This is a genomic window from Rhizobium sp. RU35A, from assembly GCF_900156005.1.
Taxonomy (GTDB): domain Bacteria; phylum Pseudomonadota; class Alphaproteobacteria; order Rhizobiales; family Rhizobiaceae; genus Neorhizobium; species Neorhizobium straminoryzae.
The window spans coordinates 1-115343 of sequence record NZ_FTMR01000008.1; the positions used below are offsets into that span (position 1 = coordinate 1).

The window sequence follows — 115343 nt, forward strand, 5'->3', positions numbered from 1 at the left end:
GCCGCTCAGATCGGGGCTGATCGTGGTGCTGTGTAGTGACTGCTGCGGACATTTCTACTTTGCAGCACAGCGGACATTCCAACTCCTCCGCCACATCCGCCAGCAGATTCTATTTTCAAGTGCGACTTGCGCTCGATCCTGGCGCTTTCCCCTGCCCTCAGGGAACGAGGCTGCGCATCTCGCGTGGCAGACGGGCCCGGGTGGTTCGGACGATCCGTTTCTGGTGGTACATGGCGGCATCGGCGCGTCGCAGGAGGGAATCGATCGGCTCACCTTGCTCGCGGGTTGCAGCGCCGATTGCAATGCTGAGGGGCGGGCCGGCATGGCGTTCATTGTTGAGTGCCAGCTGATCGAGAACGGTTTCCAGCATCACGCTGGCGGACGGTTCGTCGGCGCCCGGCATCAGGATCGCGAATTCGTCGCCGCCGATGCGTGCGGCGTGACATGGCGGGCGGACCGTGTTGCCGAGCACCTCTCCCAGCCGGCGCAGCAGGGTATCGCCCGCATCATGGCCAAACTGGTCATTGGTTTCTTTCAGCCCGTTGAGATCGATCATCACGGCGGATACCGGCGCCTCCGGCTGCCGGTCGATGCGGCTGAGCTCCTCGATGTAGAAGGCGCGGTTGTTGAGGCCGGTCAGCACATCGTAGCGGCCGAGATATTCGAGACGCGCCTCGGCCTGTTTGCGCGCCGTGATGTCGGTCAGCGCCATCTGGACCCGCGACCAGTCATGTTCATAGCCGGGCAGAACCGAAAACTGCATGACGAGATAGCGTTCCGAACCGTCGAGCGCATAGGCACGCACCTCGCGCTGGCCGGAAAACTGGTCGTTCCACAACTCCATCAGGCGTTCTCGAAACGGCCGTTCCAGGTCATCGCGAAAGATCTCGGTCACGTGCTCCATCAGCATGTCGATGCTGCTTGCGCCGAACAGTTCGAGCGTGGCGCGGTTGACGTCGATGACGCGGACTTGCCGCAGGCCGTCTCGAACGAAGTCCGGATTCGCCTCCATGTGGGCGCGGATATCGCTGACGCCGTCCGCACGCAGTCCGTCAAGCCTTGCCTTCAGGCTGCTGAAATCCTCCACCCACAGGGAGACGGGCGAATGCTGGAACAGCCCCTCCGCATAGCGCCGCTGCAGCAGTTCGCCGCGATGCGCATCCTCCCGCTCGGTTACGTCCTCCGTCGTCAGCAGGATCCGGTCGAGGTTCTGTTCGTGGCCCGGCATCACCGCCGATCGCAGCCGGATGTCCATGCGCCGGCCGGACAGGGAGTAATTGACTGTGCAGCCGACGAATTCGGTGGCGCCCTCGAACAGGGCCGACAATTCGTCGACCGCACGGTCCACCATCTCGTCGCGGAAGATGCAGGAGAGATGCGCCGTCAGCTGCTCCAGGCTGTCCGCTTCGAACATTTCCAGCGTCCTGCGATTGACGCTGACGACACGGATCAGCGAGGTGCAGGCAGCGATCCGCGATCGGTCTTCCTGCAGGAAGCGCCGGATGTCCGTCACGCCCATCTGCCGCCAGCGCTCGAACTGGTCGGCCACGGCACTGAAATCTTCGATCCACATCGCAATCGGTGCCAGATGGAAGATGTCAGCCATTTCGTTCATGCGCACGTGTCTCCTTCGGCTTGCGCCTGTGTGAATTGAGGACGTGAAACGACATGCCCTGTCAATCATGAGACTCCCATAAGGGAGCACATTGCATTTTATGCATGTCGAAATAACCTTACCTGCGAGGCGTGCGTGCCGCTTGCGTCTACGCCGTCAGGCGAGCGACCTGTTTTCCAGCCTGTCGAGAATGATGCGGGCCGTCTCGGCTGCGCCATCGAGAGACAGGGACAGCGGGGCTGTCTCGCCGGAGGCTGTTGCGGCGGTGATTGCGGTGGCCAGCGTTTCCCCGGACAGTCTGTCCTCCGGCACCATGCGCGCAAGACCGAGCGCCTCGAGCTTCTCGGCCCGCGTCGTCTGTTCGGTTTCACCGCCGGAGGCAAACGGCACCAGCACCGCCGCACAGCGTGCCCGCAGCAGATCACAGACCGTGTTGTAGCCGGCCTGAGATACCGAAAGCTCGGCATTCATCAGCAGGCTCGGGAAATCCTTGCGGAAGCGGACGAGGGTAATCCCCTCACCTGCCCGGGCCGACAGGCGGTTGAAACTCTCGGCCGGCATGTTGGGGCCGGCGATCAGGCACCAGTGGCGTGTATCCTTCAGACGCGCGCGGGCGTCGATGGCGGCCTCGATCAGGGCAGCACCGACAGCGCCGCCGCCCGCCGACACCACCACCTCGAACCGCTCGGCGGAGGGTTCTGGCGCATCCGGCGCCACGAGGCCGGTGTAAAACACCTTGTCGGCAATGTCGGCGGCCAGCGGGAACGTATCCTCCAGCCGCACGAACTGCGCATCGCCATGCATGAGAACGCCGTCAAAATGCTCAAGAACCAGATCGGCAGTTTCCTGGTCCCTGCCCGGTTTGCGGTTCTGCTGCAGGATGTCGCGCACGGAACTGAACAGCAGCGGCTTCGGCTGCCGGGCGCGGATCGCCTCCAGCAGCGGCAGCAGCTCGAAGCGCATCTGCCGGCGGCCGAAGGGAAAGGCCTCGATCAGCACGGCATCCGGTGCCGCGACGTGGAAGGCCTCCAGCAGCAGCGCGGTGCGCTTCTTCTCCATCGTCTCGTCCACCTTGCGGCCCTTTTCGTCGACCAGGCCGGAAAACCCTGTCGTGGAGGACAGCACTGCCGGCAGCTGCACATGCTGCACGCCGGGGGCTGGAAAGCCGTCGATGGCGTTGCCGCCGGTCACCAGCGTCACCTCCATGCCGGCGGCCTTCATTGCAGCGGCGATACGGCTTGCCCTGACCAGATGCCCGATGCCAAGCAGATGCTGCACATAGAAAAAGATGCGCTTCGGGGCTTCCGGACCGGAGAGGATGATGTCGGACACGCTCAGTTTTCCCTGTTCCAGCTGGCGGTGAAGAGCCGTTCGAGATCGGCGATGCTATTCTTGTGGTCGAATTCTGTGCGAACCTTGTGTTCTGCGCGCGCCGCCAGGTTTCGACGCAGGTCCGGCTCCCGGATCATACGGGTAAGCGCCGCCGCCAGCGCCTCCGCGTTCTCCGGCGCCACCAGCAGGCTGTTCTCGCCATCGGCGAACAGCTCGGTGATGCCGGAGACCGTGGTGGAGACCACCGGCAGGCCCTGGCTTGCCGCCTCCACCATCACGTTCGGCAGGCCGTCGCGGTCGCCGTCTTCGGTGATGCGGCAGGCGAGCGTGAAGAGATCGCTGTCGCGGTAATGCTGCAGCACGTCGCGCTGGTCGAGCGCTCCCTTCCAGGTGATGCGCCCCGCAATGCCCAGCCGTTCCGCCTGCTCTTTCAATCGCGACAGCACGTCGCCGCCGCCGATATGGACGAAGTTCCAGGCAAGATCGGCGGGCAGACTGGCCAGCGCTTCCAACAGCACGTCGTAGCCCTTCTTGGGCACGGCGCGGCCGACGCTGAGGAGCCGGACCGGATCGGCAGGATTGCTTCCGTCACGCGCCGACCGGGCGCCGGTGAAGGGTGGGAAGCGGTCGAGATCGAGGCCGTGATAGCTGAGATGCACGTTGCGGCGCGCGCCGGACAGCATGGTCAACTGGTCGTAGCCGACGCGGGTGCAGGTCACGGCCCAGTCGGCATCGGCAAGCTTTTCCCGCAGTTCCCAGTCCGGCGAGGTCCAGATGTCCTTGGCATGGGCTGAGACGGTCCATGCCATGCCGTTCATCATGCTGGCATAGCGGGCGACGGAGGCGGGCGTGTGGATGAAATGCACATGCAGCCAGCCGGCGTCCTTCGGCCATTCCGCGGTCAGGACGGCCGCCTGCCCGAAACGACGAAAGCGGTTGCGCGACACATCCCGCGGAAGATCCTTCAGGAAGGCTTTCAGCGCCCGGTTGAAACCCGGAAAACGGCGCACTTTCCACAGCGCCCGCAGAACTCGAACCGGCTCCTCGTGCAGATATTCCGGAAGATACCAGACCGGGGCGCGGATCTCGTCATGGACCGGGTGGCGCTTCTTGTCGGTTGGCCGGCGCATCGCGACCAGAATGAGCGAAAAGCCGGCGCGTTCCAGCCCCAGCAATTCCTGCGCGATGAAGGTTTCCGAGAGGCGCGGATAGCCCTTCAGCAGGACCAGGATCGTCTTCATGCGGGTTTCAGCCCTGGACGAGCGACAGATGCCGCTCCCCCTTGCGCTGGAACCAGTCCGCAACGATGCGTGAAATGGTCGGGAGTCCTTCCAGTTGCATGCCGGGCGCGCTGATCGAGGGCGGATCGCGCTTCAGGAGATCCTTGATCGCGCCGGCAAAGCGCAGGCTGTCGGCGGATTCCTCGCCGGAAATCATGCTGACCAGACCGAGTTCGCTGGCGCGTGTGGCGCGGATCAGCTGCTCTTCGCGCGGCTGTGTACGCGGCACGATCAGCGCTGGCTTGTCGAAGGAGAGGATCTCGCAATAGGTGTTGTAGCCGCCCATGGCGATCACCGCGCGGGCGCCGGCGATCCTGTCTTCCATACGGTTGTCGAATTCAAGGATCTCCAGATGCGGGTGCGCCTCGCAGGCCTCGCGGAAGTGGCTGCGCTGCTCTGCCGGCATGTAGGGGCCGAGCACGATCACCGCCTTGTGGGTGAGCGTCGGGTCTGCCTTGTAGGCGCCGATCACGTCGCGTACCAGATCGGCACCATCGCCGCCACCGCCCGTGGTGACCAGCAGATAATCCTCCTTGCCGGCCTGGCTGCTGCTGGCCTCAATCGAGGCCTTGCGCTGCAGGAAGCCGACGAAGTTCATCTTGGCGCGCACCGAAGGCGGCACGTCGATGCCGGTCAGCGGATCGTAGAAATCCGGCGGGCCGTAGATCCACACATCGTCATAGAGATTGCCGATCTTGCGCAGCACGTCGTTGCGCTTCCACTCGGCCTCGAGCAGGTGTGGCGCATCCATCACGTCACGAAGGCCGAGGATCAGCGTGGTGCCGCGTGTCTTCAGATAGGCGAGCGTGTCTTCCACCTCGTTGCGCAGGCCGAGCGGTTCCTTGTCGATGATGAAGATATCCGGTTCAAAACTTTCCGCCGTATGGCGGATGATCGACTGGCGCATCTTCATGGTTTCCTGCAGGTCGATGTGCCGGTCCATGGAGGTGTATTCGCCGTTGCGCAGCTTGATGACACTGGGGATCTTCACGAAGTCGACGCGGGCCCGATAGTCGAAAGCCCCTGCAATCGTCGCGCCCGAGACGATGAGCACATTCAGGCCCCGGTAATCCTCGACCAGCGAATGGGCGATGGTGCGACACCGCCTGAGGTGGCCGAGTCCGAACGTGTCATGGCTGTACATCAGGATACGCGCGTTTCCCAGACGTCTCGGCATACTCTGTCTTCTCCGTAGAATTCATGTGCCGGACAACGCCTCCCCGCGCGATCCGAAGGTCGATCATTTATATGGGTCAGCCGCATCTCTAAGACCATCGCCGAGGAAATTGAAGGCGAGGATCACGAAAATGACCGGCAGGACGGGGAAGAGCAGCCACGGATAAAGCGCCAGAACACTCACTGTTCGCGCTTCCGTGAGCAGCACGCCCCAACTCGTGATCGGCGGGCGCAGACCGAGCCCGAGGAAGCTCAGCGCCGTTTCGCCGAGGATCATGCCGGGAATGGTCAGTGTCGCACTCGCAATCAGGTGCGACATGAAGCCGGGAATGAGGTGGCGGCCGATGACGCGGGCACTGCCCGCCCCCATCAATTGCGCGGCAAGCACATAATCTTCCTCGCGCAGCGCCAGAAGCTTGGAGCGTACGGCGCGCGCAAGCCCCGTCCAGTCGAGAAGGCCGAGGATGACGGTGATGCCGAGATAGACGAGCAGCGGGCTCCAGTCCACCGGCAGGATGGCGGCGAGCGCCAGCCAGAGCGGGATGCTGGGGATCGACTGCAGCACCTCGATGACGCGCTGCACGACGAGATCGAACCAGCCGCCCCAGTAGCCGGCAAGACCGCCGATCACGATGCCGAGAACGAAGCTCGTCATCACCCCGAACAGGCCGATGGTGAGCGAGATGCGAGCGCCGTGCAGGATGCGCGAGAAGATGTCGCGCCCCAGCCGGTCGGTGCCGAGCAGGAAGAACTGGCCGTCCTTGGCGGGGCAGACGAAGTGCCGGTCGGTCTCCACCAGACCCCAGAAGCGGTAGGGCTCGCCGTGGCAGAAGAAGCGAAGCGGCTGGATATCGTTCGTGTCATCGGTATAGACGCGGCGCAGGTTCCGCATGTCGAGCGTCATCTTCTGCCCGTAGACGAAGGGACCGACGAAGCGGCCCTCATGGAACAGATGCACGCCCTGCGGCGGCGCGAAGATGTAATCGACATTGCGCGTGTGCACCTTGTAGGGCGCCAGGAACTCCACGAACAGGATCATCACATAGGCGAGCAGCAGCGCGATGCCGGAGATCAGCGCGAGGCGGTGCCGGCGGAAGCGCCACCACATCAGGCGAAGCTGCGAGGCCTGCGCGCCGTCGCCCCCTGCATCCGCCTTGTCGTCGGCATAGGGGTCGAAGGGCGCGGTGCTGACGAAATGCGGCAGTTCGTCCGTCTGGGCGTGGGTCGTGGCGCTCACTTGGTGCTTCCTCCGCGCAGACGGATCCGGGGATCGAGAAGGGCAAGCGCGATGTCAGAGACGAGAACCCCGACCACCGTCAGGAAGGCGAGGAACATCAGGAAGGAGCCGGCCAGATACATGTCCTGGCTCTGCAGGGCGCGGATCAGCATCGGGCCCGTCGTCTCGAGCGACAGCACGACGGCCGTGATCTCGGCGCCGGAAATGATCGCCGGCAGCACCGAGCCGATATCCGAGATGAAGAAGTTCAGCGACATGCGCAGCGGATATTTCACCAGCACCTTGAAGGGATGCAGGCCCTTGGCGCGCGCCGTCATCACATACTGCTTGTGCAACTCGTCCAAGAGGTTGGCGCGCACGCGCCGCACCATGGCTGCAGTCCCCGCCGTGCCGATGATGATGACCGGGATCCAGATATGCTCGAGGATCGACTTGACCTTGGCCCAGCTCATCGGTTCGGCCAGATATTTCTGGTCCATCAGGTGGCCGATGGAGGTGCCGAACCAGATGTTGGCGAGATACATCAGCACCAGCGCCAGCACGAAGTTCGGCACCGCAAGCCCGATCAGGCCGAGCAGCGTCAGGCCGTAATCGCCCCAGCTGTACTGATGCGTTGCCGAGTAGATTCCGATCGGAAAGGCGATCAACCAGGTAAGCGCGATCGTGACGGTGGAGACGAGGATCGTCAGCCACAGCCGGTCGCCCACGACATCGGAGACCGGCAGGCGGTATTCGAAGGAATAGCCGAAATCCCCATGCAGCATGCCGCCTGCCCAGCGCAGATACTGGATCGGCATCGGCTGGTCGAAGCCGTAGCGCGCGCGCAGCTCGTCGATCTGCTGCATGTCGGCCTTTTCGCCGATCGCCTTCAGTTCCTCCACATAGCTTTCGAAGTAATCGCCCGGTGGCAGCTGGATGATGGTGAAGATCAGCATGGAGATCAGCACCAGCGTCGGTATCATGACGAGGAAACGCCAGAGGATGTAACGGAGCATCTCACGCATCTTTGTCGTACCAGAATGTGTCGGGCCTGTAGACGCCGAGATAGGACATGGGATCGTAGCCGTAGAGGCCATCCTGCGGCACGTTGCGCAGGCTGCGGGCGTGCACCACCGGCTGCAGTGTTTCGTTCACGGTGCCGATGGTGAAGACCTGGTCGGTGTAAAGCTCCAGCATGTGGTGCCAGATGGTTTCGCGCTCGCTGCTGCTTTTCGACAGGCGCCACTCGTCGAGCAGTGCCGCGAGCCGGATCGCCTCCGGCATGTCGACCGGCTTGCCATCGCTGCCGCCCGAATAGGCGTGGAGGCCCCAGAGCGGCCATTGCATCTGGTCGTCGCTCGTCGGTGCCAGTTCCTCGGGCGACATGTCGACGGTCGGCACGCCGTTGTCGAGCCCGTGGAAGACGGTCATCATCGCCTCTCCGCCCTTGACGCGCCGGCGCAAAAGCTCGCGCTGCGAGGTGCGAACGAAGATCTTGATGCCCACGTCCATCCAGTGGTCGTGGATCAGTTCGAGAATGTCCGTCTCGTTGCTGTTCTCGCCGTTGACCTCGACGATCACGCGGGCGGGACGACCATCCGGCAGAAGGCGGATATCGCCCGGCCCACGCTTGTCGAGGCCGGCTTCATCGAGCAGGCGGTTGGCCTGTTCGGGATCGTGATGCGCCCAGGCATTGCGGTATTGCGGCTTGAACAGCGGGCTTTTGGGCAGGATGGTGTTGGCGCTTTCCTTCGCAAGGCCGAAGAACACTGCCATGTTGATCTCGTGGCGGTTGATCGCCAGCGACAGGGCCCGCCGGACCCGGACGTCGCGCCACAGTCTGTTCCAGACCGGATCCTTGCAGTTCAGGTTGGGAAACAGTGCCGTGCGCGACCCCTGGATGCGCCGCCACAGGTCGACCTTGATCGGGTAGCGCTCCTCCGCATTCTTCAGGAAGGTGTAGTCGGCGAAATCGAGATTGGTGAACTGGAGGTCGCTTTCTCCCGTCCCGGTCTTGGCGGCGATCAGGTCCGAGGAACTGACGTCGAGATAGACCTTGTCGATGTAGGGAAGCTGCCGCCCCTCTTCGTCCACGCGGTGATAGTAGGGATTGCGTTCGAAGACGAAGCGTCCTGATGGCGGTGCCGTCATGTTGCGCCAGGCATCCAGTGTCGGCAGATCCGGGTTTTCGGGCCGCACCGTGCGCGACTGCATCTGGTGCAGGGATTTCCAGTCCTCGACGCGGGCCTTGGCGATCAGTTCCTTCAGTTTTTCCGGCGTCTGGTACTTGCGATGGAACTGCTTGAGATAGGCGGCAGGCATCATCAGGCGAAGTGGCGACGGCGAGGCGATGTCGGTGAGAAAGTCCGGGTTCGGCACGTCCCAGCTGTATCGGACCGTGAGCGTGTCCAGCACCTCGAAGCGCGGCTTGGTGCCGTTGATGATGAGGCTCGAGGGGATGCCGCCGCGATAGAGGTCCTTGTTGAGGAACATGTCCTCCCAGACATAGCGGAAATCTTCCGAGGTGAAGAGCGACCCATCCGACCAGCGATGCCCCTCGCGCAGGTGGAAGGTGAAGATGCGCTCGTCCTCCACCTCGAAGCGTTCGAGCAGATCCGGCTCAAGCTCAAGCTTCTCGTTGTAGCCGAGGAGTCGCGAATAGGAGATGATCGGGATGTAGCGGATGTCGCGCTGCCCGCCGATCAGCATGCGCAGCGTGCCGCCATGCTTGCCGATCCGGGTGCCGTTGTCGCCGCCGAGCCGGATCACGCGCGGATTGCGTGGAAGGCGCTCCGCAAGCGGGGGCAGGCTGGTGCCGGCCGCGTTGTCGGACAGATAGGCCGAATCGACATAGGCGCCGAGAACGGTCTTCGGCATCATCGTTCCGGCCAGCAGTGCCAGCGCCTGTCTGCGCGTGATCATGGGCGCAGCTCCCGCCAGTCGATATTGCGGCGCGCCAGGACCAGATGGCCATTGCCGAGATCGACATGGGTCAGATCGTCGTCGCTGCCGTCGTCATCGGCCTTGAACTGGCGCGCCCACAGCTTGCGGGCTGCGGCACTTGGCTGGCCGATCGCCTCGAAGTCCAGCGGGCGATCGAGATTCGGCACCGGTACGGCCGCCAGAAGTTTCTTGGTATAGGGGTGCACGGGCTCGCGCATGATCACCTCGCAGGGCGCGATCTCCACGATGCGGCCCGCATACATCACGGCCACGCGGTCAGCCATGTAGTTGACCACCGCGAGGTTGTGGGAAATGAACAGATAGGTGAGCCCGAGATCCGCCTTCAAATCCTTCATCAGATTGAGGATCTGGGCCTGGATCGACACGTCGAGCGCCGAAACCGGCTCATCGCAGATCAGCAGATCGGGGCCGAGGGCGAGTGCGCGGGCAATGCCGATGCGCTGGCGCTGGCCGCCGGAAAAGCTGTGCGGGTAACGGTTGATCGCCCCGTCCGGCAGGCCGATGGCCGAAAGCAGCCGGCGCGTTGCCTCAAGCCGGGCCAGCGGCGTGCCACGGCCATGGATCTCCAGCGGCTCACTGATGATGTTGCGCACCGTCATGCGCGGCGAGAGCGACGAGACCGGGTCCTGAAAAACCATCTGGATGCGCGTGCGCAAGAGATCGAGGTCGGCACCGCGCGCGCCCAGCACGTCAAGCGGCTTGCCCTCGCCGTGGAAGGTGATCGCACCGCTGTCAGGGGTGACGCCGCGCATCAGGATCTTGCTGAGCGTGGTCTTGCCGCAGCCGCTTTCGCCGACGAGGCCGAGCGTTTCGCCGCGACGGATGTCGAAGCTGACATCGTTGACAGCGAGCGTGCCCTGCGGCTGGCTGAGGCCGAAGCCTGCAGCACGCTTGGTCTGGAAGGTCTTGGAGACGCCTTCGACGCGCAGCAGCACCTCCGGCAGCGCAGCCGTACTGCGCGCCTTGTCGAGCAGGCCGGCCGTTTCCACGCGGATTTCACGCAACGGTTTCAGCCGGGCATCCCGCGGACTGTCGAAATCCGGCACGGCGGCCATCAAGCCCCTCGTGTAGGCATGACTCGGATGCCGGAAGATTGCCTCGACGGAGCCTGCTTCCATCACCTCGCCGCGATAGACCACCACCACTTCGTCCGCCATGCTGGCGACGACGCCGAGGTCGTGGGTGATCAGCAGCATGGCCATGCCGAGCTTCGACTGCAGTTCCCGCAGAAGCTTGAGGATCTGGGCCTGGATGGTCACGTCGAGCGCGGTGGTCGGCTCGTCGGCGATCAGAAGCGACGGGCGACAGACCAGCGCCATGGCGATCATGGCGCGCTGTCGCATGCCGCCGGAGAGTTCGAAGGGATACATGTCGAAGGCGCGTGCCGGCTCTGCAAAGCCGACGAGGCCCAGCATGTCCAGACACCGCTCGCGCTGCTCTGCAGGCGACAGGACCGTGTGGATCTTCAGCACTTCCTCGATCTGGTTGCCCACCGTGTGCATGGGCGAAAACGAGGTCATCGGCTCCTGAAAGATCATGCCGATGCGATTGCCGCGAATGGCGCGGATATGGCGTCCGTCATGCGGAAGGGAGAGCAGGTCGATGCTCTCGCCGGTTGCGGGATCATTAAAGATCACACGGCCACCGATGCGGGCGATGCTCGTCTCGATGCCCATGACCGAGCGGCCGAGCACGGATTTTCCCGAGCCGGATTCCCCCACGAGCGCGGTGACCTTGCCCGGACGGATGCGCATGCTGATGCCCTTGATGGCATCGATGCTGCCGGACATCAGCGGAAAGGATACGGATAGTCCTTCCACGCGCAGCAGATCCGTCCTGTCGTTCATGCAATCCCAACCCCGGAGGCCTCGGGGCATGTGTTCGCCCGAGCCAGTTCCCTTGTCTTTTCCGTCAACCGTATCGCAGCCTATTGTTTGTGTCTATGAGGAAGACCCGCAAGAGCAACAGCTGCTGACAAGTCGTGCATTTGCCTGATAAATCATTGCCGAAGAATGACAGTTCCTGATGAAAGACCGGTTGGCTTGTATGTTTCTCCTGAAATGCGATTTTGCTGCTGACGCATTACAACCCCCGTCCGCCGGAGGTGCCGCATGATACAGCCGACAGGCCCCGAAACACCGCGCCAGAGACTGAAGCGAATCCGCACGATGATCGAGGCGGGGCTTCTCAGCGAACCGAGAGCTGGCCTGGAAGCGATGAGCCGTGATCCTGCGGTGCGCGGGGATCCCTCGCTCGGGACGGCAACCGTGCTCGGCTATCCCCGCAAGCTGCATTCGGCCTGGCTGAAGCTTGCCAAGGCGGAAGGCAATATCGTTGACCGGATCGGCCTGCAGCACACGCTGGTGCCGCCGCCTGCGCTTCTGGCGCCGCTGACAGCGTTCGACGGTCAGATGCGGCGCGCCATGAATGCCGTCAACCGCCAGCCGGTGCCATTGATCCTGCACCAGATCTGGCTCGGTGACCTGCCCTTGCCGCCGGCGACAGAGGCCTGGCGCCGTCATGCCGAGGCGAACGGTCTTGAATACCGGCTGTGGCGCGAGGCCGACCTGGAAGAACTCGGCGTGCCGCTGCATCCCGCCTACCTGCAGATGCTCGATGCCGGGGACTATCCGGGTGCGGTCGACATTGCCCGTTATTTTGTGCTGCATGCCGCAGGCGGCCTCTACCTCGATTGCGACTGGTATCCGGCCCGCGACGATGTGAGTTTTGCCGACGTGTTGCCGCTGACCGGACTTGCCGCCCTTGCCGAGGACACGCCACGCGAAACCGGTGCGGGCAGCCTGCTGTTCACCAATTCCTTTATCGCGGCCCCGGCCAGCCATCCGGTCTTTGCCCGCCTGCTCGACATCCTGCCGGAGGTCGTGCGGCTGTTGCCGGAGGGGCCAGCCTGGTGGTCGACCGGGCCACTGATCTTGTCGCTGCTGTTTCGCCAGACGACCGTACAGGTGCCGGATGCCTCGATCGTTGTGGCGAACCTTGCGCGCGGTGCACCGATGGAGGCGGTCGCGGAAGCCCGCCAGCAGGCGTTTGCCCGCGATGGTGGCCTGCTGATCGCCTGGAAATCCTGGTAGAGCGTCAGCCGGGCAGGAGATCGGGTGCCGCGCGCCAGCGGCAGGCGGGGTGTCGGGCGGTCAGTGCTAGCAGGTCCTCCAGAAAGTCCCAGGCTGCGGCGTCATGGACCAGGTGATGGGTGAGGATACCGATCGCAGAGAGCGCCTGTCTCGCATGCAGATGTTCCAGAAGCTCGGCATAAAGGCTGTCTGCCGGGCGTCCGCCATAGGTGCCATGCCAGTCCATGATGTCGAGATGGGTGTTGAGGAGCGGCAGGGCAGCCGGCTTTTCGCGCCCGAACACCGAGAGCGACCGGAAACCGAGATCCGGCAGGGCTTCGACGATCTCCGCCGCAATCCGGTTCCACGGGGGCACCAGCATCGGCTGGAAACGTGACCCGTGCAGGGCCTCCAGCTTGCGAAAGCCGGCGGCCAGTTCATCGAGAACCGTGGCCAGCGGGCGATCGAGGCCAAGCTCCTGCTTCTTGGCGGGTGGCGTCGAATAGCTGCGATGCGACCAGCCATGGACGGCGACCGTGACGTCCGGCTCCACCGCAAGACGATCCGCGAGGTCTTCGTCCGTTTCCTCGGGAATGACGGCAAGCGTCAACGGGACCGCATGCCGTGCGGCAAGCGAAAGAAGCCTTTCCAGCGCAGGCGTCGTGCGCACCGCATCGTCGTCCCGCAGCCAGAAATCGACGCGCCTTCCCTGCCCGGCCAGATCATCGAGATGCTGTTGAACGAGGGCTCGGCTCATGCTGCAGTCTCCAGGGCGCGGCGCAGGATTGCATCAAGACGGTCTGCCGCGGCTTCGATGGTGCGGGTTTCGGCTACGAAACGGCGCGCTCCCGCAGCCAGCCGGTCCCGCTCCGTCCGGTTCGACAGCAGATGCGCGATGGCATCGGCATAGGCTTGGTCATTGCCGGGGTCGGTCAGGAGACCTGTCCTGCCCTGCTCCATCACTTCCGGCACGCCCGCCACCTGTTCCGCAATGACCGGAAGGCCGGCGGCCTGCGCTTCGAGATAGGCAAGGCCATAGGCCTCGCCGTGGCCCGGCCACAGATAGAGTGCGCCGGAGGAGAGCAGATCCGCAACCTCCTGCGGTCCCCCCTGCCCCAGCCAGCGGATGCGGCTGGATGGCAGCGCGGAAAACGCCGATTCCACCTCGGCCCGCGCCGGCCCGTCGCCGAGAATGCTGAGCCGCCAGTCGAGGGAAGTCACTCTTGCCAGCGCCGCCGCGAGCGCCCGGTAGCTGCCGAGCTTGTCGCCCGGCCGCATCATGGCGACGGTTACCAGATGGCCGGCTTCGGGCCTGGGCGTGCGGGCAAGGAAGATCGAGGCTTCGATGAAGGGCGGCAGACGCTCTACCCGCGCCTCCGGTGCGGCCTGCAGAAGGCCGGCTTCATCCCTTGCCGTCAGGGCAATGTTCACCGCGGCCTGGCGGATGCCGGCCAGCACCTTGTCCTGGGACTGCGCCCAGCCGCCGATATTGCGCCGGCCGGAATAGGAGCATTCCGCCGTGACATAGGGACGCGAGAACTGCCGGCAGAGATCCGGCCCCAGCAGGTCCGGTGCCTTGTAATAGGGATGGTAGCAGAACCAGAGATCCGGCACGCCCTGCTGATGCCAGTGATCGGCAATCCTCTGCCGCTCGCCGGCGGCAAGGCTTTCCTGATCCTCCGGAACCTCTGGTGTTGCCGAAAACGAACGAAGGCCGGAGACCAGCTCCACGCCGTGCCCCGCCATCTGCAGCGCCCGGACCAGTTGCCGCGCCATCAGGCGGTCACCGGAGGGCACCGGATGATCCGGGGATTTGAGCGGAGCATAGAATGCGATCTTCATACGCTCCAGATGGCGCAGGCTGCGCTCGCTTGGCAAGCAGCACCTGCGCTTTTTTTTGGCGCGTGGCCTGTGCAATCAAACCGCACACGCCGCCTCTTGTCCCTCCGTGATCCGCCGTGATCTTGACACCGGCCATCGGCAGCCGCACTTGAGCAGCCTGAACAGGTGCATGATGTGGAGATGCCAGGGTGAGTGCGACGCAGGGTCATGGCGAAAACCTTCTTTCGGCCATCCACGACAAGAGGGCCAAGGCAGGTGTGATCGGACTGGGCTATGTCGGCCTGCCGTTGGCGATCAGCATGGCGCGTGGCGGCTTCTCCGTTCTCGGCTTCGACATCGATCCGGACAAGATCACCCGCATCGATGCGCATCGAAGCTATATTGATGCGGTTCCCGACGCCGTGCTGGCGGAGGAACATGCGGCTGGCCGTTTTGCCGCAACGACCGATTTCGATCGTCTCGCCGAATGCGATGTGATCGCCATCTGCGTGCCGACCCCCCTCACGCGCTACCGCGACCCGGACCTCTCCTATGTCGAGAATACCTGCCGCGATATCGCCAGGCGCCTGCGTCCCGGCCAGTTGATCGTGCTGGAATCAACGACCTATCCCGGCACGACCGAAGAGGTGATGAAGCCGATCCTGGAGGCAGGCGGTCTCGCCTCCGGCGTCGATTTCTTCCTCGGCTATTCGCCCGAGCGCGAGGACCCCGGCAATCGCGATTTCCAGACCTCGACCATTCCGAAGGTGGTGGCCGGTGACGGGGAGCTGGCCGCAGAGATGATGAAGGCCTTCTACGGCGCGGTCGTCGCGACCGTCGTGCCGGTCTCGACGCTGCGCACCGCCGAGGCGGTGAAGCTGACGGAAAACATCTTTCGCGCCGTCAACATCGCCCTCGTGAACGAGCTGAAGATCGTCTACGAGGCCATGGGCATCGATGTCTGGGACGTGATCGATGCGGCCAAGACAAAACCCTTCGGCTACATGCCCTTCTATCCGGGACCCGGCCTTGGCGGCCACTGCATCCCGATCGATCCCTTCTACCTCACCTGGAAATCGCGCGAGGTGGAGCAGCCGACCCGCTTCATCGAACTCGCGGGCGAGATCAACACGGCCATGCCCCGCCATGTGGTGGAGCGGCTTGCCGAAGCGCTCGACCGCCGGCTCGGGCGTGCGCTCAGCCGCTCGCGGGTGCTGATCCTCGGCCTTGCCTACAAGAAGAACGTGCCGGACATCCGCGAAAGCCCCTCGCTGAAGCTGATGGAACTGATGATCGAACGCGGCGCGGACGTCTGCTACCACGACCCCTTCATCGAGGAAGTGCCGCGCACCCGTGAATACAGCCACCTGAAGGGACGCCGCTCGGTGGACCTGACGGCTGCGAGCGTGGCAGGCTTCGATGCGGTGGTGGTGGCGACCGATCATGATGCCGTCGATTACGCGATGATCGGCCATACCGCGTCGCTGATCGTCGATACCCGCAACGTATTCGCACGAAAGGGCGTTGCCGCCTCGACCATCGTCAAGGCCTGACCGAGAGTGTCAGGACACCCGCCCTTCATCTCCATGCCGAGGGCATCCTCCGCGGGTGCCGAAACCGGAAAGACCAAGACCGGAAAGACCATGAGCAGGCTCGACAGCTTCATCAACCGCATGAGCGCGCAGCGCGACATTCTGAACCATGTGCGCGACCACTATCCGCTGCCGTCCGAAGGGCCGATCTTCGAGATCGGGCTCGGCAACGGGCGCACCTACAGCCATTTGCGGGAATGCTTTCCCGACCGGCGCATCGTGGCCTTCGACCGCAAGCTCGCCGCCCATGCCTCGTCGGCGCCGGCGCCGCAGGATTTCGTCGAGGGCGAGATCCGCGAAACGGGTCAGTCCTTTGTCAAGGGGACCGCAGCGCTGGTGCATGCCGATATCGGCACCGGCTATGACGACAAGGATGCGGTCACGCTGACCTGGCTGCCGGACATGGTGGCCGGCATGCTGGCGACGGGGGGCATTGCGGTCAGCGGTCTGCCGCTCGACCATGCCGATTTGGAACCTCTGCCGCGCGTGGAAACGATCCGGGAAGGCCGCTATTTTCACTATCGGCGGCGCTGACAACCTCTGCGACCGTTGTCTCAGACAATCCGTTCCGGGCGCCTTGCCAGCTGGCGGGCCAGGCCAGCCGCCTTGTCGCGGATGGTTTCGGCCAGAGCCCGGCTGAATTCGAAGCTCATGCGCGGATTGTCGGCGATGAGGCGCAGGAAGCTGTCACGGGGGATGCGCAGGAGTTCGAGCACGCTGGTCGCGCGTACCGTCGACACGCGCGGTGCATCGCTGACAAGGCACATCTCGCCGATCATCGTTCCGGCGGAGGCTTCTCCGATGATGATCTCGCCGCCCGGCGCGGTTGCCACGATATCGGCGGTTCCGCGCAGAACCACATAGGCCGCCTCGCTGGCATCGCCTTGGTGAAAGATCGTCTGGCCCGGTTCGTAGCAGACCCGGCTCGAGGTGAAGGCCAGAAGCTTCAGCTTGCAGGCGTCGATTCTTCCGAAATACGGAACCTGCCGCAGGAGCATCACTTCGTCGTTCAGCGAGATCATCTCATTCACCCTGTCGTGGCAAGGCACGCCAGGTTACGCCACCAGCGATTTGAAAATGCCACTTTCCTTGTCAAGGGCCTCGAACGTACCGTCCTCGACCACCACGCCGCGGTCGAATACGATGACTCTGTGAAACAGGCGTGACAGCGAGGTGTTGGAAAGCACCCAGATGACGGACGGATTGTTGTCCTGCTCGCGCAGGAAGTCGATGACGTCGCGCACGATCTCCTCCTGCACGCGGCGGTCGAGTCCCGGCAGTGCCCGGTTGAAGATGTAATAATCCGAGCGGCGCACGAGTGCGCGGGCGAGGCTCAGCTTGTGCCGCTGCGTGACCGTCAGCCGGCGTCCGCCGCTGCCGACGTCGAATTCCAGGCCAAGCCCCATCAGGCTGTCGCGCATCCCCATCTCGTCCATGATGCGGGCGGCGATGCGGCGGATATTGGCAACGGCATCCGGCACACGGTGCGACGGTTTGCCGAACAGCACGTTTTCCCGCAGTGTCGCGGCCGCCATGTAGCGGTGCGGGTCGTAGCGCTCGACGCGGTCGCGCAGGTCTGCCGGCAGATTTTCATAGAAGAGGTCGCGGGCCGCCACCACCTGATCCATGATCTGCGGCGTCAGCACGCCGAAGCGGTAGCGCGGCTCGATATAGTGCAGGCTGAGCCGCACGATGCTGCGGCGCTCGTCTTCGGTGAGGGTCTGGCCGGCGCGCGTCTTTCGTTTCTGAAGCAGCTGCTGGTAGATGAGGATGTCTTCCGCGCTCAGCCGGTCGAGCTGCTGGAAGAAGGGATGTTCCGGCGGCAGGTCTGCGAAAATTTCCACCAGGTTTTCCGCGATCGTCAGGCCCATGTCGAACAGAAGCGCGGAAAGCCCCGCGCGGCGCAGCACCTCATGCACGTATGGCGTCTCGGCGACTTCGATTTCGTGCGGTGTGCTGCGCTTGGTGGCCGCAAACAGCAGGTTTTCGGCCACTGTCGCTTCCGGGTTGTAGGCCGTCGGATCGAAATGCGCGACGATGTGACCAAGCCCTTCACGCTGCAGCTCCTCGCGCAGCGCATGGCGCATCTTGACGATGCGCTCCGTGATGACCGGATTGTCCTCCGGGTCCACATGCGAATGCAGCGCAAGTTCCATGACGTCGGAGGTCAGCTGAACGGCATCGAGTGCACGCAGCACCGATTGCTTCAGGTCGTCGCTGAAGCCGCGCATGATCGAGGTGGATCGCCGGTCGATCCAGTCGGCATTGAGGTCGAAGGTGGCATTGCCGGCGAGCTGCGCCTCCTGGATTTCCCAGCGGCGGTTGGCGGCATCGCGGCCGCTGTAGCTGACCGTGCTGGTCGGCGCGTGCTTGAGGCCGTAGAGCAGGTTGTCCTTCAGGCTGCCGTGGAAAAAATAGCTGCTGGCGGAGACATAGGTAATCGCGCGGCCGGTAACGGATTCCGGTAGTTCGAGGAGGTCGTTCTCGCCCAGCGTCACCTTGCCGGAGAGCGGCCAGACGAGACGGCCGAAGGCTTCCGCCAGCGCCTCGCCGCCGCTGCCCATGTTGTCGATCACCGCAACCGTCTCGCCGCGCTCGATCTTGACCGAGACACCTTCGATCACCTTGGCGCCAGCGCCATCCGCCACCGTGATATTGGTGGCGGCAAGCGGGCCGAGGCCGAAGGTGGGCGTGACGGCCGACAGCCCGTGCCGGTCCGCCTCGATCAGATGCGGCAGCTCGAACTGTTCCAGCACCTGTTCGTATTTCACCTGCACGTCCTGGCGCGCCTGATCCCAGTCGATCAGCTCCTTCAGCGGGCCGGGCAGATCCTTGTAGGCGTTGATGACGGCAACCAGCTGGCCGACGTCGAGGCTGCCTCGCAGCGCGAAATAGCCGCCGATCGAATAGAACAGGAAGGGGGTGAGCTGCGAGAGGAAGTTGTTGAAGAACTTGACGATGAACTTCCACTGGTAGAGCTCGAAGCGAATGCGGTAGATCTGCCCGAGCCGGTGGGCAATGTCGGCTCGCTCGAAATTGGTGGTGTCATAGGCATGGATCGTATCGATGCCCTCGACGATTTCGCCGACCTTGCCGGCCAGATGGCGCGCGGTGATCTGCCGCTGGCGGCCGAGATCGATCAGGCGGCGACGCATCTTCGGAATGATGCCGACCTGGATCGCCACCATCACCGCGGCAATCATGCCGAGCCAGACATTCTGCAGGAAGATGAAGAACAGCGCGGCGGAAGCCTGTCCTCCCAGCAGCGCCGGCTGCACGAAGGCATCGCCGGTGAAACCGCCGAACGGCTCCACCTCGTCCTTCACCATGGTGGAGATTTCCGCGCCGTTGACCTGCTTCATGGTGCTCGGCGGAAAGCGCAGCACCCGATCGACCAGTTCGTAGCGTATGCGCCGCAGCAGGCGCTCGCCAAGCCGGCCCTTGTAGGTATTGATGTAGAACTTGAAGAGGCCGTTGACGATGACGAGCAGCAGGAAGACCGCGCTCAGCCCCATCAGCATCGACATGCGATCCAGCGCGAAGCCATCGAAGGACAGATCCCACCCCGTCAGCGGAATGGTGAAATCGAAGGCCATGAAGGGCGCACGTGCATCCGGTGATTCGAAGCCCTGCCCCTGGATCGGGCCGTTGATGATCTGCTTGGGCAGGTCAAAGGCCGCGAAATAGGGGACCATGGACAACAGCACGATGGCCAGAATCCAGATCTGCTGCGTGCGCGTATGCCGCCAGATATAGCGTAGTAGGTTCTTTTCCATCCGGTGCTTGTCTTCGGCATTCCGCGCATGGCCGGCCAGTCATGCGGATCTTGAGGGGATCATTATATATTGCCGACCACGGGGCTTCGCAAATCCGGTGCCGATCTTGGCGCGACATTCTTGCCAAAAGCTTGACCCTGCGGCGGAAGCGCCACGTCAAACCAACAAATTCGGGTCGCATTGCGGCAAGACGGAGGCATTGGCCGATGGAAATGCCAGAGCGCACCGGGAGACGGCGTCAGACGGTTTCCTGACTTGCCGGTACCGCCGCCGTTCCCTCCAGCAGGCTCGCCATACCCTCCACCTGCACCTGGTGCAGCCTGCGGTAGAGGCCGTCCTCGCGGGTAATCAGTGCCGCATGGCTGCCTTCCTCGACGATTCGGCCCCGATCGACGACGAAAATGCGGTCGGCGCGGGTGATCGTGGCCAGCCGATGGGCGATGACCAGCGTGGTGCGCCCGACCGACAGTTCGGCGAGCGAAGCCTGGATCGCACGTTCGGTCTCGGTGTCCAGCGCCGAGGTCGCCTCGTCGAGAATGAGGATCGGCGGGTTCTTCAGGAAGATGCGGGCAATCGCCAGGCGTTGCTTCTGTCCGCCGGACAGTTTGACGCCGCGCTCGCCGATCACCGTATCCAGCCCCTGCGGCATGGCGTCGATGACCTCTTCCAGACGGGCCCGTCTTGCGGCCTCGCGGATCTCGGCTTCGGTCGCATCCAGACGCCCATAGGCGATGTTTTCGCGGATTGAGCCGGCAAACAGGAACACGTCCTGCTGCACGATGCCGATGTTGCCGCGCAGCGATTTGAGCGTCATGTCCCGGATATCGACGCCGCCGATCGAGATCGCGCCGGCGGTGACGTCGTAAAAGCGCGGCAAAAGCGAGCAGAGCGTGGTCTTGCCCGCACCGGAGGGGCCGACGAAGGCGGCCATCTCGCCGGCGCGGATCGTGAGGTTCAGCCCGTCCAGCACGGAGCGGCCGGAGCCGTAGCGGAAGCCCACCTGACGGTAGAGGATGTCGCCGTCCAGCCGGCCGATGGGGCGGGCCGTCGGCCGGTCGACGATGTCGGGCTGCTGGTCCAGGAAGTTGAGATAGCGCTGGAAGCCGGCAATGCCTTTCGGATAGGTCTCGATCACCGAATTGATCTTCTCGATCGGCCGCAGGAAGACGTTGACCAGCAGCAGGAAGCCGACGAAGCCGCCGGCGCTCAGCGAACCCTGGGTGACGAACCAGGCGCCTGCCAGCATGATGATGACCTGCACGAAGCGCATGGAGAGATAGGTCAGCGACATGGAGGCGGCCATGTAGCGATAGGCCTGAAGCTTCGTCGTGCGGTACTGGCTGTTGTCGCGGGCAAACAGGCGGCGCTCATGCTCCTCGTTGGCGAATGCCTGCACCACGCGGATGCCGCCGACATTGGCCTCGATGCGCGTGTTGAAGTCGGCGACGCGACCATAGAGCGCCTGCCAGGTCTCCGTCATCTTCTGCCCGTAATGGGTGGTGAGGAAGGCCGTCAGCGGCACGATGATCGCCGCCATAAGCGCAAGCGGCATGTGCACCCACAGCATGATGCAGAAGGCGCCGATCAGCGTCATCACCGCGATGAACAGATCTTCCGGGCCGTGATGCGCCACCTCGCCGATCTCTTCCAGATCCTTCGTCAGCCGCGCCACCAGCTTGCCCGTGCGCTGGTTGTCGAAGTAGCCGAAGGAGAGCGTCTGCAGATGGTCGAAGGCCTTGCGCCGCATCTCCGTCTCGATGTTGATGCCGAGCATGTGGCCCCAGTAGGTGACGATCACCTGCAGGCCGGCATTCACAAGATAGATCAGGAGAAGGCCGACGGCCGCAAGCGCGATCATGCCGAACTGTCCCGTCGGCAGCAGGCGGTCGATGAACAGAGTCACCGCCAGCGGGAAGGCAAGCTCCAGCAGGCCGGAAGCCACCGCACAGCAGAAATCCAGCAGGAACAGGCGCGTATGCGGGCGATAGTAGGCGGCAAAGCGCCGAAGGATCTGGGGCATGGCGAAGGTCCGGAGAGGTGGCTTAAACTGGAGATACGCGCACTGGAATAGACGTCCCGGATGGCATTTGCAAACCCGCGGAGCGCAAAGTTCCCACACGCCGCAATTGCTGACAAATTATGCATGCAAAAAAATTGAACAACCCGATTGACAGCGGGTTCGCGGCTGGCTCTATTTGTATAGTCAAAAGAAGCCGGAACACCGGCGACCTGTGGGGAACAGCACGCAGTCCGGATCTGGAACGGGAGTCATCATGATGCAGAAGAGATTTTTCCTCAAGGCGGTCGTCGGTGCCGCCATGTTGCTCGGCACTTCGCTTGCCGCCCATGCGGAAGACGTGCTGGCCAAGGTCAAGGCCGCCGGCGTGCTGAAGGTCGGCACGGAAACCGCCTTTGCCCCCTTCGATTTCATCGATGCGGGTGCGCATGTTGGCCTCAACGTCGACCTGTTCGACGAAGTGGGCAAGGAACTCGGCGTGAAGATCGAATGGGTCACGCTGCCGTGGGAAGGCGTTCTTCCGGGTCTTGAGGCCGGCAAGTTCGAGGTTGTCGCCGGCCCCGCCACCATCACCAAGGCTCGCATGGAGCGCTACCGCTTCACCGCGCCGATCGCCGAGGCGACCGTTGCCATCCTCAAGAAGGCCGGCGCCCCGATCAGCAAGCCGGAAGACATTGCCGGCAAGGCCGTCGGCGTCGGCAAGGCCACTGCACAGCTGGCCCAGCTGACGGAATTCTCGGCCACGTTGCCCTCCAAGGTGGACATCCGCGAATATCCGGCCTTCAACGACGCCTATGCCGACATGGCAGCCGGCCGCATCGTGGCTGTCGCCAATTCGCTTCCGAACATCGCCTTCGTCGCCAAGCAGCGCGCCGGCATGTTCGAAGTGGTACTGCCGCCTTTCGGCAAGAAGACCTATTTCGGTTTCGTTGGCCGCAAGGATGCCGACTATGCCTCGCTGATGGATGCGATCGACGCCGCCCTCATCAAGATGAAGGGTGACGGCCGCATGGGCAAGCTGCAGGACAAGTGGTTCGGCACCAAGTTCGACACACCGGATGCCGTGAAGGATCCGGCCATCTGATCCGCCCGATGCGCTGACCGCCTGTCCCATTGAGGCAGGCGGCATGCGTACCGGCGTCATCCCCTCCCCGGCCGGGCTTGTGTGTCCGGCCCTCTTCCGCCGCGACGGATCAAGCCATGTCGTTCAAGCTGTTTTCCCTGCTGGTCCAGGCCTCCGTCTGGACGATCGGCATCAGTGCCATCTCCATCGCGATCGGTTTCCTGATCGCGCTCGGTCTTTCTGCCGCGCTGCTGTCCGGCAAGGCGCTCTACCGCAAGCCCGCGGAATTCTTCATCAGCTTCTTTCGCGGCGTGCCGCTTCTGGTGCAGCTGCTGCTCATCTACAACCTCCTGCCCTTCATCGGCCTCAACGTGCCGAGCATCGTTGCAGCGATCATCGGCATGTCGCTCTGCACCGCGGCCTATCAGGCAGAAAACCTGCGCGGCGGTTTCGAAAGCGTGCCGAAGGGCCTGATCGAGGCCGCCGACATGGTGGGCTTTTCGCCGAGGCAGGTGTTCGTGCGGGTCAAGGTGCCGATCGCGCTGCGCCTCACCTTCCCAGCGCTGGTCAACGAGGCGATCATGATCCTCAAATCCTCCTCGCTGGTCTCCGTCGTCGGCATCGTGGAGATCACCCGCATGGCGCAGGACCTTGCCTCCTCCACCTACATGCCGATCGAGATCTTTTCCTCGGCCGCGCTGATCTATCTCGTCATCTGCTGGGCCGTCGCGCTTGCCGGCCGGTTCGGTGAACGGTCCCTGCCGGGAGCCGCCAAATGATCTTCGATCCCAATGTCATCCTGAAGCACCTGCCGGAGATCATCAGCGGCACCGGCGTCACGCTCGCGCTGTGGATTGCCGGCATGCTGCTCGGCATCCTCATCGGCTTCATCGTGGCGACGCTGCGCCGCTATGGCGGTCGTGCGGTCGACCTGCCGCTGGGCTTCGTCGTGGAGGTGCTGCGCGGTACGCCCTTTCTGATCCAGATCTTCCTCGTCTATTACGGCGGCCCCTTCGTCGGCCTCTCGCTCGACCCGGTGCCTTGCGGCCTGCTCGGCCTCAGCGTCTATGCAGCTGCCTACTATTCGGAAATCTTTCGTGCCGGCTATGCCTCCGTGCCGCATGGCCATGTGGAGGCCGGCGAGTGCCTTGGCCTCTCGCGCCTGCAGATCATCCGCCGCATCCTCCTGCCGGAAATGGCGCTGATCGTGCTGCCGCCCTCGGTCAATCTCGCGGTGATCCTGCTCAAGGAATCGGCCGTGCTGTCGATCATCACCGTGCCGGAACTGACGACCACCGTCAGCGCCATCGGCTCCCAGGAATATGCCTTCCTTGAAGCGATCTTCCTGCTTGCCGTCATCTACTGGGTGATCGTCGAGGCCGCCGCCCGCCTCGGACGCCTCGCCGAAACCCGTCTGTCCACCTTCAGGTTTGCCGCATCATGACGCTTCCCGCCATTTCCGTTCGCAGCCTCGTCAAGCGTTTCGGCACCGCCACCGTGCTGCAGGACATCGATCTCGACGTCCCGGAAGGCAAGGTGTCCTGCCTGATCGGCCCTTCCGGCTCCGGCAAGAGCACGCTGCTGCGCTGCCTCGCCTTCCTGGAAGAGGCGAGCGAGGGCATGATCACCGTCAACGGCGAGGCGCTCGGCTTCTTCGAGAATGCGAAGGGCGAGCGTGAGCGGTTGCCGGCCGGCCAGATCCGCGCGGTACGCGCGCAAATCGGCATGGTCTTCCAGCAGTTCAATCTCTGGCCGCACATGACGGCGCTCGGCAATGTCTCGGAAGCGCTGAAGACCGTGCACAAGGTGCCGAAGGCCGAGGCCGAGGAGCGCGCCATGGTACAACTCGCAAAGGTCGGCCTTGCCAACCGCGCGGGGCACTATCCCTCGCAGCTCTCCGGCGGCCAGCAGCAGCGTGTGGCGATTGCGCGCGCGCTGGCGCTCTCCCCGAAGATCATGCTGTTCGACGAGCCGACCTCGGCGCTCGATCCGGAACTGACCGGCGAAGTGCTGAACGTGATGCGCGAACTTGCCGCCGAAGGCATGACCATGGTCGTCGTCAGCCACGAGATCGGCTTTGCCGCGACTGTCGGTCACCAGATCAGTTTCCTTGATCAGGGCAGGCTGCTGTTTACCGGCGCCCCCTCGGAGATTTTTGCCAAGCCGCGCCATCCGCGTCTCGAACAGTTCCTCGATACCTATCTGGATCGGGGTGCTTCCATGCTGGCCTGATGCCATGGCCGGCGATGCAAGCACGTCAGGTCCGCAGGGGGACGTCGCGCATGTCAGACGACCGCTCTCCCTGCACCAGCGCATTCGCGGTGACATCGAGGGCAATATTCTCTCCGGCCGCTGGCCGCCCGGGCATCGCATTCCCTCCGAACAGGCGCTGACCGACACCTATGGCTGCTCGCGCATGACGGTCAACAAGGTGCTGACCGAGCTTGCACGCGCCGGACTGGTGCTGCGGCGGCGCAAGACCGGCAGCGTGGTGATGCCGCAGGACGGGCAGAGCGCCATTCTGGAGATTTACGATATCGGCGAGGAGGTGCGTGCTCTCAACCTTGCCTATTGCCACAGGGTGCTCTCCCGCACGGTGCGCCGTCCGAGCAAGTCCGAACAGGCGCTCTCCACACTCCCGGCGCGCGGCAAGGTGCTGGCGGTCTCGGTCCTGCATTTCGCCGGCGAGGAACCGTTCTGCCTGGAAGAGCGCATCATCAACCTTGCCATTGCACCGGAGGCCGAGGCGGAGGCCTTCGAGGCACTGGCGCCTGGCCAATGGCTACTGAAGAATGTGCCATGGAGTGCAGCCGAGCACCGCATCTCAGCCGATGCCGCCACCGCCAGTGCTGCCGCCGCGCTTGGCCTTTTTCGCGCGGCCCCTGTGCTCGTCGTCGAGCGGCAGACCTGGCGGCTGGAGGAAACGGTGACGCGGGTGCGGCTCACCTATCCCGGCAGCCAGCACGCGCTGACCGCCCGTTTCACGCCCGTGCAGGGCCGCCAGTCCCCGATCGAACCCTCCTGAAAGGAAGCCGCCATGGCGCGCCCCGACAAGCTGAAACTCGGCACCTTCGTCTATACCTTCGGTTTCAACCCGGCTGCCTGGCGCCATCCGGATGTGGACGTCAACGGCGCCAACCGCATTGACCACCTGCTGAACGTGGCGAAGATGTCGGAGGCGGCAAAATTCGACTTCATGTTCCTGGCGGATTCGCCGGCAGCTGCCATCGGCGATCCGGAGGCCCTGTCGCGCTCGCCGACCAAGATGAACCGCTTCGAACCTCTGTCGCTGATTTCGGCGCTCTCGGTGCTGACGGAGAGGATCGGCTTCGTCGCCACGGCGTCCACCAGTTTCTACGAGCCCTTCAATCTCGCCCGCATCTTTGCCTCGATCGATCACCTGAGCGGCGGCCGCGCCTGCTGGAACGTGGTGACCTCCGACCATGACGAGACCGGCTACAACTACAACTTCGACGGGCTGCCGCCGCACAGCTGGCGCTATGAACGCGGCGCGGAATTCGTCGATGTCGTCTTCGGTCTCTGGGACAGCTACGAGCCCGATGCCCTGATCCTCGACAAGGCCTCCGGGCTCTACTACGACAAGGACAAGCTGCACACGCTGAACCACAAGGGCAAGCATTTCCAGGTGCGCGGGCCGCTCAACATCGCCGCCTCGCCGCAGGGGCGCCCGGTGATTGCGCAGGCCGGCGGATCCGAACCGGGTATGGAGCTTGCCGCCCGCACCGCCGAGATCGTCTTCAGCCTTGCCTCCAGCCTGGAGCGCAACAAGGCCTTTGCCGAGAACGTCAAGGGCCGCATGGCGAAGTTCGGCCGCCAGACGAGCGACCTCAAGATGATGCCGGGCGTCGTCATCAATGTCGGCGAGACGAAGGCCGAGGCACAGGCCAAGGTGAATTTCCTGATCGACAACCTGCATCCGGATGTCGGCCGCTGGATGCTGGGCGAATTCCTCGAGACCGATCTCTCCGGCGCAGCGCTTGACGAACCCTTCCCGATGGAGCGGCTGCCGGCCGAGCCGAAGGGCTCCAAGGCGCTGTTCGAGGAACTGACCGATTACATCCGCAAGGGCCACACGCTTGGCCACCTCATCCGCCATTACGCGGAAAAGAGCACCGGCAACGGCATCACCGGCACGCCGACGGAGATTGCCGATTTCATGGAGGAATGGTTCGAGGCGGGCGCCGCCGACGGCTTCATCCTGATGTGCCCGACGCTGCCGGCAAGCCTTGCCGATTTCATCCGGCTGGTTGTGCCGGAACTGCGCCGTCGCGGCCTGTTCCGCGACGACTACGAAGGGTCCACGCTGCGCGAAAACCTCGGCCTGTCGCTGCCGACCAACCGTTACGCGGCGGCCCGGCGGCAGGGGTGACGATCACTCGTCGCCCTGGCCGCCTGTGCCCTTGCCGGAAATGATCTCGCGCTTGCCGACATGGTTTGCCGGGCCGACGAGGCCTTCCTGCTCCATCCGCTCCACCAGCGAGGCGGCGCGGTTGTAGCCGATCGAGAGCCGCCGCTGGATGTAGGAGGTCGAGCACTTGCGATCCTTCATCACCACCTTGACGGCCTTTTCGTAAAGGTCGTCGCTGTCGTCGGCTGCCCCCATCGGGGTGCGGTCGAACACGGCGGCGTCGCTTTCCGCCTCGTCCTCGGCATCGCTCTCGTCCTCGGTCACATTGCCGAGGTAATCCGGGCGTCCCTGCGCCTTGAGATGCGTGACGACATGCTCCACCTCGGCATCCGAGACGAAGGGGCCGTGCACGCGCATGATGCGGCCGCCGCCGGCCATATGCAGCATGTCGCCCTGGCCGAGCAGATGTTCGGCGCCCTGCTCGCCGAGAATGGTGCGGCTGTCGATCTTCGACGTCACCTGGAAAGAGATGCGCGTCGGGAAGTTCGCCTTGATCGTGCCGGTGATGACATCGACGGACGGACGCTGGGTCGCCATGATCAGGTGGATGCCGGCGGCACGTGCCATCTGCGCCAGACGCTGGATCGCCCCTTCGATCTCCTTGCCGGCCACCATCATCAGGTCGGCCATCTCGTCGACGACGACGACGATATAGGGCATGGGCGAGAGGTCGAGTTCCTGATCCTCGTAGACAATTTCCCCGGTATTGCGGTCGAAGCCGGTCTGGACGCTGACGGTGATCGTCTCGCCCTTTTCGCGGGCTTGCGCTGCGCGGGCGTTATAGCCGTCGATATTGCGCACGCCAAGCCGCGACATCTTGCGGTAGCGGTCTTCCATCTCGCGCACGGCCCATTTCAGCGCCAGCACGGCCTTCTTGGGATCGGTCACGACAGGGGTCAGCAGATGCGGGATGCCGTCATAGACGGACAGTTCCAGCATCTTCGGATCGATCATGATCAGCCGGCATTCTTCCGGGCGCAACCGGTAGAGCAGCGACAGGATCATGGTGTTGATGGCGACCGACTTGCCGGAACCGGTGGTGCCGGCGACGAGAAGATGCGGCATCTTGGCAAGTTCCGCGATGACAGGTTCGCCGCCGATCGTCTTGCCGAGGCAAAGCGGCAGGCGATGCTTGGTTTCCCAGTAATCCTCGCATTCGATGAGTTCGCGGAAGAACACCATTTCGCGGACCGCATTCGGCAGTTCGATGCCGATCACATTGCGGCCGGGCACCACCGCAACACGGGCGGAGAGCGCCGACATGGAGCGGGCGATATCGTCTGCCAGGCCGATGACGCGCGAGGACTTGACCCCCGGTGCCGGCTCGAATTCGTAAAGCGTTACCACCGGGCCGGGGCGCACGTCGATGATCTCGCCCTTGACGCCGAAATCTTCGAGAATGCTTTCGAGAAGGCCCGCGCTCTGCTGCAGCATGTCCGGCTGCATGGCTTCGGCCTGCTGGCCATAGGGCTCCTGCAGCAGCGAGATCGGCGGGAATTCGTAGGCGTCGTCGCTGTCGCGCACGCTCAGGGCGCCGGAAAGGCCCGGAAGACCTTCGGGACGACGGCGCGACATCGGCACGATGGTGCGCACGGTCTGCGCCGGTGCGATGGGCGTAACCGGCTCTGCCGCCGGGGCGACCGGCTGCGGCTCGATAGCCGGTGCCGGTGCTTCGGGCGCGCAGGCCGGCGTTTCGAGGACGGGAGCGACCGGCGACATGACGGGCACCACCGGTTCCGGTGCAGCCGCGGGCAGCGGTTCGGCGGCGACGGGAGCGATCATCGACACGGGCTGTTCGACCGGTGCCGGGACCGGTGCCGAGACAGCTGCCGCGACGGCCGCCGCCGGCTGAAGGCTCGGCATCACCATTTTCGGCATCAGGGCGCTCGCGACCGGTCGCGGATAGCGGGTGCCGGGGCGGACTTCGCGGTAAAGCGCCGTCACGCTGTTCGGCACCAGCGGATGTTGCAGGCGCACGACCTCGGCCGGACGGCGCGGCAGCACCGCCTGCGGAAGGGTCACGGCGGCCTCGGGCTTGCGGGCGGGCGTGGCCAGCGACAGCGGCATCTCGCCGTCGAAATCTGCTTCGAAGAAGGCGAAATCGGACAGCCACAGTTTGGGAGTGACCAGCGCGGAGGCCATTGCCGATGCGGGCGCGGCAGCCGGCATGTCCTGTTCCGGCAGGGCTGGCTTCACGGTTGCGGTCATGGGGTTTTCAGGCAAGGCGGCCGCGACCGGCTCTGCAGTGGCAAGCGGTTCCACGGCGGGGCCAGCCGGCACGGTGGCCGCCAGCGGCACGGAAACGGCTGAAATGACGGAGGCGACCGAGGCGGATTCGGCAAAAATGGGTGTGAGGCCTGCGGCCTGCAGCACGGGGCTTGCGGTTGCCGCGCCGCTCATGCCTGCGGCTGCCGGGGCAGCCGTCTCGACCGGCGCCGGAGAAACGGTGTTCGCGATGGCCTGCGGTTCCGCTTGCGCGGCAGCCGGTTGCGGCATGTCGGGTGCCGCCGTTTCCGCGACAGGGTCCGGCTTTTTCGGCCGCTTGAAAATGAGCGCGCGCGGCGAAGGTTCGGGCTTTACCTTCGGGGCCTGTGGTGTGGCCGGCTGCTGCATGGCAGACGCCACGCCCTGCAGGGCATTGACCAGCAGTTCGGGTGCCAGCGTTTCCTCGCCGGAACGCACGCTGCCGGCCATCTCGACCGGCTCCATCAGACGGCCATTGGCGGCGGGCATCCGTTCTTCGGGCGCAACGGGGGCGATCGGATCGCGCGTTCGCGGACGGGCGATCACGGCTTCCGGCGTGCGGGTGAAGCGAACATTCGGGGCCAGACGGAAGGCGGCCTGCCAGGGTGCCTGCTCCTCCACGACCTGCGTCGGGTCGACCGCCGGCGTCCTGCGATCCTCCGCAGTGCCTGCCGGATCGTAGGACCCGTCCTCGGACTGCGTGGACTCGGATTTGGGGAAGTTCGTTCTGTAAAAATGCATGACACCGACCGCGTACTAGATGGCAGTGTATGAATAGAAAATAAAGGTTAATGGCTCCTTTCGCCGGAACGGACGAGAGCTGCGACGCGGTCCCTGTGGAGCCGGTTTCCACCGGTGTTGTCGATATTTATCCTTTTGAAAAGTTTTGGAAAAAATAAAAATTCACGGCGCCGTGACAAGGTTGAGGATGCGTTCTCACCCGAAGGGCTGGCCGGAAAGGATCTCGTCGGCCTCCTCGCGCTCCATGGCAACGATCCGGGCACCGATCTCGTAGCCGAAACCCTGTCTGGCGAAGGCGGAGATTTCCTTTGCCTTCTGCTTCTCGTCGAGGTCGGCCCGGCGGAAGGGGCCGAAGGCGCGGCGGCGGGCATAGGCGACGCCTGCCGCCAGATCGTCCGTCGCCTGCACCGCCTCGGCGACGATCGTACGATCGACGCCCTTCTGCACCAGCGTCTGGGCAATCGCCCGCTTCGACTTGCCGGCCCGTCCGGCAGAGCGGGTGCGGATCTCGGCATAGGCCTGATCGTCCAGCGCCTTCATGTCGAGGCCGAAGGCGACGGCGCTGTCTGCCAGCGCCTGCAATTGGGTCTCGCTGATGCCTTCGAACTTTTCGCGCGCCTTGCGGCGTATCGCATCCGCCAGCTGCCGTTCGGTCATCATCCGCTTCGACAGCCGGTAGGCGGCGGAATTGCGGGCCCAGCTCAGCATGCGGGCCGTCGGGGGCGCGGAATCGGGCGGGTCGGTCTCGTCGGTCATCGTCGTTCTGGTAACCCGAAACCGCCCTGCCCGCCAGAGGCGGCTCAGGCGCTGCGGATGGTTTCGATGCGTGCCATGCCGCCGACCTGCGCGGCGACATCCTGCCAGACGGTTCTGGCTCCCGCCTGCCAGGCTTCCGGGGCCTCCGGCGCCAGCACCTGACCGCCATGCGCCCGTGCGATCTCCATCGAGCGCGCCTCGTCCTCGGCGATCAGACGGTTGAAGGTCTGGGCGCCCGCCTCGGCCGCCTGACGCAGCACGGCGCGGTCTTGATCGGGCAGCCCGTGCCAGAAGGAGGCGGCGAAGAAGACGACGCCCGAGGCGCGGATATGGCCGGTCTGCGTCAGATAGGGCACGACCTCATACAGCTTGAAACCGGCATAGGCGGATTTGGTGAGATCCATGGCATCGACGACACCGGTGGAGAGCGCATTATAGGTTTCGGTGATCGGGATGCCGACCGGGGCCGCGCCATAGGCGCTCCACAGCCTGGTGTGCAGCGGGCTCTGGATCACCCGGATGCGCTTGCCGGCCAGCTGGTCCGGGCGCGTCACCGGCTCTTTGGTCAAGAGATGGCGGGCGCCGTAATCGATGAAGCTGCAGGCGATGAAATTCTGCGCGGCAAGCTTTGCCGTCAGGTCCGCGCCGACCGCTCCCGTCACCACGCGGCGCACATGATCGGCATCGCGATACAGGAACGGAAGATCGAGCACCTGCAGGTCCGGCACCCAGCCGGTCAGCGCCGAGACCGTGGAGAGGCTGGCCTGGACGGAGCCGAGCCTCGTGGCTTCCGCCACCTCCTTTTCGCCGCCGAGCGCGCCATTGGCAACGATGTTGAAACGGAAGCGGCCGGGCAGTGCCTGTTCCACCTGTTCGGCGATGCGGCGCCAGATCAGGGTTTCCGGCTTGTCCTCGCCAAGCAGCGAGGCCACCGTGATGGTGGTGGTGCGGGCCTCTGCCGGCCGCCACAGGGCGGGCGCTGTCAGAATGGCCGAGGCGGCAAGCAGGGAACGGCGGGAGAGGAGCACCATCGGAAACCTCGTCAGAACATCAGGGTTGCAAGGGAAAGGATGAGCAGCGCGACCAGGAGCGCACACAGATAGGGCAGCACGGCCCGGAACAGCTGCGCCGCCTGAACGCCTGTGACACCGGAGACGACGAAGATCAGCATGCCGAGCGGCGGCGTCAGCCCGTGGATCATCAGGTTGACCACCAGAATGACCCCGAAATGGATCGGGTCGATCCCGGCCGCCGTCGCGACCGGCAGCAGGATCGGGCCGAGCAGCAGGATCGCCGCGCCGATATCCAGCACCAGTCCGGCCAGAAGCAGCACCAGATTGGCCATCAGAAGCACGAGCCACGGGCTGCTTCCGAAGGAATGCACCGCCCCGGCAATCAGGTTACCGACATCGTCCACCGCCAGCAGGAAGGCGAAGGGTCCGGCCGAGCCGATCAAAAGGCCGATGGCGCCGGCCTCTGTTGCGGCCTGTCGAAAGCTTGCCAGCAGGTGCCGGCGGTCGAGCCGTGCGGCAAGCGCCAGGCACAGCGTGTAGCCGGCCGCCAGCGCTGCCGCCTCCGTGGTCGTGACCACGCCGAAGCGGATGCCGACGACGACGATGATGCCGAGACCGAAGGCGGGCAGCGCCGAAAGGGCGGCCCTGCCGCGCTCTGCCGCCGTGGCGGGACGTCCTTCCGGACGCGCCCGCACCGAGAGGTGAATGGCGACGGCAAGACACAGCGCCATCAGCCCGCCCGCCACGAAGCCGCCGGAGAGCAGCGAACCGACGGACAGATTGGTGGCGGCGGCCAGCAGCAGGAAGGCGATCGAGGGCGGTATGACGTTGTCGAGCACGGAGGCCGCGGCAATGATCGCCCCGGCCTGCGCCGGCGGATAGCCGTTGCGCACCAGCTGTGGCTGGAAGGTCGCGGCGCCGAAGGCGGCATTGGCGACCGAGGATCCGGACGCGCCGGAAAAGATCACGCTGGTCAGCAGCACGGTCTGGGCAAGGCCGGCGCGCCGGTGGCCGACGAGGGTTGCGGCAAAGCGCACCAGCCGGTCGGCGGCGCCGGATGCCGTCAGCAACCCGCCGGCCAGCAGGAAGAAGGGAATGGCGAGCAGCAGGAATTTCGACATGCCGTTGACCGCAGCCGCCACCAGCGCCGGTTCCGGCAGGCTGCTGCCGAACAGGCGCGCCAGCGAGGCGGCGGCAAGGAAGGCATGCGCCAGCGGCGCGGCGCAGATGAGGCCGAGACCCGCCATCAGCGCCAGCCAAAGGCTGGGCGGCCAGTCGCCGCCAAGATCGAAACGGGCGGCGGCAAACTGGAGCGCAAGCCCGAGGGCGAGCGAGAGGCCGAGGCCGGCCGCCCTGCCCTCGGAGAGCCGCCGGAGACCGAGCATCAGAAGCAGCAGCCCGCCTCCGGTGGTGACGAAGGCATAGCGCACCCATTCCGGCAGGCCGAGCGTCGGCGAGGTGCCGCCGAGCATGCCGATGGTTGCCGCAGCGCCGCCGATCAGGGCCAGCGCCGCCACGATGCTGATGGCGTCGGCGAGGATATCGACGGCCACGCCGGCATTTTTCCCCAGCAGCCGACGCCCCACATCAAAGCGCATCGATAGCGGCCCCGTCAGCGACAAGGGTGCGGCAACCGAAATCAGCGCCAGATTCAGCCAGATGCCCAGGTCCTCTGCCCCGATGAAGCCTGCCTGGAAGACGTAGCGCAGCGTGACGTTGACCAACACCAGCGCCATCAGCGCAAAGAGCAGCAGCGCGGCCAGCGTGCCGAGGAGCTTCTCCAGCCCGCCGAGGCAATACTGGATCATGCGGTCCACCAGGCATGAAAATGATGCACCGGCCCCCTGCCCTGCCCGACACGCAGGGCGCGGCCGGCCTCAAGCGCCGCATGCAGATAGATCTTTGCCCCCCGGCAGGCCTCCGTCAGTGTCAGGCCCCTTGCGAGATGGGCGGTGACGGCGGCGGCCAGCGTGCAGCCGGTGCCATGGTCGTTGCGGGTATCGATGCGGGGGGCTGCAAATTCCGAGACATCGGTGTCCGTCACCAGCAGATCGGTGCTCGTCTCGCCCGTTCCGTGCCCGCCCTTCATCAGCACGGCCTTCGCCCCGAAACCGAGGATGATCCGCGCCTGACCGATCATCTCCTCCGGCGTCGCCGCCATGGGGCGGCCGGTCAGAAGGGCTGCCTCCGCAAGATTCGGCGTGACCACATGGGCGAGCGGCAGCAGCTCTCCCACCAGCGCCGCCATCGCATCCTCGCGCAGCAGGCGGTCGCCGGAGGTGGCCACCATCACCGGATCGACCACGATCGGGCCGGCAAAGGGCGCGAGACGCCCGGCGATCACGCCGATGGTTTCGGCCCGCGATACCATGCCGATCTTCACCGCATCGACGGCGAGATCGCCGAGCACCGCATCGAGCTGCGCGGCGATGATGGAGGGCGAGATGTCCTCGACGGCCGTCACGCCGCGGGTGTTCTGGGCCGTCACCGCCGTCAGCACGCTTGCCGCATAGGTGCCGAGCGCGGAAAAGGTCTTGATGTCGGCCTGGATGCCGGCGCCGCCGCCGCTGTCGGATCCGGCGATGGTGAGAGCGATCGCGGTCATGCCTGCCTCTCCTTCAGGCCGTGGTCGATGGTGGTGCGGAAGCCGCGGATGGCGGCCTCGATGTCATCGGCGCGAAACAGCGCGGAAATCGCCGCCACGCCATCGGCGCCTGCGGCGATCACGTCGGGGATGCGGGTCAGCGTGATGCCGGCAATCGCACCAACGGGAAGCGCGGGGTTGAGAGCGCGGATCTGCCGGCGCAGCGCCTTCAGTCCGTCGAGACCGACCGGCGGGTTCGGGTTGACCTTGGAGAGCGTCTCGAACACCCCGCCGATGCAGGCGTAATCGACGGGTGCCGTGCCGGCGCGGGTCGCATCCTCCGGTGTCTTCACGGTCAGGCCGATGATCGCGCGGGGGCCGAGAAGCGCGCGCGCCTGCTCGGCCTCCATGTCCTCGGCGCCGAGATGCACGCCGTCGGCGCCGGCCGCCAGCGCCACATCCACCCGGTCGTTGACGACGAAGGCAATGCCGGTGTCGGCGAGCGCTGCCCGGATCGCGCCGGCGCGTTCGATCATCAGGCGTGTCGAGGCTGTCTTGTCGCGATACTGGATGAGGGTTGCGCCGGCGCGGGCGGCGCGGGCCGCCAGATCCGGCAGCGGTGCCACATCGGCAAGCGCGGCATCGACGATGGCAATCAGACGGTAATCAAGCGGTCGCATGGCGGATCCTTGCGTGTTTCAGGAGGTCATCGGCGCTGAGCGAGGCGAGTGTATCGAGGAAGGCGATGCCGAAGCTGCCGGGGCCGCGAGCCTCGGGCGCGGCAAGCTCCGCCGCAACGCCGGTGGCTGCAAGCGCCGCCGCCGCTGCCTTCAGCGCATTGCCTTCTACTGCCAGAAACGCCGCAATGACGCCGCCCGACAGGCAGCCGGTGCCCGTGACGCCCGCCATCCAGGCATGGCCGTTCTCGACGGTGACCTGGACGCTTCCATCGCTGAGGTGGTCGACTGGTCCGGTCTCGATGGCGAGGCTGGCGCGCACCTCGCCGATCAGGGCCATTTCCGCCCGGTTGCCGCGCACGACGGTGGGGCCGAGCGCGATGAGATCGCGGGCAAAGGCGAGCCGGCCCGGCGAGTAATCGCAATGCACGGGATCGAGGATCCAGGGCTTGCCGCCGGCATTCGCCATGTCGACGGCGATGCGGATGACGTGACGGCGCTCGGCATCCAGCGTGCCGAGATTGACGGTCAGCACATCGGCGCGGGCCACGAAGTCGGCGATCTCGTCCAGCGACGATGTCATCGAGGGAATGGCGCCGACGGCGGTGATGCCGTCGGCCGTGAACTTCTGCACCACCGAATTCATCAGGCAATGCACGCGCGGCCGCCTTGCGCGCACCCGTGCCAGAAGCTCGGCCGCATCCGCGGCGGTCGGGCGGGAAACGCTCTCGTTCATTTCAGCTCCACCGCAATGTCTTCGACGGCCGGAGCCGAGGGGATCAGCTTGCTGTCGGCCATGAAGGCGCCGAAGCGGGCGTAGCGGGCGCGATCGAGCGCTGCGGGGCGCTTGGCAAAGCGCGGCAGCGTGTCGAGGAAGGCCGTGTGGTTGAGCTCGTCATTGAGGTTCGGATAGGCCTTCACGAACAGGTCCCAGCCCTCTTGCGGATGGTTGGTGATGAAGATGGCGGCCTTTTCCACCGCATGCAGGAAGCGCGGCAGGCGGCTGTCCGTCACAAGATCCGGGCGGGTGACGAAGATCAGCTCGTCATAGGCCGGAACGCCATGCTCCTCGGGAAAGAAGGCAAGCCCCGGATGCCCTTCGAGCTTCATCTGGGTCAGCTCGAAATTGCGGAAGCTGCCGACCGTTGCATCCACCTTGCCGCCGATCAGCGAGGGCGAGAGCGAGAAGTTGACGTTGATCAGCTCGGCATCGGTCAGTTCCACGCCTTCGGAGGCCAGCATGCGCTCCAGCATGGCCTCTTCGAAGCCCGCGACGGAAAAGCCGATCTTCTTGCCCTTCAGATCCTTCAGGCTCTTGATCGGGCCGTCCGCCAGCACGGTCACGGTGTTGAGCGGCGTCTCGACCAGCGTTCCGAAGCGCATCAGCGGCAGGCCGGCGGCATGGTCGAGGTAGAGATTGGGCTGGTAGTGGATGCCGATATCGGCCTGCCGGGTAGCGACGAGACGCGGCACCGCCGAGGCATCGGAGGGCGCGATCAGCTCCACATCCAGCCCCTCCTCGGCGAAATAGCCCCTCTGGGCGGCAATCACCATCGGCGCATGGTCGGGATTGACGAACCATTCGAGGAGAACGCTGAGCTTTTCGGCAGCCTGCGAGGAGGCGGGAGCGAGCGCTAGCAGAAGCGCCGTTGTGAGCGCGCGGATCGATCGTTTCATCCGTTGGTTTTCCTTCTGAGGGAGACGTGATGGGAGGAGATGTCGGTCTTCTCCGGTGCCCAGGGCACGAGGCCGGCCGTCAGACGATCGACGGCAAGCCGCAGGAGAAGGGTGAACACGGCAAGCACAGCCACGGCGGCAAACAGGATGTCGGTTTGCAGGCGGGCATTTGCCTGCATCATGATGAAGCCGAGGCCGGCCGCCGCCCCCACCCATTCGCCGACGACGGCGCCGAGCGGCGCAAGGGGGGCGGCCACCCGAAGCCCGGAGATGAGCGCCGGCAGCGCCAGCGGCAGGCGCAGCTTCAGGAGCACCTGAAAATGGCTGGCCGGCGTCAGCGCCGCCGCATCGAGCAGCACGGGATCGGTGCGGTTCAGCCCGTCGGCAAAGGCGGAGGCGACAGGAAAGAAGATGATGATCACCGTCATCGCCACCTTCGAGGCGAGCCCGAAGCCGAGCCAGAGGACGAGAACCGGGGCCAGCACGAAGACCGGCAGCGCCTGCAGGATCAGAACCAGCGGCCAGACAAGCCCGCCAAGCCTCGGCCAGGCGGCGATCGCCAGCGCAGTTGCCGCCCCCAGCAGGCTGCCGAGCACGAGGCCGACGAGGATTTCGCCAGCAGTCACCAGCGTATGGTGCAGCAGGAAAGCCGGCTGGCGCAGAAAAACCTGCAGCACGGCTTCGGGCGCGGGCAGCAGATATCGGGGCGGCTCGAACAGCGTGACGACGCCCTGCCACAAAAGCAGCAGGACGAGGAGTGCCGAGCCCGTGCGGGCCATCGACATCAGCAATCAGCCCGTCGGCAGACCGGACCTGATGCGGAGGCTGGGGTGACCCCTCAGGGGGTGAAGCAGGAATGACATCGCGATCTCCAGAGCCGGACAGCAGGGAGACCCAGGTGAAGCGGAGAAGAGAAATGGCGAGATGGGCCGCAAGGGTGGGCTTTCGCGTTTTCCGTTCCTACGCCGGCATGACCCGGATCAGGTTCAAGGGTCCGGCTCACCGCCATCTCAGCATCGTACGATGCCCCCCTCGGAATAGCCCAAGCTTTGTGGAATTCACCCCGAATGTCAATTGCCTGTGCGGGACGATTTGCAGGGCTGTGCAAGACGTTGCCAGTGGCGTGCCGGGGCGGTAGACCTTGACCCATGGCTTTCAGGTTCGTTCACACCGCCGATCTTCACCTCGATTCCCCGCTTCGCTCGCTGTCGCTGCGCAATCCGGAGCTTGCCGCCCTGGTGGGCGATGCCACGCGCCAGGCGCTGGTGCGCATCGTCGATTTGTGCCTGGAGGAGCAGGTCGATGCGCTGATGATCGCCGGCGATCTCTATGACGGCGACCAGACCTCGATGAAGACCGCGCGGTTTCTGGCAACCCAGATGCAGCGGCTGCACGAGGCCGGCATTGCCGTCTTCAAGATCCGCGGCAACCATGATGCGCTCTCGAAGATCACCCAGGAACTGGTGCTGCCGCCGTCGGTGAAGGTGTTCGGCGGCCGGGCCGAGGCGGTGGAACTGAAGCGCGGCGGGCTTGCCATCGCCATTCATGGCATCAGCTTTGCGAGGCCCCAGGCGCCGGACAGCCTGCTGCCGAAATACAAGGCGCCGATCGGCGGCGCGGTCAATATCGGGCTGATGCATACCAGCCTCGCCGGCGCGCCCGGTCACGATCCCTACGCGCCCTGCTCCGTCGCAGACCTGCATGCGCACGGCTTCCACTACTGGGGGCTCGGCCACATCCACCAGCGCACCCATCATGCCGGCGAGCGCATGGTGATCATGCCCGGCATGCCGCAGGGGCGCGACATCAACGAGGCCGGCGAAAAGACGGTGTCGCTGGTCACCATCGGCGAGGATGGCGCGGTGTCCGTGGAGGAACGGCTGACCAGCCTTGCCCAGTTTGCCCGCGTGACGGTGGACGTGTCGGCGGCGGCCGACTGGCGCGGCCTGATGGACCGGATCGGGCAGGCGCTCGAGACCGAACGGGCCCGCACGCGCTCCGGCCATCTGGTGGCGCGACTGCGGCTGACGGGGGAAAGCGGGCTCGCTTTCCGTCTGCGCCGCGATCTCGATCTGCTGCTCGCTGAAGCCGAGCAGCGGGCGGAGCGGACCGGCCGCACCTGGGTGGAGAAGCTGGAGCTTGCCGTCGTTACCCCGTCCTTGCCAGGTCAGGCCGTATCCGGCGATCCGGTGCAGGAACTGGGCGTGCTGATGCGCGAGGAGGTGCTGCCCGCCCACGCCTTTCGCCAGGAGGTGCGCGATCTGGTGCAGGGCCTGCTGGACGACCTGCCGCCCGAGGCACGCCGGCTGGCCGGCCATGATGCCGCCGCCTTCGATGCCTTCGTGGACACGGTAATCCGTGAAGGCAGCGAGGATCTCGTTGCCCGTCTTGCGGCGGCCACCGGGGAGGAAGGCTGATGCGTCTCCGGCGTCTCGACCTTACCCGCTACGGCAAGTTTACCGATCAGGCGATCGATTTCGGTCCGGCGATTTCAGGTGCGCCGGACCTGCACATCGTCTACGGCCTCAACGAGGCGGGCAAGTCCACCGCCTTTTCCGCCTATCTCGACCTGCTGTTCGGCATACCGGAGCGCAGCGGCTACAATTTCCTGCATGCCTACAACGCCATGCAGGTGGGGGCCGTGCTGGAATTCGACGGTGCCGAGCACCCGCTGGTGCGGTTGAAGCAGCGCAGCCAGGCGCTGGTCGATCCGCGTGGCCAGCCGGTCAACGAGGCCTTGCTGTCGTCTGCGCTTGGCGGCATCAGCCGCGAGTCCTACCGCACCATGTTCTCGCTGGACGACCGCTCGCTGCGCGATGGCGGGGCGGCGATCCTGGAAAGCAAGGGCGATCTGGGCGAGATGCTGTTCTCCGCAAGCTCGGGGCTTGCCGATATCAGCCGGGTTCTTGCCGCAGCCAGCGAGGAGGCGCACCAGTTTCATCGCAAGCGGGCCCGCAACACCGCGCTTGCCGAACTGAAGCAGCAATTGGCCGCCCTGAAGACTGAACGCGAGGCGATCGATACCTATGCCTCGGCCTATGCGGGCCTCGTCGCCACGCAGGCACAGGCGGACAAGGCCTATGCCGAGGTACTGGCCGAGCTTTCCGCCGCGCGAACCCGGCAGGCGCATCTGGTCTCGCTGCAGCGCGCCCTGCCTTTGTCGCGTGAACTGGCGCGCCTCTCGGCCGAGGCGGATGCCCATGCCGATCTGCCCCGGCCGCCGCGGGAATGGGCGGCACTTCTGCCGGAGCTGATGCGCGACGAAACCCGGCTGCAGACCAGGAGCGATGGCCTTGATGCCGCGATCTCCCGGCTGGAGCAGGACCTTGCCGCCATCACGCCGGATGTGGCCGTTCTTTCGCTCTCTGCCCGCATTGCCGCCCTCGATGATGGCCGCGCCCGCTACCAGACGGCGGAAAACGACCTGCCCAAGCGTCGCCTGGCGCTGTCCGAGCAGGATGCCGCTCTGGGACGGGCGCTCTCCGCACTCGGCCAGCCAGCCGGCACCGATGCCGCAGGCCTTGTCCTGCCCGCAGCCCTGTCCGGAACCTTGCGCGACCTTATCGAAACCCGGTCCGGCATTGCGGCAACCCGGGTAAATGCCGCGCGCGAGATGGAGCGGGTGCGTCTTGCGCTTGGCGATCTGGAGGCAAGGCTGGACCAGCAGGGCCGTGGCACGACACCCTCTACCGCCCTGCTGCGCCGGCTGGACAGTGCGGTCGCCGCCTTGCAGAAGGGCGAGTTGCAGACGCGGCTTCGATCCGAAAGCCGTTCCAGCCGGGAGGTTGCCGAAAACCTGCAGCGCGCGCTCGACAGGCTGCAGCCCTGGCAGGGCGATGTGGAGGAACTGGCAGGACAGGATGGCGCCGATGCCCGGCAGATCGACAGCTGGCGCCAGCGCGCCGCCGAGATCGAGCGGCGCGCCGAACGGAGCCGCGAGCGCCAGCGGGAGCTGGCCACCCGTCTGGCGGAGGTCACGGCCCGGCTGCAGGCGGTGCAGGGTGCCGGTCCGGCCATCGACGATGCCGCGGCCACCGCCGCGCGCGCAGCCCGTGATGCGGCCTGGCAGGTTCATCGGGCCCGCCTCGATGGCGAGAGCGCCGAACAGTTCGAGGAGAAGCTCGGGCTGGATGACCGGCTGGCGGAGGCCCGCCTTGCCCGCGCCAGCGATCTGGCGGAACTGCGGCAACTGCAGCAGGAGGCGGAGCTTTGCCGCGTCGGTCTTGCGCGCGAAGAGGCGCTGGTGGACGAGGCTGCGGCGGAGATGGATGCGCTCCGGCGGTCGGTGGAGGGCGCCTTCCCCTTCCCGGTTTCTGCGACGGTGGAGATGGCAAGCCTGCTCTCCCGGCTGGACGAGTGGCGGCTGAGACGCAGCGAAGCGCTCTCGTTAGCCGAAACGCTGCGGCAGGCCGAAGCCCGCAGGAGGGCCTGCAAGGATGATCTGGACGAGGCGCTGGATCGACTGCGCATCGTTCTGGAGGAGCTTGGCTGGCCCGTCGAGGACGGTGCCGATCCGCGCCTGCTGATCGACGGGGCTGCTGACCGGCTGGCGGAGTTGCAGACCACGCTTGCCGAGCGCCGGGGGATGGACAGCCGTCTGGCGGATCTGCGCCGCGACCTGTCGGAACGGCAGCGCGATCTGGCCGAGGCCGAGGTTGCCGAGGCCCGCTGGTCGGCCGATTGGAGCGCCGCACTTGCCCGCACCTGGTTCAGCCACGAAACCGATCCGGCCGCCGTGCGTGCCATTCTCGATGCGCTCGCCGACCTGCCGCCGATCCTGCGCGAGCGCGAGCAGCTGTTCCAGCGCATCCAGCAGATGGAGCGCGACATGCAGGCCTTTGCCGCGGAGGTGGATGCCCTGCGCGAGACCTTGCACTGGCCGGACGAGGGGCTGTCGCCACGCGATCTCGCCGGCCTGCTGGCTGCCCGCAAGGCGGAGGCGGAGCGTGAGCGGGACCGTGAGAGCGCCAAGGCCGAGGATCTGCGGCATGCGCAGGCCGAGCGTGCCGACCTGCAGCGTGCAATCGACGCCCATCGCACCCGCCGGCAGGACCTGCTCGACTTCTTCGGCGTGGAGACGCTGGTCGAGGCTAGCCTGCAGTTGCAGCGGGCCGCCGAACGCGACCATCTGGAGCGACGGCTCGGCGAACTCAGGGCGAACCTGCTCGGCGAACTGAAGGTCGCAACGCTGCCTGAAGCGGATGCGCTGCTGACGGAAGCAGATGCCGATGCCGTGGCGCGCGAAGCAGACGAGCTTTCCGAGCGGATCGACAATCTTGCCGAGCGCAGCCGCATGCTGTTTGCGGAGCTGACGCGTGCCCGGGACCGGGTCGACGCGGTCGGCGGCGACGATGCCGTCGCCAAGCTTGAGGCGCGCCGCTCCACGCTTCTCCTCGATATCGAGGAGCGCGCGCTGTCCTATCTGAAACTGCGGGCCGGCACGCTGGCGGCGGAAAGCGCGCTGTCGCTCTACCGCGAACGCCACCGCAGCTCGATGATGAAGCGCGCCTCCGAGGCCTTCCGCCAGATCACCCGTGGCGATTATTCCGGCCTTGCCGCCCTGCCCGACAAGGATCGCGAGGTGCTGATCGGGGTGGCCCGTGACGGGGCGTCGCGGCTCTCCGAGGTGATGTCGACCGGCACGCGCTACCAGCTCTATCTGGCGCTGCGGCTTGCCGGCTATGAGGAACTGGCCGCCGTGCGCGCGCCGGTGCCTTTCATCGCTGACGACATCATGGAAACCTTCGATGAATTGCGCTCGGAAGAGGTGTTCCGGCTGTTCGGCCAGATGGCGCAGCTCGGCCAGGTGATCTACCTGACCCACCACCGTCATCTCTGCGAGATTGCCCAGACCGTGGTGCCGGAGGTGCGCATCCACACCCTGTGACGGGGTGGCGGCTTAGACCACGTCCGAGCCAAAAGTGCGTCAGCGGTTTTACGTCCGGACTGCGTGAAAACAAAGAGATAGAGCATTTCAGGTGATCTGGGTTTCACCGGAAAGGCTCTAGAAATCCCAGGGATTGACGAGATCGAGCCCGCAGGTGAGGAAATCGCCGGTGTTGCGGGTGGCAAGCCGCCCGCCATGTGCGCGTGCAATCGCCGCAATCATGCCGTCGGGGGCCGACATACCCCGGCCCTGCCGTGCAGCCTCGCCCATCAGGAGGCCGTAGATCAGCGCCGTCTCCTCGGTAAAAGCAAAGATGCGGTCGGCAAAACGCCGGCGCCAGTCGGTCAGCCCCTGTTCCAGTCGCTCGGCCCGTTGGTCCGGCCGAATCTTGGCGATACCGTAGGCAATCTCGCCGATCACCACCGAAGACAGCGCGATTTCCGCATCATGGCGCACCAGCCACGCGATCACCGCCTCCGACGGTGCCTTCTTCAGCGTCTCGGAGAGGACATTGGTATCGATGAAGATCAAAGATCGATCCCCGCATGCGGGGCGCGCCCGGCGCGGATGATCGCGTCGAGATCGATCTCCGTGCCGGACTGGTCGGTCAGACGGGCATAGAAGGCACGCGCCGGCTCGCGGCCCGCCTCGCGGATCTCGTAGGATTCGAGCGCCCGCTCGACGATATCGGCAATCGACCGGTTCTCGCGGCGGGCGAGCCGGTGCGCCAGGTCACGCGCCTTGGCGCTGCGGACAGAGAGTTGCGGTTCGGCCATCGGGTTGCTCCTTCTGGCCCTCACTATAGGGGAACCGGCACGAGCCATCAAGATGGCAGATGCCGGCCAGATGGCTGATCAGGCCACCGCGTCGTCCGGCTGGTTTGCCGCGCGGCGGGCGATCTCGCTCTCGGCATGCGCCATCATCAGCGGTGCCACGCCCTTGATGTCGTCGTCGCGCAGCGTTTCCGACAGATAATAACCGGGCGTTCCGTCGCGATAGTGACCATCGAAGCCGCCAAGGCCCGCCACGCAGCATATCTGCTGCAGCACCGTGCGGCCATTGGCACCGGGGGCCAGCGCATGCCGCGTCAGGCTGATCACCGCTTGGGCGCCGATCCGGCCCGCCGCGTCCCGAATGCCAAGGCGCGCAGCCTTGAGGAACGCATAGGCGAACATGGCGGTGGCCGAACTTTCGGCATAGTTGCCGGCAAGCTCCGGCTGGTCGATGACCTGCAGCCAGCGCCCGTCCACGGTGCGCAGCTTCGCAAGCACCGACAGCAGCGCCGCGAGCCGTCCAGCAAGATCGTCGCGACCGGCGCCGGCCGGCAGCGTCTCCGCCATGTCGACCATGGCCATGGCGAGCCAGCCGATGGAGCGGGCCCAATGCGCCGGCGAAAGCCCGGTCACCGGATCCGCCCAGGCCTGCAGGCGTTCCTCGTCATAGCCGTGGCGGTAGAGCCCGCTCGGGGCGTCGAAGGTGAGATCGAGCGCCGTCAGCATTTCGGAGAGCGCCTGGTGGGCAAGATCCGCCTGCCCTGAAAGCCCTGCATATTCCACCTTGAACGGCAGCGCCATATAGAGCCCGTCGAGCCAGACCTGATGCGGATAGCGCAGCTTGTGCCAATGCGGCCCCGCGCCAATGCGCGGATGGGTCTGGAACTGCCTGACCAGATGGTCCACCGCCGTGCGATAGCGCGTCTCACCGGTCTTTTGCGCCAGATAGACCAGCGCCCGTCCCGGCAGCACATTGTCGATATTGTATTCGGTGATCGTATAGCCGGCGATGGACCCGGCCGCATCCACCTGCCCGTTGACGAGCCGCGTCAGGTGCTCGAACCAGTGCCGTTCACCGGTTGCCTCATGCAGCGCGATCAGGCCGCGATAGAGGCAGCCGTCCTCGTAGCACCAGCTGCCCGACTTGTAATAGGCATAGTCACGGGCATAGGCATCGAAATAGTCGGGCAGGCTCACGGTCATACGGCAATACTCTGTGTCGGACGGGAAAGATGAAGGCCGGCGGGGCGGGTGAGGCTCGCATGCTCGAGGATGATCTCGGCGTGACGCAGCGGCGCGAAACCGCAGGCCATGTCCGGTACATCCGCCTGCGCCTCCGGATCGAAGCCGACCCGGTAATTCTCGATGGTGATGCCGGTGATCGGCGCTTCCGGCAGACCGTAGAAGGCCGCCGCGGCCACCGCGACATTTTCCGCCACCACATCACGGATGGTGATGTCGGCGACAACAGGCGTGGCATCCGTCACCGGCAGCGGCTCGCGGGATTGCACATAGTCGGAGCGGCCGTCGGCATCGCAGAAATAGAAGCTGTTGATGACGAGCGGTGTCGCCACCCGGTCCATCATGCAGCCTTCCAGCGCGATCCTTTCCACGCGGCCACCCCGGCCCCGCCGCGTCTTCACGCGCAGGCCGCGGTCGGTTTCACGCAGTTCGCAGCGGCGCACTGTCACATCGCGCACCGAACCGCTCATCTCGCTGCCGATCACGATGCCGCCATGGCCGCGCTGCATGCGGCAGTTTTCCACGACAATACGCTCGCAGGGCTGGTCCAGCCCGCCCTTCGGATCGCGTTTCCCCGCCTTGATGGCGATGCAGTCATCGCCGACGGAGAAAGACAGGCCGCTGAGGCGCACATCCCGGCTGCATTCCGGGTTCAGGCCGTCGGTGTTGGGCGAGAGGGGATCGTTCTCGATGACGAGATCTGCTGCCAGAACGTCGCTGCAGAACACCGGATGAATGGTCCAGGAGGGCGAGTTGCGCACGGTGATGCCCGTCAGGCGGACATTTTGCCCGTGCGAGAGAAACAGGGTGCGCGGTCGGCGCGCCCCATCGCGCGTCTCCTTGGGCCAGCTCCACCAGTCGCCGCGATCGCCGCCGCCATCGATGGTGCCGGCGCCGGTAATCGTCAAACCGGTGCAGTCGAGCGCCGTCACCAGGCTTGCGAAGCAGGGCTCCGCCACCCCTTCCCAGGTGCCGAGCACGCGGTGATCGGCATGGCGGGCCGCAAGCACCGGATAGCGGGCGCGATCCGGATGGCCAGACAGCACCGCCCCGTCCTCCAGAAGCAGGGTCATGTCGCTCTTGAGGAAGATCGGTCCGCTCTGAAAGTGTCCGCGCGGGATCTTCAGCGTGCCCTGCGGCGGCAGCCGGTCGATGGCGGCCTGGATCGCCGCCGCATTATCGGCTGCCGTGGGGCTCGCGCCACAATCGGTAATGTCGATGAGGGCGCTTTCCGCCGCCGTGGTGAAGCCAAGGCGCGCACCGGCCACCTCCAGCCGGTAGGTCTGCCCCGGCAGGAGGCCGTGCAGGGTCGTCACCACCCGGTCGGTCTGCCCCTCGGCCACGCGCTCTCCCGCTGCGTCGTCGAGACGCCAGGACTTTGCGGTGGTCAGCGCAAAATGGTTCTCGGCTGCATCGAGGCTGAAGGTCGCCGTGCGCGGGGTTGCCGCCAGAAGCGCAAGCGTGGGCATGCCGGTCATTCCTTGTGTCATGGGAGGGCGGTCCCCGGCGTCGCGGGGACCGCCCGGTCGCATCAGAACTTTTTCAGCACGCCGTTGACGCCTTCGATGATCTGCTCGGCGGCATCCTTGGCGCTGATCTGCTCGTAGCCATACTCTTCCAGCGTATCGAGGAAGACGGCGCGGATTTCCGGATGCTCATTGAGCGGCGAGACGGTCGGGCCGGTGCCCTTGACGATGAGGTCATGGGCGGCGGCGATCGGCGCCTCGATCTTGCCGGCATCGGCCAGCATCTTGGCGGCGATCTTGCTGGCCGGCAGGCCGCGCGAGGTGCCGAGCGCCGTGATGCCCTCCGGTTCGTTCAGCAGGCAGTTGACGATCTGCGCGGCCGCCTTCGGATTCTTCGAGCGCTTGGAGATGGAGAAGACCATCGATGGCTTGCGGTAGACGCCTTCCGTCTTGGCATCGGCATTCTTCAGGATGGCGACCGGCTCCAGCACCTGGCCCTTCAGCGGATCGGCATATTTGGAGAAGGTCGAATCCCATTCATAGGAGCCGGAAATGCGACCATCGGCCCATTTCGGGCTTTCGAACAGGTTGAGGTTGCCTTCCGCCGCATTGCCCTTCTGGGATACGACGACGCCGTCCTTCACCAGCTTTCCGTAGAACTCGATCGCCTTGGCGAGATCGTCCTCGCTCCAGGCCACCTTCTTGGCAACGGGATCGACGAGATCCTTGCCGGTATTCTGGGTGGCGTAGAGCGAGATCAGCAGAACGGCCGTCTCCTTCACGGCATTCATCGGATAGGCATCCGGGCCGGCCTTCGCCTTCAGCTGCTTTGCGGCGGCAAACAGTTCGTCCCAGGTTTTCGGCAGGGCGACGCCCGCCTTGTCGAACGCGGTCTTGTTGAACATGAAGACGCGGCCGGTGGTGGAGACCGAGAGCCCGTTCAGCTTGCCGTTCATCGTGCCGGCCGCCAGATCGTCCGCCGACCACTGGCTGAGGTCGATCACGTCCTTGTACTGGTTGAGATCGGCAAAGCCGTCGCCCTTGATCGAGAACAGCGGCAGCCAGGGCCAGTTGATCTGCATGATATCGGCTTCGGTGCCGCCGGCGATCTGCGTCGTCACCTTCTCCAGATGACCGTCCCAGCCGGTGAATTCGGCGGCGATGGTGTGGCCATACTTGTCGCCGCAGGCCTTCAGCGCTGCCTGCGTTGCCTTGTGGCGGCTGTCGCCACCCCACCAGGACATGCGCAGATCCGCAGCGCCCGCCGCCTGGGCAAGGCTGGTGGCGGCAAGCGCCGTCGCCAGGAAAAGCTTGGTCAGTTTCATGTCATTCCTCCCGGACATGTTTAGTGAAGATCGGCCAGGGAGACGTTCTCCCCGGTCTTGCGGTCGAACAGATGCGCCGTCTCCTGGCTGGGCTGCAGGCGGACGATGTCGCCCTGGATCTTGCTTCGGTCGTAAGCGGTGGCCGACACCACCACGATCATCTGCTGGCCCTCGACATTGACGTAGAGGTAGACCTCGTGGCCCATGAACTCGACATGCGAGACACGGCCCTCAAGCGCGTTGTCCTCGCCGGCGCCGACCAGCGAAAAATGCTGCGGGCGCACGCCGAAGGTCAGCGCGCTCGCGGCCTTCGGGTTCAGCCGTTCCAGCATGGCCGGCCCGAGCGCCAGGCTCTGCGAACCGATCGACAGCGTGCTGCCGGAAAGATCCGCATCGATCAGGTTCATCTCCGGGCTGCCGATGAAGCCGGCGACGAAGGCATTGGCGGGGCGGTTGTAGAGCGTCACCGGATCGGCCACCTGCATGATGCGGCCTTCTTTCATCACGCAGATACGGTCGCCCATGGTCATCGCTTCCGTCTGGTCATGGGTCACGTAGACGACCGTCGACTGCAAACCATCGGCCTTCAGCTGCTTGTGCAGGTCGGTGATGCGCACGCGCATGGAGGCGCGCAGTTTTGCGTCGAGGTTGGACAAGGGCTCGTCGAACAGGAAGACCTGCGGCTTCTTGATCAGCGCGCGGCCGACTGCGACGCGCTGCGCCTGGCCGCCGGACAGCTGCTTCGGCAGACGCTCCAGATAATCACCGATCTCCAGGATGTTGGAGACGTCGCGGGTCGCCCGCTCGATCTCCTCGGCTGGCCGGCGCTTGAGGCGAAGCCCGAAGGAGAGGTTCTTGCGCACCTTCATGTGCGGGTAAAGCGCATAGTTCTGGAACACCATGGCAATGCCGCGTTCGCCGGGCGCCTTGTCGTTGACGAGGCTGTCGCCGATGCGGATCTCTCCGCCGGTAACGCGTTCCAGGCCGGCGATCATGCGCAGTGTCGTGGACTTGGCGCAGCCGGAAGGGCCGACCAGCACCATGAACTCGCCATCGGCCACGTCCAGGTTGATCCCATGCACGGCTTTGAAGCCGCCATAGTCTTTTTCAAGGTTTCTAAGCTGCAGACGAGCCATGACTTATCCTTTCACGCCACCGGCGGAGATGCCTTCGATGAAGTATTTCTGGGCCACGAAGAACACGATCAGCGCCGGCAGGATCGTCAGCACCGACATGGCCAGGATCCGGTTCCACTCGAAGGCTTCGGTGGTATCGATCGAGAGCTTGAGCGCCAGCGACACGGGGAACTTGTCGACCGACGAGATGTAGATGAGCGGCCCGAGAAAATCGTTCATCGTCCACATGAACTGGAACAGGCAGACCGATATCAGCGCCGGCGTCAGAAGCGGCACGACGATGAACAGCAGCACCTGCCAGGTGTTGGCGCCATCGACGCGGGCGGCCTCTTCCATGTCGCGCGGGATGGCGCGCAGGAACTGCACCAGCATGAAGACGAAGAAGGCATCGCCGGCAAAGGCCGAGGGCACCCAGAGCGGCAGGAAGGAATCGAGCCAGCCGAGGTCGCGGAACAGCAGGTATTGCGGAATGCGGGTGACGACGTTCGGCAACAGAAGCGTGGCGATCAGCGAGGCGAACAGCACCTTCTTGCCGGGGAAATCGAAGCGGGCGAAGCCATAGGCCACCGCCGTGCAGGAGATTGCCGTGCCGATGATCTTCGGGATCACGATCAGGAAGGTGTTCCAGAAGAAGTGGCCGAAGGTGTAGGGCGTCGAGGTCTTCCAGCCGTTGACATAGCCGGAAGTCGTCGGCTCGTGCGGGATGAAGCCTGCGCCGGCGAAGATCTCCGAATTGGTCTTGAACGAGGCGCCGACCAGCCAGATCAGCGGGTAGAGCATCAGCAGGCCGACGGCCGCAAGGATGCCGTAGCGCAGTACCATGCTGACGAGGTGGCGGCGGCGCTGCGCCTTCAGGATGCGGTCGGCCTCCTGGTCGACGGCGAGATTGGGGGATAGCACGTGATCGGCCATGGGATCAGCTCCTCTTGTCGCCGGCGTAGTAGACCCAGTGGCGCGAGGACCAGAAGGCGATGACGGTGAGCACCATGATGATGGCGAAGAGCACCCAGGCGATCGCGGAGGCATAACCCATGTCGAAGCGCTTGAAGGCCTGCTCATAGATGTAGAGCGGCAGCAGATAGGTGGATTTGAGCGGCCCCCCTTGCGTGATGATGTAGGGGCCGTTGAACTCCTGGAAGGCCTGGACCATCTGCATGATCAGGTTGAAGAAGATGACCGGCGTGATGAGCGGCATGGTGATGTGCCAGAAGGTGGAGAACTTGCCGGCGCCATCGATGGAGGCCGCCTCGTAGAGCGACTTGTCGATGCTCTGCAGAGCCGCGAGGAAGATCACCATGGCAGAGCCGAACTGCCAAAGGCGCAGCAGCGTGATGGTGAACAGCGCATTCGTCGGATCGCCGAACCAGTTGACCGGTTCCAGCCCGATGCCGGCCAGCGCCATGTTGACGATGCCGACATCGGCAAACAGGTAGCGCCACATCACCGCGATCGCGATCGAGCCGCCGAGGATGGACGGCACGTAGAAGGCGGTGCGGAAGAAATTGATGAATTTCAGCTTGTAGTTCAGGATGACCGCGATGAAGAGCGCGAAGGCGAGCTTCAGCGGCACCGTGGTGAACACGTAGACCAGCGTGACCCACAGCGACTTGCGGAAGGTGCGGTCTGCGGTGAACAGCTTGATGTAATTTTGGATGCCGGTGAAGACCGGCGCGCTCATCAGATTGTAGTCGGTAAAGCTCAGGTAGAAGGACGCGGCAAAGGGCAGCGCCGTGAACACCAGGAGCCCGATGATATAGGGCGACAGATAGATGAGCCCGAGAAAGCGGTTATCTCCGCTCATGCGGCAACTCCTACGGGAAGGGTCGGCCGGGCGGCCGGTGTGTGAACCTGCCCGCCGTGACGTGCCGGAATGGCTTTCGGGCGGTGACATGCGGTGATGTCATACAGGTTTTCAGGGAAAGCGTTCTTGTGGTGCCCCGTGGAGATCCTCGCCGGCCATGGCTGCGCAGGCGCACTGCCATGGCCGGAAGGGTTCCAGATCGGGCGTTCCGAATTCTGCATGTCGACATCGGGGTTTTCTGCATCAGCGCGCGCGAATGCGTCCAGCGTCAGCTGCTTCTCCCCCGCTCCTCCCATTGAACAGGCGACGGATCTGGTGTTTTCCGCCGTAGGGCGCTACTATCTTCCTGACGCTGCCAGAAGAGAATAGAGGCTTCCGGACAAAAAGATGGATAAAAACGAACAAGGCCCTCTGGCGGCCATTCCGGTGCAGGCGCTCAGTCTCAGCCTCACGCGCTCTGCCATCAAGATGCTGCACTCGCCGACCTGGCGGATCGACAAGGTGAATGCCGTGCATGATCTTGTCATATGTCTTACAGGCAGAGCGGACTATGAAGTTGCCGGGGAGAGGGTGGCGATGGAGCCCGGATCGGCCATGCTGATCCCTGCCGAAACCCGGTTCGTCGGGCGCACCACGTCAAGCGAACCCTATACCGGGGTCGCCCAGCACTTCACGCTCGACGTGTTCGGCCGCATGGACCTGATCTCGCAGATGGACATCCGCCGCGCCGTCCGCCTGCCCCGCTGGGAGATGCTGGCGCCGCTGGTTCGGCATTACCGCGAAACGGTGCCGCTTTCATCCACAACGCTGCCGCAACACCACATGTTCATGGTGTTCCTCACCGAGTTCATCGATGCGGCCTTCCTCGGTTGGCGCCAGCAGCAGGAGGCATCGGTCGACAATCCGGATGCGCTGTCGCTGGCGGTGATGGTGGCGGCAAGCCGCATCGCCGCCGATCCCCTGAACGATGCGATCGTGGAGACGGTTCTCTCCTCAATCCCCTACAATCTCGATTATTTTCGCCGCATCTTCCGCCGCCAGGTGGGGCTGACTCCCGTCAAGTACCAGGAGTTCAAGCGGATGGAGCGCGCCATGGGCCTCCTGGCCGGCGGTCGTTCGGTCAAGCAGACGGCAGCCTTTGTCGGCTATGCCGACAGTTACTACTTCTCCCGCATGTTCAAGCATTATATCGGCGTCAGCCCCGCGGGCTACAAGGCGGCAGAGCGCCGCCACCGCGACGGTCACTTTCCGCGCGGCCAGGAGGATGGTCTCGTGGTCTATCCGCTCCTCGCCCGCCGGCAGGAGGAGGCCTGAGGCCGGTCAGTGGACCGTGCGCTGCTCGCTGACGAGCTGGATGCACAGCGCTGCCATGATGTGCTGGAGCGCAGGTGAAGCGTGGTCATCATCGCCCGATAGGAAGGGCAGCAGCGCGAGGCCGAGCTTGTGGATCACGGGGTCGGGCGTGTTGCGGCGAAGCCTCGGTCGCACCCTCAGATCCGGAAAGCGGCCGGTCACCTCTTCCACCAGCGAGAGCGGCAGCATGACGCCGACGGCATCCAGCCTGGTCGAGATGCGGATCTCCGCCCCCTTGCGCAGATCGACGAGGCAGATGCTGCCCTGCTCGTATTCCCGTGGCGGCAGGGCCGATCCATCCGCCAGGAGATCACAATGGGTGACCGGTCTCAGATAGATCATCGCGAAATAGGCCGGGCGCGCTTCAAGATGCAGCACCACGTCGCGACCGTCTTCCAGACCCTCGCGAACATGCCAGGCCGAGATGGTTTCCCGCCGGAAGGGGGCGACCCGCAGCGACGGGAAGTGGGAAAGGAGGCTGAGCTTGCCGGCTTCGTAGTCTGTCCCTGCCGCCATGGCCTGCTCCCCGGCATTGCTTCCGCAATTTGCGCAATATCAAGCCGCTACGCCAGAACGAGGCCCGGCGCAAGGCTATCTTTCTGCCCGGTCCGCCTGGACGAGCCGGGTTTGGTGCCAAAATGATCGAAACAGACAAAAAGATCGGGCAAAGATGGAGATAACCGTTGTGCCGGACGGTCGGCGGCGTGATGGATCCCTGCTCCTCAGACGGTGCGGATACCGGCTGCGATGAGCGTCTGGCGCAATGTTGCAATGAAGACCCGTACCTTGGGCAGCACCAGCTGGCTGGTGGGGTAGACGGCCCAGATGGCGATCTCCTCCGGCACAGCGTCAACGAGATTGATCTTCACCAGTCGGCCGGCCGCCACGTCTTCATCCACATACCAGTTCGACAGAAGGGCGATGCCGCCGCCGGCCAGACTGGCCGCCTGGCATCCGGCAATGCTGCTGCAGGACAGCCTGCTGCTCAGGCGCACATGCCGCTCCCGTCCCTCGCCCATGAGGGTCCAGTGGGTGGCGCTGCCGAGCGCTAGGCAATCATGCTCCGCCAGATCCTCCACGCGGTTCGGCAGGCCGCGGCGGGCGATGTAGGCCGGGCTTGCCACCAGCGCACGCGGGTTGTCGGCGAGCTTGCGGGCAATCAGGCTGCTGTCGCGCAGCCGCGCGATGCGGATGGCGAGATCCGTGCCGGTCGCCACCAGATCCGGCAGGCTGTCGCTGAGATCGACCGATATCCGCAGGTCCGGATTGTCCTCCAGCAGCTTCGGCACGAAGGGCATGATGAACTTCAGCCCGAAGGATATCGGCACGGAGACGCGCAGAAGCCCGGCGGCGCCGAGCGTTTCGGCCCTCAGCCGTGCCATGGCCTCGGCCTCGTTTTCCACCAGCGCCCGGGCAAAGGGCAGGAAGGTCTCGCCTTCCGGAGTCAGGGCCAGTGACCGGGTGGTGCGATGCAGAAGCCGGATATTCAGCGCAGTTTCGAGTGCCGCGAGACGCCGGCTGGCGATCATCGGCGTCAGGCCCAGCTGGCGCGCCGCCGCCGCGAGGCTGCCGGCAGTGACCGCCGCGACGAAGACCTGCACATCGGCCGTGTCCATTCTATCGAAATCCGTTATGCTGATCGATCGTTTTGCATGACTAAATCATAAATCGCAAAAAGGCTACAGAGATGGACAGTTCAATCCAGCCAGAAAGGCGATCATCATGGAAACGACCGCAGTCCATCCGGCGGCCACGCATCGGGGCCTTGGCCAGCTTTCCCTCCTTGCCATGGCCGTTGCCAGCGGCATCGCGGTTGCCAATATCTATTACAATCAGCCGATGCTTGGCCTGATCGAGGCCGATTTTCCGCAGGAGCCGGTCACCGGGCTGATCCCGACCGCGACGCAACTCGGCTATGCGTTCGGCCTGTTCTTTCTGCTGCCGCTTGGCGATCTCGTGCATCGCCGCCGGCTGATCATCGGGCAGTTCGTCGTGCTTGCCATGGCGCTCGCGCTCGCGGCCATGGCGCCCACCGGCTGGACACTGGCGCTGGCCTCGCTGGCCGTCGGCGCCGGTGCCACCGTTGCCCAGCAGATCGTGCCCTTTGCTGCCTCGCTTGCCAGCCCGCAGCGGCGCGGCGCGACCATCGGCACAGTGATGGCTGGCGTCCTCTCCGGCATCCTGTTCAGCCGCACACTGTCCGGCTTTATCGGTGCCCATGCCGGCTGGCGGGAGATGTTCTGGCTTGGCGTGCCGCTGGCACTGGTCGCCGGGCTGCTGATGGCCGCAACGCTGCCGCAGCACCGTCCGGTCTCCCGCATGCATTATGGCACGGCGCTGGCCTCGCTCGCACATCTTTGGAAGCGTGAACCGGCACTGCGCACCGCAGCCCTGATGCAGGCCGCGCTTTTTGCCTCCTTCACCGCTTTCTGGACGGTGCTGGCGCTTTATCTCACCACTCCGCGCTTCAACCTCGGCTCCGATGTGGCCGGCCTGTTCGGCATCGTGGGGGCTGCCGGGATTTTTGCCGCGCCGCTGGCGGGCCGCATTGCCGACCGCAAGGGCCCGCATGTCGTCGTCTGGCTTGGCGCCCTTCTCGCCCTTGCCGCCTGGGTGATCTTCGGCCTCTGGGCCTCGCTCGGTGCGCTGGTGATTGGCGTGATCATCCTCGATTTCGGCATCCAGAGTGCCCTCATCTCGAACCAGCACATCGTCTATGCACTGGACCCCGACGCCCGCAGCCGGCTGAATACGGTCTTCATGACCTCGATGTTCCTCGGCGGCGCCGCCGGTGCGGCACTTGCAACCCTCGCCTGGAGCCATGCCGGCTGGACGGGTGTCAGCCTGCTCGGCGCCATGCTCGCCCTGCTGGCGCTCGGCATTCGTGCCGCAGGCCGCGCCGGTCACGCCGCAGGCCGGTCGCGCCACTGAGTCTGCCGCGCATCCGGGAGGGAGCCCGGCGCCTCCCGGATGTGGCCTTGGTCCCTTCTCCGCGTCGTCATGATCGAAACGTCCAAATCCGACGCGCAACATGCAAGAGCGTCGTGCGCCGCCCGTCTAAGACTGTGCCGTACCCTTTCCGGGGCTCATCCAATTTCGAGAGGCACCCATGTCCATCACCGCGACGCCGACGCCCGGCGCAAAGCTTCTGAAGCCGCATGACCACACGCTGATCCTGATCGACTTCCAGTCGCAGATGTCTTTTGCGACCAAGAGCATCGATGCCGTGAACCTGCGCAACAATGCGGCTCTGATTTCCAATGGCGCCAAGGGCTTTGGTGTTTCCACCATCCTGACGACCGTGGCCGAGAAGAGTTTTTCCGGCCCGATGTTTTCCGAAATTACCGAGGCCTTCCCGGGCCAGGCGCTGTTTGACCGTACCTCGATGAACACCTGGGAGGATTCTGCCGTCATCGATGAGGTCAACCGGATTGGCAAGACGCGCATCGTGCTGGCCGGTCTGTGGACAGGCGTATGCATCGTCGGCCCGGCACTTTCGGCCATCGACCAGGGTTTTGAGGTTTTCGTCATCGCCGATGCCTGCGGCGATGTCTCCGTTGAGGCGCATGACCGCGCCATGGATCGCATGGTTCAGGCCGGAGCGCAGCCGATGACCTCGCTCCAGTACCTGCTGGAGTTGCAGCGCGACTGGGCCCGCACCGAAACCTACGACATGACCACCGGCGTGGCGAAGAAGTTCGGCGGCTCCTACGGCCTCGGCATCATCTACGCCAAGACCATGTTCGGCGCCTCCGAAGGCCACTGATGCCCGCTCCCGGTGCCCCTCCTTGTGGAGGGGCGCCCCCTTGCCCGCCGCTGTCATCCCTGCCCGAGGAGTGATTTCATGAGTGGTTCCCAAACGAGCAAGCCCTCCGTCGTTCTGGTGCATGGCGCCTGGGGTGACGGGTCCGGCTGGAGAAAGGTCATTCCCCTGCTGATGGCAAGCGGCATCCGTGTGCATGCCGTGCAGAACCCCACCACCTCGCTGGCCGAGGATGTCAAGGCGACGCGTCGCATTCTCGACATCGTCGATGGCCCCGTCGTTCTGGTCGGTCACAGCTGGGGCGGCACCGTCATCACCGAGGCGGGCAATGATCCGAAAGTGGCGGCACTCGTCTATGTCGCAGCCTTTGCGCCGAATGCCGGCCAGTCGACCGGTGATCAGGTGGCCGCCTTTCCGGCCCCGCCAGGGCTTGGCCAGGTCTCGGCCGATGCGCTCGGCGGCTACTGGATGAGCCGCAATGGCTGGGTGACCTGCGTTGCGCAGGACCTGCCCGAGGACGAGGCTGCCACCCTGTTTGCCCTGCAGCCGCCGCTGGGCTCCACGACCTTTTCCGACACGGTGACGAAGGCGGCCTGGGCGGACCTGCCCAACTGGTACGTGATCTCGCAGAACGACCGTGCGGTCAGCGTGGAACTGCAGCATCACCTGGCAAGCGTCCTCAATGCACGCACGACCACGCTTGATGCCAGCCACATGTCTCTGCTGTCGAAGCCGGATGCTGTGGCTGCGGTCATCCTCGAGGCCGTCGCCGAGGTCTGCGCGACCGTGGGTGCGGCCGGCGATACGCTCATTGGATCCCCCTCATGAAAATCTATCTGATGTCCCTTGGCGCCGGCATTCTGGTCGGCGTCGTCTACAGCCTGCTCAACGTGCGCTCGCCGGCGCCGCCGATCGTGGCCCTCGTCGGCCTTCTCGGCATCCTGATCGGCGAGCAGGTGCTGCCGCTGGCCCGAACCCTCTGGCGCAAGGAGCCGGCAGCGCTCTCCTGGCTGCATGAGGTGAAGCCGCACATGTTCGGCCACCTGCCGAAGGGAGCCAAGCCACCGGTCGAGTCGCCTGCGCCCCGCGACGACGTCTGATGCGGCGCCGCCCCGTTTTCCTTCGCCGGCGCGACAAGGCCGCCGGTCCTTCCTGCTTCCGGCGGCGCCTGCCGCTCCCCTTCCCGGAGATGTTCGCATGATTGCCGATCTCATCCTGCACCACGGTCTCATCACCACGCTCGACCGGAGCAATCCCGCGGCCTCCGCCGTCGCCATCAAGGATGGCCTGTTTCTGGCCGTCGGCCAGGATCACGAGATCATGGCGCATGCCGGCCCGGAGACAAGGATCGTCGACCTCAAGGGCAAGCGGGTGCTGCCCGGCCTCATCGACAACCATACCCACGTCGTGCGCGGTGGCCTGAACTTCAACATGGAACTGCGCTGGGACGGCGTGCGCAGCCTGGCGGACGCCATGGACATGCTGAAGCGGCAGGTGGCGATCACGCCCGCGCCGCAATGGGTGCGCGTCGTCGGCGGCTTCACGGAACATCAGTTTGCCGAGAAGCGCCTGCCGACCATCGAGGAGATCAATGCGGTGGCGCCGGAGACGCCGGTCTTCCTGCTGCATCTCTATGACCGGGCCCTGCTCAATGGCGCAGCGCTCCGGGCCGTCGGCTACACGCGCGACACGCCGAACCCGCCGGGCGGCGAGATTACGCGTGATGCCAACGGCAATCCGACGGGCCTGCTTCTGGCGCGGCCCAATGCCGGCATTCTCTATGCGACGCTCGCCAAGGGACCAAAGCTGCCCTTCGACTACCAGGTCAATTCGACGCGCCACTTCATGCGCGAACTGAACCGGCTGGGGGTCACCGGCGTGATCGATGCCGGCGGCGGTTTTCAGAACTATCCGGATGACTATGCCGTCATCCAGAAGCTGTCCGACGAAGGCCAGATGACGGTGCGCCTTGCCTACAACCTCTTCACCCAGAAGCCGAAGCAGGAGAAGGACGACTTCCTGAAATGGACGGCCTCGGTGAAATACAAGCAGGGCGACGACTATTTCCGCCACAACGGCGCCGGCGAAATGCTGGTCTTTTCCGCCGCCGATTTCGAGGATTTCCGCGAACCGCGCCCCGACATGCCGCCGGAGATGGAGGGCGAACTGGAGGGGGTCGTGCGGATTCTGGCAGAGAACCGCTGGCCCTGGCGCCTGCACGCGACCTATGACGAAACCATTTCGCGGGCGCTCGATGTGTTCGAGAGGGTCAACCAGGATATTCCGCTGGAAGGACTGAACTGGTTCTTCGACCATGCCGAAACGATTTCGGACCAGTCGATCGACCGCATTGCGGCGCTGGGCGGCGGCATCGCGGTGCAGCATCGCATGGCCTATCAGGGCGAATATTTCGTGGAGCGCTATGGACATGGGGCAGCGGAAGCGACCCCGCCGATCGCCCGCATGCTGGAAAAGGGCGTCAAGGTGTCGGCCGGCACGGATGCCACCCGCGTCGCCTCCTATAACCCCTGGGTTTCGCTTGCCTGGATGATCACCGGCAAGACGGTTGGCGGCATGCAGCTCTACCCGCGCGCCAACTGCCTGGACCGCGAGACGGCGCTGCGCATGTGGACGGAAAACGTCACCTGGTTCTCCAACGAGGAGGGCAAGAAGGGGCGGATCGAGAAGGGCCAGTTCGCGGATCTGGTCGTGCCCAGCAAGGACTTCTTCGCCTGTGCCGAAGACGAGATCTCCTTCCTCACCTCCGACCTGACCCTGGTCGGTGGCCGCATCGTCTACGGCGCGGGTGACTTCAAGGCGCTCGACGAGAATGACGTGCCGCCCGCCATGCCTGACTGGTCTCCGGTGCGCAGCTTCGGCGGCTATGCGGCCTGGGGAGAACCGGACGGGGCTGGTCGCCACTCGCTTCGCCGCACGGCGATTGCGACGTGCGGCTGCACCAATGATTGCAACGTGCACGGCCACGACCATGCCGGTGCCTGGACGTCCCGGCTTCCGATCAGCGACCTGAAGGGCTTCTTCGGGGCACTGGGCTGCGCCTGCTGGGCGGTGTGAGGAGATCATGACGACGATGTTGCGCCACCCCTCGAAGCCGCATGCGCCGCACTGGCTCACCTCCCCTGCCCTCCGTTTTCTGGCGCTGGTCGGGCTCTGCTCGGCCTATATCCAGGGACCTCTGGTCAAGATCTTCGATTTTCAGGGCGCTCAGGCGGAAATGAGCCATTTCGGGCTTCTGCCGGCGCCGCTGTTTGCCGTCGGAGTCATCCTTTTCGAACTGGCGATGTCGGCGCTGGTGATTTCCGGCGTCTGGCGCCGGGTGGGCGCACTGGCGCTGGCGGCGTTCACGCTGGCTGCCACCTTCATCGCCCTGCGTTTCTGGGAAATCCCCGCAGGCCCGGAGCAATCCATGGCGATGAACGCCTTCTTCGAACATCTCGGCCTGATGGGGGCCTTCCTCTACGTGGCGGCGTCGGACGCCGCCACCCCGCGATCCGCGTCGCGTTGACGCTACCAGCACCAAACAAGGGCCAAGCACCATGACGCCGCATCTTCATCTTCTCCTCTCCCGCCGGCAGGCCCTGATGGCCGGCGCGGGGCTTTCCGCCGCGATGGCCATGCCTGGCCTCGCACACTCGAAATCCACCACAACCGCCACCAATGGAGCCAATCCGATGACCGCGAACTTCATCGAAACCAAGGACGGAACCAAGATCTTTTACAAGGACTGGGGCACGGGTCAGCCGATCCTGTTCTCGCATGGCTGGCCGCTTTCGGCCGATGCCTGGGACGCACAGATGCTGTTCTTCGGCCAGAACGGCTTCCGGGTGATCGCCCATGACCGCCGCGGCCACGGCCGCTCCGATCAGCCCTGGCAGGGTAACAACATGGATCAGTATGCCGACGACCTGGCGGAACTGATCGAGACGCTCGACCTCAAGAACCTGATCATGATCGGCCATTCCACCGGCGGCGGCGAAGTGGTCCATTACATCGGCCGCCACGGCAATGCCCGCGTCGCCAAGGTCGTGCTGGTCGGCGCCGTTCCGCCGCTGATGCTGAAGACGGCGAACAACCCCGAGGGCACGCCGATCGAGGTGTTCGACGGCATCCGCAAGGGCACGGCCCTTGACCGCTCGCAGTTCTTCAAGGATCTGACGACGCCCTTCTACGGCTTCAACCGCGAGGGTGCCAAGGACAACCAGGGCTTCCGCGATACCTTCTGGCTGCAGGGCATGCTGGGCTCGATCAAGGGTCATTACGACTGCATCCATGAATTCTCCGAGGTCGACTATACGGATGACCTCAAGAAGATCGAATGCCCCACGCTGATCATTCATGGCGATGACGACCAGATCGTGCCGATCGCGGCGTCCGCGGAAAAGTCGGCGAAGATCGTCAAGAATGCCACGCTGAAGGTCTACAAGGGCGGTCAGCATGGTCTTGCCCAGCTCGAGGCGGAAAAGTTCAACGCCGACGTTCTGGCCTTCATTTCCTGACGACACCTGCGGCTCCGGCCCGGCCTCGTGCCGGGTCGGGGCTTCTTCCTGACCAGACACGGAGGTTGCCATGGCATCGGCATCGAACGAAAAGGATGCGGGTGGCGCATTTGCAGCCCTTGGCGAAAGCGTGTTCGCCGTGCTGTGGATCGCGACGATCCTCGGCAATACCGGCACTTTCATCCGCGACGTGGCCAGTTCCTGGCTCGTCACGGATCTGTCGGCAGCGCCGGCGGCAGTCGCCACCATTCAGGCAGCAGGGACACTTCCCTTCTTTCTGCTTGCCATTCCGGCCGGCGTGCTTTCCGACATTTTCGATCGTCGCCGGCTGCTGATCGGCGTGCAGCTTCTGCTGGCCGGTGTCAGTCTGACGCTGATGGCGCTGGCGACGTTGGACCTGCTCACCGTCGAGGCACTGATCGGGCTGACCTTTCTCGGCGGCATCGGGGCGGCGCTTGCCGCACCCGCCTGGCAGGCGGTGGTGCCGGAACTCGTGCCGCGCGAGGTGCTGAAAAGCGCCGTCGCGCTCAACTCCCTCGGCATCAACATTGCCCGCGCCGTCGGTCCGGCACTCGGCGGCTTGCTGCTCGCCGGCTTCGGGGCTTCCGTGACCTATGGTGCCGATGTGGCAAGCTACGTCTTCGTCGTCGCGGCCCTTGTCTGGTGGAAGCGTCCGCACAGCGATGCGGATGTGCTGAAGGAAAATTTTACCGGCGCCTTCCGCGCCGGCCTGCGCTATGCGCGCGCCAGCCATGATCTTCACATCGTGCTGCTGCGCGCCATCGTCTTCTTCGCCTTTGCGAGTGCGGTCTGGGCGCTGTTGCCGCTCGTGGCCCGCAATCTCTTGAACGGCAGTGCCGGTTATTACGGTCTGCTGTTGGGGGCCATCGGCCTCGGTGCGATCGGCGGCGCCCTGCTTCTGCCGGCCCTGCGGCGCAGGCTCGATGCGGACGGACTGCTGTTGTTCTCTGCCATCGTCACCGCAGCCGTGATGGTCATCCTCGCCTTCCGCCCGCCGCAGGCACTCGCCCCCGTGGTGCTGCTCTTCCTCGGCATGGGCTGGATCGTGGCCTTGACGACACTGAACGGCGTGGCGCAGGCCATCCTGCCGAACTGGGTGCGCGGCCGGGCGCTTGCCATCTATCTCACCGTGTTCAATGGCGCGATGGCCGGCGGCAGCCTCGGCTGGGGCGTGGTGGCAGAAGCAACCGGCATTGCGCCGGCGCTGCTGATCTCCGCCTTCGGCCTGCTGGTGGCGGGGCTTGCCATGCACCGGGTCAAGCTGCCGCGCGGCGAGGCGGATCTGGTCCCCTCCCGCCACTGGCCGGAACCGCTGCTGGCCGCCCCCGTCGCGCATGATCGCGGGCCGGTGCTGATCACGGTGGAATACCGCATCGATCCCGAGCACCGGACGGGCTTCCTGCACGCGCTCTCCCGTCTTGCGCATGAGAGGCAGCGCGACGGTGCCTATAGCTGGGGCGTGACGGAGGATTCAGCCGATCCGACCATCGTGCTCGAATGGTTTTTCGTGGAATCCTGGGCGGAGCATCTGCGCCAGCACCGGCGGGTTTCCAAGGCGGATGCCGACCTGCAGGCCGCAGCGCTTGCCTTCCATCAGGGCGAAATAAAACCGCTGGTCCGCCATTTCATCGCGATGGAACGGCCAAAGCCTCACCGCTGATCGGGGCTGCTCTCCGGCAGGCCCTGCTGCCCCGGATGAAAAGCTGCCGGGCGCGTCCGCGCCGGGCAGTTTTTTTCGTGTTTGAACCTCACCGGCGCATGTCGAACAGCAGCGCCTGGCCGTCGGTGATCCATTCGAGATCCGGCAGCGCATCGGCGCCGAGCTGGATACCGTCGCCGCCGGTCAACCTTTCGCCATCGACCATCGCGAGGCCTTCGATGATGTGCAGGAAGGTCAGACGACCCGGATGCTGTGGAATGGTGAGCCGGTCACCGGCTGCAGGCCTTGCCAGAGAAAGCCGCGTCTCGGAGTAAAGCTCCAGCGGTGCGCCCGCGCCGACGGGAGCGGCGATCGTCGTCCAGTCGCGGCTCGTGGCGGCATCGGGCAAGCTCGCCTGCTGGTAGCGCGGCGGCAGGTCGCGTGCTTCCGGAATGAGCCAGATCTGCAGGAAATGCGCCGGTTCCTTCGCGGAGGCGTTCATTTCCGAATGCCTGACACCGGAGCCGGCGTGCATCAGCTGGGCTTCGCCTGGCGCAATCGTCACCGTATTGCCGAGCGTATCCGCGTGGCGCAGCCTGCCCGACAGCACCAGCGTCAGGATATCCATATCCGCATGGCCATGCTCGGAGAAGCCGGAGCCCGGGGCGATGCGATCCTCGTTGATCACCCGCAGCGCGCCGAACCCCATGCGGGTCGGGTCCTTGAAGCCGCCGAAGGAAAAGGTGTGGTAGCTGTTCAGCCAGCCGGTATCGGTGTGGCCGCGCGACATGTTTTCGTGGATGAGCGTCATTTGGCTGCTCCCTGTATCGGGGGCGATGCCGTTGCGGCATCGCCATGACGCGAAGATAGCCCCTCTTTTGTTTATTGAAATAGAAACGATGATCGCCGCACTGTTCTCAAATAATGAACGTTGCGGCGATCCAGGCGCATATCGGTGGGCGAGCGCACGGCGGCAAGGAAGCGCATGGCGGCATCCTGCCGTTCAGGATCGCAGCGCGCGGCCCTCCGCATCGAAGCGGTGCATGTGACCGTCTGCCGGCTTCAGCCACACCGTATCGCCCGGCCGTGGAGCAAAGGCGCCCTCGGTGCGCACCTGCAGGCGACCGGCCGTTTCGGTGTCCACGTCGAGATAGGTATCGCTGCCGAGATATTCGGCCGAAAGGATGCGACCCTTCCAGCCCTCTCCCTCGCCGGAGACGACGAGATGCTCCGGGCGGATGCCGAGCGTCGTTGCGCCAAGATGCGCGGCGGCCTCGCCGGTGATCAGGTTCATCTGCGGCGATCCGATGAAGGTGGCGACGAAGAGATTGGCCGGGCGATGATAGAGATCGAGCGGCGCGCCGATCTGCTCCACCCGCCCCTGCTGCAGCACGACGATCTTGTCGGCCATGGTCATGGCCTCCACCTGATCGTGGGTGACGTAGATGGTGGAGGTTCCAAGCCGCTTCTGGAGCTCGCGGATTTCCGCGCGCATCTGCACGCGAAGCTTGGCGTCGAGGTTGGACAGCGGCTCGTCGAACAGAAACACCTTCGGCGCCCGCACGATGGCGCGGCCCATGGCGACACGCTGGCGCTGGCCGCCGGAGAGCGCTGCCGGCTTGCGGCCAAGATAGGCATCGAGATCGAGAATGCCGGCGGCAGCTTTCACCCGCCGGTCGATCTCGCCCGTCGAAAGCCCCTGCAGCTTCAGGGCAAAGCCCATGTTCTTCGCCACCGTCATGTGCGGATACAGCGCGTAGTTCTGGAACACCATGGCGATGTCGCGGTCGCGCGGGGCAAGATCGTTGATCAGCTTGCCGTCGACGCTGATATCCCCGCCCGTAATCTCCTCCAGCCCCGCCACCATTCTCAGAAGCGTGGATTTGCCGCAGCCGGAGGGGCCGACAAGCGCTACGAATTCCCCGTCGGCAATCGACACATTCACTCCGTGGATCACCTCCAGCGCGCCGTAGCTCTTGCGCAGAGCGGCGATTTCGACCTGTGCCATGTTTTCCTCCCAGGCTGGCGCTTGACACAAAACAAAAGTGATTTAATCTATTTTCCGTGACCTGCAAAGACCGTTGTTGAGGAGACGGGCGGGTCGCTGGTGCCGGGAGGAGCGGATCGGGTGGCCCAAGGTCGCCTGCGCGTTTTCCTGCGCCACAAGGCCGGTGAACCGGCCGTTTTCGAGGGAGGAGAACCCGTATGATGAGAACCGCATCCTTGACGAGCCTCGCCGCCGTGCTGGCGCTGGGCGTTGCCCTGCCGGCGATCGCCGCAGGCAATACGATTACCGGCGATACGGTCGGCCCGGACAATGCGCCGAAGACGCTGACCTTTCGCATGACGACGGACGGCCCGCGCAACAACGATCCGGCCGTTGCCGATGGTTACGGCAAGCTGTTCCGCGAGTATGTGGCGCGCCATCCTGGCTGGAAGGTCGAACTGCAGATGATGTCGGGCGATATCGGCCAGGAACAGGCCCGCCTCCTGGAGCAGGCGAAGTCCGGCAATGCCCCCGATTGCGCCGCCGTCGATTCCTTCGTGCTGCCGCTGTTCAAGAAGTCCGGTGTGCTGCAGTCCTTCGCGCCCTATTTCAACAAGGACGAAATCGACCAGCTCTTCCCCTTCATCCGCGAGGGCATTACCGGCACGGACGGCAAGATCTATGCCTGGTGGTGGGCGACCGACCTGCGCGTTCTCTACCGCAACAAGGCCGTGATTGCCGAGGCGCCGCAGACCTGGGACGACACGAAGACGGCAGCCCTTGCCTCCGTCAAGCAGGGCATGGAAGGCATCCTGTTCAATGGCGGCCGCTTCGAAGGCACGACCTTCGACTGGCTGGCCAATTTCTGGGCGGAAGGCGGCAAGCTGGTGGATGATGCCGGCAAGCCGATCTTCGGCGAGGGCGAGAACCGTGCCAAGTTCGTCAAGGCGGTCAATTACTACCGCGGTCTGGTGGAAAGCGGCGCGGCACCGAAACGCGTGGCGACCATCGGCAATTACGACGATTTCAATGCCGCTGCCGCGGCCGGCACCACCGCGCTGTTCGTCGGCGGCAACTGGCAGCTCGCCCAGCTGAAGAGCACGCTCGACGCCGGCGATTTCGCCAACTGGACCTTCTCGATGCTGCCCGGCCCGACGAAGGAACAGCGCTCCACCGGCACCGGCGGCTGGACGGTCGCGTCCTTCTCCAAGGATCCGGCCAAGGTGGAAATGTGCGCCAATCTGGCCCGCGAGATCTATATGGGCCCGGCCAATGCCCTGCAGGAGCATCTGCCGACCCGCGCCGATCTCTATGACAAGTATCCGGTTTTCGCGACGGAGGCGAACAAGGCCTTTGCGGCGGCACTGAAGGTGGGTCAGGCCCGCCCCGGCGCGCCGGTCTATCCGGAAATCTCCAACCAGATCCAGATCATGATGGGCAAGGTCCTGACCGGCTCGCAGCCGACCGAAGCTGCCGTGGACGATGCCTTCAAGGCCGCCACGGATGCCTTCAAGCGCCTCTGACGGCGACATGACGACGGGAGGACGGGCTTGGACATGGCCCGCCCTTCCCCTTCCATGCATTGCCCGACTGGATGACCGCCATGACCACAGCAATCGCCACCGTTGCGCATGCGGGCGCCCTTGCCCGCCGCCGGCAGACGCGGCCACGGGTCGCGCCCTGGCTGCTGCCGCTGATCCTCGTGCTCGGCCTGTTCTATCTCTACCCCGTCTTCGACGTGTTCCGGCTGGCGCTGACCCGCGCGACGCTGCTCGGCGAAGAGGGCGGTTACACCTTCGCGACGCTCACGCAGACGCTGGCGCGGCCGGAAATTCCGGGCATCCTCGGCGTCACGGCGATCTTCACCCTGGCCAGCGTGTTTTCCCAGCAGCTGTTCGGGCTGGCGATTGCGCTCGTCGTGGTGCGCGGCGAAAAGCGGCGTCTGTTCGGCACGACGATTGTGCGCACCACTGCGCTGATTGCCTGGGTCGTGCCCGGCATTGCCGGCGGTATCATCTGGAAGATGCTGTTCAACGAAGCGCCCTTTGGCGGTCTCAACAGCGTGCTGCGCATGCTGGGCGCCATGCCGGTGCAATGGCTGTCCGATCCGGACCTCGTGATGTGGTCCGTTGTGATGTCCAATGTCTGGCGCGGCACTGCCTTTTCCATGGTGGTGATGTATGCCGCGCTGAAGGCGATCGATCCTGTGCTGTATGAGGCCGCCGCCGTCGATGGCGCCAGCGCGCCGCAGCGGCTTTTCCATGTGACGCTGCCGCAGCTGCGCTCGGCGATCCTCGTCAACATGATCCTGATCACCATCCAGACGCTGAACACCTTCGATGCGATCATCTCGCTCACCGGCGGCGGCCCCGGCCGCTCCACCGAGGTGCTGTCGCTCTATACGTTCAATGTCGTCTTCCGCAATTACGACCTTGCCGGCGGTGCGGTGCTCTCCATCCTGATGCTGGTCATCAGCCTTGGTCTGGCGCTCGTCTACGCGGCCTTCCTGCCGAAGGGAGAGGACCGATGAGCGCCAAGACCAGAGAGCGCATCGGCGATCTGTTCAGCTATCTGTTCATGCTGGTGATCTTCGTCTTCTTCGCCTGGCCGCTGCTGTGGCTGCTGTCGCTGGCGCTGCGCACCCGCAAGGAAGTGTTCCTCGGTGTCAGCCGCTTCATTCCGAAGGCACCGACGCTCGACAATTTCGCGATGATCCTGTCCTCGGACAAGTTCCTCGCCTATCTCTGGAACGCGCTGAAGCTGTCCTGCCTGTCGGCGGTGGGCTGCCTGATCGTTGCGCTGCCGGCAGCCTACGCGTTTTCGCGCTTCCGCTTCCGCGGCAAGGGCGCCTGGATGATGGCGCTTCTGTCGGTGCAGATGATCTCGCCGCTCGTCATCATGGTGCCGCTCTACCGCTACATGGCCTCGATCGGCCTTACCGACAGCCATTTCGGCGCGACCATGGTCTATATCGCGCTCTCGGTGCCGATGGTGACCTGGATCCTGAAGGGCACGATCGACGGCATTCCGGCTGCCCTCGACGAGGCGGCGATGATCGACGGCTGCAACCGCTTCGGCGTGTTCCTGCGCGTGGTGCTGCCGCTCTCCACGCCCGGCATCGCATCCGCCTTCATCATTGCGGTGATCGGCGGCTGGTCGCAGTTCCTCGTGCCCTTCCTGCTGATCACCAAGGAATCGCTCACCCCCATCGGCGTCGGCATCTTCCAGTATGCCGGTACGCAGAACGACTCTTCCATCCAGCTTCTGGCGGCCGCCTGCCTTGTTTCCGTGGTGCCGGCCATCGTCGCCTTCCTGGCGCTCCAGCGGCTGATCCTTGGTGCCCTGACGGCCGGTGCCGTCAAGGGCTGACCCTTCCAACGACGAATATGAGTTTTGCCATGACACTGACTTCTGCCCAGCGCCTCGAACGGCTCCAGGTGCGCACCGCCGAACTGCAATTCTGGCGCGCCCGCGCCACGCGCCCTCTGGAGGGCTGGCAGTTCGACGGCAGCCCGATCGCGCTTCGCGAGGCCTGGCCGCATCGCAACGGCACCGTACACTTCACCGTCTCCGGCGAGGTTCCCGCCGATTGGCCTCTGGAAGATGTGCGGCTCTATCTCGATCTCGGCGGCGAAAGCCTGATCAGCATCACCGGCGCCGATGGCCAGGCGAAGAGCTACGGGCTCGATCCCTATCACCGCGAGTTCCACCTGCCCTCGCACGGGTTCTCGATTGTGACGGAAACGGTCGCCCGCCTGCCCTTCGGCCAGCCGGTCCGCAAGCCCTGCCTGGAACGGGCGGAACTGTTCTGGATCGACGAGGAGGTCGACCGGCTCTGGCTGCTGCTGCGCCAGATCGCGGAGGCCGTCAGCGTGCTCGACGGCCATGACGCCGTTCCCTACCTGCTGGAGGCTGCGGAAACCTGCTTCTACAGCCTTGACTGGCCCTCGGCCACGGCGGACTACGTGGCCCGCATCGCGCCGGAGACGATGCAGCAGCGGATCTGGCAGCTGCCGCCGCACAAGGAGAACCCGGAGGGCCTGAACGAGGCGCAGCGCGCCTCCGTCGCCGCCGCCTATGCGGCGCTGATGGCAAAGCTTGCCGAACTTCAGAAGCGCTTTCCGCCGCAGGGCCAGATCGCGCTCACCGGCCATGCGCATATCGACCTTGCCTGGCTCTGGCCCTATGGCGAGACCCGCCGCAAGATGCGCCGCACCTTCCACACCGCGCTGTCGCTGATGGAAGGCTCGAGCGATTTCCGCTTCAACCAGTCGACTGCGCATTACTATGCGCAGCTTGAGGAAGACGATCCGGCCCTCCTCGCGCGTATCGTCGAGCGGGTGAAGGCCGGCCAGTGGGAGGTGCTCGGCGGCTGCTGGGTGGAGCCCGATACCAACATGCCGACCGGCGAAAGCCTCGCCCGCCAGATCCTCTACGGCCAGCGGTATTTCGAAAAGACCTTCGGCGCCCGCCACAGCATCTGCTGGCTGCCGGATTGCTTCGGCTTCTCTGGCGCGCTGCCGCAGCTTCTGGTGCAGGGCGGCATGAAGAGCTTCTTCACGATCAAGGTCAACTGGTCGGAATCGAACCGCATTCCGGCCGATCTCTTCTGGTGGGAGGGTCTCGACGGCAGCCGCGTGCTGGCGCACACCTTCAACAATCCGATGGAAGGCTATAACGGCTTCGTGCGGCCCGACTGCTTCGTGCCGACCTGGAAGAATTTCCGCCAGAAGGATCGCCACGACACCACGTTGCTGTGCGTCGGTTATGGCGATGGCGGCGGCGGCGTCACACCGGAAATGATCCTGCGCGAGGAACAGCTGCGGGTCTTCCCGGCCATTCCGCAGGCGCGCTGGAGCCGCGTCGAGGATTTCTTCGAGGCCGCCCATGCCACCGCCGCCGCGCGCAAGATGCATGTCTGGCAGGGTGAGATCTATCTGGAGCTGCACCGCGCCACGCTCACCAGCCAGAGCGACGTGAAGCGCCTGCACCGCCAGGCGGAGCGCGGTCTGATCACTGCCGAAACGATCGCAAGCCTTGCCCATCTGCTGGGTGGCGCGCGTCCGCAATCGCTCGAACCCGCCTGGCGCGTGGTGATGAAGAACGAGTTCCACGACATTCTGCCGGGCTCCTCCATCGCCGAAGTCTATGTCGATGCGAGCACGGAACTTGGCAGCGTCATCGAGGAAGCGAAGGCGGCGCAGAAAGCCGGGCTCGAGGCGATCCGCGCCCAGCTGCCGGCCGGTGACGATGGCCATGTGCTGGTCGTCAACCCGTCGCTGTCGCCGCGCCCGCTGCGTCTCGATCTGGCAGACGGCCCCGTGCGGGCGCAGACGGTGGTTGCGCCGCTCTCCGTCGCCGTGCTGCCGGTCTCTGCCCTTCGGCCGCAGCCCGGTCTGGTCGCCACCGCCCGCAGCCTCGAAAACGAGGTGCTGAAGGTGACGCTGGCCGAGGACGGTTCGATTGCCAGCATGCTGCACAAGCCGAGCGGCCGCGAGGCGCTGGACGATGGCGGCAACCGCCTGTTTGCCTATCCCGCCGACAAGCCGCGCAACTGGGATGCCTGGGACGTGGAAGGCGATTATGCCGAAAAGGCCGAGGAGATCACCGGTTTCGAGAGCATCGAACTGGTGGAGAACGGTCCGCACCGCGCCGCCATCCGCATCCGTCGGCGCTGGCGCGATTCCACCATCACCCAGACGCTGTCGCTCGGTGCCAATTCCCGTCGCCTCGATATCCACACCGAGCTTGACTGGCATGATCGCCGCGTGCTCCTGCGCACGCTGACGGGTGTGGCCGTGCGCAGCCCCCGCGCCGTTTGCGAATGCGCCTATGGCGTGGTGGAGCGCCCGACGCATACCAACACCTCCTGGGACGACGCGATGTTCGAGGCACCCGCCCACCGCTTCGTCGATCTGGCCGAGCCGGGCTTCGGTCTGGCGCTGATCAACGACGCCAAGTATGGGCATTCGATGCGCGGCAACCAGCTCGGCCTGTCGCTGCTGCGCGCGCCGGTCTATCCGGATCCGCTGGCGGACGAGGGCTCTCAGGCCTTCACCTATGCGCTGATGCCGCATGAAGGCAGCTGGCATGAGGCAGGCGTGCGCGAAGAAGCCGAGGATCTGAACCAGCCGCTGCTTGCCATCGAGGCGACAGGCCTTGCCTGCGGAGAATGGCAGCCTGTATCGGTCGAGGGCATTCCGGCTGCCTTGTCCGCGCTGAAGGTGAGCGAGGAAGGCGATGGTCTTGTCCTGCGCCTTTACGAGCCGGCCGGCCGGCGTGGCTCCCTGCAGGTCAAGCCACAGGAGGGCTGGCAGACCGAAGGGCCGCTCACCATTCTGGAGGAGCCGATGGCGGATGTGCCCGCCGATGCCCTGCGCCCCTTCGAGGTGAAGAGCTGGCGTCTGCGCAAGCGCTGAAACACCTCTTCCGTCCGGCGCGAATTTACAGCATCATCCCGGGGCGGTTGCAGACCGTCCCGGGTGGACAAACAAGGACAGAGAATTGAACTATCTGGGTTCGAATGGCGAACAGGCGGCGGCGCAGAACCGTGCGACCATCCTGAACGCCATTCATCGCGGTGCGCCGATCTCGCGCACCGAACTGGCGCGCCAGTCGCGGCTGACCAAGCAGGCGGTGACGCGAATCGTTGATCGTCTGCTGGACGAAGGGCTGGTGATGGAGGCGCGTCGCCGGCAAGGCTTGCGCGGCCAGCCCGCCATCGAACTGGAAATCGACCCGGAAGGCGTCTTTGCCATCGGTGCCAATATCGACCGCGATCATCTCACCATCGTTGCCGTCGATGCGGTGGGCAATATCCGCGGCCGCATGCATCACGAGCAACGCTTCTTCCTGCCGAAGGATTTCACCCGGCTGATGGAGGAGGCCATCTCCTCCTTCCTGCGCCGCAAGATCATTCCGGAACCACGGCTGGCCGGCATCGGCCTTGCCATTCCCGACTGGCTGGGTGAGGTCGATTTCCTCGAACGTCCTGCGCATTACAGCGAATGGAGCGGTTTTGACGTGCGCGCCGCGCTGGCCCGCATCACCCACCATCCCGTCTTCATCGACAATGATGCGAATGCGGCGGCACTTGGCGAGATCGAATACGGTCTCGGCACACAGATCGACAGCTTCTTCTACATTCTCGTCAACGCCTGTCTCGGCGGCAGCCTCGTCATCAACGGCATGTGCCACAAGGGGGCCGGCGGCCTTGGCGGCGAAGTCAGCTGGTTGCCGGTGGTCGCCACCGAGGAAGGGCTTGCCGGTGAAACGCGGCCGATCGGTGACATGTATTCGCTGTTTCACCTGCTGCACCACCTGAAGGAAAACGGCATTCCCGTCACCCGTCCCTCGGACCTGCTGACCCTCGATCCGGCCGGGCGGGCGCGGGTCAGCGCCTGGCTGAAGGGCTTTGCGGTGACGCTGGCGGAGGCCATCATCGATATCGGCATGGTTGTCGATCCGGAAGCGGTTCTGATCGGCGGACGCCTGCCGGTGCTGCTGGTCGATGAACTCCTGAACCATGTCCGCGACGAGATCGGGCGGCGCGGCATGGAGGCGCCCTCGCTGCATCGCACGGCGATCTCCGAGGATGCCGCAGCGCTCGGGGCGGCCACCATGCCGCTGTCCCATCGCCTGTGCCTGCCATCTGCGGATGCAAGCCAGCAGACCCGTGTGCCGATGTCGACCGTCATGCTGCCGGCCGGCCTTGCGGTCAGCGGGTCTTCGGCAGTGCAAGCTCCATAAAGGGCAGCAGGGCGGCGCCGCGGGCAACGCCACATTGCGCAAAGGTCAGTTTGCGGATGGGCGGGATCCATGAAGCCGGCACGAAATAGGTGCCCTTGCGCTCCCGCTCGGCGATCATCATCGCAATGACCGTGTCCAGCACGGCGTCCGGCAGGCTTCCGCCAATCAGGACAGCCCCGGGGGAGACGAAGCCGCCAAGCGCAAGCACCGCATCGAGCAGGCGGGATGCGGCGCGCCGCATCCAGTCCTCGGCGAAGTCCTCGCCGAAAGTCTCAACATGGCGCTGATAGGCCGCGGCACTCGCCACCTCGTCCAGCGTCAGTTCCTCGCGGCCCGGTCGCATGCTGCCGATGCCGCCCGCGCGACCATGCACGCCGCGAAAGAAACGCCCGCCCGTCATCAGGCCGGCGCGCACGATCTCATCGACCAGGATTACCGCGAAGCCCCCCTCCGGCTCGCCGATACCGAGAATACGCTCCGCGGTGACGACCGCTTCCACATCCTTGACCACGAAGGACGCCAGATTGGAAAGCGTGGGCATCCGCTCAATCTCTGTGGCATCGACGCCTGGATGGCAGGCAATGCCGATGCCGCTGAGGCTTTCGGCACACCGGTCGCGGATCGTGGCGACTGTGTCCGCCAGCCTGTCGGACGGTACTGTCTGTTGCAGGACGAGATGGCCCTTGAGATCGACGAGGGCGAGATCCACCACGTCCGGGCGCAGCCAGAGCCCCAGCCCGTGAACGCTTCCGGCCACCAGTGAAAACTCGGCCGCCTTGTAGCGGTCACCCACGTCGCGCTGACCCTGCTCCACCACGCCCGCTGCAATCAGGCGCTTCAGAATGCCGGTGATGGCGGGTTCGGTGAGGCTCAGATGGCCGGCAAGTTCCTGGCGCGTCAGCGCACCGTGCCGGCGCAGCAGCGCCAGCACGACACGCGAATTGTGGTCGGCAATGTCCTCCGGGCTGATGCCCGCGCCGCCCCGTTCGCCGTCACCGTCGCGCTTTTGCCCCCGTGCCAATCGCCGGCCTGCCTTCAATCCCTGCCTCGCTTGCGTGATCATGCCGTGGCGAACCGTTCCTTCTCCGGCAACTGTTTCTTCTTTATACATTATTTTTCAGCGCCGTCGTCCATCCGCGTTGTGCCGCAAGGCTGATTTTGCCGTGCATTGCCGAAGGTTCGCAGCCCCTTCCGGGAAAGGGCCGACGGGTGATTCCTGCGATCTCCCGACTTTGCCTCTTGAACCCAGCCGCCTGCCGGACCACCTATCCGGCGCGCGTCGGAGCGCATGCGGCGGCTCTTTGACCGACCGGATATCCGGATGGCGCTTCTCACGGGGGATAGCATGGGCGAGGCACACGACACCACCGAAGGCAAGGAGGTTGCCGATCCCCGTACCATCATGCCCTGGCTTCTGACCCGGACGCATGACGAACGTTTCATCGACAACGTGTTTGTCGCGCTGTGCGACCGGCTGCGCCTGGCCGGCGTGCCGGTGGCGCGCGCCACCCTGCATTTCCGTATCAATCATCCGCAATGGATGGGGGCACGCATCCTGTGGCGTACCGGTTTTGCGGAGGCCGAGATCGATACCGTCGACTATGGCGTCGAGAACTCGCCGGAATTCCTGATGAGCCCGATCCGCGACCTGCATGATGGCGTGGCGGAGGTGCATCAGATCCTGACGGTCGATGATCCGGCCCGCCCCTACCCGATCTTTGCGGAACTGCGGCAGGAGGGGCTGACCGACTACCTCGCCATGCCGCTGCAGCACACGCTGGGAAAGCGTCATGCCGTAACCTTTGCCAGCGATGCGCCCGGAGGATTTGCGCCGGAGCATCTCACCCTTCTGCGGGCGCTGGTGCCGGTGCTGGCGCTGGTCAGCGAGGTGCGCATCAAGAACGCGCTGGCCCGTACCCTGCTTCGCACCTATGTCGGCCCGCATGCGGGGGAAAAGATCCTGGCCGGCGCCACGCGCCGCGGCAGCGGCGTTACCCTCTCGGCGGTCGTGATGATCTTCGACGTGCGCAATTTCACGGAGATTTCGGACCTCTGGCCACGCGACGATGTGATCGGCATGCTGAACCAGTGCTTCGACGCACTGTCCGAACCGATCGAACGGCATGGCGGCGAGATTCTCAAGTTCATGGGCGACGGGCTGTTGGCCGTCTTCCCGCTGGAGGGGGAGGATGTCTGCCAGCACGCCTTCGATGCTCTGGCGGAAGTCCAGGTCGCGATGGATCGGCTCAATCGATCGCGCGAAGCCGCGAACCAGCCGGCGCTCCGCTATGGCATCGGTGTCCACTGCGGCGATGTCATGTATGGCAATATCGGTTCGTCCTCGCGTCTTGATTTCACGGTGATCGGCCCGACCGTCAATATCGCCTCCCGTCTGGAAACCCTGACCAAGACCGTTCATCGCCCCGTCCTGATGTCGGAAGCCTTCATCCGCGCTGGTCAACTGGAGACGCAGGTCGAGCATGTCGGCAGTTTTCCGCTGCGGGGGCTTTCCCAATCGGTGGATGTGTTTGCGCCGCGCTGAGCGGTGGCCAAGGCTTCCTCCGTCTCGAACCGCTTGTGGTTCCGTGTCATAGAGATTGTGAAGCGGCCACCGGTGGCGGCCTGCGATGCATGAGGGGCAGATGGCGTTCACGCTGCGGCAGTTGCAGTATTTCGTGGCGGTGGCCGAGCAGGGCACTGTGTCGGGCGCGGCGCATGTCCTGTCCATCTCGCAATCCTCGATCACCGAAGCCGTGAAGGAACTGGAACGGGATCTGGGCGTGTCGCTGTTCGAGCGGCATCCGCGCGGCCTCGCCATTACCCAGCAGGGCCACCAGTTTCTTCGCCACGCGACGAAGATCCTTGCCAATGTCGCCGAGGCGCGGCAGGTCTTTGATTCGGATCCCGGAAAGACGACCGGCACCCTGCAACTTGGTGTCACCTCGCTGGTCGCCGGCTATGTGCTGTCGGATCTGCTCGCCCGCTATCGCCGCGCCTTCCCCGGCGTCGAGGTCGGTACCGTCGAGGACGAGAGCAACTACCTGGAGCACCTGCTGGTCGGCGGCGAACTCGATGTGGCGGTCATCCTGCTCAACAATCTGCGCGACCGGCAGGCGCTACAGTTCGAGACCCTGGACATGTCGCCCTTCAATCTGTGGCTGCCGGCCGGCCACGCGCTTGCGGCCCTCCCCTCGATCACCGTCGAGCAGATTGCCGAACAGCCGCTGATCATGCTCACCACCGACGAGATCGAGGAGGCGACGCGCAAGCTGCTCGCCGTCTTCGGCGCGCGGCCGCGGGTCGCCTTCCGCACGCGCTCGGTCGAGGCCGTCCGCAGCCTTGTGGCGACCGGCGCCGGTGTTGCCATCCTGCCGGACATGATCTACCGGCCCTGGTCGCTGGAAGGCGATCGCATCGAGACGCGGGACGTTTCCGCCTCGCTGCCGGCAATCCACGTCGGTCTCGTCTGGCGTCGTGGCCTCACCCTGTCGCAGCCGCTCAAGAACTTTATTTCTCTGGCCCAGACCCAGCGCGCGCCGCGGCTCCGATAACGAGGGACGAGAGCATTCGGTTTTTCCGATACCGGGCTTTTGATAAAAGAAATTGTGAAGCCGAAGGCGCTGGTTATCATCCCCTCCAACAAGATCGGCAAATCCGAACACAGGGGAACATCATGAAGACCTTCTTGCGCATCAGCAGCGCCGTCGTTCTGCTATCCAACACCCTGCAGCCCGCATTTTCGACGGAGATGAAGACCGCAATCGGCCCCGGCGAGGGGCAGGTGGATATCGTGGCCTGGGCCGGCTACATGGAGCGCGGTGACACCGACAAGACCTATGACTGGGTGACCGGCTTCGAAAAGGAGACCGGCTGCAAGGTCAATGTGAAGACCGCCGCCACCTCCGACGAGATGGTCACCCTGATGAACCAGGGCGGCTTCGACCTCGTCACCGCCTCCGGCGATGCGTCGTTGCGCCTGATTGCCGGCGGCAAGGTGCAGCCGGTCAATGTCGGCCTGATCAAGACCTGGTCCGGCGTCGACATGCGTCTGCAGAATGCGCCGTGGCACACGGTGGGCGGCGTCCATTACGGCACACCCTATCAGTGGGGGCCGAACGTCCTGATGTACAACACCAAGACCTTCGGCGGCAAGGCGCCGGAGAGCTGGGAGGTGGTGTTCAAGGAGATGATGCTGCCGGACGGCAAGTCCAACAAGGGGCGCGTGCAGGCCTATGACGGGCCGATCTACATTGCCGATGCCGCGCTCTACCTGAAGTCCGCCAGGCCGGACCTCGGTATCAAGGATCCCTATGCGCTGACCGAAGACCAGTACAAGGCGGCGATCGAGCTTCTGAAGGGGCAGCGCAGTCTGGTTGGCCGCTACTGGCATGATGCGACGGTGCAGACCGACGACTTCAAGAACGAGGGTGTGGTCGCGTCCGGTTCCTGGCCCTATCAGGTGAACCTTCTGGAAGCGGACAAGCAGCCGATTGCCTCCACCATTCCGAAGGAAGGTGCCACCGGCTGGGCCGACACCACGATGATGCATGTGAACGCCGCGCACCCCAACTGCGCCTATATGTGGATGCAGCACTCGCTGACGCCGAAAGTGCAGGGCGATGTTGCCGCCTGGTTCGGCTCCGTTCCCGCCGTTCCCGCGGCCTGCAAGGGCAACGCGCTGTTGGGTGACAGCGGCTGCGCCACCAACGGCTTCGACAATTTCCAGAAGATCTCGTTCTGGCGGACTCCGGTGGCCAAGTGCGAAACGGGAACCTGCGTGCCCTATAGCCGCTGGGTGAGCGACTACATCGCCGTCATGGGCGGCCAGTAAGGCTTTCTACGGGGCGGCGCGCCGATCGGCAGACGGTTCGCCGCCTCCTTCTGCACTTTCCAGCCATCCGGCAGTTGCTCGCATAAAGCCCCCTGCCTGCCTGACCCGAACCTGTGGCCTCATCGGCCATTGCGGAGGACCTATGACTTCAGCCGTCAGTTTTCGCGCTGTCTCGCGCCACTTCGGCAGCGTGCGTGCCGTCGATGCCGTCGATCTCGATATTCCGGCCGGCGAATTTTTCGCCATGCTCGGCCCCTCCGGCTCCGGCAAGACCACCTGCCTGCGGCTGATGGCCGGCTTCGAACAGCCGACCAGTGGCGCGATTGCCATTCACGGCCGGGATGCGACGGGACTGCCGCCCTGGCGGCGCGCCGTCAACACCGTGTTTCAGGACTATGCCCTGTTTCCGCACATGACCATTCTCGACAATGTCGCCTATGGTCTGATGGTGAAGGGCGTGGATCGGGCAACCCGGCGTCGCGCGGCGGAAGAGGCGCTCGATCTGGTAAAACTCTCCGGCTATGGCGCGCGCCGCACCGGGCAGCTTTCGGGCGGCCAGCGCCAGCGCGTGGCGCTGGCCCGTGCGCTGGTCAACAAGCCGAGTGTGCTGTTGCTCGACGAGCCGCTCGGCGCGCTCGACCTGAAGCTGCGCGAGGCGATGCAGGAGGAGTTGAAGGGGCTGCAGAAGGCGCTCGGCATCACCTTCATCTTCGTCACCCATGATCAGGTCGAGGCGCTGTCGATGGCCGATCGCGTCGCCGTCTTCCATCAGGGACGGATTGTCCAGGCCGGTACGCCGGAAGAGATCTACCACAATCCGCGCAGCCGCTTCGTTGCGGATTTCGTCGGCTCCTCCAACATTATGCCGCCGGCGCTCACCGCCCGGCTGACGGGGGAGCGGCGCTGGGCGAGCCTGCGGCCCGAACTGCTTCGCCTCGGACGATGGGAGGACGGGCTGGTGCTGGAGGGAACGCTGGTCCAATCGAGTTTCCTCGGCGCCTTCCGCCGGCTGGCTGTCCGGGTGGAGAGCGAGATGCTGCACGCCAATCTGCCTGCCGGCGTCGGCGTGCCGAGCGAGGGCAGCGCGATCACGCTCTCCTTTGATCGCAGCGCGCTCAATCTGCTGGATGATGCGCCATGAGCCTTGTCGTCGGCGCAGAACCCCTCTCCTCCCGCGTGTCCGGCCTTCTTTGGCGCCGGCCGAACCTGCTCATCCTGCTGCTGCTTCTGCCGCCACTCCTCTGGCTCGGCCTGATCTATGTCGGCTCGCTGTTCTCCCTGCTGCTGCAGAGCTTTTTCTCGATCGACGATTTCACCGGACAGGTGACGCATGAGGTCACGCTTCTGACCTATGCCGAATTGCTGCGGCCGTCGAACCTCGACATCATCACCCGCACCGTCACCATGGCGGCGCTGGTGACGGTTGCGTCGGCCATCATCGCCTTTCCCGTCGCCTATTACGCGGCCCGCTATGCAAAGGGGCGCTGGAAGGCCTTCTTCTATCTCGGTGTCATGCTGCCGCTCTGGTCGAGCTATCTCGTCAAGATCTATGCCTGGAAGATGATCCTTTCCAAGGAAGGCATCGTCAGCTGGCTTGCGGCGAAACTCGGCCTCGGTGTCTTGCTGGACGGCTGGCTGTCGCTGCCGGTGGTGGGGGGCAATTCGCTGTCCGTCAGCGCCACCGGCACCTTCCTCGTCTTCGTCTATATCTGGCTGCCCTACATGATCCTGCCGATCCAGGCAGCACTGGAGCGGGTGCCGGCAAGTCTGATCGAGGCCTCGCACGATCTGGGGGCGGCACCCGGCGCGACCTTCCGGCATGTGTTGCTGCCGCTTGCGCTGCCGGGCATTGCCGCCGGCTCCATCTTCACCTTCTCGCTGACGCTTGGCGATTACATCGTGCCGGGCATCATCGGCACCTCGCGCCTGTTCATCGGCCAGGCCGTCTACATGCAGCAGGGCACGGCCGGCAACATTCCGCTTGCCGCCGCCTTCTCCGTGGTGCCCATGCTGATCATGGCGCTCTATCTCTGGCTTGCGAGGAAGATGGGAGCTTTCGATGCGCTCTGACCGGTCGACCGCCCCCCTCCTTCTGAAAATCGCGGCCGCCGCCGGGCTGCTCTTCCTGCATCTGCCGATCCTGCTGATCTTCGTCTATGCCTTCACCACCGAAACCCGCAGCTTCCAGTGGCCGCCGCCGGGTTTCACCACCCGCTGGCTGGCGGTGACCTGGGAGCGCCCGGATGTGTGGCAGGCGCTGATGCTGTCGCTGAAGGTCGCCGCGATCGCCACCCTGCTTGCCCTGGTGCTTGGAACGCTGTGTGCCGCTGCGCTGTCGCGGGCGCGCTTCTTCGGCCGGGAGGCGGTGTCGCTGCTGGTCATCCTGCCGATTGCGCTGCCCGGCATCGTCACCGGCATCGCGCTGCGCTCCGCCTTCGGTCTTGCGGAATTGCCCTTCTCCTTCTGGACCATCGTGCTCGGCCACGCCACCTTCTGCATCGTGGTGGTCTACAACAATGCGGTGGCGCGCTTCCGCCGTCTTTCCGTCTCGCTGATCGAGGCTTCCTACGATCTGGGCGCCGATGGCTTCCAGACCTTCCGCCATGTGGTGCTGCCCAATATCGCGACCGCGCTTCTCGCCGGCGGAATGCTGGCCTTCGCGCTGTCCTTCGACGAGGTGATCGTCACCACCTTCACCGCCGGTCAGCAGCAGACGCTGCCGATCTGGATGCTTCAGGAACTCATCCGCCCGCGCGAGCGGCCGGTGACCAATGTCGTCGCCATGGCCGTCGTGCTCGTCACCTTTCTGCCGATCCTTCTCGCCTACGCGCTGACGCGTGAAGGCGAGGACACCGCCGGCAGCGGCAAATGAACAGACTGAAAGGACCCCTGGACATGGACACGCAAATGCTGATCGGCTCCTCCTTCGTGGCCGGCGAGGAGCGCGAAGAGAAGATCCTGAACCCCCGCACGGCAGGCGTGATCGCCGAACTGCCGGAGGCCGGCCCCGGACAGATCGACGCGGCGGTGGCCGCCGCCCGCACCGCGTTTGCCGGCTGGTCGCGCACCACACCCGCCGAGCGTTCCGCCTATCTCCTGAAGATCGCCGATGCGATCGAGGCCGATGCGGATGCCTTTGCCGCGCTCGAGGCGCTGAACTGCGGCAAGCCGATCAACGCCGTGCGCAATGACGAGATTCCGGCCATTGTCGATTGCTACCGTTTCTTTGCCGGTGCGATCCGCAACCAGCAGGGCACGCTTGCCGGCGAATATCTGCCGGGCTTCACCTCGATGATCCGCCGCGACGCGATCGGCGTGGTAGGCTCGATCGCCCCCTGGAACTATCCGCTGATGATGATGGCCTGGAAGCTGGCGCCCGCCATTGCCGGCGGCAACACGGTGGTGTTCAAGCCCTCGGAACAGACGCCGCTGACGGCACTCAAAATGGCGAGACTGCTTGCCGGCATCCTGCCGGAGGGCGTGGTCAATATCATCCTCGGGCGCGGCGAAAGCGTCGGCAACCAGATGATCAACCATCCCGGTATCGACATGATCTCGATCACCGGGGATATCGCCACCGGCAAGAAGGTGCTACAGGCGGCGGCGAAATCGGTCAAGCGCACCCATCTTGAACTCGGCGGCAAGGCCCCTGTCATCGTCCATGGCGATGCGGATCTGGAGGCGGCGATTGCCGGCATCCGCACCTTCGGCTTCTACAATGCCGGCCAGGATTGCACGGCCGCCTGCCGCATCTACGCCCACCGCTCCGTCTACGACACGTTCGTTGCCGATCTCAGCAGTGCGGTCGCCTCGCTGCATTATGCCGATGCCGATGACAGCCTGAACGAGATCGGCCCGCTGATCTCGCAGCGCCAGCGCGACCGCGTGGCAAGCTTCGTTCAGCGTGCTGCTGAAGCCGATCACATCGAGATTGCCACCGGCGGCCAGCTGTTCGACGGGCCGGGCTTCTATTACCAGCCGACGGTGGTGGCCGGCGCGCGGCAGGATGACGAGATCGTGCGCCGCGAGGTATTCGGCCCGGTCGTTTCCGTGACGCCGTTTGGCGACGATGACGATGTGATCGCCTGGGCAAACGAATCCGACTACGGCCTCGCCTCGTCGGTCTGGACGAAGGATGTGTCGAAGGCGATGAAGGCGGCCGCCGGCCTGCGCTATGGCTGCACCTGGGTGAACACGCATTTCATGCTGGTCAACGAGATGCCGCATGGCGGCCTGAAACAATCGGGCTACGGCAAGGATCTGTCGCAATATGCGCTGGAAGATTACACGGTGGTCCGGCACGTGATGATCAATCACGGCTGACGAACCCGTTTCCTGCGCGGGCGGCCGCCATCGGCGCGCCGCCCGTCGTCATCCCGTTTACGGCTTGTAGGGCTCTCCAAGCGAGGCGACGCCGTTCAGCTTCAGCAGGCGCCGGTTGGACGAAATGATGCCGAGCACCAGGATCGTCACCAGATAGGGCAGGCTCGCCAGCAGTTGCGAAGGCAGTTCCACGCCGCCCGCCTGCGCGGCAAGCCCGGCCAGCGACACCGCCCCGAACAGGCAGGCGCCGAGGAAGATGCGGCCCGTCAGCCAGGTGCCGAACACGACAAGCGCGATCGCGATCCAGCCGCGGCCGGCAATCATGCCATCGGCCCAGAGCGGCGTGTAGACCGTCGAGGCATAGGCGCCGGCAAACCCGGCCATCACGCCGCCGAACAGCACGGCTGCCAGCCGGATCAGCATGACCGGATAGCCGATGGAATGCGCCGCCTTCGGATTTTCGCCGACGGCCCGCAGCACCAGGCCGGCCTTCGAGAAAGCAAAGCCCGCCCAGATCAGAAGCGTAGCGAGAAGCGACAGCCACACGACGATATCCTGCACGAACAGTCCGCCGACGACGGGAAGATCCGCAAGACCCGGCATGGCGAGTTTCGGCAGGCCCTTTACCGTCAGGCTCTCATAGGTCTTGCCGAACAGGGCGGAGAGGCCCTGCCCGAAGATGCCGATGGCAAGCCCCGCCGCCACCTGATTGGCCTGAAGGCCGAGCGTGACGAAGGCAAAGATCAGCGCCAGCAGCGCGGCGCCCAGCCCACCCACGACGAAGGCCAGCAGATGGCCGCCGCCGTGATAGACCACGATGAAGGCGAGCGCGGCGCCCAGCGCCATCAGCCCTTCCACGCCGAGATTAAGCACACCCGCCCGCTCGGCCACCAGCTCGCCGAGGGCCGCCAGCAGGAAGGGCGTTGCGGCGGCCAGCATGCCGGCCAGGATGAATTCGATGGCGTTCATGCCCTGCTCCGTGTGCTGGCCGACGGCCATTCGAGCCGATAGCGAACGAAGGCCATCGCGATCAGATAGGCAATCAGCAGGCTGCCCTGGAATACCCGCACGGCGGCAATCGGCAGATCGGCTGAAACCATGGCATTGTCGCCGCCGATGGAGAGCGCCGCCATCACCAGCGCGGACAGGACGATGCCGAGCGGATGCAGGCCGCCGAGATAGGCGACGATGATGGCCGAATAACCGTAGCCGGTGGAGATGGAGCGCTGCAGCTGGCCGAGCGGCCCTGCGACTTCGGCCGCACCCGCCAGACCGGCGGCAAAGCCGCCAATCAGCAGCGACAGCCAGATGGCGCGTGCCTCCGAAAAGCCGGCATAGGCGGCGGCCCGTGGCGCAAGTCCGCCCACCTCCAGCCGGTAGCCGGGAAAGCTTCGCTGCATGAAGACAAAGGCAAGGCCCGACAGCAGGAAGGCGATCAGCAGCGAGACGTTGACGCGGGTTCCCTCGAACAGGAGCGGCAGCATGGCATCGTACTGGAACATCACCGATTGCGGAAAATTGAAGCCGTTCGGATCCTTCCACGGGCCGAGCAGCAGATAGTTCAGCACCTGCGCGGCCACGAGGCTCAGCATCAGCGAGACGAGGATCTCGTTGGCGTTCAGCCGCACGCGCCAGAAGGCGGTGATGGCGGCCCAGAGCGCCCCGCCCATGGCGCCGGCGAGCAGCATGGAGGGCCAGATCCAGCCGCCGGTTGCCTGCGGATACCAGACCGGGATGGCGGAGGCGAAGATCGCTCCCAGAATGAACTGGCCTTCGGCGCCGATGTTGAACACTTTTGCGCGAAAGCCGATCGCGAGCCCCTGCGCGATCAGAAGCAGCGGCCCGAGTTTCAGCAGCACTTCGGAAAAGGAGGCCCAGGACAGGAAGGGCTCCAGCAGCATGGCATGGAACACGGCGCCCGGCTGCTTGCCGATCGCCACATAGAGCAGAAGGTTGACGAGGGTCGCGCCAGACAGCGCAAGGAGCGGCGCCAGCAGCGTGACGGCAAGCGAGGCACGTTCGCGGCGCACCAGATGCGGCAGGGCAAGGCGCATGCTCATGCGGAAAGCGCCTCCCGTGCCGCTTCGGCGCCCATCATGTAGCGACCGATCTCTTCCGGCTTCGTATCGCGGGCATTGAGCGGCGCGCTCAGCGTTCCCTTTCGCAGCACCTGGATCTGGTCGCACAGATCGAATAGCTCTTCCAGCTCCTCGGAAATCACGAGAATCGCCATCCCCTCGTTGCGTAGCGCCATCAGCTTGCGGCGGATGTCTGTGGCGGCGCCGATATCGACGCCCCAGGTGGGCTGCGCCACGAAGAGCAACTTCGGTTTCAGCATGATCTCGCGTCCGACGATGAATTTCTGCAGGTTGCCGCCGGAAAGCGCCCCGGCCTCGGCCTCGGCGGAGGGCGTGCGCACGTCGAAATCGCGGATACAGTCTGCGGTGAAGGCGGCGGCGCGGGCGCGGTCGATCAGCCCGTGCCGCTGAAGCCCGAGAGGATGCGCCGTCAACAGACTGTTGCGGGTGAGCGAGAGTTCCGGGACGGCACCCCGGCCGAGGCGGTCTTCCGGCACGAAGGCAAAGCCGAGTCGTCTGCGCTCCGCCGGGCCGAGATGGCCGACGGGCTGGCCCATCATCTGCACCTGTTCCCGCCGCGCGGCCGGCAGCCGGGTCTCGCCCGAGATGAAGGCGGCCAGTTCCGCCTGTCCGTTGCCGGAGACGCCGGCAATGCCGAGGATCTCGCCGGCCCGCAGGGTGAGGTTGACGCTGGAGAGCGCCACGGCGAAGGGATCGTCCGGTGTGTCTTCGAGGCCGATCAGTTCCAGCCGCGTCTCGCCGGCCGGTGCCGCGGTGACGGGCAGCGGTTCCGGCATGTCGCGGCCGATCATCATGCGTGCCAGATCATGCGCGTCATGGTCGCGCGGGTCCACATGGCCGGTCACTTCGCCGCTGCGCAGGATGGTTGCCCGGTCGCAGATCGCGCGGATTTCCTCCAGCTTGTGCGAGATGAACAGGATGGAGACCCCGCCATCGCGCAGGCGTCGCAGCGTGTCGAACAGTTTTTCCACGGCCTGCGGCGGCAGCACCGAGGTCGGCTCGTCGAGGATCAGCAGCTTCGGATCGGTCATCAGGCAGCGGATGATTTCCACCCGCTGTCGCTCGCCGACCGACAGCGCATGCACATGGGCGAGAGGATCGACCTCGAGCCCGAATTCCTCGCCGAGCGCGCGGATGCGCGACAGCAGCGCCCGCCTTTGCCCCGGCACCACCAGCGCGATGTTCTCGATCACCGTCAGCGTCTCGAACAGCGAGAAATGCTGGAACACCATGCCGATGCCGCGTTTGCGGGCCGAAGCGGGGGAGGAAAGGCGCAGGGGCGCGCCCTTCCAGAGCATCTCGCCCTCGTCCGGCGTCTCGACGCCGTAGATGAGCTTCATCAATGTGGACTTGCCGGCGCCGTTCTCGCCCAGGATGGCGTGAATGGAGCGCTCGCCGACCTCCAGCGAAATGCCGCGATTGGCCCGCACGGGACCATAGCTTTTCGTGAGGTTGCGAAGGGAAAGAAGCGGCGCCGTCATGGATCACTTCGGCAGCGGCGTCACGACACCCTTGACATGCCAGTCCATCGCGACGATCTCGCCATCGGCCATGGTCTTGCCGGCGGCCACGCCGACACTGCCATCCACCTTGGTGATCGGACCGGTGAAGGGCGAGAAGCTGCCGGCGGCAATCTTGCCTTCCACGTCCTTGATCTTTGCCACGGTGTCGGCGGGGATGGCCGGGTTCCAGTCGACGACCTGGACCACCTTGTCGGCCACACCGAGGAAGGCATTGGCGCCCTTGAACTTGCCGGCCAGATGCGCATCGACGGAGGCCTTGAAATAGGGCGACCAGTCCGTGGCGACGCAGCCGAGATAGGTCTTCGGCGCGTATTTCTTCATTGAGGAGTTGAGGTTGAAGGCATAGACGCCCTGTTCCTCGCAGAGCGAGATGACGGAAGGCGTATCCTGCGCGTTGGAGAAGATCACGTCGCATTTCTGCGCGATCAGCGCCTTGGCCGCTTCCTGTTCCTTGGCCGGATCGAACCACGAATTCACCCAGACCACGGAGATCTCGATGTTCGGATTGACCGCCTGCGCGCCGAGCGCAAACGCATTGATGGAGGTGATCAGTTCCGGAATGGCGAAGGCCGAGACGGAGCCGAGCTTGCCGGTCTTGGACAGGGCTGCGGCCGCCATGCCCATCAGGTAGGTGCCCTGGAAATATTTCGCGGCAAAGGGCGAGAAGTTCGGCGCGACCTGGAAGCCGGAGGCGTGCAGCACGGAAACCTTCGGGTTGCGGCGGGCGATCTGCAGGGCGCCGTTCTGGTAGCCGAAGGAGCCGGCGACGAGGAAATGGTTTCCGTCGGCCACCGTCTTGTTCATGATGCGGTCGGCATCCGGGCCTTCCGCGATGTTTTCCAGTACGGTGATCTTCACCTTGTCGCCATAGGCGGCCTTCACCGGCTCAAGGCCGGCCTTCAGTGCATGGCCCCAGCCCACGTCACCGATCGGCGAGGGCACGACGAGGGCGATGCCGAGCGGTTCGGCAGCGGTGGCGAGATGGCTGCCAAGCGTTGCCGCAACGCCGGTCGCTGCGGCGCTCTTCATCAGGTGTCTGCGTGTGATCGAATAGGACATTCCTGTTCCCCTGTTTTGTGAACGTCTCAGAATTGAACCGTGGCGAGGGCGGCTTCCGCCTCCGCCGCAAGCTTTGCCTCGTCGAGGCCCGGAAACTCGCCCTTCTTCCAGACGATACGGCCGTTGATCATTGTCATGTCGGTCGCCATCCCGACACCGACCTTGGCGAGCAGGCTCAAGGGGTCGTGGCGGGTGCCGACATAATCCATGCGGCGGGTGTCGATCGCGAAGAGATCGGCGGCCAGGCCGGGCGCAAGCCGGCCGATATCGGCGCGGCCGAGCAGCGAGGCACCGCCCGTCGTCGCATAGGCGAGGAAGGCGGCAGGCTCCGGCACCGGATGGCTGCGGGTGGCGGCCACGAGGCATTGCAGCATGTAGCCGGAATGGATGCAGTGCATCAGGTTGGAATTGTCGTTGGAGGCAGCGCCATCGCAGCCAAGGCCGATGCGCAGGTTGAGTGCTGCCATGGCCGGAATGTCCGTCACCTCCGCGCCGACCAGATAGACCGGCTCCGGACAATGGGAGAGGCCGGTGCCATCCGCCGCCATGCGGGCAAGTTCGGCATGCGAGAGTTCCCAGCCATGCGCATAGAAGGCATCCGGCCCGGCAAAGCCAAGCTCGGCGCAGTAATCCACTGTGCGCATGCCGTGCCGTGCGGCAATCACCGGGCTTTCCCCTTCCCCGACATGGGTGTGCATCATCACGCCGCGGTCACGGGCAAGGGCAACGCTTTCCACGAAGGTTTCGCGGTAGCAGTTCACCGGCTGGCAGGGGGCGACCACCACCTGTCGCATGCTGAAGGGCGCGGCATCGTGGTAGGTGTCGATCACGCGGGCGCAATCGGCGATGAACTCGTCGGTGGTTTCCAGCATCTCGTCCGGAATGGTCGAGCCTTCCGACTTTGGCAGCGTGTTGCCGCCCCGCCCGGCATGAAAGCGCATGCCGAGCAGGTCTGCCGCCTCGAACTGCCGGTCGATCAGCCGTTTTCCGGCATGGCGCGGAAAGCAGTACTGGTGATCGAAGGCGGTGGTGCAGCCGTGCTTGATCAGTTCCGCCATCGCCGTCAGCGAGGAATGGTAGAAGCAGTCCTCGTTCAGCCGTGAAAACACCGGATAGATGCGGTCCAGCCACTCGATGACGGACAGCTTCGTCCAGTCGAGATCGGCCCGGTTGCGCACGAAGGTCTGGAAGAAATGGTGGTGGGTGTTGATGAGGCCGGGATAGACGAACCATCCGGAAGCATCGATCACTTCAGCGCCGGCGGCTTCCTCCGTTGCCGAAAGGTTCGGTCCGATCGCGAGGATTGTCGGGCCCTCGGTCAGAAGGTCGACATGACGCAGAACCGTCTGCCCGGTGCCGTCATCGACGATCACCGCATCGGCGCCACGCAGCAGATATCTTGTCGGTTGGGAGACCATGTCAGGCAGGCTCCCCTTCCGCGCCATGAACGGGCTCCAGCTTCAACTCGTGCAGGCGGTGGATGCCCGGCATCTCGATGAAGCCCGGCAGGGCGCGGACGGCCCGCAGCCACAGGCGGATCGACGGATAGGGATCAAGCGACACGCTGCCATCCGGTGCCAGTGCCACATAGGGAAAGCAGGCAATGTCGGCGATCGTCGGCCTGTCGGCGACGAGGAAGCGCTCGCCGCGCAGGCGCTGTTCGACGAGCGCCGCTTCCAGCTCCCTCAGCGCCGCGATGCCGGCGGCCTGCAGGGCGGCCAGATCGCCGGGGCGCAGCAGCATTTCGCAGAGACGCGCGCCGCCGAGGCTTGCGGTCAGCCGCTGGGCGAAGGAAAGCCACTGCTCGGTGCGGGCAGCCTCGGCGGCCGTGTCGCGGCCGAGCCAGTCGGAGGATTTGAGGCTCGCCAGATAGACGAGCATGGCGGCACTCTCCGTCAGCCTCAGGTCGCCATCTTCCAGGATCGGGATCGAGCCGGCCGGGTTCAGCGCCAGAAGCGCAGGGGTACGATGTTCTCCACCCGGATGGAAATCCACCGCGCGCAGTTCCAGTGGAATGCCGAGAAGGGCCGCCAGCAGGCGCACCTTGTAGCAGCTTGGCGAGAGGATGTAGTCGTAAAGCTTCATTGCGCCACCAGTTGCGCGCCATAGGTATAATTGTGCCGCTTCAGCCAGCGCCGATAGGCGACGGAGGTGAGATCGGCACGGGTGGGAATTTCCATGCCCGGATCGAGCGGCAGGCGGCGCGGGATCTGGTTTTCCAGGATCGAGCGGTCCTGCAGGAAGATCATCTGCTGGAAATGGATGAGGTCGGTCATGGGGGTGACGTCGTCATAGAGCGCCATCCAGGGCCAGACGTCGCAGAGTTCCTCGGTCAGCGGCTGCACGAAGAGGGTGATCACGTCCCACTCGCCGGGGCGTGCGGGGCAGGTCTTGTAGAGCACGGAACAGGTCGGCGCCGGCACGCGGTACATGTAATCGGTGGTGATGCCGCCGGCGGCGGACTTGGCGGCCTGCGGCTGGTAGAATTTCACCTTGGTCGCCCAGACCTCGTCTTCCTGCTCGCGGATTTCCACCTCGTAGCGCTCCACCTCCGTATGCGGTTCGGCGCCGAGGATGTCGGTATGGACGAAGGGGAAATGGGCGATGTCGAGAAAGTTCTCGACAGCGCGCAACGGCGAGCAGCGCACCCGGACGACACCCACCTCCACCAGACGCCGGCCGGGCTGGTCGGCCTCCGGAATGGCAAACAGCGGCTTGTCCGGCTGTCCGAGCGAGGTCCAGACATGGCCGTGACCGATGACCACCGGAAGTCTCCGGCCATCGGCGGTTTCGACGACAATCTCGCCGCCCTCGCTCTCATGGAGGCGGATCGGCTCACCCATCAGCAGGGTCTTCTGGCCGTTCGCATCCACCTTGCTGCGCAGTCCGACCGGATACCATTCGTCACGCATTGCGCCGATTGTCATGCCGCAGCCTCCGTGGTTCCGGTTTCCGCCGCACGGCGCAGCGTTTCGGCGGCACGCGACACGGCAATGCGCTGGTCGAGCGTCGCATCGGCCGGCGCCAGCAGGTGGATGAGACTGGTGCCCTCGGCCTGCTCGGCGCACAGCAGAATGACGGCGCTGCCGGCAAGCGTGCCCTTCAGGATCCCTGGCCCAGCGCTTTCGCCGCCAAGCGTCCGAGAGATCACATCGCGGGAGACGGCAAAGGACAGGGAGCGAAGCGGCACAAAACCCGGAAAATCGGGCGGCAGCGACGGATCGTCTGCGCGCGCGCGCCAGATCACGCCGCCTGCTTCCAGCACCGAGCCCGTCGCCACGCGGATCGAGGCCGGCGGCTCGAGATCCGGATGGGCGGGGATGCGCAGACAGCGCCCCCCCTGATCATAGCTCCAGCCGTGATAGATACACGACAGCGCCTCGCCGCGCACGAAGCCGTGCGACAGGCGCATGCCGCGATGCGGACACCGGTCGGCGGCCAGCGAAAGCGTGCCGCCGGCGCTGCGCCAGAGGGCCATCGGCCCCTCCGGCGTCCAGATCGGCATCACCGTCGCCGGTGGCAGATCCTCGGAGAGCGCAAGCGGGGTCAAGGGCGCGGCGTCTGTCGATGGCATTGCAGTCACTTCTCACGTACTGACGACGGGCAATCCGGAAGGGGCCGCTCTGCGCGTCACGGGGTGATCGGCAGTTATGCATATCGTTTTGGCAAATTCAACAATGGCTACAAACTAGGCAACAGAAACATTTTGATCGCATGAGATTTGCGGGTGTCGGCTTGCATGACGATCAGGCCCCCCGTTTGTCAGGGGTCTTACGCCGCCGACCGGAGCGCGATTATACCTCCGTATAACGGGCCTGCACCAAGGCCTCATTGACCGGGCTACGCCCGCGTGCCATGACCGGCCTGTCTTCGCAGTGCACCATGCCTGCGACGACGATGCCAACAACTGATCAAGAAGCAGATGGACAGCTACCCTAGTCGCTGTCCGGTTGCGGTATCAGGCCGCCACCGGATGGTCATCATCAGACCCTGGACCGCCCACGGCTCGAACCGTCGGGTGCAGACCGGTCGGGCCTAGCCTGTCCGGCTCGCCCCTCGGACCCGCCCTGGCGGACTGAAGAGGTGAGCCATGAACACCACGATTATTGACGGCGGCCGAACCGCCTTTGCCTTCCTTTTTCCGTATCGACAGCTTCGCGCGTGCCTTTGTCCCGCTCGATCGTGCAGCGTCGTCTGAGCCGCCGCGCGCCGGCGTCACTCGGCACCCCGTCCGCTGCAGGATCGCAGACGGCATGTTTCTCTCTTTCTTTACGGTCATGCCGCATCATCCTGATCAGCCTCTTCCTGAGGCCAGGGGCGGATCACGACCTTTCTTTCGTCCATGAGGGTTCACATGGTCTTTCTTTCCCATGATCGCCGCGGACACAGCGCCGTTGCCGCCCTGGCGCGCGCCCGCATTCTGCCGAACCTCTATGATCTGGTGGCGCTCGCCGCCCTGGCCGCCATTGCGGTGCTTGCCCTGCATGGCGCGGCCGAAATGCGTGCACCCCTCGAGGGGCTCGATTCGGCCCCGCTCGTGCTCGATCCGGCGCGGTTGCCGGAATATGCGCTGCGCACAACGCTGCGCATGTTTGCGGCCATTGGCGCCTCGCTGGTCTTTACCTTCGTGGTAGCAACTCTGGCCGCCAAAAGCCGGCGGGCCGAGATGATCATCATTCCGGCGCTGGACATCCTGCAATCGGTGCCGGTGCTCGGTTTTCTCACCTTCACGGTGACCTTCTTCATCGGCATCTTTCCCGGCAGCCAGCTCGGGGCCGAATGCGCGTCGATCTTCGCGATCTTCACCAGCCAGGCCTGGAACATGGCCTTCTCCTTTTACCAGTCGCTGCGCACGGTGCCGCGTGACCTGCAGGAGGTCGCCCGCGGTTTCGGCCTGACGGCCTGGCAGCGCTTCTGGCGGCTGGAAGCTCCCTTTGCTGCGCCCGGTCTCGTGTGGAACACCATGATGTCGATGTCCGGCGGCTGGTTCTTTGTCGTCGCCTCGGAAGCGATCACCGTCGGCAACACCACGATCCAGTTGCCGGGCCTCGGCTCCTGGCTGGCGGTGGCGATCGACAAGCGCGATTTCGCCGCCGTCGGCTGGGCTGTCTTCGCCATGGGCGTCGTCATCCTGCTTTACGACCAGTTCCTGTTCCGCCCCATCGTGGCCTGGGCCGACAAGTTCCGTGTCGAGCAGACCGCCGGTCAGGACAAGCCCGAATCCTGGGTCTACAGCCTCATCAAGCGCACGCGCCTGCTGAAGCGTCTGTTCTGGCCGCTTGGCCGGCTCTGGCAGAGCCTGATGCTGATGCGGCTTCCCTCGGTGATGCCGTCCGCGCCGTCTGCCGGCCGCAGCGAAGCGCGCACCAGCCGTGTTCTGGACTGGGCATGGCTCTGCCTGATCGTGGCCGGCGGTGCCTGGGGGCTGTGGACCGCCTTTGCCTATGTCAGCCAGACCCTGACCCTTGCCGATGCCCGCGAAGCCTTTGCCGGCGGGGTGGTCACCCTTCTGCGGGTGATTGCGCTGATTGCGGTCGCGAGCGTCATCTGGGTTCCGATCGGTGTGTGGATCGGCCTGCGGCCAGCCGTTGCCGAACGGGTGCAGCCGGTGGCGCAGTTCCTGGCGGCCTTTCCAGCCAATGTGCTCTTTCCCTTTGCGGTGGTCGCCATCGTGCGCACCGGGGTGGACCCGAACATCTGGCTGGCGCCGCTGATGGTGCTCGGCACCCAGTGGTACATCCTGTTCAACGTCATTGCCGGAGCGAGCGCCTTCCCGACCGATCTCAAGGAAGCCTCGTCGGTCTATCAGGTCCGCTCCTGGCTCTGGTGGCGGCGGGCGATCCTGCCGGGGATCTTCCCCTATTATGTCACCGGCGCGCTGACGGCGTCCGGCGGCTCCTGGAACGCCAGCATCGTTGCCGAGGTGGTCAGCTGGGGCAATACCAAGCTCGAGGCTTTCGGTCTCGGTTCCTACATCGCCCGGGCGACCGAGGCGGGAGATTATCCGCGGGTGGTGCTCGGCATCGCCGTGATGTCCCTCTTCGTCACCCTGCTCAACCGCGGTCTCTGGCGTCCGCTCTATGTCTTTGCCGAACGCCGCCTGCGTCTCAACTGATCCTTCCGGGGAGTGATCACCATGGAAACCACCGTTCTCCTCAACAACACCGAAATCACCGCCGCTGCACCGCTGGTCCAGGCCCGAAAGGTTTGCCAGGTTTATGACAAGGGCGCTGCCGGCTCGCTGGTCGTCCTCGACAATGTCGATCTCGACCTTCGCCCCGCCGAGGTCGTCGGCCTGCTCGGCCGCTCCGGTTCGGGCAAGTCGACACTGCTGCGCGCCATTGCCGGCCTGATCCGTCCGAGCACCGGTGACATCACCTTCGAGGGACGCCCCGTCACCGGTCCGAATGCCGGCATCTCCGTCGTCTTCCAGAGCTTTGCCCTGTTTCCCTGGCTGACCGTTCTGCAGAATGTGGAGCTTGGCCTCGAAGCACAGGGCGTCGGCCCGGAGGAACGGCGCAAGCGGGCGCTGGCCGCAATCGACCTGATCGGTCTCGATGGCTTCGAAAGCGCCTATCCGAAAGAACTTTCCGGCGGCATGCGCCAGCGCGTCGGGCTGGCCCGGGCGCTCGTCGTGCGTCCGCGCGTGCTTCTGATGGACGAGCCCTTCTCGGCGCTCGACGTGCTGACGGCCGAAACGCTGCGCACCGACCTGCTCGATCTGTGGTGCGAAGGCCGCATGCCGATCGAATCGATCCTGATGGTGACGCACAACATCGAGGAAGCGGTGCTGATGTGCGACCGCATCCTGATCTTCGGCTCCAATCCCGGCCGGGTCGTCGCCGAAATCCGCGTCGACCTTCCGCAGCCGCGCAACCGCCTCGACCCGGCCTTCCGCATGCTGGTGGAGGACATCTATGCCCGCATGACCGCCAGAAGCACGGCGCCGACCCGTGAAGGCCTGTTCCGTGGCACGGGCATCGCGCTCGAACTGCCGCGCGTCTCGACCAACCTGATGTCGGGCCTGATCGAGAAGGTGGCTGCCGAACCCTGTCACGGGAAGGCGGTGCTTTCGCCGCTGGCCGCGCATCTGCACATGGAAATCGATGACCTGTTTCCCGTTGCCGAAACCCTGCAACTGCTGCGTTTCGCCGATCTGGAAAGCGGCGAGATCCGGCTGACGCCTGCCGGCATGCATTTTTCCGACAGTGATGTCGACGACCGCAAGCGTCTGTTTGCCCAGCAGCTGGCAACCTTCGTGCCGCTGGCCGCCCATATCCGACGCATTCTGGACGAGCGCCCGACGCACCGGGCGCCTGCCCGCCGCTTCCGCGACGAGCTGGAGGATTACATGTCGGAAGAGCAGGCCGACATCACGCTGCGCGCCGTGACCAACTGGGCGCGTTACGGTGAATATTTCGCCTATGACGAGGATGCCGATCTGTTCACGCTCGAAAATCCGAGCTGATCCGCCACGTGCAGCTGGCGGGCCGTCACGGCCCGCCGGAGCGGTCTTCCCCTGCCGGACAGGCCGGGAGATACCGTTGCAGGAAGACCATCGCCTGTGACACTGTCTTGCGGATGCGAACCGAGAAAACAGCTGGCACGGGAGGGCGATCATGGTGCGGTATCTGATCGAGGCGCCGCTTCTGTGGCTCTCTGTCACTCTTCTTGCCAGTGGCGTGTTCGTTGCCGATACGCTGACGGACCGAGAGATTGCCTTTGCCGTTCTCTATGCTGCCGTCATTCTGGTTTCGGTGCGGGCCGGCAGGCCGCGCGCCATCCTGACCGTCGGCAGCCTCTGCGCCATTCTCACCATCGTCAGCTATGTGCTGACCAAACGGGGCGCGCAGGAATCCGGCCTGATGAACTGCGTGCTGAGCCTGCTTGCCATCGGAGCCACCACATTCCTCACCATGCGCATCGAGGTGGTGGAGGCGCGCACACGGCTGGCGCAGGCAGCACTGGCACGCATGTCGCGGCTGACCACCATCGGCGAGCTTGGCACGTCCATCGCGCATGAGGTGAGCCAGCCGGTCACCGCGATTGCAGCCAACGGCAATGCGGCCCTGCGCTGGCTCTCCGCCGCGCCGCCGAACCTTGAAGAGGCCGAAAGCGCCATCCGGCGGATCGTGCAGGATGCGGAGCGGGCCGGCGAGGTGATTGGCCGCGTGCGACGGCTGATTGCCCGCGTGCCTCCCTCGCGCGATCCCATCGATATCGTCGAGGTGATTTCCGAGGCGCTGGCGCTGGTGCGTGCCGAGCTGCGCAACCACGATATTCTGCTCAGGACCGAATTTGCGACCGACCTGCCGCCGGTCACCGGTGACCGCATCCAGATGCAGCAGGTGGTGCTGAATTTCCTGATGAATGCCATCGAGGCCATGGCGGGCGTCGATCCGGCGCGGCGTGATCTGCTCGTCTGCGCGGCACGCGACGACCGCACGATCACCGTCAGCGTGCGCGATACCGGCACCGGCCTGCCCGGCTCCGGTGCGGACGGCCTGTTCGAAGCCTTCCAGACGACCAAGCCGATGGGCATGGGCATGGGGCTGACCATCAGCCGCTCGATCATCGAAGCCCATCGCGGCCGGATCTATGCCGCCGCCAATTTTCCCCACGGCGCGGTGTTCGGCTTTACCCTGCCGATCATCCCCGTTTCGAAAGGAGAGACAGCCGATGGGTGAGCGCCCCACGGTCTATGTGATCGACGACGACGAATCCGTTCGCGCCGGGCTCGACAGCCTGCTGCGCTCCGTCGGCTATGACAGCCACGGCTTTGCCTCGCCGCGCGCGTTTCTCGCGCATCCGCCCGGAACCGGGCCGAGCTGCCTCGTTCTCGATATCCGCATGCCCGATGCCAGCGGCCTCGATTTCCAGGACGAGCTGGCGGCGATGGGCCGATGCATTCCGATCGTTTTCCTCACCGGCCATGGTGACGTGCCGATGTCGGTCAAGGCGATGAAGGCCGGTGCCGTCAGCTTCCTGCTGAAGCCGTTTCGCGAACAGGACCTGCTCGATGCGATCCGCGAGGCGCTGGACCGAGACCGTGCGCGGCTGCGGCAGGACGATCAGGCCTCCGAACTGCGCGAACGCTTCGCCACGCTGACGGCGCGCGAGCGCGAGGTGATGGCGCGGGTGGTTGTTGGCCGCCTCAACAAGCAGATCGCCGCCGAGATCGGCCTCAGTGAGGTGACCGTGAAGGTGCATCGCGGCCATGTCATGCGCAAGATGCAGGCCGACACGGTGGCCGATCTGATCCGCATGGCCGACCGCCTCGGGATCGGCGCGGCGTGCGGATCAGAACCCGGCGTGCGATAGGCGCACGCCGGCTTCGGGTTTGCGGGATGCGTCAGCTGGCCTTTTTCTGAAGCGTGGGGTTTTGCGTCCATTCCGGCAGCCAGTCGCGATGGGCAATGAGCAGGTCATCGACCAGCGACCAGATCTGGTCGAGGTCGAGTTCGGCGGCCGTATGCGGGTCCATCATCGCGGCATGATAGATGTGCTCGCGGTTTTCGCTGATCAGCGCTCGCACCGTCAGTTCCTGCACGTTGATGTTGGTGCGGATCAGCGCCGTGAGCTGCGGCGGCAAATCCCCGATGAAGGTCGGCTGGATGCCGTTATGGTCCACCAGGCAGGGCACTTCCGCCGCGCAGTCGGCCGGCAGCGAGGTGATGCAGCCATTGTTGCGCTGGTTGCCGTAGATGACAGAGGGTTCGCCGGTCCACACCGAGTTGATGATCGATGAGGCATATTCCTTCGACTGCTTGACCTCGATGCGATCGGCGGAGCGGTATTCGGCGGCCTGCGCCTTCCAGCGGTCGATCTGCTCGATGCAGCGCTTGGGATATTCATCGAGCGGAATGCCGAACTTCTCGATGAGATCCTCGCGGCCCTCCTTGATGAAATAGGGCGTGTATTCGGCAAAATGCTCCGAGCTTTCGGTGACGAAATAGCCGAGACGGGTCAGCATCTCGTAGCGCACCTTGTTCGGGCAGCGCGGGTTCCAGCCGGGTTTGGGTGCTCGGCCCTCGCGATAGGCGCGCACGAGATCCGGATAGAGGCTGCGATAGCTGCCGTCCTTCTGTCGATGTTCGAATTCCAGGAAGAAGGCCATGTGGTTGATGCCGGCGGACCGATAGCGGATCTCCTCGTAGGGGATGTCGAGATCGTGGGCGAGTTCCATCGCCGTGCCCTGCACCGAGTGGCAGAGTCCGACCTGGCGGATCTCCGGGTATTTTTCAGCGATCGCCCAGGTGTTGATCGCCATCGGGTTCACATATTGCAGCATGATGGCCCTGGGGCAGACGGCCATCATGTCCTCGCAGATCTTCCAGAGGTGCGGTACGGTGCGAAGCCCCCGCATGATGCCCCCGACGCCGAGCGTATCGGCAATCGTCTGGCGCAGGCCAAATTTCTTCGGAATCTCGAAATCGGTGACGGTGCAGGGCTCGTAACCGCCGATCTGGAAGGCGACGACGACGAAATCGGCCCCCTGAAGGGCGCGGCGCTGATCGGTATAGGTTTCCGCCTTGGCCTTGACGCCGAGCGTCGCGATCAGCTTGTTGACGACAATGGCGCTTTCTTCCAGGCGCTGCGGATTGATGTCCATCAGCGCAATGGTGGCCTCCGAAAGGGCGGGCCTCTGCAGCACGTCGCCGACGATGTTCTTCATGAACACCGTGGAGCCGGCGCCGATGAACGTGATCCTGGGTTGTCTTGCCATGTCATTCCTCCTGCAATCAGGCAATGTCGAAGGCGGCCTTGACCAGCCGCCGGGTGTAGTCGGTCTTCGGGTTGGACAGCACGTCGGCCACGGCGCCTTCCTCGACGATCCGGCCGTGCTGCATGACGATGACGCGGTGGCAGAGCGCCCGCACCACCTTGAGATCGTGGGAAATGAAGAGGTAGCTGAGGCCCCGCTCGTCCTGCAGCTTGCGCAGGAGATCGATGATCTGCGCCTGCACGGAGAGGTCCAGCGCCGAGGTCGGCTCGTCGAGCAGGATGAATTCCGGTTCCAGCGCAATGGCGCGGGCAATCGCGATGCGCTGGCGCTGGCCGCCGGAAAACTCGTGCGGGAAGCGGGAAAGGATGTCGACCGGCATGCCGGCCGCGTTCAGTGCGTCCTGCACCCGTTCCATCCGTTCGGCCCGGCCTTTTCCGATCCCGTTGACGATCAGGCCCTCCTCGATGATCTGGCCGATCGTCATGCGCGGATTGAGCGAGGCGAACGGGTCCTGGAAGACGATCTGCATGCGGGCGCGCAAGGGGCGCATCTCCTTGCGCGTGCGGCCATCGACGCGCTCGCCATCGAAGGTGATCTCGGCCGCTACAGGCTCGTTCAGCCGCAGCAGCGACTGGCCGAAGGTGGTCTTGCCCGAGCCGGACTCGCCGACGATCCCCAGCGTCTCGTGGCGCCGGAGCGTCAGGCCGAGGCTGTCGACCGCCACCAGTTCGCGCAGATCCGGCTTGAAGAAGCCGCCATGCCGCATCATGAAGGACACCTTGACCCCGCGCGCCGTCAGAAGCGGCGGGGCATTGTCCGGCAGCGGCGAGGCGCTGCCATGCGGCTCGGAGGCGAGCAGCTTCTTCGTGTAGGCATGACGCGGGCGGGCAAAGATGTCTGCCGTCGTGTTGTGCTCGCGCATCTCGCCATGCTGCATCACATAGACGTAGTCGGAGAATTTTCTGACGATGGTGAGGTCATGAGTGATCAGCACCACGGCCATGCCGCGCGCCTGCTGCAGATCGCGGATCAGCTGCAGGATCTGCGCCTGCACCGTCACGTCGAGTGCCGTCGTCGGTTCGTCGGCGATCAGCACGTCCGGATCGTTGGACAGCGCCATGGCGATCATCACGCGCTGCCGCTGGCCGCCGGAAAGCTGGTGCGGATATTGTTTCAGCCGCGCCTCCGGCTCCGGGATCTGCACCTGGCGCAGGAGATCGAGCGCACGCGCCTCGGCCTCCGCCTTGCCGATCCGCGAATGGACGCGGATCGCTTCAACGATCTGGCTGCCGATCGTATAGAGCGGATTGAGCGAACTCATCGGCTCCTGGAAGATCATCGAGATGCGGTTGCCGCGCAATGCCCGGCGTGCGCGCGGCGAGAAGTTCAGGATGTTCTCGCCATTGAAGGCGATCCGCGCCGTTGGCGCAATCGTCGCGCGCTTGGTTAAAAGGCCCATCACCGTGCGGGCGGTGACCGACTTACCGGAGCCGGATTCGCCGACGATGGCGATGGTTTCACCGCGGTAGAGCTGGAAGGAAATGTCCTTCACCGCCTCCACATGACCATGCTCCACCTTGAAGGTGACGGCGACATGGCGTGCATCGAGAATGGGCTCGCCCTTGCGGGCCTCATGGTCGAGGCGGGTTTCGGGGGCGTGAGGGTTCAACCGGACGACAGCCATGGACAGGCTCCTCAATAGGGATCGACGGCATCGCGCAGACCGTCGCCCAGCGCATTGAAGGCGAAGACGGCGACGAGCACGAAGGCGACGGGCGAGAGAATCCAGGGATAGGAACCGATCACCGAATAGGTGGCGGTGTCCTGCAGCATCAGGCCCCAGGAGATCAGCGGCGGCTTGACCGCGAATCCCAGGAAGCCGAGGAAGGATTCGAGCAGGATGACGGTCGGGATATGCAGCGTCACCGCCACGATCACATGGCTCATCACGTTCGGCAGGATGTGCTGGAAGATGATGCGCCGGTCGGTGGCGCCGACCGCGATCGCGGCCCGAACGTATTCGATGCGAGCAAGCGCCAGCGTCTTGCCGCGCACCTCGCGCGACATCTGCGCCCAGCCGAGCGCCGACATGACGACCACCACGAAGGTGAGGAAGACCTGCGTCGGTGCCGTCACGGGGATCAACGAGGTCAGCGCCAGGTAAAGCGGCAGCTGCGGGAAGGCCAGCACGATCTCCACGAAGCGCTGGATCCAGGCATCGGCCGCGCCGCCGAAATAGCCGGAAATCAGACCGACGCTCGTGCCGACGAGTGTGACGATGGCGACCACGCTGAGCGCGATCGCCAGTGAAATGCGCGACCCGTGGATGGCGCGTGACAGCACGTCACGCCCGAACTTGTCGGTGCCGAGGACATGGACGGGCTCGCCGTCGAGGGTGCCGAAGAGGTGACGGTCGGTGGCAACGAGGCCGAACAGTCGGTATTCCGCCCCCTTCACGAAGAAGCCCAGGAGGCGCGGATGGTCGAGATCCGGTCCGACCACCGGCTGGAAGGTCACGGGGTCCAGGTCGCCGGTCTCGGCGGTCGCATAGACGCGGGGACGCCAGGTGAAGCCGCCCTCCTTGTCACGAAAGCTGATGACCTGTGGCGGCGAGAAGCTTTCGTGTGTCTCGACCGGGTTCATCGGTGCGACGAAATCGGCAAACACGGCAATCAGCACCAGCAGCGCGACGAGGACGAGCCCCATCATGCCGGTAAAGGAGCGGCGGAAGCGCCGCCAGACCAGAGCGGCATAGCTTTCACTGCGGCGGGAGGCATGGCCGCGGTCCGCAGCAAGGGTGTCGGTCTTGATCTCGTTCATGGCCAGCATCTCACGCTCTCCCGAATTGGCGCACGCGCGGGTCAAGCAGCGCAAGCAGCAGGTCTGCGATGATGTTGCCGACCACGAGCGTTGCCGCGAGCACCATCATGAAGGTGGCGGTCACATAGACATCGCCGACCGCCATGGAGCCGACGATGGCGGGGCCAACGGTCGGCAGCGCAAAGATGATGGCGGTTTCGATTTCGCCGCTCAGCATGTAGGGCAGAACGACACCCTGATACATGACGAGCGGATGCAGCGCGTTCGGCACCGCATGGCGCAGGATCACCGCGCTCTCCGGCAGGCCCTTGGCGCGGGCGGTTTCGATATACTGCGCGTTCAGCGTGTCGAGCAGATTGCCGCGCATCACGCGCATGTTGTAGGCGAGGCCGCCGAACACGGCGATGGCGACCACCGGCCAGACGTGGTGCACGAGGTCCGCGAATTTTGCCCATGACCAGGGCGCGCCGCCATATTGCGGCGAGAAGAAACTGCCGATCTCCGACACGTCGAAATGGAAGACCATCAGGTAGACCAGCACCAGCGCCATCAGGAAGCGCGGAATGGTCATGCCGAGGAAGGAGACGGCCGAGAGAAGGTTGTCGACCCAGGAATATTGCCGCGTCGCCGCCCAGATGCCGAAGGTGATCCCGAACAGGGAGGCCAGGATATGGCAGACGAGCGCCAGCGCCAGCGTGCGTGGCAGGCGTTCGCCGACAACCTCCGCCACCGGCTTGTTGTAATAGAAGCTGTAGCCGAAATCGCCGCGCGTGACGATGCCGGTGATCCAGTTGAGATACTGCACCGCCATCGGCTGGTCGAGGCCATGTTCCACGCGATAGGCCTGCGCCTGGGCCTCGGCCTGTTCGTAGGAGGCGCCACCCTGGTTCATCAGCTGCGAGCGGATGTAATCGGCATAGTCGCCGGGCGGCGCCTGGATGATCGCGAAGGTGACAATGCTCAGGATCAGCAGCACCGGCACGGCCGAGGCGATCCGCGTCAGGAGAAATCTCGGCATGGCTTCCTCTCTGCCTTGCAAGGGCCGCGGGACGCGACCTTTCCGATGTCCCGTCCGGCCGCGCACCACGCGCGGCCGGCAGTCCTTTTCTCAGGGAGGAGCCTTAGTTGGTCGGGCCACCGTCGCCCGGCTTGCCGGGCAGCTGCTGCGGGAAGAGTTCGTACTTGCCCTGCTTGTCGGCAGCGACCCAGACCCTCTCGCGCATGATCGAATCTTCCGCCCAGTTGAACATGTAGATCGGCGTGCCGGGCGGAATGTTGGAGAAGCGCTTGTTGATGATCAGCGCCCCCGGATATTCCGTCAGGCCGATGGTGTAGAGGTTCTGGGTCGAGATCTTCTGGTACTGCTTCATTAGGTCCGCCCGTTCGGCATTGTCCTGCGAGGCGATGAAGCGGTTCACCAGATCGGCCATCTGCTTTTCGAAGGGCAGGATGTCGAGGTCCTTGCCTTCTGGCGCGCGGTGGTTCCAGCTGGTGCGCGGGCCAACCGGCGCCAACTGCTCGGTGTTCTGGACGACGGAGGCCAGTTCCGAGCTGTTGCGCCGGACCGCCCAGTCGAAGCGCCCTGCATAATGGGCGGCGTCGCGCTGGTTGGAATCGAGCGCATTGATGACGACGCGGATGCCGATCTTCGCCATCTGGCCGACAAGCCCTTCCGCCAGGCTCTTGTCGGTGGTGTAGCCATTGTTGACGAGCAGCACGATCTCGACATTCTTGCCGCCAGCGGTGCCCTTCGGGAAGTTGACGAAGCCGTCATTGTCGGTATCGACCAGCCCCAGCTTTTTCAGTGCCGCCTTCGCCTCTTCCAGATTGTAGGGATAATAGACGGTCGAGGCGCGGTCGTAGAAACTGGTGCCGGAGGACAGCCCACCCGGATAGATCGCGGTGAACGGCCCCTTGACCAGGCTGTCGCCGACGGCCTTGCGGTCGATGGCGGATGTCACGGCCTGACGGAATTCCAGGTTGCGGTTCAGCTCGCGCACCGCCTGTTCGCGCTCGTCCGGCGAACCCCAGCCATTGGCGGAAAAGTTCATCAGCAGGCTGTAGCCGATCAGCCGCGGGCCGAAGGCAAGCCGTGCCGGGGCGCTCGGTTCGGCCGCACGCTTCAGCGAGGCCACGAAATTTTCCGGCTGCTCCAGGTTGGAAATGTCGCCGGAGCCCGCGACCGCCTGCACGTCGCGATCGGCCCAGGTGGACAGCTTGAAGTGGACTTCATCGAGGTAGGGCAGCTGCTGCCCCTTCTCGTCCACCTTCCAGTAATAGGGGTTGCGGCGCATCACGATGATGTCGTCCGGCCGGTAGGCCACCGGCACCCAGGCGCCCATCACCGGCATGTTCATATATTCCGGCGGAAACGCGTTCTTGAACTGGTCGTAGGTGTTCTTCGAATATTTCGGATGCTTGGCCTTCAGCAGATGGGCCGGTCCGGGGCAGAAGTTCGGATAGGCCATGGTATAGAGATACTGCTTGGGGAAGGCGGCCTTGAAGGTCCATTCGACGGTGTAGTCATCGACCTTGCGTAGCGTTGTGCCTTCGCCAAAAGCTTCCGGCGAGGCGCCGCCGCCCAGCGGCGAGACATTCGGGTCGATGACGCCGTCCTCCCAGTAGAACATCACGTCATCGGCGGTGAAGGGCACTCCGTCCGACCATTTGGCGCCCTTCACCAGATGCATGGTGAGCTTGTGGCCATCTGCCGACCATTCCCAGCCCTTGGCGAGGTTCGGCAGCGGCTCGGTATCCTTGGCGTCCACCTGGAACAGCGGCGCGGTGCGGGTCAGGCATTCCGAGAGAGCGATGTCAATGCCGCCCCAACCCTGGCTCTGGCCGGCCATATAGTTCCAGCCCTCGGGGCGCCCTCCAATGACATGGCGCATCGTATCGCCATAGACGCCTGCCCCATCCGGCATGTTGCCGATCTTGTAGACGAGTGGTTCTGCGGGCAGGCGCTCCTTGAGCGGCGGCAGCTTGCCTGTCTTCTCGAACTTGTCGGCCACCCAGGCCGGCTCGCTGTAGGATGGCAGCGCCTTGAATTCCAGAATGGAATCGCGCGGCACATAGGAGATCTTGCCCTGCGCGGGAAACGGCGGCGGCTCCGGCGGCGGGCTGGTCTCGAAGGCTTGCGCCTGAAGCGCGAAGACCGAAACGCCAAGACCGAGCGCGGCGATCCTGCTGATCTTTCCGTGGTATTGCATCCTGTCCTTCCTCCCTTTCGGCGTCGCCCCCGGCGCGCCGCTCCTCGTCATGACAGGATCTGCGGAACTCCTCCTTCCGCAGATCCCGATCGTCTTGGTCAGATCCCGCCGGCGTCCGTTTGCTGCTCGCACGGCGCGCCGGGGGCGCCTCTCAAACGGCAGCCTTCATCGTGGCCTTTTCAACCCGCAACTCCTCGATGGACCGGACCTGCCGGCGGGCAGCTCCCGCCCAGTCGCGCGTCTTGACCTTCGCCTGTGCCAGCCGCTCGCGGGCGGCCGGCACGGCGTCTGCATATTGCGGCAGCCAGCGGGCCTCGGCGACCACCATTTCGTCCACCATCTGCCAGACCTCCTCGGGCGTCGCGACGGCGCCGACCAGCGGATCGTGCAGCACGGCAAGCTTCAGCAGGTCGATGTCACCGGTGACGGCCGCGTGTACCGACATGCGCTGCACGTTGATCGAGGCCATGCAGGTGGCGGCGCAGGCTTCCGGCAGCGTGATGCCCGACACCATGTTGATGCCGAAGCGATCGACGAAGCCGGGCGATTCGATGATCGCATCCGCCGGCAGGTTGGTGATCACACCGATGTTCCTGACGTTGAAATGCCCGCGATAGACACGGCCGGTCTCCAGCGCCTCCAGGATATGGCTGGCATGCTCGTTGGAGCGGCGGGCGGGATCGATCGGCTTCTTCGCCTGCTCCAGGAATTGCGGGAACTCCGTCTCGAACCAGTTGCGGGTTTCGGTGGAGTGCCGGAGGTAACCGCCGGTTTCGCCATGAATCCAGTCGGACATGTCGATCCAGCGGGTGATTTCTTCCGGGCGCTTGCGATACCACGGCAGATATTCCGAGAGGTGCCCGTTGCTTTCGGTCGAGTAGACGCCGAACCGCTTCAGCACGTCGATGCGGAGCTTTTCCTGCTGCGAATAGACCGGATGCGCCTCGAAGGCGGCAATCAACTCGTCCTTGCCGATCCTGCGGCCGTTCAGCCTGAGATCGACGAACCAGGTCTGGTGGTTGATGCCGGAGCAGACATAGTCCAGTTCCCGGATCGAGGCTGCACCCAGCACCTCGGCAATCTGTTCCGCACCGTGCTGCACGCCGTGGCAAAGGCCGATCGTATCCACCTTGCCGTATTCTATGGCGGCCCAGGTGTTCATCGCCATCGGGTTGGCATAGTTCAGGAATTTTGCGCCCGGTGCCGCAACCTCCCGGATATCCTTGCAGAAATCGAGGATGACCGGGATGTTGCGCTGGCCGTAGAGAATGCCGCCCGCACAGATCGTATCACCGACGCATTGGTCGATCCCGTATTTGAGCGGAATGCGGATATCCTCCGCATAGGCCTCAAGCCCGCCGACACGCACGCAGCTTATGATGTAACGCGCACCTTCCAGCGCCCGGCGGCGGTCCGTGGTGGCGGTCACCCGGGTCGGCAGGCCGTTCGCCTCCACGATGCGTTCCAGGATTTCGCGGATCATGCCGAGATTGTGCTCGCTGATGTCTGTCAGCGCGAATTCGACATCGCGGAATTCCGGCACGCACAGAATGTCAGTGAACAGCTTCTTGGTGAACCCGACGCTGCCGGCGCCGATGATAGCGATTTTGAAACTCATCCCTCGCATCCTCCTTGCGAAATCCAAGCCGTCACGATGGCGGGTCACGCTCCGTGCGGACATGCACAGGCTTTCACACAAAATCGCCGGAAAACCGGGATTCTGCTTCAAAGTTCCGATCCGTGCTGTCCTCTGGCTTCTCCTCGGAAACTGATTATGCGTATATTTTCCGGAGGGGACAGAGAAGGATTATGCTTTCATGGGTAATTTTGTGCTCCAGGATCTGATGGCGGCAGGCCCGATCATGCGCACCGTTTCGCTGCCGCGCGGACGCCAGACGCTGCACACCATGCCGACCAGCGCCGGCTATGAAATCCGCGCGGACGTCAGCTATGACTGGGACGGACGCCGGCGTGGCCTTGCCCCCTTCACCGTGCTGCAGCACACGATCGGGGGGCGTGGCAATCTGCGCTACGAGACCCGGACGATGCAGTTGAAACCTGGCGAGACGCTGCTGCTGCTGATCCCGCACAACCATCGCTACTGGCTGGAAAAGGGCGATCGCTGGGAATTCTTCTGGATGTCGATGAACGGTGAGGAGGCACTGCGCATTCACCGTTCGATCCTGGCGATCACCGGTCCCGTGCTGCACCTGCAGCCCGTGACGATCGACCGGCTGGCCTCCTGCTGCCACCGGCTCGTCACCGGCGGCGAGACGCCGGGCGCGGCTTCGGCCATCGCCTATGAGGCGGCCATGGTGCTCTATGACGACGTCTTCGGCTCCCATCCCACCTATGCGCAGGAATATCGTGCACTCCAGCACGTGCTCGAACATATCGAGGGCCATCTCGACCAGCGGCTGACGGTGGCTGATCTTGCCGACGTTGCGGGCCTCAGCCGTGCGCATTTTTCTCGCATCTTTGCGGCGAGCGAAGGCCTGCCGCCGGCAGAATTCGTGCTGCAGAAGCGTCTGCGTCGTGCGGCGAAACTGCTGACGAAGACGGCCGACATGCCTGTGAAGGAGGTCGCGGCACTATGCGGCTTCGATGATCCCAACTACTTCTCGAAAGTCTTCCGCCGTCTCTACGGTACCAATCCCAGCGATTTCCGCACGAGCGGCATGTATGCGAGCCTGACGGCTGCGCCGCGGCACGAGGTGAACTGACCGGCCGGCCGTCGGCATCGCGGAAGCCGGGCCTTGCCCCCCGTCACCCGGCACATCCCTGTCACACCGGACGTGTAGTCCTTGTCGCGAAGGCTTGGCATACCCGCCGCGCCTTTCATGACGCAGACCCCTCACCTTGCCACAGAAAACGGGTTGTCGCGCTTCATGTCTTCAACGCTGGGAACACATTTCGTGCCGACATCCGAAAGCAGCATCATGGCCCCCTCGCGCCCCGACCCCATCGCCTATCTCACCGGACGGCTGACCAGCGCCCCTCGCCCCGGCGGCATCTCCCTTCCGGGCGGCGGCGGAAAATTCCATTCCGATGGCAGCGTGCAGCCATGGCCGGGCAATACCTTCATCTGCCACATCGACCGCGCCTCGGCGGCCTTTGAGGCGATCCGCGCCCTGCAGGAGGAGATCAAGCGCAGCGCGTTCAACCGCTTCTTCACCTTCCTCCCGCCATCGAGTTTCCACATGACGGTCTTCCAGGGCACCTCGCCTCTCACACGCCCGGGCGCCGGCTGGCCGGACGGGCTGGACTGGCCGCTGGACCGCGATGCGGTGACGGCGGCGTTGGGCGAACGCGTGCGGGATCTAGACCTGCCGGTCCGCCGGACCATCCGCGTCATCGATCTGTTCGCCGCGCACAGCCTGACGGTGGCCGGCGCGACGCCTGCTGCGGAAGAGACGCTGCGGACGACCCGTCGCACGCTTTCAGACGCAACCCGCATGCCGCAGGCGGATTTCGAGCAGTATGTCTTCCACATCTCGCTTGCCTATCTCATCGACTGGGTGTCCGAGCCGCTGGCGCTCGAAATCGTCGACTTCAGCCGGACGCAGACGGAACTGTACGCGCCGCTGATCGGCGAGCTCGAGCTTGGCCCGGTGGAATTGTGCGATTTCGACAGCATGCACCACTTCGAGCCGCGGCTGTTGCTGGGCAAGCGCTGAGGCGGAGACTGGCTCGGGTGCGCGTTCAGCCGCCCGGCTGGAAGCGCGCCACCAGGGCATGACGATCGCCAGGATAGGTGAAACGCACGAAGGTGACGGGGCCACCCGCGCCCCAGGTGCGACGTTCGATGACGAGGCAGGCACTGTGGCGGGCGATCTCCAGCTTCGTCGCCACGTCTGCAGCGGCGGTGACGGCCTGGATCCGGTGTTCGGCGGCATTCCAGGGCACGCGGCTGATCAGGAAGGCCCCGGGCGCAATCAGGCTGAAATCCTCGCTCTCCGCCTCCGGAACCGTGGCAAGATTGATCAGCCGGTATTCGAGGCAGAAGGGGCGGCCGCCGGCCAGATGCACGGCCACGCATTCCAGCACGGCACTGCCATCCGCAAGCTCCATCAGCGTGCAATCCTGCCGGGTCGCCATGCGGCGATTGCGCGTCTCCAGTCGGTAGCCATAGGACAGATTGAGGGACCGTACCTCCGTCTCGATATCATGGATTTCCAGCACGGCGGACTGTGCCACGGGCTGGGCGACGAAGCTGCCGGATTTCTTGCGCCGCTCGATCAGGCCCGCCCGCGCGAGCTGTGTCAGAACCTTGTTCGCGGTCATGCGGGAACAGCCATACTGGATGGCAAGATCCACCTCGAACGGCAGACGATAGCCCGGCGGCCATTCGCCCGAGAGAATGCGCCGCTCCAGATCACCAAGAATGCGGCCGTGCAGCGTCTTCTCTTTGTCCGTGTTCATTGGGCCAGCAGTTCCCGCATCACCGTCTCGAAGCGGCGGCTTATCGCGTCGCGTCTGAAATGGCGACCCTTTTCCACCAGCTTCCTGCCGGAAATCCAGGTGCTGTCGACCCCGACGCCGCCGGCGAAGATCCAGTGGTCGAGAATCTGGTCTTCGCCGAGATACGGCACCCCGGCGACATCGAGCGAAACGAGGTCGGCACTGGCGCCCGGCGCGAGACCGGCCGGCGCATCGAGCGCCTGCGCGCCGCCCGCCAGCGTCCGTTCGAACAGCTTGCGCCCGGTCGAGCCATCGGTATCGGCCACCACGTTGCGGGCTTTCAGGCCGAGGCGCTGCGAGTATTCCAGCTGGCGCAATTCCTCGGCCACGGAAATTCGGATGTTCGAATCCGAGCCGATGCCCAGCGCGCCGCCGGCGGAGAGATAGGTTTCACCATTGAAGATGCCGTCGCCGAGATTGGCTTCGGTGATCGGGCAAAGCCCTGCCACCGCGCCGGAGGCGGCCATGCGTGCTGTTTCCCTTGTCGTCATGTGGGTGGCATGGATCAGGCACCAGCGGCGATCGACCGGTGCCTCGTCCAGCAGCCATTCAACGGGGCGGCGGCCGGTGGCGGCGAGGCAATCCTCGACCTCCTTCACCTGTTCGGCGACATGAATGTGCACCGGTCCCTCGCCCGCCAGAGGCAGAATCATCGAAAGCTCCGCGGCAGTGACGGCGCGCAGGCTGTGGGGGGCGATCCCGAGCCGGGCGCCGGAGAGGCGCCCGGTCAGGCCGCGGCAGGCTTCCATCTGGCGTGAAAATTCGTCCAGCGAATGGATGAAGCGACGCTGTCCCTCATTGGGGGCCGCACCGCCGAAGCCGGAATGCGCGTAGAAGACCGGCAGCAGCGTCAGACCGATACCGGTCTCCTGGCTTGCGGCTGCGATCCGTTCGGCCATTTCCGCGATATTGGCGTAGAGCCCGCCATCCTTGTCGTGATGCAGGTAGTGGAATTCGCCCACCCGGCCGAATCCAGCCTCCAGCATCTCCATATAGAGCTGGGCGGCCACCGCCTCTACCTGGTCCGGCGTCATGGAGAGCGCGAAACGATACATCAGCGTGCGCCAGCTCCAGAAACTGTCTGCCCCCGGCCCCCGCACCTCGGCGAGGCCCGCCATGGCGCGCTGGAAGGCGTGGCTGTGCAGGTTGGGAATTGCCGGCACCAGCACGGCCTGGCGCTCGTCGCCGGCCTCGGCCGGCACGCCGGCTGCCAGCGAGGCAATCTGCCCGTCCTCGATTGTCAGCCGTACATCGCTTTTCCAACCCTCTGGCAACAAAGCGCTTTTCGCGTGGATCGCCTGCATGCCTGTCTTTCCTTCCGCGTTTCGCTCCAAAATTTCCCTTGCGAGATGACGATAATGTATATACATGTTTTTGCCACAAGAGAAGGCGAAAGACCGATGGCCGGGGACGATTTTTCACCGAAATCACAGGATGCGCTGCAGGTTACGCTGTGGCGCAATGCTCGTCTTGCAACGCTGAAGGCGGGCGATGGGCTGGGGCTCGTCGAGGATGGCGCGGTTCTGGTGCGCGATGGGCGCATTGCCTATGCCGGCCCGCTCGCCGGGCTGCCCGCCCCTCTGGCGGAGGGTGCGACACCGATGGATTGCAAGGGGCGCTGGCTGCTGCCCTCCTTCATCGATTGCCACACGCATCTCGTCTATGGCGGCAACCGCGCCATGGAGTTCGAGATGCGGCTTGCGGGCTCCACCTATGAAGAGATCGCCCGCGCCGGCGGCGGCATCGTCTCCTCGGTCAAGGCCACCAATGCGCTGACGGTCGATCAGCTCGTGGCTGCTACCCTGCCCCGTCTCGATACGCTGATCGCGGAGGGTGCCTCCACCATCGAGATCAAGTCCGGCTATGCGCTCAGCATCGAGGGTGAGCTGAACATGCTGCGCGCGGCCCGCAGGCTGGGGGAGATCCGCCCCGTGCGCATTCTCACCACATGGCTTGCCGCTCACGCGACGCCGCCCGAATACAAGGGCCGCAATGGCGATTACATCAGCGAGATCGTGATCCCCGGCCTGAGGGCCGCCCATGCCGAAGGCCTTGTCGATGCGGTCGATGGTTTCTGCGAGGGCATTGCCTTTTCGCCGGCCGACATCGCCCGCCTCTTCGAGGAGGCAAAGGCGCTTGGCCTGCCGGTGAAGCTGCATGCCGAACAGCTGTCGGACCTGAAGGGGGCAAGACTTGCCGCCGCCTATGGGGCGCTCTCGGCCGATCATCTGGAATATCTGGCGGACGAGGACGCGGCAGCGCTGGCTGAGGCCGGAACCGTCGCCGTGCTGTTGCCCGGCGCTTTCTACACGCTGCGCGAAAAGCAGCACCCGCCCGTGAAGGCACTGCGGGCGGCGGGTGCCGCGATTGCGCTTGCGACTGACAGCAATCCCGGCACCTCGCCGCTGACCTCGCTTCTGATGACCATGAACATGGGCGCCACCCTGTTTGGCCTCACCGTCGAGGAATGCCTGGCGGGCGTTACGCGCGAGGCGGCGAAGGCCTTGGGGCTGCAAGACGAAACCGGCACGCTGGAGGCCGGCAAGGCCGCCGACTTCACGCTCTGGGATATCGAGCGCCCCGCCGAACTCGTCTACCGCATCGGCTTCAACCCGCTCGTCCAGCGTGTGTGGAACGGCCGTACGACCTTTTCCTCTGCCGGAGTTCTTGCATGACCATCACCCTTCATCCCGGCCGTGTGACGCTGGCCGAGCTTGCGCAGATCTACTGGACCGGCGAAGCCGCTGTGTTGGACCGCAGCTTCGATGCCGGCATCGAAAAGGCTGCTGCCCGCATTGCCCAGATCGCGGCCGGCAATGCGCCCGTCTATGGCATCAATACCGGCTTCGGAAAGCTCGCCTCGATCAAGATCGATGCCGCCGATACGGCGACCCTCCAGCGCAATCTCATCCTGTCGCATTGCTGCGGCGTCGGGCAGCCGCTACCGGAGGCCATCGTGCGTCTCATCATGGCGTTGAAGCTCGTGTCGCTCGGCCGCGGCGCCTCCGGCGTGCGGCTGGATCTGGTGCGGCTGATCGAGGGCATGCTGGACAAGGGGGTGACGCCGCTCATCCCGGAAAAGGGCTCGGTTGGCGCTTCCGGTGACCTCGCTCCGCTCGCCCATATGGCCGCCGTGATGATGGGTGAGGCAGAAGCCTTTTATCAGGGCGAACGTCTGTCCGGTGCCGAGGCCTTGCGCCGGGCCGGCCTGACGCCCGTCGTGCTGGCGGCCAAGGAAGGGCTGGCGCTGATCAACGGCACGCAGGCTTCGACCGCGCTCGCGCTCGCAGGCCTGTTCCGCGCTCACCGGGCCGCGAAGGCGGCGCTGATCACCGGCGCGCTCTCGACCGATGCGGCGATGGGCTCGTCTGCGCCGTTCACCGAAGACATCCATACGCTGCGTGGCCACAAGGGCCAGATCGATACGGCGGCGGCGCTGCGCGGCCTGCTGGAGGGTTCCGTCATTCGCCAGAGCCATCTGGAAGGGGACGAGCGCGTGCAGGATCCCTATTGCATCCGCTGCCAGCCGCAGGTGGATGGCGCCTGCCTTGATCTGTTGCGTATGGCCGGCCGCACGCTCGAAATCGAAGCCAATGCGGTGACCGACAATCCGCTGGTGCTTTCCGACATGAGCGTTGTCTCCGGCGGCAATTTCCATGCAGAACCCGTCGCCTTCGCGGCCGACCAGATCGCCATTGCCGTCTGCGAAATCGGCGCGATCGCCCAGCGGCGCATCGCGCTGCTCGTCGATCCCGCCCTTTCCTACGGCCTGCCGGCCTTCCTTGCGAAGAAGCCCGGGTTGAATTCCGGCCTGATGATCGCGGAAGTCACCTCGGCAGCCCTGATGAGTGAAAACAAGCAGATGGCGCATCCGGCCTCGGTCGATTCGACGCCCACCTCTGCCAATCAGGAAGACCATGTATCCATGGCCTGCCACGGCGCGCGCCGCCTGCTGCAGATGACCGATAACCTGTTTTCCATCATCGGCATCGAGGCTCTGACGGCGGCGCAGGGTGTGGAATTTCGTAGCCCGCTGACAACCAGCCCGGAACTGCAGAAGGCCATGGCCGCCCTGCGCGCCAGCGTCCCGACGCTGGAAGAGGATCGCTTCATGGCCCCGGATCTGGAGGCCGCAGGCCGGATGGTGGCAGAGGGCGCGCTGGTGTCCAGCGTCTCCACCGGCATCCTGCCGGGGCTGGAGGAGTGATGATGTCCTGGATTTTTCGCATTCGCGGAGGCTGTGGCAGCCCCCTCATCCGCCTGCCGGCACCTTCTCCCCGTTGGGGAGAAGGGGAAATCCCGCAGCGTTTGCGGTTCCCCTCTCCCCTCGGGGAGAGGTCCGCCGAGCAAAGCGGAGGCGGGGTGAGGGGGGCAGCCGGCGCCAATGTCTGTAGCGCGTATCAACACGGAGTTGCAGCATGACCACAATTTTCGAAATCACCCGCGGCACCTCGCCCGTCATCCTCGCCTTCCCGCATACGGGAACGGAGGTTCCGTCCGCCATCTGGGATCGGCTGAACGACAACGGCAAGCTGCTTGCCGATACCGACTGGCACATCCATCACCTCTATGCCGGCCTGTTGCCGAATGCCACGACGGTGCGCGCCACCTTCCATCGTTATGTAATCGATGCCAATCGCGATCCGTCGGGAACGAGCCTCTATCCGGGCCAGAACACCACCGGCCTCATTCCGGAGACGGATTTTGATGGTCAGCCAATCTGGAAGGATGGACAGCAGCCGACGGAGGCGGATATCGCCGAACGGCTGGCGGGTTTCCACGCCCCCTATCATGCCGCGCTTGCCGCCGAAATCGAGCGGGTGAAGGCGCTGCATGGCGTCGCGGTGCTCTATGACTGCCACTCGATCCGTTCCAAAATTCCCTTCCTGTTCGAGGGGCGGCTGCCGGATTTCAACATCGGCACCAATTCCGGCGAAAGTTGCGATGCGGCGATCGAGCAGGCGACGGCGGACATTGCCGCCCAGGCCGAAGGCTATAGCAGCATTCTCAACGGCCGCTTCAAGGGCGGCTGGACGACGCGCCATTACGGCAAGCCGCAGGCGGGCGTTCACGCGATCCAGATGGAACTCGCGCAGATGAGCCACCTCGCCACCGAAGCTCCGCCCTTTGCCTATTACGAGGCGAAGGCGGGTGAGCTTCGGGCCCATCTCAAGACCATTCTGGAGCGCATCGAAGCGATCGCGCTTAATCTGACACGCTGAGGGGAGACGACCCATGACCAATCCACGCCACAATATTCGCGAGGTCCGCGCGCCGCAGGGCACCGAACTGACGGCCAAGAGCTGGATGACGGAAGCGCCTCTGCGCATGTTGATGAACAATCTCGATCCTGACGTTGCGGAGCGCCCGCACGAGCTGGTGGTCTATGGCGGCATCGGCCGCGCTGCCCGCACCTGGAACGATTTCGACACGATCGTCGAGACGCTGAAGACGCTGACGGAGGAAGAAACCCTCATCGTCCAGTCCGGCAAGCCGGTCGGCGTGTTCCGCACCCACAAGGATGCGCCGCGCGTGCTGATCGCCAATTCCAACCTCGTGCCGCACTGGGCCACCTGGGACCATTTCAACGAGCTGGATAAGAAGGGGCTGGCCATGTACGGCCAGATGACCGCCGGCTCGTGGATCTATATCGGCACGCAGGGCATCGTGCAGGGCACCTACGAAACCTTCGTGGAAGCCGGGCGCCAGCACTATAACGGCAATCTGAAGGGTAAGTGGATCCTGACCGGCGGTCTTGGCGGCATGGGCGGCGCGCAGCCGCTTGCCGCCGTCATGGCCGGCGCCTGCTGCCTTGCCGTCGAATGCGACGAGACCCGCATCGATTTCCGCCTGCGCACCCGTTATGTCGATGCCAAGGCCCATACGCTGGACGAGGCGCTCGCCCTGATCGACCAGTGGACGAAGGCGGGCGAAGCAAAATCCGTCGGGCTGGTCGGCAATGCCGCGGACATCTTCCCGGAACTCGTCCGTCGCGGCGTGAAGCCCGATATCGTCACCGACCAGACCTCGGCGCATGATCCGATCCATGGCTATCTGCCGTCCGGCTGGACGGTCGCCGAATGGCGCGCCAAGCAGGAAAGCGACCCGAAGGCGGTGGAAGCCGCCGCCCGCGCCTCGATGAAGACCCATGTACAGGCCATGGTCGACTTCTGGAACATGGGCATTCCGACGCTCGACTATGGCAACAACATCCGGCAGGTCGCCAAGGAAGAAGGGTTCGAGAACGCCTTTGCGTTCCCGGGCTTCGTGCCGGCCTATATCCGCCCGCTGTTCTGCCGCGGCATCGGACCCTTCCGCTGGGCAGCCCTCTCCGGTGATCCGGAAGACATCTACAAGACCGATGCCAAGGTGAAGGAACTGCTGCCTGATAACAAGCACCTGCACAACTGGCTGGACATGGCGCGCGAGCGCATTGCCTTCCAGGGGCTTCCCGCCCGCATTTGCTGGGTGGGCCTCGGCGATCGCCACAAGCTCGGCCTCGCCTTCAACGAAATGGTCAGGAACGGCGAACTGAAGGCGCCGGTGGTGATCGGTCGCGACCACCTCGATTCAGGCTCCGTCGCCTCCCCCAACCGCGAAACGGAAGCGATGAAGGACGGCTCGGACGCCGTGTCCGACTGGCCGCTCCTCAACGCGCTTCTGAACTGCGCCTCGGGTGCCACCTGGGTGTCGCTGCATCACGGCGGTGGCGTCGGCATGGGCTTTTCCCAGCACTCCGGCATGGTGATCTGCGCCGACGGCACCGACGATGCCGCCCGCCGGCTGGAGCGCGTGCTGTGGAACGATCCGGCCACCGGCGTCATGCGCCATGCAGATGCGGGCTACGACATCGCGCTCGACTGCGCGAAGGACAAGGGCCTGCGCCTGCCCGGCATTCTCGGCAACTGACGATGCAGATCCTGAGGGCGCAAGACTACAGGCGCATGCCCTGGAAGAACGGCGGGGGCGAGACGGCGGAAATCGCCGTCTTTCCGCCCGGTGCAGGGCTCGACAGTTTCGACTGGCGCATCAGCATGGCAACGGTCGCCACGGACGGTCCCTTTTCGGCCTTTCCGGGTATCGACCGCACGCTGACCATTCTCTCCGGTCGGGGCATCGTTCTGGATACCGAGGGCAAGGCATCCGTGTCGCTCACGCGCACCTCGCCGCCGCATGCCTTCGCGGCAGACCTGCCAAGCTTCGCGGTGCTGCTGGACGGCACGGTGATCGATCTCAACGTGATGACACGCCGCGTCTCGGCAAGCCACCGCGTAGAGCGTATGGCGCTGCCACTTGATCTGGCGCCGTCATGCTCACGGCGCGCGCTGTTCTGCGTAACGGGACAGGTATGGCTGGCAGACGGAACGACCCGCACGAAACTGGAGACCTGGGACTGCGTGCTGCTGGACGGGGACGACGATGCCGTTTCGTTCGATGGCAGCGGCAGCGTGTTGCTGGTCACGATCGACGAGCTTGCTGCTCGGCCGTGACCTGCTGTCCGGCCAATCGCCGGCCAACTGTTCGTTTCAGCTGCTGCGGCGATGCAGCAGCGTGAAGCGGGTGTCGATCGTTGCATGCTCGGGCATGTCGTGCCCGGCCAGATGCTCGATGATCAGCCGCGCCGCCTCCTTGCCGATCAGGTCGCCGGAAGGGCGGATCGTCGTCAACGGCGGATTGCAGGCGGCGCTGAAGCTCAGATCGCCGAAGCCGACCACGGCGAGCCTGTCCGGCACGGCAAGGCCGAGCCGCTCGCATTCGAACAGCACGCCGAGCGCCACATGGTCGTTCGAGCAGGCCACGCCGTCGGTGGATGCATGCTGCTGCAGCGTTTCAGAAATCAGCATGGCGCCGACCTCGGCCGAGGCGGGGGCCGGGTGCTGGATCACCTCGACCGATACGCCGGCCTCCTGTGCGGCAGCCACGAAGCCATCGCAGCGCAGCCGCGCGCGCCGGTCCTCGTGCATGCGCGCGCCGAGATAGGCAAGATGCCGCCGGCCCTGCTGGATCAGGTGGCGGGCGGACGCTGCTCCGACCTGCTGGTGATGGAAGCCGATGGCCGTATCGATCTGCGGCCCGCCGAGTTCCCAGATCTCGATGACAGGCACGGTGGTCTTGCTCAGCATGCGCCGCGTGGCGTCGCTGTGCGAGAGGCCCGTCAGCACGATCGCCGCCGGCGCCCAGGAGAGCGCCGTGCGCACCAGATCCTCCTCCTCGCGCTCGTCATACTCCGTATGGCCGAGAATCACCTGCAGCCGCTCCTTGCGCAGCGCCGCCTGCATGGCGGAGACCGTTTCGGCAAAGAAGGCATTGCGCACGGAAGGCACGATGATGGAGACCGCGCGCGAAGAGGCTGCGGCAAGCCCGCCTGCCACAAGGTTCGGCACGTAATTCAGTTTGTCGATGGCGCGCGCAATCGCGCTGCCGGCGCTGGCAGACACCGCTTCAGGCCGCCGGAGGTAGAGCGAAACGGTTGAAGGCGAGACCTTGGCGAGTTCCGCCACGTCGGCCATGGTGATGCTCTGCATCTTGCGCCGGCGGCGCACCGGTCGCTCCCGCTCCGGCCTGATCTGGTCTGCCATGTCTCCTCCA

The 115343-nt window shown here is 64.9% G+C and carries 95 protein-coding genes and 1 riboswitch; of the genes, 43 read left to right on the forward strand and 52 right to left on the reverse strand.

The genetic code is table 11. The features are described from left to right. Positions 1-157: 157 nt before the first annotated feature. The 8 genes from F3H95_RS17725 to F3H95_RS17760 all read right to left on the reverse strand — a co-directional run bounded on the left by F3H95_RS17725 (position 158) and on the right by F3H95_RS17760 (position 11430). Positions 158-1615: a sensor domain-containing diguanylate cyclase gene (locus F3H95_RS17725; protein ID WP_188134417.1), complete on the reverse strand. Its 1458-nt coding sequence runs from the start codon at positions 1613-1615 to the stop codon at positions 158-160. 156 nt (positions 1616-1771) lie between these two features. Further along, a complete protein-coding gene (locus F3H95_RS17730) occupies positions 1772-2947 on the reverse strand; it encodes a glycosyltransferase (protein WP_244618059.1) in 1176 nt (391 codons plus the stop codon). 2 nt (positions 2948-2949) lie between these two features. After that, positions 2950-4188: a glycosyltransferase gene (locus F3H95_RS17735; RefSeq protein WP_149746969.1), complete on the reverse strand. Its 1239-nt coding sequence runs from the start codon at positions 4186-4188 to the stop codon at positions 2950-2952. Positions 4189-4195: 7 nt separating this feature from the next. Then, on the reverse strand, positions 4196-5404 hold the full coding sequence (locus tag F3H95_RS17740; RefSeq protein WP_143127360.1) for a glycosyltransferase family protein: 1209 nt from the start codon (positions 5402-5404) through the stop codon (positions 4196-4198). A gap of 63 nt (positions 5405-5467) precedes the next feature. Beyond that, complete coding sequence (locus F3H95_RS17745; RefSeq protein ID WP_143127359.1) at positions 5468-6640, reverse strand: ABC transporter permease; 1173 nt, start codon at positions 6638-6640, stop codon at positions 5468-5470. Then, positions 6637-7635 (reverse strand): ABC transporter permease, encoded by a 999-nt coding sequence (locus F3H95_RS17750; RefSeq protein ID WP_149746970.1) that lies wholly within the window; start codon positions 7633-7635, stop codon positions 6637-6639. The genes F3H95_RS17745 and F3H95_RS17750 overlap by 4 nt, the downstream gene beginning before the upstream one ends. Position 7636: 1 nt before the next feature. Beyond that, positions 7637-9541 carry an ABC transporter substrate-binding protein gene (locus tag F3H95_RS17755; RefSeq protein ID WP_149746971.1) on the reverse strand — a complete coding sequence of 635 codons (1905 nt, stop codon included), beginning with the start codon at positions 9539-9541 and terminating at the stop codon, positions 7637-7639. Then, positions 9538-11430: an ABC transporter ATP-binding protein gene (locus F3H95_RS17760; RefSeq protein WP_149746972.1), complete on the reverse strand. Its 1893-nt coding sequence runs from the start codon at positions 11428-11430 to the stop codon at positions 9538-9540. The genes F3H95_RS17755 and F3H95_RS17760 overlap by 4 nt, the downstream gene beginning before the upstream one ends. 264 nt (positions 11431-11694) lie before the next feature. Between F3H95_RS17760 and F3H95_RS17765 the strand changes: the two genes are divergently transcribed. Continuing rightward, entirely contained in the window at positions 11695-12675 is a 981-nt protein-coding gene (locus F3H95_RS17765) for a glycosyltransferase (protein WP_244618060.1), read from the forward strand. A 4-nt stretch (positions 12676-12679) separates the two neighbouring features. Here F3H95_RS17765 and F3H95_RS17770 read toward each other — a convergent pair whose 3' ends face one another. Then, positions 12680-13411, reverse strand: a complete 732-nt coding sequence (locus F3H95_RS17770) for a polysaccharide deacetylase family protein (protein ID WP_149746973.1) — start codon at positions 13409-13411, stop codon at positions 12680-12682. Further along, a complete protein-coding gene (locus F3H95_RS17775; protein ID WP_149747125.1) occupies positions 13408-14496 on the reverse strand; it encodes a glycosyltransferase family 4 protein in 1089 nt (362 codons plus the stop codon). Before F3H95_RS17775 ends, F3H95_RS17770 begins: the two co-directional genes overlap by 4 nt. Before the next feature lie 188 nt (positions 14497-14684). On the opposite strand from F3H95_RS17775, the gene F3H95_RS17780 reads away from it, so the two are divergent. After that, positions 14685-16028, forward strand: coding sequence for a nucleotide sugar dehydrogenase (locus F3H95_RS17780; protein WP_149746974.1), 1344 nt, complete (start codon positions 14685-14687; stop codon positions 16026-16028). Between the two features lie 90 nt (positions 16029-16118). Next, on the forward strand, positions 16119-16601 hold the full coding sequence (locus tag F3H95_RS17785; protein ID WP_149746975.1) for a class I SAM-dependent methyltransferase: 483 nt from the start codon (positions 16119-16121) through the stop codon (positions 16599-16601). Between the two features lie 20 nt (positions 16602-16621). Here the strand turns inward: F3H95_RS17785 and F3H95_RS17790 are convergent, their stop codons facing one another. The 3 genes from F3H95_RS17790 to F3H95_RS17800 form a co-directional block, all read right to left on the reverse strand. Next, a complete protein-coding gene (locus tag F3H95_RS17790; protein ID WP_244618061.1) occupies positions 16622-17089 on the reverse strand; it encodes a cyclic nucleotide-binding domain-containing protein in 468 nt (155 codons plus the stop codon). Positions 17090-17122: 33 nt separating this feature from the next. Further along, the gene (locus F3H95_RS17795; RefSeq protein ID WP_149746976.1) at positions 17123-19843 is read right to left on the reverse strand and encodes an ABC transporter transmembrane domain-containing protein; all 2721 of its coding nucleotides are present in this window, start codon (positions 19841-19843) and stop codon (positions 17123-17125) included. A gap of 238 nt (positions 19844-20081) precedes the next feature. Then, a complete protein-coding gene (locus F3H95_RS17800) occupies positions 20082-21863 on the reverse strand; it encodes an ABC transporter ATP-binding protein (protein ID WP_149746977.1) in 1782 nt (593 codons plus the stop codon). A 256-nt stretch (positions 21864-22119) separates the two neighbouring features. Here F3H95_RS17800 and F3H95_RS17805 point away from each other — a divergent pair, with 256 nt between their 5' ends. From F3H95_RS17805 to F3H95_RS17830, 6 genes are all read left to right on the forward strand, one after another. After that, positions 22120-22944 carry a transporter substrate-binding domain-containing protein gene (locus tag F3H95_RS17805; protein ID WP_143127363.1) on the forward strand — a complete coding sequence of 275 codons (825 nt, stop codon included), beginning with the start codon at positions 22120-22122 and terminating at the stop codon, positions 22942-22944. Between the two features lie 116 nt (positions 22945-23060). Continuing rightward, on the forward strand, positions 23061-23702 hold the full coding sequence (locus F3H95_RS17810; protein ID WP_143127350.1) for an amino acid ABC transporter permease: 642 nt from the start codon (positions 23061-23063) through the stop codon (positions 23700-23702). After that, positions 23699-24367, forward strand: coding sequence for an amino acid ABC transporter permease (locus F3H95_RS17815; protein ID WP_143127349.1), 669 nt, complete (start codon positions 23699-23701; stop codon positions 24365-24367). The genes F3H95_RS17810 and F3H95_RS17815 overlap by 4 nt, the downstream gene beginning before the upstream one ends. After that, positions 24364-25155: an amino acid ABC transporter ATP-binding protein gene (locus F3H95_RS17820; RefSeq protein ID WP_143127348.1), complete on the forward strand. Its 792-nt coding sequence runs from the start codon at positions 24364-24366 to the stop codon at positions 25153-25155. Before F3H95_RS17815 ends, F3H95_RS17820 begins: the two co-directional genes overlap by 4 nt. 4 nt (positions 25156-25159) lie before the next feature. Further along, complete coding sequence (hutC, locus tag F3H95_RS17825; RefSeq protein ID WP_149746978.1) at positions 25160-25948, forward strand: histidine utilization repressor; 789 nt, start codon at positions 25160-25162, stop codon at positions 25946-25948. A 12-nt stretch (positions 25949-25960) separates the two neighbouring features. After that, positions 25961-27313 (forward strand): LLM class flavin-dependent oxidoreductase, encoded by a 1353-nt coding sequence (locus tag F3H95_RS17830; protein WP_149746979.1) that lies wholly within the window; start codon positions 25961-25963, stop codon positions 27311-27313. 3 nt (positions 27314-27316) lie between these two features. On the opposite strand, the gene F3H95_RS17835 is transcribed toward F3H95_RS17830, so the two are convergent. The 9 genes from F3H95_RS17835 to F3H95_RS17875 form a co-directional block, all read right to left on the reverse strand. Continuing rightward, complete coding sequence (locus tag F3H95_RS17835) at positions 27317-30337, reverse strand: DNA translocase FtsK (RefSeq protein ID WP_149746980.1); 3021 nt, start codon at positions 30335-30337, stop codon at positions 27317-27319. A 195-nt stretch (positions 30338-30532) separates the two neighbouring features. Continuing rightward, positions 30533-31093: a recombination regulator RecX gene (gene recX, locus F3H95_RS17840; protein ID WP_149746981.1), complete on the reverse strand. Its 561-nt coding sequence runs from the start codon at positions 31091-31093 to the stop codon at positions 30533-30535. A 44-nt stretch (positions 31094-31137) separates the two neighbouring features. Continuing rightward, positions 31138-32124 carry a TRAP transporter substrate-binding protein gene (locus F3H95_RS17845; protein ID WP_149746982.1) on the reverse strand — a complete coding sequence of 329 codons (987 nt, stop codon included), beginning with the start codon at positions 32122-32124 and terminating at the stop codon, positions 31138-31140. An 11-nt stretch (positions 32125-32135) separates the two neighbouring features. Next, positions 32136-33914 carry a TRAP transporter large permease subunit gene (locus F3H95_RS17850; protein ID WP_149746983.1) on the reverse strand — a complete coding sequence of 593 codons (1779 nt, stop codon included), beginning with the start codon at positions 33912-33914 and terminating at the stop codon, positions 32136-32138. Beyond that, entirely contained in the window at positions 33911-34711 is an 801-nt protein-coding gene (thiD, locus tag F3H95_RS17855) for a bifunctional hydroxymethylpyrimidine kinase/phosphomethylpyrimidine kinase (protein WP_149746984.1), read from the reverse strand. The genes F3H95_RS17850 and thiD overlap by 4 nt, the downstream gene beginning before the upstream one ends. Continuing rightward, positions 34708-35370, reverse strand: coding sequence for a thiamine phosphate synthase (gene thiE / locus F3H95_RS17860; protein WP_149746985.1), 663 nt, complete (start codon positions 35368-35370; stop codon positions 34708-34710). The genes thiD and thiE overlap by 4 nt, the downstream gene beginning before the upstream one ends. Further along, positions 35357-36103, reverse strand: coding sequence for a hydroxyethylthiazole kinase (locus F3H95_RS17865; protein WP_149746986.1), 747 nt, complete (start codon positions 36101-36103; stop codon positions 35357-35359). The genes thiE and F3H95_RS17865 overlap by 14 nt, the downstream gene beginning before the upstream one ends. Then, positions 36100-37044 (reverse strand): ABC transporter substrate-binding protein, encoded by a 945-nt coding sequence (locus F3H95_RS17870; protein ID WP_149746987.1) that lies wholly within the window; start codon positions 37042-37044, stop codon positions 36100-36102. The genes F3H95_RS17865 and F3H95_RS17870 overlap by 4 nt, the downstream gene beginning before the upstream one ends. Beyond that, the gene (locus tag F3H95_RS17875; RefSeq protein WP_210248571.1) at positions 37041-37823 is read right to left on the reverse strand and encodes an ABC transporter permease subunit; all 783 of its coding nucleotides are present in this window, start codon (positions 37821-37823) and stop codon (positions 37041-37043) included. Before F3H95_RS17875 ends, F3H95_RS17870 begins: the two co-directional genes overlap by 4 nt. Positions 37824-37984: 161 nt before the next feature. Continuing rightward, positions 37985-38087, reverse strand: a riboswitch (TPP riboswitch). Positions 38088-38192: 105 nt separating this feature from the next. Here F3H95_RS17875 and F3H95_RS17880 point away from each other — a divergent pair. Further along, a complete protein-coding gene (locus F3H95_RS17880; protein WP_149746989.1) occupies positions 38193-39461 on the forward strand; it encodes a DNA repair exonuclease in 1269 nt (422 codons plus the stop codon). Continuing rightward, on the forward strand, positions 39461-42931 hold the full coding sequence (locus F3H95_RS17885; RefSeq protein ID WP_149746990.1) for an AAA family ATPase: 3471 nt from the start codon (positions 39461-39463) through the stop codon (positions 42929-42931). The genes F3H95_RS17880 and F3H95_RS17885 overlap by 1 nt, the downstream gene beginning before the upstream one ends. Before the next feature lie 117 nt (positions 42932-43048). Here F3H95_RS17885 and F3H95_RS17890 read toward each other — a convergent pair whose 3' ends face one another. The 8 genes from F3H95_RS17890 to F3H95_RS17925 all read right to left on the reverse strand — a co-directional run bounded on the left by F3H95_RS17890 (position 43049) and on the right by F3H95_RS17925 (position 50674). Further along, positions 43049-43462, reverse strand: coding sequence for a type II toxin-antitoxin system VapC family toxin (locus F3H95_RS17890; RefSeq protein WP_143127334.1), 414 nt, complete (start codon positions 43460-43462; stop codon positions 43049-43051). Then, positions 43459-43707 (reverse strand): plasmid stabilization protein, encoded by a 249-nt coding sequence (locus F3H95_RS17895; protein ID WP_143127333.1) that lies wholly within the window; start codon positions 43705-43707, stop codon positions 43459-43461. The genes F3H95_RS17890 and F3H95_RS17895 overlap by 4 nt, the downstream gene beginning before the upstream one ends. 78 nt (positions 43708-43785) lie before the next feature. Continuing rightward, complete coding sequence (locus tag F3H95_RS17900; RefSeq protein ID WP_188134426.1) at positions 43786-44901, reverse strand: glycoside hydrolase family 88 protein; 1116 nt, start codon at positions 44899-44901, stop codon at positions 43786-43788. A gap of 2 nt (positions 44902-44903) precedes the next feature. Further along, positions 44904-46415: a glycoside hydrolase family 28 protein gene (locus F3H95_RS17905; protein ID WP_244618062.1), complete on the reverse strand. Its 1512-nt coding sequence runs from the start codon at positions 46413-46415 to the stop codon at positions 44904-44906. Positions 46416-46477: 62 nt separating this feature from the next. Next, positions 46478-47737 carry an ABC transporter substrate-binding protein gene (locus F3H95_RS17910; protein WP_143128051.1) on the reverse strand — a complete coding sequence of 420 codons (1260 nt, stop codon included), beginning with the start codon at positions 47735-47737 and terminating at the stop codon, positions 46478-46480. Between the two features lie 20 nt (positions 47738-47757). After that, the gene (locus F3H95_RS17915; RefSeq protein ID WP_149746993.1) at positions 47758-48873 is read right to left on the reverse strand and encodes an ABC transporter ATP-binding protein; all 1116 of its coding nucleotides are present in this window, start codon (positions 48871-48873) and stop codon (positions 47758-47760) included. A 3-nt stretch (positions 48874-48876) separates the two neighbouring features. Then, positions 48877-49695 carry a carbohydrate ABC transporter permease gene (locus F3H95_RS17920; protein WP_342782440.1) on the reverse strand — a complete coding sequence of 273 codons (819 nt, stop codon included), beginning with the start codon at positions 49693-49695 and terminating at the stop codon, positions 48877-48879. 94 nt (positions 49696-49789) lie between these two features. Continuing rightward, a complete protein-coding gene (locus F3H95_RS17925; protein ID WP_143128048.1) occupies positions 49790-50674 on the reverse strand; it encodes a sugar ABC transporter permease in 885 nt (294 codons plus the stop codon). 387 nt (positions 50675-51061) lie between these two features. Between F3H95_RS17925 and F3H95_RS17930 the strand changes: the two genes are divergently transcribed. Next, positions 51062-51988 (forward strand): AraC family transcriptional regulator, encoded by a 927-nt coding sequence (locus F3H95_RS17930; RefSeq protein WP_149746994.1) that lies wholly within the window; start codon positions 51062-51064, stop codon positions 51986-51988. Positions 51989-51994: 6 nt separating this feature from the next. Here the strand turns inward: F3H95_RS17930 and F3H95_RS17935 are convergent, their stop codons facing one another. After that, on the reverse strand, positions 51995-52543 hold the full coding sequence (locus F3H95_RS17935; protein WP_149746995.1) for a hypothetical protein: 549 nt from the start codon (positions 52541-52543) through the stop codon (positions 51995-51997). Between the two features lie 206 nt (positions 52544-52749). Continuing rightward, complete coding sequence (locus F3H95_RS17940; RefSeq protein WP_143128045.1) at positions 52750-53643, reverse strand: LysR family transcriptional regulator; 894 nt, start codon at positions 53641-53643, stop codon at positions 52750-52752. Positions 53644-53749: 106 nt separating this feature from the next. On the opposite strand from F3H95_RS17940, the gene F3H95_RS17945 reads away from it, so the two are divergent. The 8 genes from F3H95_RS17945 (at position 53750) to F3H95_RS17980 (ending at position 61988) form a co-directional block, all read left to right on the forward strand. Next, complete coding sequence (locus F3H95_RS17945) at positions 53750-54958, forward strand: MFS transporter (protein ID WP_149746996.1); 1209 nt, start codon at positions 53750-53752, stop codon at positions 54956-54958. Positions 54959-55142: 184 nt separating this feature from the next. Then, positions 55143-55793 (forward strand): hydrolase, encoded by a 651-nt coding sequence (locus F3H95_RS17950; RefSeq protein WP_210245919.1) that lies wholly within the window; start codon positions 55143-55145, stop codon positions 55791-55793. A gap of 78 nt (positions 55794-55871) precedes the next feature. Further along, on the forward strand, positions 55872-56618 hold the full coding sequence (locus tag F3H95_RS17955) for an alpha/beta hydrolase (protein WP_149746997.1): 747 nt from the start codon (positions 55872-55874) through the stop codon (positions 56616-56618). Continuing rightward, on the forward strand, positions 56615-56890 hold the full coding sequence (locus tag F3H95_RS17960) for a XapX domain-containing protein (RefSeq protein ID WP_143127763.1): 276 nt from the start codon (positions 56615-56617) through the stop codon (positions 56888-56890). Before F3H95_RS17955 ends, F3H95_RS17960 begins: the two co-directional genes overlap by 4 nt. A gap of 97 nt (positions 56891-56987) precedes the next feature. Beyond that, the gene (locus F3H95_RS17965) at positions 56988-58865 is read left to right on the forward strand and encodes an amidohydrolase (RefSeq protein WP_149746998.1); all 1878 of its coding nucleotides are present in this window, start codon (positions 56988-56990) and stop codon (positions 58863-58865) included. A gap of 16 nt (positions 58866-58881) precedes the next feature. After that, positions 58882-59316: a DoxX family protein gene (locus tag F3H95_RS17970; RefSeq protein ID WP_244618069.1), complete on the forward strand. Its 435-nt coding sequence runs from the start codon at positions 58882-58884 to the stop codon at positions 59314-59316. A 166-nt stretch (positions 59317-59482) separates the two neighbouring features. After that, positions 59483-60307 (forward strand): alpha/beta hydrolase, encoded by an 825-nt coding sequence (locus F3H95_RS17975; protein ID WP_342782421.1) that lies wholly within the window; start codon positions 59483-59485, stop codon positions 60305-60307. A gap of 70 nt (positions 60308-60377) precedes the next feature. Further along, a complete protein-coding gene (locus F3H95_RS17980) occupies positions 60378-61988 on the forward strand; it encodes an MFS transporter (RefSeq protein ID WP_149747000.1) in 1611 nt (536 codons plus the stop codon). 88 nt (positions 61989-62076) lie between these two features. Here the strand turns inward: F3H95_RS17980 and F3H95_RS17985 are convergent, their stop codons facing one another. Together F3H95_RS17985 and ugpC are read right to left on the reverse strand one after the other, a co-directional pair. After that, positions 62077-62778: a pirin-like bicupin family protein gene (locus F3H95_RS17985; protein WP_149747001.1), complete on the reverse strand. Its 702-nt coding sequence runs from the start codon at positions 62776-62778 to the stop codon at positions 62077-62079. Positions 62779-62970: 192 nt separating this feature from the next. Beyond that, entirely contained in the window at positions 62971-63975 is a 1005-nt protein-coding gene (ugpC, locus tag F3H95_RS17990) for a sn-glycerol-3-phosphate ABC transporter ATP-binding protein UgpC (RefSeq protein ID WP_149747002.1), read from the reverse strand. A gap of 200 nt (positions 63976-64175) precedes the next feature. Here ugpC and F3H95_RS17995 point away from each other — a divergent pair, with 200 nt between their 5' ends. The 5 genes from F3H95_RS17995 to F3H95_RS18015 all read left to right on the forward strand — a co-directional run bounded on the left by F3H95_RS17995 (position 64176) and on the right by F3H95_RS18015 (position 71703). Then, positions 64176-65477, forward strand: coding sequence for an extracellular solute-binding protein (locus F3H95_RS17995; protein ID WP_149747128.1), 1302 nt, complete (start codon positions 64176-64178; stop codon positions 65475-65477). A gap of 71 nt (positions 65478-65548) precedes the next feature. Beyond that, positions 65549-66484, forward strand: a complete 936-nt coding sequence (locus F3H95_RS18000; RefSeq protein ID WP_244618063.1) for a sugar ABC transporter permease — start codon at positions 65549-65551, stop codon at positions 66482-66484. After that, on the forward strand, positions 66481-67323 hold the full coding sequence (locus F3H95_RS18005; protein ID WP_143127431.1) for a carbohydrate ABC transporter permease: 843 nt from the start codon (positions 66481-66483) through the stop codon (positions 67321-67323). The genes F3H95_RS18000 and F3H95_RS18005 overlap by 4 nt, the downstream gene beginning before the upstream one ends. A gap of 29 nt (positions 67324-67352) precedes the next feature. Continuing rightward, positions 67353-70373: a glycoside hydrolase family 38 C-terminal domain-containing protein gene (locus F3H95_RS18010; protein WP_149747004.1), complete on the forward strand. Its 3021-nt coding sequence runs from the start codon at positions 67353-67355 to the stop codon at positions 70371-70373. An 85-nt stretch (positions 70374-70458) separates the two neighbouring features. Then, entirely contained in the window at positions 70459-71703 is a 1245-nt protein-coding gene (locus tag F3H95_RS18015; protein ID WP_149747005.1) for an ROK family transcriptional regulator, read from the forward strand. Here F3H95_RS18015 and F3H95_RS18020 read toward each other — a convergent pair. Further along, a complete protein-coding gene (locus F3H95_RS18020) occupies positions 71672-72724 on the reverse strand; it encodes a MarR family transcriptional regulator (protein ID WP_244618064.1) in 1053 nt (350 codons plus the stop codon). The genes F3H95_RS18015 and F3H95_RS18020 overlap by 32 nt on opposite strands. A 324-nt stretch (positions 72725-73048) precedes the next feature. Here F3H95_RS18020 and F3H95_RS18025 point away from each other — a divergent pair, with 324 nt between their 5' ends. The 7 genes from F3H95_RS18025 to F3H95_RS18055 all read left to right on the forward strand — a co-directional run bounded on the left by F3H95_RS18025 (position 73049) and on the right by F3H95_RS18055 (position 80857). Further along, positions 73049-74245 (forward strand): adenylate/guanylate cyclase domain-containing protein, encoded by a 1197-nt coding sequence (locus tag F3H95_RS18025; protein WP_244618070.1) that lies wholly within the window; start codon positions 73049-73051, stop codon positions 74243-74245. A 100-nt stretch (positions 74246-74345) separates the two neighbouring features. After that, entirely contained in the window at positions 74346-75254 is a 909-nt protein-coding gene (locus F3H95_RS18030; protein WP_149747008.1) for a LysR substrate-binding domain-containing protein, read from the forward strand. A 122-nt stretch (positions 75255-75376) separates the two neighbouring features. Then, a complete protein-coding gene (locus tag F3H95_RS18035; RefSeq protein WP_149747009.1) occupies positions 75377-76534 on the forward strand; it encodes an ABC transporter substrate-binding protein in 1158 nt (385 codons plus the stop codon). A 142-nt stretch (positions 76535-76676) separates the two neighbouring features. Next, positions 76677-77675 carry an ABC transporter ATP-binding protein gene (locus F3H95_RS18040; protein ID WP_149747010.1) on the forward strand — a complete coding sequence of 333 codons (999 nt, stop codon included), beginning with the start codon at positions 76677-76679 and terminating at the stop codon, positions 77673-77675. Further along, positions 77672-78604 carry an ABC transporter permease gene (locus F3H95_RS18045; RefSeq protein WP_149747011.1) on the forward strand — a complete coding sequence of 311 codons (933 nt, stop codon included), beginning with the start codon at positions 77672-77674 and terminating at the stop codon, positions 78602-78604. The genes F3H95_RS18040 and F3H95_RS18045 overlap by 4 nt, the downstream gene beginning before the upstream one ends. Continuing rightward, a complete protein-coding gene (locus F3H95_RS18050; RefSeq protein WP_149747012.1) occupies positions 78594-79406 on the forward strand; it encodes an ABC transporter permease in 813 nt (270 codons plus the stop codon). Before F3H95_RS18045 ends, F3H95_RS18050 begins: the two co-directional genes overlap by 11 nt. A gap of 23 nt (positions 79407-79429) precedes the next feature. Beyond that, on the forward strand, positions 79430-80857 hold the full coding sequence (locus tag F3H95_RS18055; protein WP_149747013.1) for a gamma-aminobutyraldehyde dehydrogenase: 1428 nt from the start codon (positions 79430-79432) through the stop codon (positions 80855-80857). A 57-nt stretch (positions 80858-80914) separates the two neighbouring features. On the opposite strand, the gene F3H95_RS18060 is transcribed toward F3H95_RS18055, so the two are convergent. Genes F3H95_RS18060 through F3H95_RS18095 form a run of 8 tightly spaced genes read right to left on the reverse strand, consistent with a single transcriptional unit; the run spans position 80915 to position 89112 of the window. Continuing rightward, positions 80915-81826, reverse strand: a complete 912-nt coding sequence (locus F3H95_RS18060; protein ID WP_149747014.1) for an ABC transporter permease — start codon at positions 81824-81826, stop codon at positions 80915-80917. Beyond that, positions 81823-82917, reverse strand: a complete 1095-nt coding sequence (locus F3H95_RS18065; RefSeq protein WP_149747015.1) for an ABC transporter permease — start codon at positions 82915-82917, stop codon at positions 81823-81825. The genes F3H95_RS18060 and F3H95_RS18065 overlap by 4 nt, the downstream gene beginning before the upstream one ends. Continuing rightward, positions 82914-84437 (reverse strand): ABC transporter ATP-binding protein, encoded by a 1524-nt coding sequence (locus F3H95_RS18070; RefSeq protein ID WP_149747016.1) that lies wholly within the window; start codon positions 84435-84437, stop codon positions 82914-82916. The genes F3H95_RS18065 and F3H95_RS18070 overlap by 4 nt, the downstream gene beginning before the upstream one ends. Before the next feature lie 3 nt (positions 84438-84440). Next, on the reverse strand, positions 84441-85538 hold the full coding sequence (locus tag F3H95_RS18075) for a BMP family ABC transporter substrate-binding protein (RefSeq protein WP_149747017.1): 1098 nt from the start codon (positions 85536-85538) through the stop codon (positions 84441-84443). Positions 85539-85564: 26 nt separating this feature from the next. Next, a complete protein-coding gene (locus tag F3H95_RS18080; RefSeq protein ID WP_149747129.1) occupies positions 85565-86956 on the reverse strand; it encodes an amidohydrolase in 1392 nt (463 codons plus the stop codon). 1 nt (position 86957) lies between these two features. Continuing rightward, positions 86958-87623, reverse strand: coding sequence for a glutathione S-transferase family protein (locus F3H95_RS18085; protein ID WP_149747018.1), 666 nt, complete (start codon positions 87621-87623; stop codon positions 86958-86960). Beyond that, a complete protein-coding gene (locus F3H95_RS18090) occupies positions 87620-88465 on the reverse strand; it encodes an aromatic ring-hydroxylating dioxygenase subunit alpha (protein WP_149747019.1) in 846 nt (281 codons plus the stop codon). Before F3H95_RS18090 ends, F3H95_RS18085 begins: the two co-directional genes overlap by 4 nt. Continuing rightward, the gene (locus F3H95_RS18095) at positions 88462-89112 is read right to left on the reverse strand and encodes a Rieske 2Fe-2S domain-containing protein (protein ID WP_149747020.1); all 651 of its coding nucleotides are present in this window, start codon (positions 89110-89112) and stop codon (positions 88462-88464) included. Before F3H95_RS18095 ends, F3H95_RS18090 begins: the two co-directional genes overlap by 4 nt. Before the next feature lie 780 nt (positions 89113-89892). Between F3H95_RS18095 and F3H95_RS18100 the strand changes: the two genes are divergently transcribed. The 4 genes from F3H95_RS18100 to F3H95_RS18115 all read left to right on the forward strand — a co-directional run bounded on the left by F3H95_RS18100 (position 89893) and on the right by F3H95_RS18115 (position 94859). Next, positions 89893-91653, forward strand: coding sequence for an ABC transporter permease subunit (locus F3H95_RS18100; RefSeq protein WP_143127450.1), 1761 nt, complete (start codon positions 89893-89895; stop codon positions 91651-91653). Between the two features lie 21 nt (positions 91654-91674). Next, the gene (locus F3H95_RS18105) at positions 91675-93006 is read left to right on the forward strand and encodes a nitrate/sulfonate/bicarbonate ABC transporter ATP-binding protein (protein WP_143127451.1); all 1332 of its coding nucleotides are present in this window, start codon (positions 91675-91677) and stop codon (positions 93004-93006) included. Positions 93007-93157: 151 nt separating this feature from the next. Continuing rightward, a complete protein-coding gene (locus tag F3H95_RS18110) occupies positions 93158-94225 on the forward strand; it encodes an ATP-binding protein (protein WP_143127452.1) in 1068 nt (355 codons plus the stop codon). Further along, complete coding sequence (locus F3H95_RS18115; RefSeq protein ID WP_149747021.1) at positions 94218-94859, forward strand: response regulator transcription factor; 642 nt, start codon at positions 94218-94220, stop codon at positions 94857-94859. The genes F3H95_RS18110 and F3H95_RS18115 overlap by 8 nt, the downstream gene beginning before the upstream one ends. A 31-nt stretch (positions 94860-94890) precedes the next feature. Here the strand turns inward: F3H95_RS18115 and F3H95_RS18120 are convergent, their stop codons facing one another. The 6 genes from F3H95_RS18120 to F3H95_RS18145 form a co-directional block, all read right to left on the reverse strand. After that, complete coding sequence (locus F3H95_RS18120; protein ID WP_149747022.1) at positions 94891-96264, reverse strand: alpha-glucosidase/alpha-galactosidase; 1374 nt, start codon at positions 96262-96264, stop codon at positions 94891-94893. Between the two features lie 16 nt (positions 96265-96280). Beyond that, positions 96281-97948: an ABC transporter ATP-binding protein gene (locus F3H95_RS18125; protein WP_149747023.1), complete on the reverse strand. Its 1668-nt coding sequence runs from the start codon at positions 97946-97948 to the stop codon at positions 96281-96283. 11 nt (positions 97949-97959) lie between these two features. Further along, on the reverse strand, positions 97960-99093 hold the full coding sequence (locus F3H95_RS18130) for an ABC transporter permease (RefSeq protein WP_143127456.1): 1134 nt from the start codon (positions 99091-99093) through the stop codon (positions 97960-97962). Position 99094: 1 nt separating this feature from the next. Next, complete coding sequence (locus F3H95_RS18135; RefSeq protein ID WP_143127457.1) at positions 99095-100102, reverse strand: ABC transporter permease; 1008 nt, start codon at positions 100100-100102, stop codon at positions 99095-99097. A gap of 103 nt (positions 100103-100205) precedes the next feature. Beyond that, complete coding sequence (locus F3H95_RS18140; protein WP_149747024.1) at positions 100206-102293, reverse strand: ABC transporter substrate-binding protein; 2088 nt, start codon at positions 102291-102293, stop codon at positions 100206-100208. Between the two features lie 151 nt (positions 102294-102444). Beyond that, positions 102445-103911 carry an alpha-glucosidase/alpha-galactosidase gene (locus F3H95_RS18145; RefSeq protein ID WP_149747025.1) on the reverse strand — a complete coding sequence of 489 codons (1467 nt, stop codon included), beginning with the start codon at positions 103909-103911 and terminating at the stop codon, positions 102445-102447. A 199-nt stretch (positions 103912-104110) separates the two neighbouring features. Between F3H95_RS18145 and F3H95_RS18150 the strand changes: the two genes are divergently transcribed. After that, a complete protein-coding gene (locus tag F3H95_RS18150) occupies positions 104111-105016 on the forward strand; it encodes an AraC family transcriptional regulator (RefSeq protein WP_143127460.1) in 906 nt (301 codons plus the stop codon). 192 nt (positions 105017-105208) lie between these two features. After that, on the forward strand, positions 105209-105970 hold the full coding sequence (locus tag F3H95_RS18155) for a DUF1868 domain-containing protein (RefSeq protein ID WP_188134420.1): 762 nt from the start codon (positions 105209-105211) through the stop codon (positions 105968-105970). Between the two features lie 25 nt (positions 105971-105995). Here the strand turns inward: F3H95_RS18155 and hutC (F3H95_RS18160) are convergent, their stop codons facing one another. Together hutC (F3H95_RS18160) and F3H95_RS18165 are read right to left on the reverse strand one after the other, a co-directional pair. Continuing rightward, entirely contained in the window at positions 105996-106715 is a 720-nt protein-coding gene (gene hutC / locus F3H95_RS18160) for a histidine utilization repressor (RefSeq protein ID WP_143127462.1), read from the reverse strand. Continuing rightward, complete coding sequence (locus F3H95_RS18165) at positions 106712-108058, reverse strand: formimidoylglutamate deiminase (RefSeq protein WP_149747027.1); 1347 nt, start codon at positions 108056-108058, stop codon at positions 106712-106714. The genes hutC (F3H95_RS18160) and F3H95_RS18165 overlap by 4 nt, the downstream gene beginning before the upstream one ends. Positions 108059-108154: 96 nt before the next feature. Here F3H95_RS18165 and hutI point away from each other — a divergent pair, with 96 nt between their 5' ends. The 5 genes from hutI to F3H95_RS18190 all read left to right on the forward strand — a co-directional run bounded on the left by hutI (position 108155) and on the right by F3H95_RS18190 (position 114244). After that, on the forward strand, positions 108155-109429 hold the full coding sequence (gene hutI, locus F3H95_RS18170) for an imidazolonepropionase (RefSeq protein WP_149747028.1): 1275 nt from the start codon (positions 108155-108157) through the stop codon (positions 109427-109429). After that, positions 109426-110961 carry a histidine ammonia-lyase gene (hutH, locus tag F3H95_RS18175; protein ID WP_149747029.1) on the forward strand — a complete coding sequence of 512 codons (1536 nt, stop codon included), beginning with the start codon at positions 109426-109428 and terminating at the stop codon, positions 110959-110961. The genes hutI and hutH overlap by 4 nt, the downstream gene beginning before the upstream one ends. 211 nt (positions 110962-111172) lie before the next feature. After that, positions 111173-111976 (forward strand): N-formylglutamate deformylase, encoded by an 804-nt coding sequence (gene hutG, locus F3H95_RS18180; RefSeq protein WP_149747030.1) that lies wholly within the window; start codon positions 111173-111175, stop codon positions 111974-111976. 13 nt (positions 111977-111989) lie between these two features. Further along, on the forward strand, positions 111990-113663 hold the full coding sequence (gene hutU, locus F3H95_RS18185) for a urocanate hydratase (protein ID WP_149747031.1): 1674 nt from the start codon (positions 111990-111992) through the stop codon (positions 113661-113663). Between the two features lie 2 nt (positions 113664-113665). Continuing rightward, positions 113666-114244 carry a HutD family protein gene (locus F3H95_RS18190; RefSeq protein WP_149747032.1) on the forward strand — a complete coding sequence of 193 codons (579 nt, stop codon included), beginning with the start codon at positions 113666-113668 and terminating at the stop codon, positions 114242-114244. Between the two features lie 36 nt (positions 114245-114280). Here the strand turns inward: F3H95_RS18190 and F3H95_RS18195 are convergent, their stop codons facing one another. Continuing rightward, on the reverse strand, positions 114281-115333 hold the full coding sequence (locus F3H95_RS18195; RefSeq protein WP_244618065.1) for a LacI family DNA-binding transcriptional regulator: 1053 nt from the start codon (positions 115331-115333) through the stop codon (positions 114281-114283). Positions 115334-115343 lie beyond the last annotated feature (10 nt).

Bases quoted from the DNA above. Each gene is read 5' to 3' on its own strand.
- F3H95_RS17725 (WP_188134417.1), bottom strand. From the start codon at position 1,615: ATGAACGAAATGGCTGACATCTTCCATCTGGCACCGATTGCGATGTGG.
- F3H95_RS17735 (WP_149746969.1), bottom strand. From the start codon at position 4,188: ATGAAGACGATCCTGGTCCTGCTGAAGGGCTATCCGCGCCTCTCGGAA.
- F3H95_RS17740 (WP_143127360.1), bottom strand. From the start codon at position 5,404: ATGCCGAGACGTCTGGGAAACGCGCGTATCCTGATGTACAGCCATGAC.
- F3H95_RS17750 (WP_149746970.1), bottom strand. From the start codon at position 7,635: ATGCTCCGTTACATCCTCTGGCGTTTCCTCGTCATGATACCGACGCTG.
- F3H95_RS17755 (WP_149746971.1), bottom strand. From the start codon at position 9,541: ATGATCACGCGCAGACAGGCGCTGGCACTGCTGGCCGGAACGATGATG.
- F3H95_RS17760 (WP_149746972.1), bottom strand. From the start codon at position 11,430: ATGAACGACAGGACGGATCTGCTGCGCGTGGAAGGACTATCCGTATCC.
- F3H95_RS17765 (WP_244618060.1), top strand. From the start codon at position 11,695: ATGATACAGCCGACAGGCCCCGAAACACCGCGCCAGAGACTGAAGCGA.
- F3H95_RS17770 (WP_149746973.1), bottom strand. From the start codon at position 13,411: ATGAGCCGAGCCCTCGTTCAACAGCATCTCGATGATCTGGCCGGGCAG.
- F3H95_RS17775 (WP_149747125.1), bottom strand. From the start codon at position 14,496: ATGAAGATCGCATTCTATGCTCCGCTCAAATCCCCGGATCATCCGGTG.
- F3H95_RS17785 (WP_149746975.1), top strand. From the start codon at position 16,119: ATGAGCAGGCTCGACAGCTTCATCAACCGCATGAGCGCGCAGCGCGAC.
- F3H95_RS17790 (WP_244618061.1), bottom strand. From the start codon at position 17,089: ATGATCTCGCTGAACGACGAAGTGATGCTCCTGCGGCAGGTTCCGTAT.
- F3H95_RS17795 (WP_149746976.1), bottom strand. From the start codon at position 19,843: ATGGAAAAGAACCTACTACGCTATATCTGGCGGCATACGCGCACGCAG.
- F3H95_RS17800 (WP_149746977.1), bottom strand. From the start codon at position 21,863: ATGCCCCAGATCCTTCGGCGCTTTGCCGCCTACTATCGCCCGCATACG.
- F3H95_RS17805 (WP_143127363.1), top strand. From the start codon at position 22,120: ATGCAGAAGAGATTTTTCCTCAAGGCGGTCGTCGGTGCCGCCATGTTG.
- F3H95_RS17810 (WP_143127350.1), top strand. From the start codon at position 23,061: ATGTCGTTCAAGCTGTTTTCCCTGCTGGTCCAGGCCTCCGTCTGGACG.
- F3H95_RS17815 (WP_143127349.1), top strand. From the start codon at position 23,699: ATGATCTTCGATCCCAATGTCATCCTGAAGCACCTGCCGGAGATCATC.
- F3H95_RS17820 (WP_143127348.1), top strand. From the start codon at position 24,364: ATGACGCTTCCCGCCATTTCCGTTCGCAGCCTCGTCAAGCGTTTCGGC.
- hutC (WP_149746978.1), top strand. From the start codon at position 25,160: ATGGCCGGCGATGCAAGCACGTCAGGTCCGCAGGGGGACGTCGCGCAT.
- F3H95_RS17830 (WP_149746979.1), top strand. From the start codon at position 25,961: ATGGCGCGCCCCGACAAGCTGAAACTCGGCACCTTCGTCTATACCTTC.
- F3H95_RS17835 (WP_149746980.1), bottom strand. From the start codon at position 30,337: ATGCATTTTTACAGAACGAACTTCCCCAAATCCGAGTCCACGCAGTCC.
- recX (WP_149746981.1), bottom strand. From the start codon at position 31,093: ATGACCGACGAGACCGACCCGCCCGATTCCGCGCCCCCGACGGCCCGC.
- F3H95_RS17845 (WP_149746982.1), bottom strand. From the start codon at position 32,124: ATGGTGCTCCTCTCCCGCCGTTCCCTGCTTGCCGCCTCGGCCATTCTG.
- F3H95_RS17850 (WP_149746983.1), bottom strand. From the start codon at position 33,914: ATGATCCAGTATTGCCTCGGCGGGCTGGAGAAGCTCCTCGGCACGCTG.
- thiD (WP_149746984.1), bottom strand. From the start codon at position 34,711: ATGACCGCGATCGCTCTCACCATCGCCGGATCCGACAGCGGCGGCGGC.
- thiE (WP_149746985.1), bottom strand. From the start codon at position 35,370: ATGCGACCGCTTGATTACCGTCTGATTGCCATCGTCGATGCCGCGCTT.
- F3H95_RS17865 (WP_149746986.1), bottom strand. From the start codon at position 36,103: ATGAACGAGAGCGTTTCCCGCCCGACCGCCGCGGATGCGGCCGAGCTT.
- F3H95_RS17870 (WP_149746987.1), bottom strand. From the start codon at position 37,044: ATGAAACGATCGATCCGCGCGCTCACAACGGCGCTTCTGCTAGCGCTC.
- F3H95_RS17875 (WP_210248571.1), bottom strand. From the start codon at position 37,823: ATGGCCCGCACGGGCTCGGCACTCCTCGTCCTGCTGCTTTTGTGGCAG.
- F3H95_RS17880 (WP_149746989.1), top strand. From the start codon at position 38,193: ATGGCTTTCAGGTTCGTTCACACCGCCGATCTTCACCTCGATTCCCCG.
- F3H95_RS17885 (WP_149746990.1), top strand. From the start codon at position 39,461: ATGCGTCTCCGGCGTCTCGACCTTACCCGCTACGGCAAGTTTACCGAT.
- F3H95_RS17895 (WP_143127333.1), bottom strand. From the start codon at position 43,707: ATGGCCGAACCGCAACTCTCTGTCCGCAGCGCCAAGGCGCGTGACCTG.
- F3H95_RS17905 (WP_244618062.1), bottom strand. From the start codon at position 46,415: ATGCCCACGCTTGCGCTTCTGGCGGCAACCCCGCGCACGGCGACCTTC.
- F3H95_RS17910 (WP_143128051.1), bottom strand. From the start codon at position 47,737: ATGAAACTGACCAAGCTTTTCCTGGCGACGGCGCTTGCCGCCACCAGC.
- F3H95_RS17915 (WP_149746993.1), bottom strand. From the start codon at position 48,873: ATGGCTCGTCTGCAGCTTAGAAACCTTGAAAAAGACTATGGCGGCTTC.
- F3H95_RS17920 (WP_342782440.1), bottom strand. From the start codon at position 49,695: ATGGTACTGCGCTACGGCATCCTTGCGGCCGTCGGCCTGCTGATGCTC.
- F3H95_RS17925 (WP_143128048.1), bottom strand. From the start codon at position 50,674: ATGAGCGGAGATAACCGCTTTCTCGGGCTCATCTATCTGTCGCCCTAT.
- F3H95_RS17930 (WP_149746994.1), top strand. From the start codon at position 51,062: ATGGATAAAAACGAACAAGGCCCTCTGGCGGCCATTCCGGTGCAGGCG.
- F3H95_RS17935 (WP_149746995.1), bottom strand. From the start codon at position 52,543: ATGGCGGCAGGGACAGACTACGAAGCCGGCAAGCTCAGCCTCCTTTCC.
- F3H95_RS17940 (WP_143128045.1), bottom strand. From the start codon at position 53,643: ATGGACACGGCCGATGTGCAGGTCTTCGTCGCGGCGGTCACTGCCGGC.
- F3H95_RS17945 (WP_149746996.1), top strand. From the start codon at position 53,750: ATGGAAACGACCGCAGTCCATCCGGCGGCCACGCATCGGGGCCTTGGC.
- F3H95_RS17955 (WP_149746997.1), top strand. From the start codon at position 55,872: ATGAGTGGTTCCCAAACGAGCAAGCCCTCCGTCGTTCTGGTGCATGGC.
- F3H95_RS17960 (WP_143127763.1), top strand. From the start codon at position 56,615: ATGAAAATCTATCTGATGTCCCTTGGCGCCGGCATTCTGGTCGGCGTC.
- F3H95_RS17965 (WP_149746998.1), top strand. From the start codon at position 56,988: ATGATTGCCGATCTCATCCTGCACCACGGTCTCATCACCACGCTCGAC.
- F3H95_RS17970 (WP_244618069.1), top strand. From the start codon at position 58,882: ATGTTGCGCCACCCCTCGAAGCCGCATGCGCCGCACTGGCTCACCTCC.
- F3H95_RS17975 (WP_342782421.1), top strand. From the start codon at position 59,483: ATGACCGCGAACTTCATCGAAACCAAGGACGGAACCAAGATCTTTTAC.
- F3H95_RS17980 (WP_149747000.1), top strand. From the start codon at position 60,378: ATGGCATCGGCATCGAACGAAAAGGATGCGGGTGGCGCATTTGCAGCC.
- F3H95_RS17985 (WP_149747001.1), bottom strand. From the start codon at position 62,778: ATGACGCTCATCCACGAAAACATGTCGCGCGGCCACACCGATACCGGC.
- ugpC (WP_149747002.1), bottom strand. From the start codon at position 63,975: ATGGCACAGGTCGAAATCGCCGCTCTGCGCAAGAGCTACGGCGCGCTG.
- F3H95_RS17995 (WP_149747128.1), top strand. From the start codon at position 64,176: ATGAGAACCGCATCCTTGACGAGCCTCGCCGCCGTGCTGGCGCTGGGC.
- F3H95_RS18000 (WP_244618063.1), top strand. From the start codon at position 65,549: ATGACCGCCATGACCACAGCAATCGCCACCGTTGCGCATGCGGGCGCC.
- F3H95_RS18005 (WP_143127431.1), top strand. From the start codon at position 66,481: ATGAGCGCCAAGACCAGAGAGCGCATCGGCGATCTGTTCAGCTATCTG.
- F3H95_RS18010 (WP_149747004.1), top strand. From the start codon at position 67,353: ATGACACTGACTTCTGCCCAGCGCCTCGAACGGCTCCAGGTGCGCACC.
- F3H95_RS18025 (WP_244618070.1), top strand. From the start codon at position 73,049: ATGGGCGAGGCACACGACACCACCGAAGGCAAGGAGGTTGCCGATCCC.
- F3H95_RS18030 (WP_149747008.1), top strand. From the start codon at position 74,346: ATGGCGTTCACGCTGCGGCAGTTGCAGTATTTCGTGGCGGTGGCCGAG.
- F3H95_RS18035 (WP_149747009.1), top strand. From the start codon at position 75,377: ATGAAGACCTTCTTGCGCATCAGCAGCGCCGTCGTTCTGCTATCCAAC.
- F3H95_RS18040 (WP_149747010.1), top strand. From the start codon at position 76,677: ATGACTTCAGCCGTCAGTTTTCGCGCTGTCTCGCGCCACTTCGGCAGC.
- F3H95_RS18045 (WP_149747011.1), top strand. From the start codon at position 77,672: ATGAGCCTTGTCGTCGGCGCAGAACCCCTCTCCTCCCGCGTGTCCGGC.
- F3H95_RS18050 (WP_149747012.1), top strand. From the start codon at position 78,594: ATGCGCTCTGACCGGTCGACCGCCCCCCTCCTTCTGAAAATCGCGGCC.
- F3H95_RS18055 (WP_149747013.1), top strand. From the start codon at position 79,430: ATGGACACGCAAATGCTGATCGGCTCCTCCTTCGTGGCCGGCGAGGAG.
- F3H95_RS18060 (WP_149747014.1), bottom strand. From the start codon at position 81,826: ATGAACGCCATCGAATTCATCCTGGCCGGCATGCTGGCCGCCGCAACG.
- F3H95_RS18065 (WP_149747015.1), bottom strand. From the start codon at position 82,917: ATGAGCATGCGCCTTGCCCTGCCGCATCTGGTGCGCCGCGAACGTGCC.
- F3H95_RS18070 (WP_149747016.1), bottom strand. From the start codon at position 84,437: ATGACGGCGCCGCTTCTTTCCCTTCGCAACCTCACGAAAAGCTATGGT.
- F3H95_RS18075 (WP_149747017.1), bottom strand. From the start codon at position 85,538: ATGTCCTATTCGATCACACGCAGACACCTGATGAAGAGCGCCGCAGCG.
- F3H95_RS18080 (WP_149747129.1), bottom strand. From the start codon at position 86,956: ATGGTCTCCCAACCGACAAGATATCTGCTGCGTGGCGCCGATGCGGTG.
- F3H95_RS18085 (WP_149747018.1), bottom strand. From the start codon at position 87,623: ATGAAGCTTTACGACTACATCCTCTCGCCAAGCTGCTACAAGGTGCGC.
- F3H95_RS18090 (WP_149747019.1), bottom strand. From the start codon at position 88,465: ATGACAATCGGCGCAATGCGTGACGAATGGTATCCGGTCGGACTGCGC.
- F3H95_RS18095 (WP_149747020.1), bottom strand. From the start codon at position 89,112: ATGCCATCGACAGACGCCGCGCCCTTGACCCCGCTTGCGCTCTCCGAG.
- F3H95_RS18100 (WP_143127450.1), top strand. From the start codon at position 89,893: ATGGTCTTTCTTTCCCATGATCGCCGCGGACACAGCGCCGTTGCCGCC.
- F3H95_RS18105 (WP_143127451.1), top strand. From the start codon at position 91,675: ATGGAAACCACCGTTCTCCTCAACAACACCGAAATCACCGCCGCTGCA.
- F3H95_RS18110 (WP_143127452.1), top strand. From the start codon at position 93,158: ATGGTGCGGTATCTGATCGAGGCGCCGCTTCTGTGGCTCTCTGTCACT.
- F3H95_RS18115 (WP_149747021.1), top strand. From the start codon at position 94,218: ATGGGTGAGCGCCCCACGGTCTATGTGATCGACGACGACGAATCCGTT.
- F3H95_RS18120 (WP_149747022.1), bottom strand. From the start codon at position 96,264: ATGGCAAGACAACCCAGGATCACGTTCATCGGCGCCGGCTCCACGGTG.
- F3H95_RS18125 (WP_149747023.1), bottom strand. From the start codon at position 97,948: ATGGCTGTCGTCCGGTTGAACCCTCACGCCCCCGAAACCCGCCTCGAC.
- F3H95_RS18130 (WP_143127456.1), bottom strand. From the start codon at position 99,093: ATGCTGGCCATGAACGAGATCAAGACCGACACCCTTGCTGCGGACCGC.
- F3H95_RS18135 (WP_143127457.1), bottom strand. From the start codon at position 100,102: ATGCCGAGATTTCTCCTGACGCGGATCGCCTCGGCCGTGCCGGTGCTG.
- F3H95_RS18140 (WP_149747024.1), bottom strand. From the start codon at position 102,293: ATGCAATACCACGGAAAGATCAGCAGGATCGCCGCGCTCGGTCTTGGC.
- F3H95_RS18145 (WP_149747025.1), bottom strand. From the start codon at position 103,911: ATGAGTTTCAAAATCGCTATCATCGGCGCCGGCAGCGTCGGGTTCACC.
- F3H95_RS18150 (WP_143127460.1), top strand. From the start codon at position 104,111: ATGGGTAATTTTGTGCTCCAGGATCTGATGGCGGCAGGCCCGATCATG.
- hutC (WP_143127462.1), bottom strand. From the start codon at position 106,715: ATGAACACGGACAAAGAGAAGACGCTGCACGGCCGCATTCTTGGTGAT.
- F3H95_RS18165 (WP_149747027.1), bottom strand. From the start codon at position 108,058: ATGCAGGCGATCCACGCGAAAAGCGCTTTGTTGCCAGAGGGTTGGAAA.
- hutI (WP_149747028.1), top strand. From the start codon at position 108,155: ATGGCCGGGGACGATTTTTCACCGAAATCACAGGATGCGCTGCAGGTT.
- hutH (WP_149747029.1), top strand. From the start codon at position 109,426: ATGACCATCACCCTTCATCCCGGCCGTGTGACGCTGGCCGAGCTTGCG.
- hutG (WP_149747030.1), top strand. From the start codon at position 111,173: ATGACCACAATTTTCGAAATCACCCGCGGCACCTCGCCCGTCATCCTC.
- hutU (WP_149747031.1), top strand. From the start codon at position 111,990: ATGACCAATCCACGCCACAATATTCGCGAGGTCCGCGCGCCGCAGGGC.
- F3H95_RS18190 (WP_149747032.1), top strand. From the start codon at position 113,666: ATGCAGATCCTGAGGGCGCAAGACTACAGGCGCATGCCCTGGAAGAAC.
- F3H95_RS18195 (WP_244618065.1), bottom strand. From the start codon at position 115,333: ATGGCAGACCAGATCAGGCCGGAGCGGGAGCGACCGGTGCGCCGCCGG.